The 113,115-nt window shown below is 43.1% G+C and carries 133 protein-coding genes, 1 other RNA gene and 1 riboswitch (2 of these 135 cut by a window edge); of the genes, 22 read left to right on the forward strand and 112 right to left on the reverse strand.

Annotation, left to right across the window (positions count from 1 at the left end):
* Positions 1–869 carry the 3' portion of an SDR family NAD(P)-dependent oxidoreductase gene (locus QF06_RS09045; protein ID WP_014477115.1) on the forward strand. 157 nt of this gene lie to the left of the window's left edge, so only the last 869 of its 1,026 coding nucleotides appear in the window; the start codon falls outside the window, past its left edge; its stop codon occupies positions 867–869.
* Positions 870–912: 43 nt separating this feature from the next.
* On the opposite strand, the gene msrB is transcribed toward QF06_RS09045, so the two are convergent.
* The gene (msrB, locus tag QF06_RS09050; RefSeq protein ID WP_021481498.1) at positions 913–1,347 is read right to left on the reverse strand and encodes a peptide-methionine (R)-S-oxide reductase MsrB; all 435 of its coding nucleotides are present in this window, start codon (positions 1,345–1,347) and stop codon (positions 913–915) included.
* Positions 1,348–1,881 (reverse strand): peptide-methionine (S)-S-oxide reductase MsrA, encoded by a 534-nt coding sequence (gene msrA / locus QF06_RS09055; RefSeq protein WP_041849940.1) that lies wholly within the window; start codon positions 1,879–1,881, stop codon positions 1,348–1,350. It abuts the gene before it with no gap.
* A 131-nt stretch (positions 1,882–2,012) separates the two neighbouring features.
* Between msrA and QF06_RS09060 the strand changes: the two genes are divergently transcribed.
* Positions 2,013–2,438: a MarR family transcriptional regulator gene (locus QF06_RS09060; RefSeq protein WP_004398634.1), complete on the forward strand. Its 426-nt coding sequence runs from the start codon at positions 2,013–2,015 to the stop codon at positions 2,436–2,438.
* Between the two features lie 49 nt (positions 2,439–2,487).
* On the opposite strand, the gene QF06_RS09065 is transcribed toward QF06_RS09060, so the two are convergent.
* The 7 genes from QF06_RS09065 to ilvA form a co-directional block, all read right to left on the reverse strand.
* On the reverse strand, positions 2,488–3,825 hold the full coding sequence (locus tag QF06_RS09065; protein WP_032726006.1) for an MATE family efflux transporter: 1,338 nt from the start codon (positions 3,823–3,825) through the stop codon (positions 2,488–2,490).
* 71 nt (positions 3,826–3,896) lie between these two features.
* Positions 3,897–4,091 (reverse strand): protein YpmT, encoded by a 195-nt coding sequence (gene ypmT / locus QF06_RS09070; protein WP_003230808.1) that lies wholly within the window; start codon positions 4,089–4,091, stop codon positions 3,897–3,899.
* 12 nt (positions 4,092–4,103) lie between these two features.
* Entirely contained in the window at positions 4,104–4,667 is a 564-nt protein-coding gene (locus QF06_RS09075; RefSeq protein WP_041849942.1) for a YpmS family protein, read from the reverse strand.
* 9 nt (positions 4,668–4,676) lie between these two features.
* Entirely contained in the window at positions 4,677–5,444 is a 768-nt protein-coding gene (locus QF06_RS09080; protein ID WP_003245956.1) for an SGNH/GDSL hydrolase family protein, read from the reverse strand.
* Positions 5,445–5,521: 77 nt separating this feature from the next.
* Positions 5,522–6,103 carry a cytochrome c oxidase assembly accessory protein ScuA gene (gene scuA / locus QF06_RS09085; protein ID WP_041849943.1) on the reverse strand — a complete coding sequence of 194 codons (582 nt, stop codon included), beginning with the start codon at positions 6,101–6,103 and terminating at the stop codon, positions 5,522–5,524.
* A gap of 147 nt (positions 6,104–6,250) precedes the next feature.
* A complete protein-coding gene (locus QF06_RS09090; RefSeq protein WP_014480066.1) occupies positions 6,251–6,502 on the reverse strand; it encodes a DUF2535 family protein in 252 nt (83 codons plus the stop codon).
* 85 nt (positions 6,503–6,587) lie between these two features.
* A complete protein-coding gene (gene ilvA / locus QF06_RS09095; RefSeq protein WP_003230803.1) occupies positions 6,588–7,856 on the reverse strand; it encodes a threonine ammonia-lyase IlvA in 1,269 nt (422 codons plus the stop codon).
* A 248-nt stretch (positions 7,857–8,104) separates the two neighbouring features.
* Here ilvA and QF06_RS09100 point away from each other — a divergent pair, with 248 nt between their 5' ends.
* Entirely contained in the window at positions 8,105–9,100 is a 996-nt protein-coding gene (locus tag QF06_RS09100) for a sigma 54-interacting transcriptional regulator (RefSeq protein ID WP_004399025.1), read from the forward strand.
* Between the two features lie 20 nt (positions 9,101–9,120).
* Positions 9,121–9,762 (forward strand): PAQR family membrane homeostasis protein TrhA, encoded by a 642-nt coding sequence (gene trhA / locus QF06_RS09105; protein ID WP_004398522.1) that lies wholly within the window; start codon positions 9,121–9,123, stop codon positions 9,760–9,762.
* A gap of 39 nt (positions 9,763–9,801) precedes the next feature.
* Here trhA and QF06_RS09110 read toward each other — a convergent pair whose 3' ends face one another.
* From QF06_RS09110 to QF06_RS09155, 10 genes are all read right to left on the reverse strand, one after another.
* On the reverse strand, positions 9,802–10,422 hold the full coding sequence (locus QF06_RS09110; protein ID WP_041849944.1) for a lysophospholipid acyltransferase family protein: 621 nt from the start codon (positions 10,420–10,422) through the stop codon (positions 9,802–9,804).
* Positions 10,423–10,929, reverse strand: a complete 507-nt coding sequence (gene dfrA / locus QF06_RS09115) for a dihydrofolate reductase DfrA (protein WP_015714128.1) — start codon at positions 10,927–10,929, stop codon at positions 10,423–10,425.
* Between the two features lie 142 nt (positions 10,930–11,071).
* Positions 11,072–11,605 carry a phosphatidylglycerophosphatase A family protein gene (locus QF06_RS09120; protein ID WP_041849945.1) on the reverse strand — a complete coding sequence of 178 codons (534 nt, stop codon included), beginning with the start codon at positions 11,603–11,605 and terminating at the stop codon, positions 11,072–11,074.
* Positions 11,606–11,622: 17 nt separating this feature from the next.
* Positions 11,623–12,234 (reverse strand): YpjP family protein, encoded by a 612-nt coding sequence (locus tag QF06_RS09125; RefSeq protein WP_009967559.1) that lies wholly within the window; start codon positions 12,232–12,234, stop codon positions 11,623–11,625.
* Positions 12,235–12,493: 259 nt separating this feature from the next.
* Positions 12,494–13,267, reverse strand: a complete 774-nt coding sequence (locus QF06_RS09130) for a class I SAM-dependent methyltransferase (RefSeq protein ID WP_041849946.1) — start codon at positions 13,265–13,267, stop codon at positions 12,494–12,496.
* 41 nt (positions 13,268–13,308) lie between these two features.
* Positions 13,309–13,743: a bacilliredoxin BrxA gene (brxA, locus tag QF06_RS09135; RefSeq protein WP_003230794.1), complete on the reverse strand. Its 435-nt coding sequence runs from the start codon at positions 13,741–13,743 to the stop codon at positions 13,309–13,311.
* Positions 13,744–13,849: 106 nt separating this feature from the next.
* Positions 13,850–15,526, reverse strand: coding sequence for a dihydroxy-acid dehydratase (ilvD, locus tag QF06_RS09140; RefSeq protein WP_009967560.1), 1,677 nt, complete (start codon positions 15,524–15,526; stop codon positions 13,850–13,852).
* A gap of 288 nt (positions 15,527–15,814) precedes the next feature.
* Entirely contained in the window at positions 15,815–16,948 is a 1,134-nt protein-coding gene (locus QF06_RS09145; protein ID WP_041849947.1) for a conserved virulence factor C family protein, read from the reverse strand.
* Positions 16,949–17,007: 59 nt separating this feature from the next.
* On the reverse strand, positions 17,008–17,625 hold the full coding sequence (gene hdhQ / locus QF06_RS09150; protein ID WP_041849948.1) for an Mn(2+)-dependent (deoxy)ribonucleoside pyrophosphohydrolase: 618 nt from the start codon (positions 17,623–17,625) through the stop codon (positions 17,008–17,010).
* Between the two features lie 21 nt (positions 17,626–17,646).
* Positions 17,647–18,123 carry a glutathione peroxidase gene (locus QF06_RS09155; protein WP_041849949.1) on the reverse strand — a complete coding sequence of 159 codons (477 nt, stop codon included), beginning with the start codon at positions 18,121–18,123 and terminating at the stop codon, positions 17,647–17,649.
* Positions 18,124–18,466: 343 nt separating this feature from the next.
* Here QF06_RS09155 and metA point away from each other — a divergent pair, with 343 nt between their 5' ends.
* The 4 genes from metA to cspD all read left to right on the forward strand — a co-directional run bounded on the left by metA (position 18,467) and on the right by cspD (position 21,194).
* Positions 18,467–19,372, forward strand: a complete 906-nt coding sequence (gene metA, locus QF06_RS09160) for a homoserine O-acetyltransferase MetA (protein WP_043940142.1) — start codon at positions 18,467–18,469, stop codon at positions 19,370–19,372.
* 230 nt (positions 19,373–19,602) lie between these two features.
* Positions 19,603–20,751, forward strand: coding sequence for a diglucosyl diacylglycerol synthase (locus QF06_RS09165; RefSeq protein WP_003246153.1), 1,149 nt, complete (start codon positions 19,603–19,605; stop codon positions 20,749–20,751).
* 80 nt (positions 20,752–20,831) lie between these two features.
* Positions 20,832–20,978: a hypothetical protein gene (locus QF06_RS21785; RefSeq protein WP_120028300.1), complete on the forward strand. Its 147-nt coding sequence runs from the start codon at positions 20,832–20,834 to the stop codon at positions 20,976–20,978.
* Between the two features lie 15 nt (positions 20,979–20,993).
* Positions 20,994–21,194 (forward strand): cold-shock protein CspD, encoded by a 201-nt coding sequence (cspD, locus tag QF06_RS09170; protein WP_003153604.1) that lies wholly within the window; start codon positions 20,994–20,996, stop codon positions 21,192–21,194.
* Positions 21,195–21,245: 51 nt separating this feature from the next.
* Here the strand turns inward: cspD and degR are convergent, their stop codons facing one another.
* Entirely contained in the window at positions 21,246–21,428 is a 183-nt protein-coding gene (degR, locus tag QF06_RS09175; RefSeq protein WP_003230774.1) for a transcriptional regulator DegR, read from the reverse strand.
* A 154-nt stretch (positions 21,429–21,582) separates the two neighbouring features.
* Here degR and QF06_RS09180 point away from each other — a divergent pair, with 154 nt between their 5' ends.
* Positions 21,583–21,852, forward strand: coding sequence for a DUF2564 family protein (locus QF06_RS09180; protein ID WP_004398863.1), 270 nt, complete (start codon positions 21,583–21,585; stop codon positions 21,850–21,852).
* A 27-nt stretch (positions 21,853–21,879) separates the two neighbouring features.
* On the opposite strand, the gene QF06_RS09185 is transcribed toward QF06_RS09180, so the two are convergent.
* Together QF06_RS09185 and QF06_RS09190 are read right to left on the reverse strand one after the other, a co-directional pair.
* Complete coding sequence (locus QF06_RS09185) at positions 21,880–22,062, reverse strand: zinc-finger domain-containing protein (protein ID WP_004399003.1); 183 nt, start codon at positions 22,060–22,062, stop codon at positions 21,880–21,882.
* Entirely contained in the window at positions 22,055–22,735 is a 681-nt protein-coding gene (locus QF06_RS09190) for a ribonuclease H family protein (protein ID WP_021481511.1), read from the reverse strand. The genes QF06_RS09185 and QF06_RS09190 overlap by 8 nt, the downstream gene beginning before the upstream one ends.
* An 82-nt stretch (positions 22,736–22,817) precedes the next feature.
* Between QF06_RS09190 and QF06_RS09195 the strand changes: the two genes are divergently transcribed.
* The 3 genes from QF06_RS09195 to sspL are packed head-to-tail and all read left to right on the forward strand — an operon-like array spanning position 22,818 to position 24,075.
* The gene (locus QF06_RS09195; protein ID WP_014477139.1) at positions 22,818–23,507 is read left to right on the forward strand and encodes a queuosine precursor transporter; all 690 of its coding nucleotides are present in this window, start codon (positions 22,818–22,820) and stop codon (positions 23,505–23,507) included.
* Complete coding sequence (locus tag QF06_RS09200; protein ID WP_015251853.1) at positions 23,507–23,905, forward strand: reverse transcriptase-like protein; 399 nt, start codon at positions 23,507–23,509, stop codon at positions 23,903–23,905. Before QF06_RS09195 ends, QF06_RS09200 begins: the two co-directional genes overlap by 1 nt.
* Before the next feature lie 41 nt (positions 23,906–23,946).
* On the forward strand, positions 23,947–24,075 hold the full coding sequence (sspL, locus tag QF06_RS09205; protein ID WP_003218255.1) for a small, acid-soluble spore protein L: 129 nt from the start codon (positions 23,947–23,949) through the stop codon (positions 24,073–24,075).
* Positions 24,076–24,082: 7 nt separating this feature from the next.
* Here the strand turns inward: sspL and exnP are convergent, their stop codons facing one another.
* From exnP to kdgR, 14 genes are all read right to left on the reverse strand, one after another.
* On the reverse strand, positions 24,083–24,973 hold the full coding sequence (exnP, locus tag QF06_RS09210) for a 5'-3' exonuclease ExnP (protein WP_003230763.1): 891 nt from the start codon (positions 24,971–24,973) through the stop codon (positions 24,083–24,085).
* A gap of 100 nt (positions 24,974–25,073) precedes the next feature.
* Positions 25,074–25,220, reverse strand: a complete 147-nt coding sequence (locus QF06_RS21170) for a hypothetical protein (RefSeq protein WP_003230761.1) — start codon at positions 25,218–25,220, stop codon at positions 25,074–25,076.
* Positions 25,221–25,294: 74 nt separating this feature from the next.
* Positions 25,295–25,552, reverse strand: a complete 258-nt coding sequence (locus QF06_RS09215) for a YpbS family protein (RefSeq protein ID WP_003230757.1) — start codon at positions 25,550–25,552, stop codon at positions 25,295–25,297.
* 64 nt (positions 25,553–25,616) lie between these two features.
* Positions 25,617–29,198, reverse strand: coding sequence for a dynamin GTPase (gene dynA, locus QF06_RS09220; RefSeq protein WP_041849950.1), 3,582 nt, complete (start codon positions 29,196–29,198; stop codon positions 25,617–25,619).
* Between the two features lie 175 nt (positions 29,199–29,373).
* Positions 29,374–29,463 (reverse strand): Fur-regulated basic protein FbpC, encoded by a 90-nt coding sequence (gene fbpC, locus QF06_RS21175; RefSeq protein ID WP_100069434.1) that lies wholly within the window; start codon positions 29,461–29,463, stop codon positions 29,374–29,376.
* Positions 29,464–29,533: 70 nt separating this feature from the next.
* The gene (bpsB, locus tag QF06_RS09225) at positions 29,534–30,040 is read right to left on the reverse strand and encodes an alkylpyrone methyltransferase (protein ID WP_004398552.1); all 507 of its coding nucleotides are present in this window, start codon (positions 30,038–30,040) and stop codon (positions 29,534–29,536) included.
* 3 nt (positions 30,041–30,043) lie between these two features.
* On the reverse strand, positions 30,044–31,141 hold the full coding sequence (gene bpsA, locus QF06_RS09230) for a type III polyketide synthase BpsA (protein WP_015714140.1): 1,098 nt from the start codon (positions 31,139–31,141) through the stop codon (positions 30,044–30,046).
* A gap of 72 nt (positions 31,142–31,213) precedes the next feature.
* Positions 31,214–32,530 carry a xanthine permease PbuX gene (gene pbuX / locus QF06_RS09235; RefSeq protein WP_041849951.1) on the reverse strand — a complete coding sequence of 439 codons (1,317 nt, stop codon included), beginning with the start codon at positions 32,528–32,530 and terminating at the stop codon, positions 31,214–31,216.
* Positions 32,527–33,111, reverse strand: coding sequence for a xanthine phosphoribosyltransferase (xpt, locus tag QF06_RS09240; RefSeq protein WP_041849952.1), 585 nt, complete (start codon positions 33,109–33,111; stop codon positions 32,527–32,529). Before xpt ends, pbuX begins: the two co-directional genes overlap by 4 nt.
* 90 nt (positions 33,112–33,201) lie before the next feature.
* Positions 33,202–33,301, reverse strand: a riboswitch (purine riboswitch).
* A 141-nt stretch (positions 33,302–33,442) separates the two neighbouring features.
* On the reverse strand, positions 33,443–34,948 hold the full coding sequence (gene ypwA, locus QF06_RS09245) for a carboxypeptidase (protein ID WP_041849953.1): 1,506 nt from the start codon (positions 34,946–34,948) through the stop codon (positions 33,443–33,445).
* Positions 34,949–35,060: 112 nt separating this feature from the next.
* Complete coding sequence (gene kdgT, locus QF06_RS09250) at positions 35,061–36,053, reverse strand: 2-keto-3-deoxygluconate transporter (protein WP_015714144.1); 993 nt, start codon at positions 36,051–36,053, stop codon at positions 35,061–35,063.
* Between the two features lie 44 nt (positions 36,054–36,097).
* The gene (eda, locus tag QF06_RS09255; protein WP_041849954.1) at positions 36,098–36,688 is read right to left on the reverse strand and encodes a bifunctional 4-hydroxy-2-oxoglutarate aldolase/2-dehydro-3-deoxy-phosphogluconate aldolase; all 591 of its coding nucleotides are present in this window, start codon (positions 36,686–36,688) and stop codon (positions 36,098–36,100) included.
* Between the two features lies 1 nt (position 36,689).
* Positions 36,690–37,664, reverse strand: a complete 975-nt coding sequence (kdgK, locus tag QF06_RS09260) for a 2-dehydro-3-deoxygluconokinase (protein WP_015251846.1) — start codon at positions 37,662–37,664, stop codon at positions 36,690–36,692.
* A 37-nt stretch (positions 37,665–37,701) separates the two neighbouring features.
* The gene (gene kdgR / locus QF06_RS09265; protein WP_015383935.1) at positions 37,702–38,721 is read right to left on the reverse strand and encodes a pectin utilization transcriptional regulator KdgR; all 1,020 of its coding nucleotides are present in this window, start codon (positions 38,719–38,721) and stop codon (positions 37,702–37,704) included.
* A 221-nt stretch (positions 38,722–38,942) separates the two neighbouring features.
* Between kdgR and kduI the strand changes: the two genes are divergently transcribed.
* A complete protein-coding gene (gene kduI / locus QF06_RS09270; RefSeq protein ID WP_015251844.1) occupies positions 38,943–39,770 on the forward strand; it encodes a 5-dehydro-4-deoxy-D-glucuronate isomerase in 828 nt (275 codons plus the stop codon).
* A 1-nt stretch (position 39,771) separates the two neighbouring features.
* Entirely contained in the window at positions 39,772–40,536 is a 765-nt protein-coding gene (kduD, locus tag QF06_RS09275) for a 2-dehydro-3-deoxy-D-gluconate 5-dehydrogenase KduD (protein WP_015251843.1), read from the forward strand.
* Positions 40,537–40,577: 41 nt separating this feature from the next.
* On the opposite strand, the gene QF06_RS09280 is transcribed toward kduD, so the two are convergent.
* Positions 40,578–42,503 (reverse strand): ATP-dependent DNA helicase, encoded by a 1,926-nt coding sequence (locus QF06_RS09280; RefSeq protein WP_041849955.1) that lies wholly within the window; start codon positions 42,501–42,503, stop codon positions 40,578–40,580.
* Positions 42,504–42,605: 102 nt separating this feature from the next.
* Positions 42,606–42,797, reverse strand: coding sequence for a hypothetical protein (locus tag QF06_RS09285; RefSeq protein ID WP_003246090.1), 192 nt, complete (start codon positions 42,795–42,797; stop codon positions 42,606–42,608).
* Positions 42,798–42,960: 163 nt separating this feature from the next.
* Between QF06_RS09285 and QF06_RS21180 the strand changes: the two genes are divergently transcribed.
* Positions 42,961–43,113, forward strand: coding sequence for a YpzG family protein (locus QF06_RS21180; RefSeq protein WP_010327933.1), 153 nt, complete (start codon positions 42,961–42,963; stop codon positions 43,111–43,113).
* 52 nt (positions 43,114–43,165) lie between these two features.
* Here the strand turns inward: QF06_RS21180 and QF06_RS09290 are convergent, their stop codons facing one another.
* The 9 genes from QF06_RS09290 to QF06_RS09315 all read right to left on the reverse strand — a co-directional run bounded on the left by QF06_RS09290 (position 43,166) and on the right by QF06_RS09315 (position 50,531).
* On the reverse strand, positions 43,166–44,323 hold the full coding sequence (locus QF06_RS09290) for a THUMP domain-containing class I SAM-dependent RNA methyltransferase (RefSeq protein ID WP_021481520.1): 1,158 nt from the start codon (positions 44,321–44,323) through the stop codon (positions 43,166–43,168).
* 100 nt (positions 44,324–44,423) lie between these two features.
* Positions 44,424–44,804, reverse strand: an RNA gene (gene rnpB / locus QF06_RS21185) — RNase P RNA component class B.
* Between the two features lie 65 nt (positions 44,805–44,869).
* Positions 44,870–45,166, reverse strand: coding sequence for a cell division regulator GpsB (gpsB, locus tag QF06_RS09295; RefSeq protein WP_003225629.1), 297 nt, complete (start codon positions 45,164–45,166; stop codon positions 44,870–44,872).
* 75 nt (positions 45,167–45,241) lie between these two features.
* The gene (locus tag QF06_RS09300) at positions 45,242–45,787 is read right to left on the reverse strand and encodes an SLOG family protein (protein WP_041850190.1); all 546 of its coding nucleotides are present in this window, start codon (positions 45,785–45,787) and stop codon (positions 45,242–45,244) included.
* Between the two features lie 88 nt (positions 45,788–45,875).
* Positions 45,876–46,103: a spore coat protein CotD gene (gene cotD, locus QF06_RS21190; protein ID WP_010886551.1), complete on the reverse strand. Its 228-nt coding sequence runs from the start codon at positions 46,101–46,103 to the stop codon at positions 45,876–45,878.
* A gap of 83 nt (positions 46,104–46,186) precedes the next feature.
* Complete coding sequence (locus QF06_RS21790) at positions 46,187–46,315, reverse strand: hypothetical protein (protein ID WP_003230707.1); 129 nt, start codon at positions 46,313–46,315, stop codon at positions 46,187–46,189.
* Between the two features lie 100 nt (positions 46,316–46,415).
* The gene (gene mrfB, locus QF06_RS09305; RefSeq protein ID WP_043940143.1) at positions 46,416–47,657 is read right to left on the reverse strand and encodes a metal-dependent exonucleaseMrfB; all 1,242 of its coding nucleotides are present in this window, start codon (positions 47,655–47,657) and stop codon (positions 46,416–46,418) included.
* 15 nt (positions 47,658–47,672) lie between these two features.
* Positions 47,673–49,922, reverse strand: a complete 2,250-nt coding sequence (gene mrfA / locus QF06_RS09310) for an ATP-dependent helicase MrfA (protein WP_041849957.1) — start codon at positions 49,920–49,922, stop codon at positions 47,673–47,675.
* 102 nt (positions 49,923–50,024) lie between these two features.
* On the reverse strand, positions 50,025–50,531 hold the full coding sequence (locus QF06_RS09315) for a PTS sugar transporter subunit IIA (protein ID WP_015483368.1): 507 nt from the start codon (positions 50,529–50,531) through the stop codon (positions 50,025–50,027).
* Positions 50,532–50,668: 137 nt separating this feature from the next.
* Here QF06_RS09315 and QF06_RS09320 point away from each other — a divergent pair, with 137 nt between their 5' ends.
* Positions 50,669–51,088 carry an Hsp20/alpha crystallin family protein gene (locus QF06_RS09320; protein ID WP_041849958.1) on the forward strand — a complete coding sequence of 140 codons (420 nt, stop codon included), beginning with the start codon at positions 50,669–50,671 and terminating at the stop codon, positions 51,086–51,088.
* Between the two features lie 20 nt (positions 51,089–51,108).
* Here QF06_RS09320 and QF06_RS09325 read toward each other — a convergent pair whose 3' ends face one another.
* Positions 51,109–51,486 carry a YppG family protein gene (locus QF06_RS09325; RefSeq protein WP_004398696.1) on the reverse strand — a complete coding sequence of 126 codons (378 nt, stop codon included), beginning with the start codon at positions 51,484–51,486 and terminating at the stop codon, positions 51,109–51,111.
* Positions 51,487–51,673: 187 nt separating this feature from the next.
* On the opposite strand from QF06_RS09325, the gene QF06_RS09330 reads away from it, so the two are divergent.
* The gene (locus tag QF06_RS09330; protein ID WP_003230690.1) at positions 51,674–51,862 is read left to right on the forward strand and encodes a YppF family protein; all 189 of its coding nucleotides are present in this window, start codon (positions 51,674–51,676) and stop codon (positions 51,860–51,862) included.
* 38 nt (positions 51,863–51,900) lie between these two features.
* Here the strand turns inward: QF06_RS09330 and QF06_RS09335 are convergent, their stop codons facing one another.
* The gene (locus QF06_RS09335; protein WP_021481525.1) at positions 51,901–52,272 is read right to left on the reverse strand and encodes a YppE family protein; all 372 of its coding nucleotides are present in this window, start codon (positions 52,270–52,272) and stop codon (positions 51,901–51,903) included.
* A 45-nt stretch (positions 52,273–52,317) separates the two neighbouring features.
* Positions 52,318–52,563 (reverse strand): DUF5446 family protein, encoded by a 246-nt coding sequence (locus tag QF06_RS09340; RefSeq protein WP_041849959.1) that lies wholly within the window; start codon positions 52,561–52,563, stop codon positions 52,318–52,320.
* 198 nt (positions 52,564–52,761) lie between these two features.
* Here QF06_RS09340 and sspM point away from each other — a divergent pair, with 198 nt between their 5' ends.
* Positions 52,762–52,866: an acid-soluble spore protein SspM gene (sspM, locus tag QF06_RS09345; protein ID WP_003225606.1), complete on the forward strand. Its 105-nt coding sequence runs from the start codon at positions 52,762–52,764 to the stop codon at positions 52,864–52,866.
* Between the two features lie 24 nt (positions 52,867–52,890).
* On the opposite strand, the gene QF06_RS09350 is transcribed toward sspM, so the two are convergent.
* Positions 52,891–53,853, reverse strand: a complete 963-nt coding sequence (locus QF06_RS09350; RefSeq protein ID WP_041849960.1) for a DUF2515 domain-containing protein — start codon at positions 53,851–53,853, stop codon at positions 52,891–52,893.
* A 40-nt stretch (positions 53,854–53,893) separates the two neighbouring features.
* Between QF06_RS09350 and recU the strand changes: the two genes are divergently transcribed.
* The gene (gene recU, locus QF06_RS09355; protein ID WP_004399067.1) at positions 53,894–54,514 is read left to right on the forward strand and encodes a Holliday junction resolvase RecU; all 621 of its coding nucleotides are present in this window, start codon (positions 53,894–53,896) and stop codon (positions 54,512–54,514) included.
* Between the two features lie 21 nt (positions 54,515–54,535).
* Complete coding sequence (locus tag QF06_RS09360) at positions 54,536–57,286, forward strand: PBP1A family penicillin-binding protein (RefSeq protein WP_041849961.1); 2,751 nt, start codon at positions 54,536–54,538, stop codon at positions 57,284–57,286.
* A gap of 74 nt (positions 57,287–57,360) precedes the next feature.
* Here the strand turns inward: QF06_RS09360 and QF06_RS09365 are convergent, their stop codons facing one another.
* The 18 genes from QF06_RS09365 to QF06_RS09445 all read right to left on the reverse strand — a co-directional run bounded on the left by QF06_RS09365 (position 57,361) and on the right by QF06_RS09445 (position 73,587).
* Positions 57,361–57,855: a YpoC family protein gene (locus tag QF06_RS09365; RefSeq protein ID WP_041849962.1), complete on the reverse strand. Its 495-nt coding sequence runs from the start codon at positions 57,853–57,855 to the stop codon at positions 57,361–57,363.
* Complete coding sequence (gene nth, locus QF06_RS09370; RefSeq protein ID WP_009967580.1) at positions 57,852–58,511, reverse strand: endonuclease III; 660 nt, start codon at positions 58,509–58,511, stop codon at positions 57,852–57,854. The genes QF06_RS09365 and nth overlap by 4 nt, the downstream gene beginning before the upstream one ends.
* Positions 58,512–58,529: 18 nt before the next feature.
* Positions 58,530–59,228, reverse strand: coding sequence for a DNA replication protein DnaD (dnaD, locus tag QF06_RS09375; RefSeq protein WP_004398499.1), 699 nt, complete (start codon positions 59,226–59,228; stop codon positions 58,530–58,532).
* 92 nt (positions 59,229–59,320) lie between these two features.
* Positions 59,321–60,613, reverse strand: coding sequence for an asparagine--tRNA ligase (asnS, locus tag QF06_RS09380; RefSeq protein WP_004398777.1), 1,293 nt, complete (start codon positions 60,611–60,613; stop codon positions 59,321–59,323).
* Between the two features lie 143 nt (positions 60,614–60,756).
* The gene (gene aspB / locus QF06_RS09385; protein ID WP_041849963.1) at positions 60,757–61,938 is read right to left on the reverse strand and encodes an aspartate transaminase AspB; all 1,182 of its coding nucleotides are present in this window, start codon (positions 61,936–61,938) and stop codon (positions 60,757–60,759) included.
* Between the two features lie 22 nt (positions 61,939–61,960).
* A complete protein-coding gene (gene tseB, locus QF06_RS09390) occupies positions 61,961–62,446 on the reverse strand; it encodes a cell wall elongation/penicillin-binding protein regulator TseB (protein ID WP_014477164.1) in 486 nt (161 codons plus the stop codon).
* Positions 62,447–62,454: 8 nt separating this feature from the next.
* On the reverse strand, positions 62,455–62,625 hold the full coding sequence (locus tag QF06_RS21195; protein WP_003225588.1) for a YpmA family protein: 171 nt from the start codon (positions 62,623–62,625) through the stop codon (positions 62,455–62,457).
* A gap of 142 nt (positions 62,626–62,767) precedes the next feature.
* Complete coding sequence (gene dinG / locus QF06_RS09395) at positions 62,768–65,563, reverse strand: ATP-dependent DNA helicase DinG (protein ID WP_014480106.1); 2,796 nt, start codon at positions 65,561–65,563, stop codon at positions 62,768–62,770.
* 125 nt (positions 65,564–65,688) lie between these two features.
* Positions 65,689–66,072, reverse strand: a complete 384-nt coding sequence (panD, locus tag QF06_RS09400; protein ID WP_003225586.1) for an aspartate 1-decarboxylase — start codon at positions 66,070–66,072, stop codon at positions 65,689–65,691.
* 1 nt (position 66,073) lies between these two features.
* Complete coding sequence (gene panC, locus QF06_RS09405) at positions 66,074–66,934, reverse strand: pantoate--beta-alanine ligase (RefSeq protein ID WP_024571841.1); 861 nt, start codon at positions 66,932–66,934, stop codon at positions 66,074–66,076.
* 1 nt (position 66,935) lies between these two features.
* Positions 66,936–67,769: a 3-methyl-2-oxobutanoate hydroxymethyltransferase gene (gene panB / locus QF06_RS09410; protein ID WP_003230652.1), complete on the reverse strand. Its 834-nt coding sequence runs from the start codon at positions 67,767–67,769 to the stop codon at positions 66,936–66,938.
* 245 nt (positions 67,770–68,014) lie between these two features.
* On the reverse strand, positions 68,015–68,992 hold the full coding sequence (locus tag QF06_RS09415) for a bifunctional biotin--[acetyl-CoA-carboxylase] synthetase/biotin operon repressor (RefSeq protein ID WP_003230650.1): 978 nt from the start codon (positions 68,990–68,992) through the stop codon (positions 68,015–68,017).
* A complete protein-coding gene (locus tag QF06_RS09420) occupies positions 68,977–70,170 on the reverse strand; it encodes a CCA tRNA nucleotidyltransferase (RefSeq protein WP_038828590.1) in 1,194 nt (397 codons plus the stop codon). The genes QF06_RS09415 and QF06_RS09420 overlap by 16 nt, the downstream gene beginning before the upstream one ends.
* Before the next feature lie 4 nt (positions 70,171–70,174).
* Positions 70,175–71,308: an N-acetyl-alpha-D-glucosaminyl L-malate synthase BshA gene (gene bshA / locus QF06_RS09425; RefSeq protein WP_041849964.1), complete on the reverse strand. Its 1,134-nt coding sequence runs from the start codon at positions 71,306–71,308 to the stop codon at positions 70,175–70,177.
* On the reverse strand, positions 71,305–72,015 hold the full coding sequence (bshB1, locus tag QF06_RS09430; protein WP_041849965.1) for a bacillithiol biosynthesis deacetylase BshB1: 711 nt from the start codon (positions 72,013–72,015) through the stop codon (positions 71,305–71,307). The genes bshA and bshB1 overlap by 4 nt, the downstream gene beginning before the upstream one ends.
* Positions 72,008–72,421: a methylglyoxal synthase gene (gene mgsA, locus QF06_RS09435; protein WP_041849966.1), complete on the reverse strand. Its 414-nt coding sequence runs from the start codon at positions 72,419–72,421 to the stop codon at positions 72,008–72,010. The genes bshB1 and mgsA overlap by 8 nt, the downstream gene beginning before the upstream one ends.
* A gap of 15 nt (positions 72,422–72,436) precedes the next feature.
* Positions 72,437–73,240 (reverse strand): 4-hydroxy-tetrahydrodipicolinate reductase, encoded by an 804-nt coding sequence (gene dapB, locus QF06_RS09440; protein ID WP_041849967.1) that lies wholly within the window; start codon positions 73,238–73,240, stop codon positions 72,437–72,439.
* 11 nt (positions 73,241–73,251) lie between these two features.
* Positions 73,252–73,587 carry a nucleotide pyrophosphohydrolase gene (locus tag QF06_RS09445; RefSeq protein WP_004398044.1) on the reverse strand — a complete coding sequence of 112 codons (336 nt, stop codon included), beginning with the start codon at positions 73,585–73,587 and terminating at the stop codon, positions 73,252–73,254.
* Between the two features lie 139 nt (positions 73,588–73,726).
* On the opposite strand from QF06_RS09445, the gene QF06_RS09450 reads away from it, so the two are divergent.
* On the forward strand, positions 73,727–74,599 hold the full coding sequence (locus QF06_RS09450) for a YitT family protein (protein ID WP_003230635.1): 873 nt from the start codon (positions 73,727–73,729) through the stop codon (positions 74,597–74,599).
* Between the two features lie 41 nt (positions 74,600–74,640).
* On the opposite strand, the gene ypjB is transcribed toward QF06_RS09450, so the two are convergent.
* The 36 genes from ypjB to QF06_RS09630 all read right to left on the reverse strand — a co-directional run bounded on the left by ypjB (position 74,641) and on the right by QF06_RS09630 (position 106,449).
* A complete protein-coding gene (ypjB, locus tag QF06_RS09455; RefSeq protein WP_003230633.1) occupies positions 74,641–75,435 on the reverse strand; it encodes a sporulation protein YpjB in 795 nt (264 codons plus the stop codon).
* A 68-nt stretch (positions 75,436–75,503) separates the two neighbouring features.
* Positions 75,504–76,097 (reverse strand): lipoprotein heptaprenylglyceryl N-acetyltransferase LhaT, encoded by a 594-nt coding sequence (locus QF06_RS09460; protein ID WP_021481535.1) that lies wholly within the window; start codon positions 76,095–76,097, stop codon positions 75,504–75,506.
* Positions 76,098–76,207: 110 nt separating this feature from the next.
* The gene (locus QF06_RS09465) at positions 76,208–76,975 is read right to left on the reverse strand and encodes a menaquinol-cytochrome c reductase cytochrome b/c subunit (RefSeq protein WP_003225562.1); all 768 of its coding nucleotides are present in this window, start codon (positions 76,973–76,975) and stop codon (positions 76,208–76,210) included.
* A gap of 34 nt (positions 76,976–77,009) precedes the next feature.
* Positions 77,010–77,684, reverse strand: a complete 675-nt coding sequence (qcrB, locus tag QF06_RS09470) for a menaquinol-cytochrome c reductase cytochrome b subunit (RefSeq protein ID WP_003225560.1) — start codon at positions 77,682–77,684, stop codon at positions 77,010–77,012.
* Between the two features lies 1 nt (position 77,685).
* Complete coding sequence (locus QF06_RS09475; protein WP_003230627.1) at positions 77,686–78,189, reverse strand: Rieske (2Fe-2S) protein; 504 nt, start codon at positions 78,187–78,189, stop codon at positions 77,686–77,688.
* A 142-nt stretch (positions 78,190–78,331) separates the two neighbouring features.
* Complete coding sequence (locus tag QF06_RS09480) at positions 78,332–78,778, reverse strand: YpiF family protein (RefSeq protein ID WP_014480115.1); 447 nt, start codon at positions 78,776–78,778, stop codon at positions 78,332–78,334.
* 54 nt (positions 78,779–78,832) lie between these two features.
* Positions 78,833–79,372, reverse strand: coding sequence for a ReoY family proteolytic degradation factor (locus tag QF06_RS09485; RefSeq protein WP_015251820.1), 540 nt, complete (start codon positions 79,370–79,372; stop codon positions 78,833–78,835).
* 71 nt (positions 79,373–79,443) lie between these two features.
* Positions 79,444–80,715, reverse strand: coding sequence for a tetratricopeptide repeat protein (locus tag QF06_RS09490; RefSeq protein ID WP_003230620.1), 1,272 nt, complete (start codon positions 80,713–80,715; stop codon positions 79,444–79,446).
* A gap of 335 nt (positions 80,716–81,050) precedes the next feature.
* A complete protein-coding gene (gene aroA, locus QF06_RS09495; protein WP_003246068.1) occupies positions 81,051–82,337 on the reverse strand; it encodes a 3-phosphoshikimate 1-carboxyvinyltransferase in 1,287 nt (428 codons plus the stop codon).
* Positions 82,338–82,347: 10 nt separating this feature from the next.
* Positions 82,348–83,463, reverse strand: a complete 1,116-nt coding sequence (locus tag QF06_RS09500) for a prephenate dehydrogenase (protein ID WP_003230615.1) — start codon at positions 83,461–83,463, stop codon at positions 82,348–82,350.
* Between the two features lie 48 nt (positions 83,464–83,511).
* Positions 83,512–84,594: a histidinol-phosphate transaminase gene (gene hisC, locus QF06_RS09505; RefSeq protein ID WP_043940144.1), complete on the reverse strand. Its 1,083-nt coding sequence runs from the start codon at positions 84,592–84,594 to the stop codon at positions 83,512–83,514.
* Between the two features lie 9 nt (positions 84,595–84,603).
* Complete coding sequence (gene trpA / locus QF06_RS09510) at positions 84,604–85,407, reverse strand: tryptophan synthase subunit alpha (protein WP_041849968.1); 804 nt, start codon at positions 85,405–85,407, stop codon at positions 84,604–84,606.
* On the reverse strand, positions 85,400–86,602 hold the full coding sequence (gene trpB / locus QF06_RS09515) for a tryptophan synthase subunit beta (protein ID WP_041849969.1): 1,203 nt from the start codon (positions 86,600–86,602) through the stop codon (positions 85,400–85,402). Before trpB ends, trpA begins: the two co-directional genes overlap by 8 nt.
* Positions 86,583–87,230, reverse strand: coding sequence for a phosphoribosylanthranilate isomerase (locus QF06_RS09520; protein ID WP_041849970.1), 648 nt, complete (start codon positions 87,228–87,230; stop codon positions 86,583–86,585). Before QF06_RS09520 ends, trpB begins: the two co-directional genes overlap by 20 nt.
* A gap of 4 nt (positions 87,231–87,234) precedes the next feature.
* On the reverse strand, positions 87,235–87,987 hold the full coding sequence (trpC, locus tag QF06_RS09525; protein WP_003230601.1) for an indole-3-glycerol phosphate synthase TrpC: 753 nt from the start codon (positions 87,985–87,987) through the stop codon (positions 87,235–87,237).
* Positions 87,980–88,996 carry an anthranilate phosphoribosyltransferase gene (gene trpD, locus QF06_RS09530; protein WP_021481542.1) on the reverse strand — a complete coding sequence of 339 codons (1,017 nt, stop codon included), beginning with the start codon at positions 88,994–88,996 and terminating at the stop codon, positions 87,980–87,982. The genes trpC and trpD overlap by 8 nt, the downstream gene beginning before the upstream one ends.
* Entirely contained in the window at positions 88,968–90,515 is a 1,548-nt protein-coding gene (trpE, locus tag QF06_RS09535; protein WP_041849971.1) for an anthranilate synthase component I, read from the reverse strand. The genes trpD and trpE overlap by 29 nt, the downstream gene beginning before the upstream one ends.
* A gap of 215 nt (positions 90,516–90,730) precedes the next feature.
* Positions 90,731–91,114, reverse strand: coding sequence for a chorismate mutase (gene aroH / locus QF06_RS09540; protein ID WP_004398675.1), 384 nt, complete (start codon positions 91,112–91,114; stop codon positions 90,731–90,733).
* Complete coding sequence (gene aroB / locus QF06_RS09545) at positions 91,111–92,199, reverse strand: 3-dehydroquinate synthase (RefSeq protein ID WP_014480126.1); 1,089 nt, start codon at positions 92,197–92,199, stop codon at positions 91,111–91,113. Before aroB ends, aroH begins: the two co-directional genes overlap by 4 nt.
* Positions 92,199–93,371, reverse strand: coding sequence for a chorismate synthase (gene aroC / locus QF06_RS09550; protein ID WP_004398727.1), 1,173 nt, complete (start codon positions 93,369–93,371; stop codon positions 92,199–92,201). The genes aroB and aroC overlap by 1 nt, the downstream gene beginning before the upstream one ends.
* 74 nt (positions 93,372–93,445) lie before the next feature.
* Positions 93,446–94,216, reverse strand: a complete 771-nt coding sequence (gene cheR, locus QF06_RS09555) for a protein-glutamate O-methyltransferase CheR (RefSeq protein ID WP_041849972.1) — start codon at positions 94,214–94,216, stop codon at positions 93,446–93,448.
* A 236-nt stretch (positions 94,217–94,452) separates the two neighbouring features.
* Positions 94,453–94,902 carry a nucleoside-diphosphate kinase gene (ndk, locus tag QF06_RS09560; RefSeq protein ID WP_010886554.1) on the reverse strand — a complete coding sequence of 150 codons (450 nt, stop codon included), beginning with the start codon at positions 94,900–94,902 and terminating at the stop codon, positions 94,453–94,455.
* A gap of 115 nt (positions 94,903–95,017) precedes the next feature.
* Entirely contained in the window at positions 95,018–95,980 is a 963-nt protein-coding gene (hepT, locus tag QF06_RS09565) for a heptaprenyl diphosphate synthase component II (RefSeq protein WP_003246013.1), read from the reverse strand.
* Between the two features lie 25 nt (positions 95,981–96,005).
* On the reverse strand, positions 96,006–96,707 hold the full coding sequence (menG, locus tag QF06_RS09570) for a demethylmenaquinone methyltransferase (RefSeq protein ID WP_003230580.1): 702 nt from the start codon (positions 96,705–96,707) through the stop codon (positions 96,006–96,008).
* A 6-nt stretch (positions 96,708–96,713) separates the two neighbouring features.
* Positions 96,714–97,469 carry a heptaprenyl diphosphate synthase component 1 gene (gene hepS / locus QF06_RS09575; RefSeq protein WP_014480130.1) on the reverse strand — a complete coding sequence of 252 codons (756 nt, stop codon included), beginning with the start codon at positions 97,467–97,469 and terminating at the stop codon, positions 96,714–96,716.
* 163 nt (positions 97,470–97,632) lie between these two features.
* The gene (gene mtrB, locus QF06_RS09580) at positions 97,633–97,860 is read right to left on the reverse strand and encodes a trp RNA-binding attenuation protein MtrB (protein ID WP_003230576.1); all 228 of its coding nucleotides are present in this window, start codon (positions 97,858–97,860) and stop codon (positions 97,633–97,635) included.
* A 21-nt stretch (positions 97,861–97,881) separates the two neighbouring features.
* Positions 97,882–98,454, reverse strand: coding sequence for a GTP cyclohydrolase I FolE (folE, locus tag QF06_RS09585; RefSeq protein WP_003225516.1), 573 nt, complete (start codon positions 98,452–98,454; stop codon positions 97,882–97,884).
* Positions 98,455–98,641: 187 nt separating this feature from the next.
* Complete coding sequence (gene hbs / locus QF06_RS09590; RefSeq protein WP_003153447.1) at positions 98,642–98,920, reverse strand: non-specific DNA-binding protein Hbs; 279 nt, start codon at positions 98,918–98,920, stop codon at positions 98,642–98,644.
* A gap of 373 nt (positions 98,921–99,293) precedes the next feature.
* Positions 99,294–100,772: a stage IV sporulation protein A gene (gene spoIVA, locus QF06_RS09595; protein WP_014480131.1), complete on the reverse strand. Its 1,479-nt coding sequence runs from the start codon at positions 100,770–100,772 to the stop codon at positions 99,294–99,296.
* 180 nt (positions 100,773–100,952) lie between these two features.
* The gene (locus QF06_RS09600; protein ID WP_041849973.1) at positions 100,953–101,687 is read right to left on the reverse strand and encodes a hypothetical protein; all 735 of its coding nucleotides are present in this window, start codon (positions 101,685–101,687) and stop codon (positions 100,953–100,955) included.
* A 21-nt stretch (positions 101,688–101,708) separates the two neighbouring features.
* On the reverse strand, positions 101,709–101,912 hold the full coding sequence (locus QF06_RS09605) for a DUF2768 domain-containing protein (RefSeq protein WP_004399143.1): 204 nt from the start codon (positions 101,910–101,912) through the stop codon (positions 101,709–101,711).
* A 337-nt stretch (positions 101,913–102,249) separates the two neighbouring features.
* The gene (locus QF06_RS09610) at positions 102,250–103,287 is read right to left on the reverse strand and encodes an NAD(P)H-dependent glycerol-3-phosphate dehydrogenase (protein WP_015251807.1); all 1,038 of its coding nucleotides are present in this window, start codon (positions 103,285–103,287) and stop codon (positions 102,250–102,252) included.
* A 17-nt stretch (positions 103,288–103,304) separates the two neighbouring features.
* Positions 103,305–104,615: a ribosome biogenesis GTPase Der gene (gene der, locus QF06_RS09615; protein WP_021481550.1), complete on the reverse strand. Its 1,311-nt coding sequence runs from the start codon at positions 104,613–104,615 to the stop codon at positions 103,305–103,307.
* 153 nt (positions 104,616–104,768) lie between these two features.
* Positions 104,769–104,963: a capping complex subunit for YIEGIA gene (locus tag QF06_RS09620; RefSeq protein WP_038828580.1), complete on the reverse strand. Its 195-nt coding sequence runs from the start codon at positions 104,961–104,963 to the stop codon at positions 104,769–104,771.
* Positions 104,960–105,853 carry a YIEGIA family protein gene (locus tag QF06_RS09625; RefSeq protein WP_003230562.1) on the reverse strand — a complete coding sequence of 298 codons (894 nt, stop codon included), beginning with the start codon at positions 105,851–105,853 and terminating at the stop codon, positions 104,960–104,962. The genes QF06_RS09620 and QF06_RS09625 overlap by 4 nt, the downstream gene beginning before the upstream one ends.
* Positions 105,850–106,449 (reverse strand): YphA family membrane protein, encoded by a 600-nt coding sequence (locus QF06_RS09630; RefSeq protein WP_003230560.1) that lies wholly within the window; start codon positions 106,447–106,449, stop codon positions 105,850–105,852. The genes QF06_RS09625 and QF06_RS09630 overlap by 4 nt, the downstream gene beginning before the upstream one ends.
* A gap of 77 nt (positions 106,450–106,526) precedes the next feature.
* Between QF06_RS09630 and QF06_RS21200 the strand changes: the two genes are divergently transcribed.
* Positions 106,527–106,658: a YpzI family protein gene (locus QF06_RS21200; protein ID WP_003225499.1), complete on the forward strand. Its 132-nt coding sequence runs from the start codon at positions 106,527–106,529 to the stop codon at positions 106,656–106,658.
* 42 nt (positions 106,659–106,700) lie between these two features.
* Here the strand turns inward: QF06_RS21200 and fni are convergent, their stop codons facing one another.
* The 7 genes from fni to sleB form a co-directional block, all read right to left on the reverse strand.
* A complete protein-coding gene (gene fni, locus QF06_RS09635) occupies positions 106,701–107,750 on the reverse strand; it encodes a type 2 isopentenyl-diphosphate Delta-isomerase (RefSeq protein WP_041850191.1) in 1,050 nt (349 codons plus the stop codon).
* A 12-nt stretch (positions 107,751–107,762) separates the two neighbouring features.
* Positions 107,763–108,911 (reverse strand): 30S ribosomal protein S1, encoded by a 1,149-nt coding sequence (gene rpsA / locus QF06_RS09640; protein WP_014477197.1) that lies wholly within the window; start codon positions 108,909–108,911, stop codon positions 107,763–107,765.
* 232 nt (positions 108,912–109,143) lie between these two features.
* Positions 109,144–109,818, reverse strand: a complete 675-nt coding sequence (cmk, locus tag QF06_RS09645; protein ID WP_041849974.1) for a (d)CMP kinase — start codon at positions 109,816–109,818, stop codon at positions 109,144–109,146.
* Between the two features lie 78 nt (positions 109,819–109,896).
* The gene (locus tag QF06_RS21205; RefSeq protein ID WP_021481556.1) at positions 109,897–110,073 is read right to left on the reverse strand and encodes a YpfB family protein; all 177 of its coding nucleotides are present in this window, start codon (positions 110,071–110,073) and stop codon (positions 109,897–109,899) included.
* A 44-nt stretch (positions 110,074–110,117) separates the two neighbouring features.
* Positions 110,118–110,771, reverse strand: coding sequence for a cyclic di-GMP receptor DgrA (gene dgrA, locus QF06_RS09650; RefSeq protein ID WP_041849975.1), 654 nt, complete (start codon positions 110,769–110,771; stop codon positions 110,118–110,120).
* 93 nt (positions 110,772–110,864) lie between these two features.
* Positions 110,865–112,217, reverse strand: coding sequence for a germination protein YpeB (gene ypeB, locus QF06_RS09655; RefSeq protein ID WP_029726759.1), 1,353 nt, complete (start codon positions 112,215–112,217; stop codon positions 110,865–110,867).
* 34 nt (positions 112,218–112,251) lie between these two features.
* Positions 112,252–113,115, reverse strand: partial view of a spore cortex-lytic enzyme gene (gene sleB, locus QF06_RS09660; protein WP_014480142.1) — the 3' portion only. It continues 54 nt past the right edge of the window; only the last 864 of its 918 coding nucleotides appear in the window; its start codon lies beyond the right edge, outside the window; the stop codon is at positions 112,252–112,254.

The raw sequence follows: 113,115 nt of genomic DNA on the forward strand, positions 1-113,115 counted from the left end.
AGTATGTCATGAGCCAAAAGTATGCGGAGGATAAGCGGCTATTATTTGTACTCGGAGATGTACGCGATCACAGAAGGGTGAATCAGGTGATGAAAGGCGTCGATATCGTCTTTCACGCGGCTGCGCTGAAACAGGTTCCGACATGTGAGGACCATCCATTTGAAGCGATCCAGACCAATCTCATCGGCGGACAAAATGTGGTGGAAGCTGCCCTTTCACACCGAGTGCAGCATGTCATTAATATCAGTACAGATAAAGCTGTATCTCCTGTGAACACAATGGGTGCCACCAAGCTGTTATCTGAAAAGCTGTTTCATCAAGCAAACCGCCACGTCCAAAACAAAGGAACCTTGTTTTGTTCGGTCCGCTTTGGAAATGTTCTCGGTTCCAGAGGTTCGGTCATCCCCATATTATTTGAACAGATGATGGAGGGTGAACCTCTGACCATCACAGACAAAAACATGACCAGATTTTTCATGTCAATAGACGATGCAGCTACATTGACATTACAATCGGCTGCTATTACAAAAGGCGGAGAAACCTTTATTTTCAAAATGGAATCACTGAAACTTGAAGAACTGATTCATGGGTTTGAAGAATATGCATCGCAGCACGGGCTCCCGCGGCCGGCTGCAGTAGAAGTGGGCAAGCGTCCAGGTGAAAAGCTTCACGAAGAATTAACATCTCCACATGAAATTGAATCACTGTATGAATGGGGCAACCTTTATGCAATCCTTCCAGAGCCGGAAAAACATCCTGACTTTCGCAAAGTCAATCTGCCTGGGTATCAATCAGATCAAGCCCCGCTCATTACGAAAGAAAGAATTGCTCAGATTATTGAAGAATTGCATCAAGAGAAAAAGGCATAAAAACAAGCCTGTCTATCCATTAGGCAGGCCTGTTTTTAACAGTTTATTTATTAAAGAGATGCAGATAGCTTTCGTATCCTTCTTCTTTCAGCTTATGCTTCGGAACAAACCGCAGCGCTGCTGAATTTATGCAGTAACGAAGTCCGTTTGGACCCGGTCCGTCATTAAATACATGGCCAAGATGAGAATCAGCAGTTCGGCTTCTTACTTCTGTGCGAATCATGCCGTGGCTCGTGTCCAGTTTTTCTTCCACTTCTTCTTCTTCAATCGGCTTTGTAAAGCTTGGCCAGCCGCAGTGGGAATCAAATTTATCTTTGGATGTAAACAATGGCTTGCCTGACACAATGTCTACATACAACCCTTCTTCCTTATGATCCCAATATTCATTTTGAAATGGCGGCTCCGTGCCGTTATTTTGCGTTACTTCATATTGCATGCGATTTAATGACTTCATTTTTTCTTCTTTATTGTACGCCATTTATTTAGCCCCCCAATGCTCGCTGATAAATCCCGCTCGTCCGGAACCTGTCCGGTAGCGCTGATAATGTGCTGGATTCTTTTTATAAAAATGCTGATGGTAGCCTTCCGCTTCATAGAAAGGTTCAGCTTTTAAAATGTCCGTTACAATCGGATCTTTAAAGATGCCGCTTTCAGCCAGACGTTGCTTGGAAGCTTCCGCAAGCACCTTTTGTTTATCATTATGATAAAAAATGGCTGCGCGATAGGAACTGCCGCGATCAGCAAACTGCCCCCCGGCATCTGTCGGATCGATTTGCTGCCAAAATAATTCAAGCAGTTTTTCATAAGGGAATACATCAGGATTAAACGTAATTTGAACGGCTTCACGATGTCCCGTCGTTTCACTGCACACCTCTTCATACGTAGGGTTTTCAGTATGGCCGCCTGTATACCCGGACACCACTTTTTCAATTCCCGGCTGTTCGTCAAAAGGTTTAACCATACACCAAAAACAGCCTCCTGCAAATGTGGCGATTTCTTTTTTTTCAGACATACTGGTGCCTCCTTTGTTAATACGTGGTATTATTATATTATAGCATGTAAAAATAGAATGAAAATGATTCTGCTTTTCAATAAAATCTATAGGTTTTAAGCAATATGCTTATGTAATGGAGGTTCACAAATTTGAAAGTAAGAACACAGATGATGTACGATATGGAAACTTTACTCCGTAAAGTCTTTAAACAAATACGCAATGAAATCAATGAAATTTTAGATAAAGAGCTGTCGCGGAATGAATTCACCATTCTTCGGATCCTCAGTGAACAAGGGCCTAAAAAAGTCACTGAATTTGCGCCTATTTTAGAAGTATCGGCAAGCCACATTACGGCTGTGACAGATGCGCTGGTAGAAAAGGAATGGATTACGAGAATCAGATCGAAGGAAGACAGACGCATCATCCGCATTCATATCACTGAAGCGGGCGAAAAAGTCCTTCAGCACTTTAACGAGAAAAAAACGGAATATTTCTTTAAACGCTTTGACTGCTACACTGATGCTGAACTTGCCACGTTAATCGAGCTCTTCAGCAAACTTGATAAAAAACGGTGAAAAAAAGCACATACCGATATATAGGTATGTGCTTTTCGCAGTGCTTCACTTATTTTTCAGTAAACAGCTTCATTGCTTTCCAGCGGCCATATCTATAATACAAAAATGCCGCGCAGCTGCTAAATAAAAAACTCATTCCGATTCCAAGCCCGATTCCTTTTTGTCCAAGCCAAGCTGAAAATAGAGCTGTGAAAGGATATCTCAACACCCAAAACGAGATCAAATTTAATACCAGAACCTGCAGCATCGCTCCCGCGGCCCTGACGATTCCGTTCAGCACAAAATTAATCCCAATAAAAGGGTAGAAAAACGCGATCCACTTCAAATATTGTTCACCAAATGCGACCGCATCGGGCTCACTGATAAATAACCTTATGAGATATTTACCAAATACCCAAATCATAACCGCAATCACCAGCATGCAGGAAATAACAGCTATCACACCTAGCCTTGCAATTGTTCCCACTCTTTTTTCGTTTCCGATTCCAATATTTTGCCCTGCCATACTATTGACGGCCGTACCGGCAGCCATTGCTGGAAGCGTGATGATACTATCAAGCCGCTGCACCGCGCCAAAGCCTGATACCACGTGATCCCCGTATGAGTTAACAACACTCATAATCGCCATCATACCGCCTGTAATCACCATCATCTGCAGACCTGCCGGAATCCCGAGTTTCAAAATCAGCGCGGACTCTTCCCACTTGGGCATTCTCGGAATTGAGAATGGCACAAGCTTGTGTTTGACCACATAAAACAACCCATACAAAAACGCAATGCCCTGTGACAAAATCGTTGAATAAGCCGCTCCCGCTATTCCCATGCGGAACACAGAAATAAAGAGCGGCGCAAGCACTGTATTCAGTACAACAGCAAACGCAATAAACCGGAGAGGTGTCTTGCTGTCGCCCAGCGCACGAAGCACAGTACTGATAAAGTTATAACCAAACAAAAATAAAATGCCGATAAATTGAATCTGTAAATACGTCTCAGCAAGCGGTATCATTGACTCCGGCGTTTTTAGAAGACGCAGCAAAAGCTCTGAGAGAAAAAAACCGGCCGCGCCGAATCCGATGCTTAGGCCTGTTAATAAAACAACAAAAGCGTTAATATACGACGCCATTCCTTTTACATCATCTTTTCCTTTTTGCTGAGATAAAATGGTTAACGTCGCATTGTTAAGGCCCAAAATAAAAGACAGCACGGTCAAAACAATCGTGCTTGATACCGCGGCTGCCCCAAGGGCCTTTGCCCCCAGTAAATTGCCGATCCACAAGCTGTCTATAAATTGAAAGGAAACCTGCAATGCGTTTCCGAGCATAATAGGCATTGAAAACAGTACAAGCTGTTTCAGCACGTTCCCCTGTGTAAAATCGTATGCTTTCATCTTTTCTCCTTGTGTTCTCAAATTTTCTTCGGACCGCACGAAAAAAGAGACGTTGTTTCATGTCTCTTTTTTCATGACTTATCGGTTTTTTTTCGGTCTCGCATACCGAATGTAAACACCATCACACTTAGGAACAAGGCACAATAGGAAACATTCAAATACATTTGATCCATGTCTTCAGCAGCCAGATGATGATAAGCAAGCCAGCCGAAGTACAGGGAAAATGTAAAGGATAATAAACTGAAATACTGGTAAATCCTTTTCATTTTCAGTCACCTCTATTGTTTAGGATGGTAATAGGAAAACTCAATTTCATCTTTTTCTAAATTTATCTTATCCGCTTTGACATACATTCCATTCGTTAAAGGCATTTCTGACAAACGCACTTCAATGCTTTTATCTCCGGGGTGAACATGGACAAATGACGGCAATTCATAAAAGCTGTCCATATAATTTAACACAAAGCTAATTGGTATACTCAATTTCCCTAACGAAAATTTCGTGACATTCAGCTCTACATCACCGTTTTTTTTCACAGTCGGCTCAAAAGCGATAAACGCATCAATAGACGTGGAAAATGCCTTGATTTTCCCTGCGACATGAACATCATCATCAATCTCTACTTTATAATCAAGCTTGTTTGATGCTTTGTCGTTTAAATATGAGTTAACAAACGCAGCTAATGATTCTTTTGTGCTTGTCACTTGAAATCCATACTCGCTCTCAGATGAATCCTTCACCTGAGCCTGTTCCCCCGGGAGCAAAACAAGTGCCACAAACCCGGCGGCGAGGATAAAATTGATTGCAAGCAATATAATAAACAGTCGCTTCCACTTATTCATGCTGTCACCCTACTCTTTCGGTAATCCTTCTTTTTTAATGGCTTGATAGACGCGCTTTGCGATAAGAGAATAACCCGTACCATTAGGATGAAAATCATCTTCCTCAGAAATTCGGCTGCTGTCACTTTTTTGATTGAACAAATCTTCGATATGAACGATTTTTGCATGTTTATCTTTTTTCAGCTCTTTTTCAGCAATATGGTTCCAATCCGTGACGACACCATTTATTTCATTTAGTTCTGATAATGTAAACGTAAACGGATTGTACATGCTGACATAAATCAGCTCAGCGTGATCATTCAGCTCGCGAATTTCAGAAATGATTTTTTCAAAGCGCTTTTCGTACGGTTTTTCCGCTTCCTGAAACGGTTCAACGGTTAATTGCAGAAAGTTTTGGCGAAGGATTTTCATCAAATCATTACCGCCAATTGTAAAAAAGACATAATCTGCGTCCTTTATGCCTTTTTGAACCTTTTTATCTTTTAGTTTTTCTAATAAATCATCCGAACGGTTCCCTTTTACGGCATAATTTTTCACGTCGACCGTTTTGACTTGTTTATCTGACCGGATAGAATCCGCCACCTTGCCGACATATCCCTTTCCGTCGGGATCTCCGACTCCTTCTGTCAGCGAATCTCCGACAGCCGCTATGACAATGTGTTCTTTTGTTTTCGTTTCATGGGCTTTTTGTTTTCCCTCAGATGATGTACGTATGCTCGTACACGCAGTAAGAAGCAAAATCAAACTGGCCATGATTGAAAAAATGCGCAGCTTCAATCTTGTTGCTCCTTCCCATTCTACTAGTGGAAAGTGTATCATGTTTTAGAAGATTTGCAAATGCCCAGTCTCCTAGCTTACTTGAGTGTACTGGCTGTCTTCACATCGGCGATAATATCATCGTACGGTGTATTTTCCACTCCGTTGTAATCTTTCAGCACCTTACCGTCCGGGCCTACCAAATAAAAAGAAGAATAATGAATGACTTGGTCCTCTCCCTCCGGTTTCTTCACAATCGCTTTAAAGCTCTTAAGTGCGAACTCCTCAATGTCACTCTGGCTGTATCCCGTGAGGAAATCCCAGTTATCAAAAGATAATGGATAGTTTGCGGCAAATTTCTTCAGCTGTTTCGGCTTATCGTTTTCTGGATCAACGCTAAAGGATACGATACGGACATCTATGTTCTCAGCCTTCAGTTTTTTTTGCAGCTCGGTCATATGAGCGGTCATCGGCGGACATACAGTTTCACAATTGGTAAAAATAAAATCCGCCAGCCATACTTCTCCTTTTAAACTCTCTAAAGAAACGTTCTTGCCGTCTTGGTTTTGAAATGTAAAAGGCTCCACCTCGTAATTGAGCGGATCTTTAATCTGCTGTCCTCCGCATGCACACAAAAACAGAAAAAACAGCCCAGCCGTTAACCCCTTGATAACCTTCATGACATCCATCCTTTCCAGCCAGCATAAAAACGCTTTCTAAAACCGTCCTTACTGTCCCATGTTTGTATTCGATACTGAGCAAAAAAAATCCTGCATGCCTCCCCATTAACGATTACAAAGGAGGGCATGCAGGTAAAAAACGGCATGTTACGCGTTGTGCTTTAACACCTCTTGATGAAATACAGCCTGATAATCTGCCCACTTCATCCGGCGCTTCATATAATGTCGGAAAGAATACACTTTTGCCCTGCTGTTTGATGAAAACACTTCTTTTAAGTAGAATTGCAAATGGTGATGTAACATAAAGAAATAGTGCTCATCTTCCTTTAATACAGGTATTTCTGTCACTTTCACCTGAATCCCGTCATCGCGTTTGAACTCTAGGCTTTTGAGTAACAAGCTATCAATCCTCTTTTTTGTTTTTCTTCTATTATATATGATGCCAGCCGGGCTGTCTGTCATTTTGCGCGGTTGTGTAAAAAAATTAGATTAGCAAATGGAACAAGTCCTCATCCTTGTTCACCTCTACATAATGAAACGGTTTTTTGTTCATCCGTTCAATCAGCGGCCCATAATCGGCTTTGTTCTGCAGCTCGATGCCGACAAGAGCAGGTCCATTGCTTTTATTATTTTTCTTCGTATATTCAAACCTTGTAATGTCATCATTCGGCCCGAGGACTTCGTCAAGAAATTCGCGGAGCGCCCCCGCTCTTTGCGGAAAATTGACGATAAAATAATGCTGAAGACCTTCAAAAATCAAGGAACGCTCCTTCATTTCCTGCATTCTTCCGATATCGTTATTGCCCCCGCTTACCACACACACCACGTTTTTCCCTTTAATTTGATCCTTGTACAAATCAAGCGCTGCGACAGAAAGAGCTCCAGCCGGTTCAGCAACAACCGCACATTCGTTATATAATTCAAGAATGGATGTACATACTTTTCCTTCAGGCACAAGGAGAATGTCATCAACGACAGTTTCCAGCGTCCGGAAGGTTTCCTCGCCAATTTTTTTAACAGCCGCACCATCTACAAACTTATCAATTTTATCAAGTGTGACGACATGCCCAGCTTTGTTTGATTCAAAGTAGGATGCCGCTCCCGCCGGCTCAACAGCAATTACCTTTGTATCAGGAGACACGTTTTTCAAATATGTACCTACCCCAGAGAGAAGGCCGCCGCCTCCGACACTTGCAAAAAGAAAATGCGGTTCTGTATCAATGTCGTTTAAAATCTCGACTGCGAGCGTTCCCTGTCCGGCCATCACATCCGGATCATCGAACGGATGGATAAACGTCCGAGATTCCGCCTCACAGCATTCAGCAGCGCTTTTATACGCGTCGTCAAACGTATCGCCTGTCAAAATAATATCGATAAATCCTTTTCCGAATAGTTCAACTTGAGATACTTTTTGTCTCGGTGTAGTAGACGGCATAAAAATTTTCCCGTGAATGCCAAGATGTTTACACGAAAATGCCACACCTTGAGCGTGGTTTCCGGCACTTGCACACACAACTCCGTTCTCTGTCTGCTCGCTGGAAAGCTGTTTCATTTTATGATAAGCCCCTCTGAGCTTAAAAGATCTGACAACTTGCAAGTCTTCGCGTTTTAAATAGATATTGCATTCATATCTCTCAGAAAGTCTGTCATTCCTCTGCAAAGGTGTGTGAATGACAACGTCCTTTACGTTTTGGTGAGCCTTCAAAATGTCTTTCACTTGGATGAGAGAGTTTTCTTTAAGCAACGGTTTCATGTACAGATTCCTTTCTTGTTTTAAATCCCTATTTAATATGCCATTATAACATGAATATTCAAAAAATAAGACAATTATTTTTATTTAATTATTAAAAAAATACAGACTATGTCCACCACATCTTGTGGTAACTTCTGTTCAACCATTATCCTGCAGAGTCAAGAAAAAAGATGATCGTAAAATAAAGGGTGTTTTCAACCAAAAGGCATGATATAATGAAACCAATTAGAACCAAAAGGAGCCAATTGATGAATAGTGCACCAAAACTCAATACATTTCAACATCTAATCGGAGAACATCAAACTTTCCTGGAAGCGAAGCGAATCGCCAAGCAGTTCTCGTTATCGGAGCTTCCTGTCTTAATAACAGGAAAAATCGGAACAGGCAAAAATCACTTCGCACATGCCATACACTTGGAATCTTCGAGAAGCAATGAACCGTTTATAAGCGTCAATTGCAGCACCCATTCGGAAGAAACCCTTATTCATGAGCTTTTTGGCCCTAACGGAAACACTGGTGTTTTTCAAAAAGCGGTACGAGGAACCCTTTTTCTTGATGATGTATGGCGCATGCCTGCTTCTGTACAAGCTCAGCTGTTAAAAGCGCTTGATTCAGACACGGAGAAACCGCGAATGATCTGTGCTTCTGCAGACCGATCCGTGGAACATACATTCAGGCAAGACTTATTCTACAGACTGAACATTTTAACGCTCACACTGCCCGAATTATCGGAACGAAAAAGCGATATTCCGCTTTTGACACAGCATTTTCTCTCAAATTCTGGTCAGCAATTGTTAATCGATCCCTCCGTTTTTCCCGTGCTTGAGAAGCATGCATTTGAAGGCAATGTCAGGGAATTAAAAAACGCTGCAGATTATATGGCGGCAGTATCAAGCGGGGGAACGATTCAGCCATATGACCTGCCGCCGTATATTAGAGGCACGATAGACGGAAAAACGTCGAAGAAAAAAGCGAAACTGCTGACTTTAATGGAAAAAGCTGAGTTTTTGTTTATTTTGGAAACAATAAAAGTATTGAACGAAAAAGGAGAACCTGCCAGCAGACGGATCATTTCTGAACACAGCAAAAATACCCAAACCTCGTTAACTCCTCAGCAGGTCAGAAGCCGTCTCGACTATTTGGAGAAAAAAGATTATGTCACCAAAAGCCGCGGACGCGCAGGCACAAAAATTACCTTTGAGGGCTTGAGCTTTATAGAGACGTTAAAAAATCAAATGATCTAGCGATCGAAAGGAGAATGTACTTGTTTACAATCAAAGAAGAGATCGCCAATGCGATTACACACGGCATCGGTGTCCTCTTATCCATCCCAGCATTAGTGTTTCTAATCATATTTGCGGCTAATTACGGGTCTGCATGGGACATTGTCAGCTTTACAATATTCGGTGTCTCTATGCTGCTGTTATATTTGAGCTCCACCCTGCTTCACAGCATCACACATAAAAAAACGAAGGACATTTTGGAGATTATTGATCATAGCGCAATTTACGTACTCATCGCCGGAACCTACACGCCTTTTTTGCTTGGGCCGCTGAAAGGCACACTCGGCTTTACCCTGTTGGTTATCGTATGGTCACTTGCCCTAGGCGGAATCGTTTTTAAAATTTTCTTTGTGAAACGGTTTATCCTATTGTCAACCTTCGTGTATTTAGTCATGGGGTGGCTGATGATTATTGCAGTTAAACCTTTATATGCTTCACTAAGCGGAGCGGGATTCAGCCTCCTTTTTCTCGGCGGCATTTTATACTCTGTCGGAACCATCTTTTACATTTGGAAAAAGATCCCCTTCCATCACGCCATTTGGCACAGCTTTGTATTGGGCGGGAGCGCTGCCATGTTTTTCTGCGTGCTCTTCTATTGTGTAAAGGTGCCGTTCCTTTCGTAACAGTAACAGAAAAGCGCAGTCTTCACGACTGCGCTTTTTTTATGCACGTAATTGTTTTTCATTGGCAGGTATATAAGCTTTTGAAAAGGACAATTCAATGTCTGCCGGTTTTAAGCGTTTAAAAAACGAGCCCTTTTGCATGTTATCTGTTCCTTTCGTTTCCACCATCACCAACGGAAGATGATAGCGGGCCGCAAGTTCTATAGGATCAATAGAACCATCTAGTGAAAGAATCAGGCTTTGTCCCTTTTCCAGCTGTTTTGTCACATCTTCATATACCTTTTCTGAATCACCGTCTGAAATCACATCCATCCGATCCAGCCATTGCCCGATAAAAGGCAAGCGGAACACTTTTGGGTTGGCGATAAAGCCAGCCGGTTCCTCAATATATCCAGCAATTAAGGCCAGTTCAGCCAAACGCAAACGGGGATGCACATACAAAATAGGACCTTGTGGTATTGGCTCTGGCTGATGGATTGTCACAACTGAACCGGAGATGCCGATACAGCCTTCCAAAAACGCCTTTGGCTGTTCGTACACAAGAGTCATCTGTTTTTTGTATGACAGACGGGGATCAAGCATTGCTTGATTAAATAATTGTTTCATATTTTTTAACAGCATATACACAATATAAACCACTAGAAGGCTGTAGCGAACCAATTAAAATCCTCCCGCTTTAGAAGAATTCTTTTTTTCATACATTAGAAATTCGTAATCATACGGGTTTTTTTCGTCTTTGATCCCCTGCTCAGAAGAAACCAGTTTCCAATTGGATTCATCAAATTCAGGGAAGTGACGGTCACCCTCAAACTCGTGATGAATTTTCGTCATATACAGTCTGTCCGCATAAGGGAAAAGGTCCGTATAGAGCTGAGCCCCTCCGATCACAAAGCATTCTTCAGGGCCTGAACAAATGTCCAGTACATCCTTTAATGAACCGACAACCGTGCATCCCGGAAATTCTGAAGCCGGCGCTGAGGTAACGACAATATTTTTCCGATTTGGAAGCGGACGTCCGATCGATTCAAATGTTTTTCGGCCCATAATGATTGAATGGCCCGATGTTACTTTCTTAAAGTATGCAAGATCATTGGGCAAATGCCACGGCAAATCATTGTCTTTGCCGATAAGCCTGTTGGCATCCATCGCAAAAATGAATGAAATCATACGCTTACCGCCCCTTTTTGCTCTAAAACATGTCTACATAAATCCTTAAACTGTTTCATTTTTTTCATCCTTTAAAAGTAGTCTTCTAGTAGTGTAACACAATAAAAAATCATTTCTGAACCCAGAAATGATTTTTTTATAGTCAGCTGACGACAGGCTTTTCATCCTGTTCTTTTTCTTCATCTTGCAGATCCTGATGCGTATGTGCAATTCTGCTCGCCGCTGCTGCAGCAAGAGCTGCCACAATATCATCCAAAAAGGTGTGAATACCGTCTGGACTTTCATCAAGTTCCTTAATAATTCCAATCTTCTCTTTATCCAAATAACCGAAATTGGTCAAACCGATCGACCCGTACACATTAACGATGGAAAGCGGGATAATTTCATCTATGCCGTAAAGCGGTTCATCCGTTTCAACAAGGTGCTGCAGCGGTTCGGGGAGAACCTTCTGTTCTGCAAGCTGATCGAGTGCAAGGCCTGTCAAAACAGCATGAATAATTTCACGTTTGTTCAGGACTTTTTCTACATTCTCCATGCAAACACTGAGCGGCAGATTTGGATTGTATTTTTCCTGAAGTTTTTGAACAATCCGTGCAATATCTTCTATCATAACGCCCCGTTTGTTCAGCATATCCTTTGTTATATCGACCATTTCATTCATTGTGTACTTTTTCATGTCTAATGGCATCTCCTTTAGGCACTCATCCAGTTGGGAGGCGTGTTGCGGTCCCAGTAAATACTCCCAAGCTCATGATGTGATTGAAACCCATCTTCTGCTGTATGATAATGAAAATTAAACCAGTAGCCGTCATGAGGCGGGTGGTCTCTTCGCACATGGAATCTGAGAAGATCTTCTCCAGTTGTCCGATTGTAAACGTTGAAAATTTTTTCCGTTTTGCCCGCTGAAGGCATGCTTGAGATCACAACATCTTGGTACGCCTCATCATCTTGCAATGTCGCTAAATAATCACTAATCACATTTTCGATTTTTGGCAGGATCTCTTTCCGATAGTCATCCTCAATGACAGGAGCGATTCTGCTGCCGAATTTTAAAAAGGACTGATCCTCAGCGCTGTCAAGGAGCTGTTCCTTGTACGATTGAAAAAGCAGTTCAGGATCTCGCCTGTCATCCGACTCATCATCGTACAGGTCATGCTCATCATAAAAAGCGGTGTAATCATTCTGCTCAAGACTGCTCGGCTGTCCGGAAGGCTTGTCCGCCATAAGGGCAGCCGGAGGAGATACGAGCCCGAACGTTACAATGGTAAATAAAACCACAAGGGTCTTTCTCATCCACAATTTCATGACTGCTTATTCCTCTCTATTTTATTGTCATGTTTCTCTTATTTTAGCACATCCAAAACATGCAAGTCATGTACTATATGAAACTGATATGCAAATTAGGAGATTCGTTGCTATGCACTTTGTGTAAAAACGCTTACAATATTCCATGAAAGGAGGCTTTCCGCATGATTGACGCTCTGTTTGCCACAGTTTCACTCTTAACATTGTTATACTTTGTCGTCATGGAGGTCACCGATTAACAGAAAGCCCGTGATATGAATCACGGGCTTGTTTGAATGACGCCATAATGGAACAGTGCTGTTTTTCTTTTCATGACGTTAAAACCAAACTGTTCAAATCGCGGGCTTTTCCAGTGGTCTTTTAGCACAACGCTTTTTCTGGCGACTCGTACCGCTTCATTGATACATCCTTCGTGCAAAACGGAATCTTCTGCCAAATCACGTAAAGGCGCGATGCCGTCAGAGGTTTCTACAGGTTCATGAAACATTGGATCGAAATAAACCACATCAACAGAGTTGTCAGGAAGCTGCTTGATGTGTTCAAAGCAATCACCATTCTTCACCTGGATTCTTCTCATCGCAGCTTGAAGCTCTTCTATACCCGTTTCCCATGAATGCAGTCCCGTCCTCACTAAAACAGACACAAGATGGTTTTTTTCAATCCCAACAACAGAACCCGTTTCGCCTACTGCCATACTTGCGATAATGGCATCTGACCCCAGCCCGAGTGTGCAATCTAAAAACGCATCCCCTTCAGATAAGCCGGCAGCCCGAAGCATAGGCTCTTTCTCCCCCTGCAAGAAGCGTTTGGCTCTGAACATCGCTGTATTCGGATGAAAAAAGAATTTGGCACCTTGTTTCGTATACAGCTCAAACCGCTCTTTGCCGACCACTAGCAAATCACGTTCAGCTGACTTCAACAGGTGTTCAACCGTTTGTTTATTCCGGCCGCAGTATGGCATATTTAGCTCTTTAGAAAGCTGCTTTGCAGTTTTTATGGTGTGTTCAGACGGTCTATAGCTTGTTGTTATCATCTTCTGTACTCCCAAAAAGAAAATGCCCGGAAAACGGGCATTTAGCAGTGCGCATCGAAGGCAGCAGTCAGATTTTTCATAATTTCTTCCATATCGTGTCCTTCAATTTCATGACGCGGAATAAAATGTACGACTTCTTTGCCTTTCAAAAGAGCCATTGATGGTGAAGAAGGCTCCTGGCCAGTAAAATACTCACGCATTTTCGCAGTAGCTTCTTTATCTTGGCCCGCAAATACAGTCACCGTATTGTCAGGTGTTTTGTCATTCTGGAGGACTGCCTGTGTAGCCGCAGGACGCGCAAGGCCTGCCGCGCAGCCGCATACAGAGTTAACGACTACAAGAGTTGTGCCCTCTGCCTTTTCCATAAAGTTTTCTACTTCTTCCGCTGTTGTTAACTCTTCAAAACCTGCTCCAGTCAGCTCGCGGCGCATCGGTACGACAAGCTGGCGCATGTATTCTTCATAAGCCATTGACATAAAAAAAGCCCCCTCTAGTATCCTTCATCTGAAGTAAAGGATACTATAGAGAGGGCCGGATTTCAAATGTTCACACCTTAAAATAAAAGAAAGTGTCCCCAGCTATCTAGATTTTCATAATACCGCCGGTGTTGGCACTTGTCACAAGTTTAGAATAACGTGCCAGGTAGCCGGTTTTCACTTTCGGTTCAAAACCTTTCCAGTTCGCTTTTCGTTTTTCCCACTCTTCTTCTGGCACTTGTACATCCAAGATACGTTTTTCAATATCAACGATAATATGGTCTCCGTTTTCAACAAAGGCAAGCGGCCCGCCCTCAGCTGCCTCAGGTGATACGTGGCCGATTGAGAGGCCACGGGAGGCTCCGGAAAAACGTCCGTCCGTAATCAATGCCACTTTTGGTCCGAGTCCCATTCCAACGATTTGGGATGTTGGCGCCAGCATTTCCGGCATGCCAGGTCCGCCTTTTGGCCCTTCGTATCTGATGATGACAACGTCGCCTTCTTTTACTTTTCGGTTGATAATGCCGTCAAGCGCCTCGTCCTGAGAATCGAATACGACAGCCGGCCCTTCGTGTCTTGTAATCCCATTCTGTACGCCGCCTGTTTTAATGATAGCGCCGTCCGGAGCTAGATTACCGAATAAAACAGCAAGGCCACCCTTTTCAGTGAATGGTTGATCCAGCGGATGAATGACGTCATAATCCTTTACTTCATGTCCGGCAATGGTTTCTCCAAGAGTTTTTCCTGTAACAGTCAGCGCATCTAAATGAAGCGCTCCTTCTTTCTTGGAAAGCTCATTCAGAGCCGCTGACACGCCGCCCGCTTCATGAAGATCTTCAATAAACACATCCGATGCAGGCGCCAGCTTGGCCAAGTGCGGCACGCGCTCAGCGACTTCGTTAATGCGTTCTAAAGAGTATTCAACGCCGGCTTCGTTTGCAAGGGCAAGCGTATGAAGAACGGTATTTGTAGAACCTCCGAGCGCCATATCGAGTGCAAACGCGTTATCAATCGCTTTTACTGTAACGATATCACGCGGTTTGATATCTTTGCGAATCGTTTCCATTAATTGCGCAGCCGATTTTCTCACAAACTCTTTGCGTTCCGGAGATGTCGCCAGAATGGTTCCATTACCCGGCAAGGCAAGACCAAGTGCTTCTGACAGACAGTTCATTGAGTTCGCCGTAAACATGCCTGAGCAAGACCCGCACGTTGGGCATCCGAACTGCTCTAGTTCTTGAAGCTCGTTTTCGTTGATTTTCCCTGCTTGGTAGGCGCCTACCCCTTCGAATACTGAGGAAAGAGAGATTTTTCGCCCGTCACTTGTTCTTCCTGCCGCCATCGGTCCGCCGCTGACAAAAATCGTCGGAATGTTGATGCGCATTGCCGCCATAAGCATTCCCGGTGTGATTTTGTCGCAGTTCGGAATACAGACCATTCCGTCAAACCAGTGTGCGGATACAACCGTTTCCACAGAGTCTGCGATAATTTCACGGCTTGGCAGCGAATATCTCATACCGATATGCCCCATTGCGATGCCATCATCTACCCCAATGGTATTAAATTCAAACGGAACGCCCCCTGCTTCTCTGATTGCTTCTTTTACGATTTTCCCAAACTCCTGCAAGTGAACATGACCGGGAACGATATCAATGTATGAATTACACACCGCAATAAACGGCTTGCCGAAATCCTCTTCTTTTACTCCTGCTGCACGAAGCAAACTGCGGTGCGGAGCTCTATCGATTCCTTGTGTGATCATATTACTGCGTAATTCTGCCATGGTGATCCTCCTAAATTCTTTCAATTGTTTGATTGGATTTTATTTTGACAATTTTCAGTTTATTTATGGGCTGTTTTTGCAAATAAGATAAATACAGGCCGCCCTCACCTTGTTTTGTTCTTTCGTGTTTTTATATTTATATAGCTTTCTTTCGATTTGAACCCTCCAACTATTAATATTGTTACTTACTATAAATAGTTTTCGGATATTTTTCAACAATATTCGAAATAATTTTTATAAAAAGTGAATTCACATAAAAAAGGTGCATGATCTGCACCTTTTTTATTTCTATTCGCCTTTTTTTCTGCTTTCCGTCATTTGTTTCCAAACAGAACCTTTTGCTTCTTCTCCATGCTCAATACGTTCAAGCGCCATTTTGACTTGAAGGCTGACCTCAAATTCGGGGTCATCTTCGGCAGCGCGCAAAGCTTCAATTGCACTTTCATCCCCGACTTCGTATAGGAACATGGCCGCACGCCAGCGAACAAGCTTGCTGGAGTCGCTTAACGACTTGATCATAGCAGGAATGGCTTGAGGATCGCCGATATCAGACAGGCAGTCTCCGGCCGTTCTTCTGACTGATACAGCTTTGTCCTCAAGTGCTTTATACAATAGAGGAAGAACATCAGGTGTTTCAATCATCCCTAAGTACACAACAGCCTGTCTTCTGATGGACACCTTTGGATCATCCAATGCCTTCTGTAAAACCGGGATATCCTCTTCTTTCGGATCCATCTGTTCCAAGTGTGCATAACGCTTTTTCCAGTCCTCATCATCCAGCATGTCAAGCGTTACTTTATACGCTTTGCGCTGTACAGTTTGTTTTGATTCGCCCTTTCCTTGAGCGGCTGCTTCAGTCAGTCGTTTCAGCCGTTCATCACTGTATGCCGCCTGAAGCTCTTCTGTCACGTCATGGCCGATTTCATCAAAGTCACCGAATCTGACACCTTGTTCTTTCCAAGCCCGCTCAAACACAACATTGGAAGCTTCAGATCTAAGTTTTAAGATCGCCTTCTGAAAGCGTTCAGGTAAGCCGAAGCGTTCTTCCCGCTCTCCATCGGTTAATTTAACTTGCATAGGAATGCCGCTGAACATCTGCACAAAAACTTTTACCTCTCCAAAAGATTCTTGATCAGAACGATTTTCTTCTCCGCTTTCAGCACTTTCCATCCCAAATGCAGTGCGGACTTGCGGTAATATGTCTTTCCAGTCGTATCTTGCATTCCGTTCAACAGCAAGAAAATCTGCGACGTGATATACCCCTTTAACTCCATCTATTTTAAGAATTTCCGCTATAACAGGCGGTGCGCCTTCTGCTTGCTCAGGTTTATAGTTATTGCTTTTGCCCGCCGGAAGCTCTTCCGTTAAGATGACTTTCATTGTATTCGGGCTTGGTGTAGGTTCAATTGATTTTATCTTCATGATCGTCCTCCTATAGCATATCTGTGACTTATTCTATCATAGTCGCTCCAAGCCTTCTATTACGACGTTTTGGCATCAATCCCGGGTATTTCTTTTTCTAATTGGCGGACAAACTGAAGCATAAAATTGTGTCTTTCTTCTGCCAGTTCCCGTGCAGTGTCTGTATTCATCATATCTTTCAGCCGCAGGAGCTTATGAAAAAAATGAGCGTAGGCGCTTTGCTCATCTCCATAAAGGCCATGCCCGTTTGCGCCCGCAAACATGAAAGCTCTCGCAATGCCGACAGCACCAATCGCATCAAGTCTGTCAGCATCCTGTACAGCTTTTCCTTCAATTGAGAGCGGCTCCTTCGCCAATTTCCCCCTGTCCCGAAAGGACATCCTTGTTATAATATGAATCACCCTGTCAGCATTCTCTTTTCCTACTCCGAAAAAAACGAGCTGATCATATACATCGCTCACAGAAAGCCTGACCGTGTCAGGCAGCTTCACATCAATTAAATCATGAACCAAAGCCGCCGTTTCAACAATGAACAAATCCGCTTTTTCCTTTTCTCCAATATACGCTGCAAGATCTGCTACTCTTGATACATGATGCCAGTCATGTCCAGAGCTTTCGTCAGTCAGGATAGATTGAACCCATGTCCTGATTTGCTCTGCCTGCTTCAATTCCTTCACAAAAACACCCTCTTTTTATTGCTATAATAGCTTCACGATATCGTTTTCCAGCTCTTTCGGATTTGTATTTGGTGAATAACGGCCAACGATTTCTCCATTTCTATCCACTATAAATTTCGTGAAATTCCACTTGATCGCCTTAGTTCCCAGCATCCCTTTCGCATGTTCTGTCAAATACACAAACAGCGGGTGGGCGTTTTTCCCGTTTACATCCACTTTTGAAAACATAGGAAATGTAACACCGTAATTTGTTTCACAAAATTCCTGTATGTCAGCCTCTTCACCAGGCTCTTGGTTCATGAATTGATTGCAGGGGAACCCTAAGATCTCCAGCCCCTCCTGCTGATATGTATCATATAATTCCTGCAGCTGCTTTAATTGAGGAGTAAAACCGCACTTACTTGCTGTATTCACGATCATCAGTACCTTTCCCGCGAAAGGCTGAAGTGTCATGTCTTTCCCTGTGATTGTACGTACCTTCATATGATAAATAGACATGTAAGTCCCTCCTATGTCCCTAGTGCTGATTATTTTACCTTTTTTAAATCGCAATTCAAAATGTAAACATCAATTAAGAACTCATAAGAAACCTAACGATATGAGCGTCCGTTCATTATCAATTCATATGGCTCATTTTTTATCTTAATCATTCTATAAAACATTACAATTCCCTCTGACATCTTTGAAAATCATTTTACTGTGAAACCAAAAGGCGTGTCAGTGCGTTTTATTTAAAGAGTTTTCTGTTGTTTCCCCCTCAACACGCATAGATAGATTGAAAATTGGCGTGAAAATTCCTATAATGAAGAAAATTAAACGGGGAAATAATGGAGGTGGCACGTTGCCTATTAATATACCAACACACCTGCCGGCAAAACAGGTGCTTGAAAGTGAACATATATTTGTAATGGATGAAAGCAGAGCATTTCATCAGGATATCCGGCCGCAAAAAATTATTATATTAAATTTGATGCCGAAAAAAATCCAAACAGAGACTCAGCTTCTCAGATTGCTTGGAAATTCGCCTTTACAGGTTCATTTCACATTTTTAATCCCAAGCACACACACGCCGAAAAATACTGCGAGAGAACACCTTGACGAATTTTACACGACTTTTTCCAATATCCGTCACAAGAGGTTTGACGGCATGATTATCACCGGTGCGCCGATCGAGCATTTGGCGTTTGAAGATGTTTCATATTGGGAAGAGCTCAAGGAAATCATGGAGTGGAGCAAAACAAATGTCACTTCAACCTTGCATATTTGCTGGGGTGCTCAAGCAGGTTTGTATTACCATTACGGTGTGGAAAAAATTCAAATGCCGAAAAAAATCTTCGGTGTGTTCGAACATACCGTTCTTTCAAAACACGAAAAATTGGTAAGAGGTTTTGACGAGCTATACTACGTGCCGCATTCCCGGCATACAGATATAAATATGGAACAGCTTCAAGCAGTGCCCGATTTAAACATTCTTACCGCATCAAAGGAAGCCGGGGTTTGCTTAATTGTGTCAAAAGACGAAAAACAAGTCTTTTTGACAGGGCACCCTGAATATGATACAAATACGCTTCTTCAAGAGTATGAAAGAGATTTGGAACGAAACCTTTCTACTGTCGAGGAGCCTAAACATTATTTTGCAAAAGGCAGCAACGAGCCAGTGAATCGCTGGAAAGCGCATGCCACATTATTGTTTATGAATTGGCTGAATTATTACGTTTACCAAGAAACTCCTTATGAATGGGACTAATTTTTCTTTTTTTAGTGATACGCTGAGCAAAAAATATGATAAAATACATCTGATTCAGTCTGCGTATAACAAAAATTTAAAATACTGGAATCCAAATCATTTAAAATTAGCTTAACTTTTTCACTGCATTAATAATTCGATTATGTATTTGTGTTATGTTTATGTATAGACAATAACTCCTTACGATGCATGAAGCTTGCTTGTTGTTGATTACATTGAGGTGAATTTACTTGAATACCAATAAAAGAGTATTAATTTTGACTGCAAATTACGGAAATGGACATGTGCAGGTAGCCAAAACACTTTATGAACAATGTGTACGGCTCGGCTTTCAGCATGTAACAGTTTCTAATTTGTACCAAGAGTCAAATCCGATTGTTTCAGAGGTAACTCAATACCTTTATTTAAAAAGCTTCTCAATCGGGAAACAGTTTTATCGTTTGTTTTATTACGGAGTTGACAAAATCTATAATAAACGTAAATTCAATATTTACTTTAAAATGGGTAATAAAAGATTGGGCGAACTTGTCGATGAACATCAGCCCGATATTATTATTAATACATTTCCGATGATCGTCGTGCCGGAATACAGACGCCGAACTGGAAGAGTCATTCCTACCTTCAACGTTATGACTGATTTTTGTCTTCATAAAATTTGGGTTCACGAAAACGTGGATAAATATTATGTGGCAACAGATTACGTGAAGGAAAAACTGCTGGAGATCGGCACTCATCCAAGCAATGTAAAAATCACAGGAATTCCAATCAGGCCGCAATTTGAAGAATCCATGCCGGTTGGCCCGATATATAAAAAGTACAATCTTTCACCAAACAAAAAAGTGCTTCTGATCATGGCAGGTGCTCACGGTGTATTAAAGAACGTAAAAGAGCTGTGCGAAAACCTTGTCAAGGATGACCAAGTGCAAGTGGTTGTCGTGTGCGGGAAAAATACGGCTTTAAAAGAATCTTTGAGTGCGCTTGAGGCGGAAAATGGTGACAAATTAAAAGTTCTGGGCTATGTGGAGCGCATTGATGAGCTATTTCGGATCACAGATTGCATGATTACCAAGCCCGGCGGCATTACTTTGACAGAAGCCACAGCCATTGGAGTGCCTGTCATTCTGTACAAACCCGTGCCTGGCCAGGAAAAAGAAAATGCAAACTTCTTTGAAGACCGCGGAGCTGCCATCGTTGTGAACCGTCATGAAGAGATTCTCGAATCAGTCACTTCCCTTCTTGCAGATGAAGATACCTTGCATCGCATGAAGAAAAACATTAAGGACCTTCATTTAGCAAACTCCTCTGAAGTGATTTTAGAGGATATCCTGAAGGAATCAGAAATGATGACTGCCAAACAAAAAGCCAAAGTGCTATCGTAATGGCGTACTTGAGAGCATACGAAAATCGTGTGCTCTTTTTATTTATATTCAGCCATCAATAAAAGCGGTTACATTTTTTTATGGAACTTGCCCTTCTTTTGAAAAATAAGCCGTTTCGCAACTTGACGGGTGCTCCCAGATGGTGTATAGTTGAACCATCATTTAACAATGAATCAAAGTTAAATGATGACAAAATTTTTTTTAGCACATGGGTGCTACAGTACTAGGAGGAATTAAGCAATATGCAAAACGGTAAAGTAAAATGGTTCAACAACGAAAAAGGATTCGGCTTCATTGAAGTTGAAGGCGGAGACGATGTATTTGTTCACTTCACAGCTATCGAAGGAGAAGGATACAAATCATTAGAAGAAGGACAAGAAGTTTCTTTTGAAATTGTCGAAGGTAATCGTGGACCTCAAGCTTCTAATGTTGTAAAACTCTAAACTCAATACATGATGATGAGATGACAAATAGAGGAGAGGCATTCGCCTCTCCTATTTGATTTTCATCTGGATTTCAATCGCCAAAATGTTTTGTTTGCACCTCTGTTCAATCTCTTCAACATACTTTTCCATTGACGGTTTTCCTTTTTTCGCAATATCCGCCAGTTCTTCTAAATCACTGTATATTTCTATAAATGTTTTGTGAAGGATCAACTTCAAGTCTTTATCATCCATAGCTGCGTTCCCCTTCTCTATCAAGATACCCAAATAGTAAAACAGTCCTATTTATTCTGGTTCAATAGTTATATCGGCTTATTTTTATTTTCTTTTCTATTTTGGTACATAAATTTCAAAAAAACTCTGCAAAATAATGGCGGAGGTGTTTTTGGTGACTTCAGAATTTCATAATGAGGATCAGACTGGCTTTACGGATAAGCGGCAGCTGGAACTAGCGGTGGAAACAGCGCAGAAAACAACAGGAGCTGCGACGAGAGGCCAAAGCAAAACATTAGTTGACTCTGCATACCAAGCCATTGAGGATGCTAGAGAACTGTCACAATCTGAAGAGCTGGCAGCTCTCGATGATCCTGAATTTGTAAAGCAGCAACAGCAACTGCTAGATGACAGCGAGCATCAGCTGGATGAATTCAAAGAATAAAAACCGCAGCTTCTGCGGTTTTTATTTTTAGTGATTGGTTAAGACATCTCCGTATTGTTTCAGCTTTTCACCAACCGTACATTTATTGATACAAAATGAATGCGCATAAGTTTTGCCAAATTCTTTGCGAAACTGCTTCTTAATAAAACAGTCCTTGCAATATTCATCGTGCAGTTCTGTCAGTTCTTTAAAGATCATTTTCTTATCCAATATCGTCATCTCCGTTACGGTCTAATTTCGTGTGGCTTTCTACGAATTGATGGGATAGAATTTTTTTAGCGAGGCCGTCAGCTTCCTGATTGTCTTTTCGTTGTATTGTTTCGTAGGTTGGAGTAAGCTTCAGCGATTCAAGGAGTGCTTCTATTTTGTCAAGCCATTCATTATGAGATGGATCATAACAAGGCCAGCTGCCGTCAAGCTGATTCAGCACAACAAGCGAGTCCCCTTTGATTGTAATTGAATTTCTGCTTGCCCCAAGCTCTCTTACTTCTCTTATTGCTTCATAAAGCGCTGCGTATTCAGCTTCATTATTGGTTTTCAGCCGGAAGCTTTTATTTTTTCTCAAGCGATGCCGGATTCCTCCCAATGAATAATAGATGACGATCCCGAGACCGGCCAGTTCGCTCTCCTTATCGAAACTGCCGTCAAAATAAACAGTAATGTCATCAGGCTCTTGAGCAAGCTCCTCTGTCAGCTTTTCCAATTCCTTCAGCGTCCAGCTGCCGCCTTTCTCGTCTTCGAACTCTAGCTCTTTCATGTATGGAAAACGACCAAGTTCTCTGGCGAGCATACGTGCCTGCTGTGCTGTCAGCCAGTCTTCGCTAAAAAATGAGACGGATCCCGTTCCTTTTGCTTCTATTTTCAAATGCGGTCTGAGCTTCATTACAATCACCTTACCATTCATTAGTTGCCGGGCTTATGCTATAATCAAACCAATCTTACCCCGGAAAGGAAGCTTTTTCATCTTGTTTAATAATTCGTTTTGGATCTTTTTTGCGATCATTCATTTTATCATTGTTCTTTTATTTTATAAAGGATTTGGCAAAATGGGACTGTTTGTTTGGATCGGTTTTGCGACAGTCTGCGCCAACCTCCAAGTCGTCAAAACAGTTGAACTGTTTGGCTTAACAGCGACACTCGGGAATGTGATGTATGGCACAATCTTTTTTGCGACAGATGTGCTGAATGAAAAATACGGACCAGCTGAAGCCAGAAAAGCGGTATGGCTCGGATTCTCAACGCTCCTGACGCTGACATTTGTCATGCAGGGTGTGCTGCTTTTCGAACCGGCTTCCAGCGACATATCACAAACAGCGCTGGAAACGATCTTCGGATTCCTTCCGCGAGTTGCGTTAGGAAGTCTGCTTGCCTTTATCTTCAGCCAAACGCTGGATGTTTATGTATATTCGGCAATTAGAAGGATATTTCCTTCTGATCGGCTTTTATGGCTCAGAAACGGCGGCAGTACAGCAGTCAGCCAGCTGTTTGATACATTCATATTCACTGCAGTCGCCTTTCTCGGCATTTATCCGGCAGGCGTGTGGCTTCATATTTTTATTTCTACATATTTGATTAAGTTTGCGGTATCTTTGATTTCATTGCCTTATGCTTATGCAGCCAAAAAAATGATACCTAAAGATGAAAGGAGTTCATAATGCCTACAGAAATATACGTAGACGGCGCAAGCGCCGGTAATCCCGGGCCTTCGGGTATCGGCATTTTTATCAAACATGAGGGAACAGCAGAATCCTTCTCTATTCCAATCGGAGTGCATACAAATCAGGAAGCGGAATTTCTTGCATTAATTGAAGGGATGAAGCTATGTGCAACGCGCGGGTATCAATCGGTTTCCTTTCGAACCGATTCAGATATTGTGGAACGCGCCACTGAGCTTGAAATGGTTAAAAATAAAACGTTTCAACCGTTCGTAGAAGAAATCATCCGATTAAAAGCGGCATTCCCTCTTTTTTTCATCAAATGGATACCGGGCAAGCAAAACCAAAAAGCCGATCTTCTGGCAAAAGAAGCGATTCGGCTGAATGAAAAGAATTAAATCTTGATGATTGGTTCATCCTAATGGCGAGGTGAACTAACATGAAAAAGAAAGATAAAGGCCGGCTGACCGGCGGTGTTACTCCGCAAGGCGACCTGGAAGGCAATACACATAATGACCCTAAAACAGAGCTTGAGGAGAGAGCAAAAAAAAGCAATACAAAACGCTAGAGAAGATCTAAACGATCTCTCTAGCGTTCAGCTTTTCAAGCATACGCTCAATTCCTTTGATTTGGTGGCGGCGAAGCATGTCAGCCGCCTGCTCCATTTGCAAAGTAAATAAAGCGTCTTTCAGTGTGCAGGCCAGCGGCACTGAGCAATGAATTTCCGCAAGCTTCCTCGACATCTCCAAATCGCTTAAACCTTGCTGAATTTTTCCCTGCTGTCCTTTTGGAAGAAGAGAAAGATTTTCCAATAAACGGTCAATCGTTTCGTATTCACGAATCAGTTTGTAGGCTGTTTTTTCTCCAATCCCTTTGACTCCGGGATAGTTATCACTGGAATCTCCCATAAGCGCTTTAATATCAATCAAAGCCTTCGGCATTACGCCTGTTTCTTCATAAAAAGTCTCTTTTGTATAGACTTTATAATTTCCGATTCCTTTTTGAAGCAAAGCAACGCTTACTTTATCCGTTAACAGCTGAAGTAAATCTCTGTCTCCTGTTACGACCGTAATGTCCGCTTCATTCGCAAATAAATCGGCAAGAGTACCGATACAGTCATCCGCTTCATAGCCGGCAAAGCCAATATTCATGATTCCAAGCTCTGCGGCTGCTTCCTTTGCCAAATCAAACTGCGGAATCAGCTCCACAGGCGGCGCGCTGCGGTTGGCCTTATAATCTTGGAACAAGTCATTTCGGTACGTTTTGCTCCCCATGTCCCAGCAGCAGACGACGTGTGTCGGCTGGAATGTTTCCACAGCCGTAATCAAATGCTTTAAAAAGCCGTTGACGCCGTTCGTCGGCACCCCGCTGTCATTTATCATAAAGTTGCGATGTACGGCCGTGGCAAAAAAAGCCCGGAATAAAAGAGCCATGCCGTCAACCAGCAATAGTTTATTATTATTCATCAAATAACTCCCTTTTCTTTCATTCCTTCTATTTTATCATAAAGCAGCCCAAAAATAAAAAACAGTATCTCTTTAATTAGAGATACTGTTTGGATATTTATCAATCGTTGTGTCTTTTGTTGCTGGCGATCAGTTTTTCAGCTTCGCGTCCTGCGTAAGAGTCAAAATGGGTTTGAAATCCGTTTTTCTTTTTGGCATTGTTATTCGCCTGTGCATTTCTGTTTCCGAGCTTTGTTCTGCCCAACATGAATCCCCCCTTACGTCGGATGCATATAGTATATGCTTCCGGCAGGAGGTTCACTCGCGACAGGATCATCCAGCTTACATGCGGCTTACGTATTCTCTGACCATTTCTTTTGATACAAGCCGTCTTGTCGGGACGATGCCTTTTTTAGCGAGCTGATTCATTTGCTCGGTAATTTCATTAATTGCATCTGTAGTATAAGGTTCATCGTTTCTGCATTTCGCAACAGCTTCTTCAATCGCCAATTCACGCATATTTTCAAGACGCATAAATGCTTTGATATGCTCGTGCTGTTTTGATGAATGTGCTGAAATTGCTTTATGTACCTCTGACATTAATCGTTCATCTCGCTTTTTTCTATTTAGTCTATCATGACTTGAAATACAAGCCAACTGAATTTTACATTTTTATTGTATTGTCTGAATTTTTCCAGGAGATGCACGCCTGGTACGCTATTTCAATCTCTTTCGCATGTTCCCCTTCCGCATATCCTCTTAAATATGTCTCTTTTTGATCCGTTATTTGCGCGATTGCTTTTTCGCCCATATCTTCCTGTAAGCGTCTGAGGTGAGCTGTGTAATGAGAAATCAGGCTTTCTTCTTCATTTTTTATCCATGCCTCTGTGATTTTCGTAAGTTTCATCCGTACAGCTTCGATAAAGGCCGATTTTCCTTTCTGCTCAAAAAACTGCTTCGGTGATTTGACCTCTTTTAGTTCCTGCTCGAAAGCACGTTCTTCTATTTCTGGTTCAACTTCCTTCAACTGTATGCCGTTTGAATGCTGATCACCCGCATAAACGGAAAAATAGCCGTCCTCATTTAATGTTTTTTGAAATTGATCCAGCCATTCTTCATTGATATGCCGTTCGATGAAACCGCTCATACGAACATCAAGCGTTTTGATTTCCTGAATATATTCAAATTGATATTCATGTAAGGCTGTTGTCATCGCCTTACTGACGTTCTTTTTCCAATCCCCGTTTTGCAGCCCGGGATGAAATGCCGATTTTAATAAATCATTTGCAAAATATGATAATCGCTGTGTAATGTGATATAGCTGCTCTCTTGTATCTTTTTTTACTTTTTCAATGATGGTTTCTGAGTTCCGCCGTTTCTCGATATCGGCCGCTGTCCGCTCAAATGACAGCATAAGGCGCTGTTTCTGCGCTTCCTTCTCTTCTCGGGACTGATGCTGGGATTGGTGAAGCTGAAAAACAGTTTCGCATAGTTTGTCTGCCTCCGAACTGAGCTGCGCTGCTGACGCTTTTTTTACATCCACTTCGATAAACCGGTCTAAGTGTTTTCTTACTTTCGAGAACTGATTATAAAATGACTCCGGTTTTCCCACCAGTTCCTCCTTACTTGATACGGTAAAGAGCTGCGGCTCATAAACCCCTTCTTTTACAAGCTCTGCGCTGACATAATCGGTCACTGTTTCGAGCTCTGTTTTATCTTTTGCAAGGTCTGCAGCATTAATAATAAAAAACATTTTATCCATGCTGAGCGATTCTTTCACAAGTCCAAGCTTTCGCAAAAATGAACGGTCTCCTTTTGAAAAAGAGTGCTGATAATAAGTCATATAAAAAAATGCATCAGCATCTTTGATATATTGGAATGCCAGTTCTGTATGCCGTTTATTCATGCTGCTCGCGCCGGGTGTATCAACGATCGTAATCCCTTTTTCAGTGAGCGGGCATGTATAGTAGACCGTTACCTCTTTCACAGCACAGGCCGTTGTTTCCTCTGCTACATACGGCTTTAATTCAGATAGCGGAATCGTTAATTTCTTCTGTTCCTGTATATACTGCTGATACTTCTCATATGCAAGCAGGAAATTGCTGATCAATTTCACGTGTTCTTCCTGCAGCCTGTTTTTTTTGACTGCCTTTTCCCACTTCTCTGTGAAGGAACGGCCTGCCGGTTCCTTTGGTATTCCGGTGAGCTGCAAAATTTCAGCCGTTATGTCATCCTCTGTCTTAAACACTACATCCGCTGTTTTGTTTAAGTTGCCATTGATTGGCATTGTGATCTTGTTAATTGTCGCTGTGGTTGGCGTTGGCGAGGATGGCAGCACTCTTTCGCCGACAAGCGCATTGGCAAATGATGACTTCCCCGAGCTGAAGCCTCCAAAAAGAGCGAGTGTAAATTTCCGTTCCTCAAGCCTTTTCACCCTTTCACGAAACGCTGAAGTTTGCTTTAACAACATGCTGCATTCGCCTAAAAGGTCAGACAAAGTGTAAAAGCGTTTGATTTGGTCTTGAAGCGGCATTTCTTGTTCCATTTTGATTTCTGATTTCGGCATCGGCTGCGCCGTCAGCTGGCTTCGGCCTTGTTTCTGCTCTGGAGCCGCCACTCTTGTTTTCTTCGATTTAAACCATTCTGTGTCTATATGCATTGGGCATGCGGACTCTTCTTCCCAAATGGCCCACAGGCGATCGGTTTTCTCTCGGGCATTATTCTCTAAACGCGCCTGTTCTTGAAGAAAGACAAGTTTTTCTGATTCTTGGACGAGCCGGTCGTTAATCGTTTGCACGTCTTTGGAAACACGCTCTTTCACCATAGCGGAGAGCACCTTTATGATGTCTGCGGCTTCTCTTTTCGCCTCTTTCCGGATGAGCTCTGCCAAATCTTTTGTATATTGCAATACATATTCAGAAGAAAAGGCTGCACCATGCTTGACCGCGCGTTCAATGATGCTTATATCAAGCGGTGTGCGATAGGCCTGAATCAGCTTTTCACTTTCAGCGGTATAGACATCAAATGCCTTGGCGAGTTTATGAAGCGTGTCTATCATATGCCAATCCGCTTCGGCCTCTGTTCGTTTAGCCACATCAGAGAAAAAAGCATTCCGCCTTTTATCTCTTTCCTTTACAGTTTTCGCTTTAGAAAAGAAAAAGCCGGTTTTAAAGGAAGGCTCTTGTGATTCTAAAAATGCAGCCGCCAATTCACGCATTTCAAAAGGCGTCAGGTTGGCGTTTTTTAAAATACGATTGATTTCTTCCTGCATCCTCTTCTCTGCCTCAGTCGTTTGTTTTTCGGCCTCATCCAATTGATCACGCAGCGATTGGACCAGTCCAGTTTGGATATTAAGCTGTTCAGCGAAACTCGGAGCGCCTGTTTCGTCTTTCTTCAGCATTTCCGTATGTTCCTTTAGCAGATTACGGACTTTTTGTTCGGTTAAAGCCTGCATATTGCTTTTTGATTGCTGTTCTATTCTTCTTAACTCTTCTCTCAAGGCCCCCATCTGATTGAACGGGTGGTCCGGTTCTGTTACTGACGTAAAATAGAGCGCTTCCTTTGAAATCCCTTCATTGCAAAGCATCTCCTCTACCTGCGCTTGATAGTCTCCAAATTTCGTCTCCGTCTCATCATGGCGGTCAATTTGATTGACGATAAAATACACATTCGGAATGCTTTCTTTTATTGATCTGAGAAACTTTACATTTTCCTCAGAGTGCACGTGATTATAGTGAACGACGTAAAACAGCGCATCCGCTTGGTGAAGAATAGAAGCAGCCGATAGAAAATGCGCATCATCTGTTGAATCTATCCCTGGAGTATCAATATACGCAACCCCGGAATCGATCTCAGTATATCTGTCAAAAATTTCGACGCTTTCAATCTGTTCCCCGTCTTTACAATATTGCTGCACCTTGTCTTTCTGGTAAGCCCCTTCCAGCTCAGCACACGCTCCGTCTGTTGTATGAAGCCGAACTCGCTTTTCCCCGTTTCTGATCACAACAAGGTTAGCGCTTGTCGGAATCGGGCTTGTCGGCAAAATATTCTCCATTAACAGGCAGTTCAGCAGTGACGATTTCCCCGCTGAATAATGCCCGGTAAACGCGATATAAACCTCTTCATCAGCCGCTTTTTTCATGACCGCAGCCAGTTTAGCAGCCCTTTGTTCATCTTGATTCTCAATAAATTGCTTATAAAGTTCCCCGGTTTTATGCAAAAGCTCTTTTCTGTTTTGATCTGTCATAAGTCTGAACCCCTTTGTGCCGTTTCAATTGTGAACCTTTTTCGAAAGATCTGAATTCATTCCCTTTTCATTTTACACAAGAATAAACCAAATTTCTTTAGGAGAATAGAAAAAAGCCGCCATTACGGCAGCTTCTATAAAAGAAAATCTGCAACTTTTACAAGTTCCAGATTCATCAAACAGATTTATTAGAGATTCCTTTTAATACAAAACCAATTAATACACTATATGTACAAACCGCTCCAAGCAAAAACAGCATTGTCATTTGCTTCACCATCCTGATTGAGAATCTTTTTCAAATCCATTTTAACATGGTTGAGAATGATTTTCAATCGCTATTTTACGCTGTATTCCTGTAATGCTTTGTCTTCTGCGCGAATTCTGACGCTTAACAACACGGCATTGAAAATGGAAAACAGACACATGGTGACGTATGCTTGATAAAGCAGCGGAATCAGCAAAATTTCGAGTATAACAACGGCATAGTTTGGATGTTTCATCCATTTATATGGACCTTTTTTTACAAGCTCTACACCTGGAACAACAAGGATTTTCGTATTCCAATATGCCCCTAAGGAACAAAGCGCCCAATACCGTACGATCTGTACGCTTAAAATAACTGCAGCGATACCGAGCCACCAGCTGGACGGCTGTTTATTCATCAGCAGCACCTCGGCAATTAAGGACAGGAAAAAAAGGATATGCATCGTAATGATATACGGATAGTGGCTCTCGCCAAATTCAATTGCTCCTTGCTTCTTTACCTTTTGTTCGTTTTGCCTGGCCACTGCCATTTCTGCTGCTCTTTGAACAATGAGAATGGCGATCAACAACCAAAACATGAGTCAGGCCCCCTTTTCCCAGCTGAATAACAGCAATTCTGATGAGAAACCCGGCCCTAATGCGCCAATCAGTCCTCGTTCAGCTTCCTTTTTATGTCCGTTCTGCAGATGGTCTTTGATCACATACAAGATTGTGGCTGAAGACATATTTCCGTGCTTTTGCAAAATGCTTTGCGCAGATGAAAGCTTTTCTGACGACAGCCCGAGACTTTTGATGTATGCATCGATCACTTTTTTTCCGCCTGGATGCGCCAAAAAAACACTGATATCATGGAATGACAGCTTATGTTTGTCCAAAAAAATCTGTACATTTGTTTTGAGCCATTTTTCCACCAAGGTCGGAATGTCTCGTGAGAAAATGACTTTGAATCCTTGATCGGTAAAGTCCCAGCCCATGACATCTTCTGATTGTTTCATCAAAACAGATTGGGCGTCCATTATCTTCGGCGCAAGCTTCAGCTTTGACATCCTGCGGTCCGCCTTCTCTCCGCATAATAAAGCTGCGGCAATGCCGTCACCAAAAAGCGAGGTGCCGATCAGATTGCTTTTCGTTTTATCTTCCGGCTGGAATGTCAGGCTGCACAGCTCTGCAGCAATGACAAGCACAAAAGCCTCAGGATACGCTTTGCAGTATTCGGCTGCACGCGCAAGTCCGCTGGCTCCTCCTGCACAGCCAAGCCCCCAAATCGGGATCCGCTTCGTATATGGAGAAAACGGAAGTTCATTCATAAGCCGCGCCTCGATACTCGGTGTGGAAAGACCTGTACTGGAGACGAAAAAAACAGCTTCCACTTTCTCATAAGGAATGGCTTCTTGAAAAAATTCCGGATGAGAGAGGCACTCACGAACAGCTGCTCTGCTGTGTTTAAGTGTTTCTTCTATGTATATTTGATTTTTTTCTTCAAAGCTGTGCCCCTCTTTATACCATTCAATCGGCTTAACAAACTGTCTCGAATGGATTTGCCCGTTTTTAAAGGAGGATAACAGCCGGTCAATATCCTTAAAAGAATGCTGAAACATATAGCGGGCGAACTCGGCCGCTTTCTCTTGGTTTACATTATACGCAGGAAGACTTGTTCCAATGGATAAAATAAACGCCATGCGATCACCTCTTTGCATACATTGTGCCGCAACAATCTTTTTTATATGCAAAAAAACTCCGCCGCGGCGGAGTTAGACTGCTGTTTTTTGTTCAGCGAGGTCAGCTTCTTGTTCTGTTTTTTTAGCTTTAGAAAAAACGTTATATACAATATTTAAGACGACTGCAGTAAAGCTGCCCGCCACAATGCCATTCGTTGTAAGCAGCGTTAAGGCACTCGGAAGCTGTTTGAAAATATCCGGCACAACGGTCACACCGAGCCCCAATCCCACTGAGCAAGCAACAATCAGCAGATTTTCCTGTTTCGCAAAATCAATGCGGCTGAGCATTTTAATTCCGTAAGCAATCACCATTCCAAACATCGCCACCATTGCACCGCCCAAAACAGCGGATGGAATAATGGTCGTGAAAGCAGCGATCTTTGGAAACAGCCCAAATGCCATTAGGATCACACCTGTGACCACAATGACGGCATTTTTTTTGATCCCTGTGAGCTGAACAAGCCCGACGTTTTGAGAGAATGCCGTGTAAGGAAAAGCGTTAAAAATACCTCCCAGAAGCACAGCCAGTCCTTCAGCTCGATAGCCTTTAGACAAATCTTTCTCTGTCAAATGGCGGTTTGTCAGGTCACCTAAAGCAAAGTAAACACCAGTTGACTCCACAAGGCTGACAATTGCAACGATGGACATCGTAATGATAGGCGCTGCATGAAAAGACGGCGCGCCGAAGTAAAATGGCTGAATCATTTGAACAACTGCCGCGTCCGAAACATTATCAAATTGAACTTTCCCCATAAAATAAGCGATGAAGGTGCCAATCATAATACCGATCAAAATCGAGACGGACTTGATAAAGCCTTTTGTAAAACGGTACAGAAGCACAATGATACTCAACACGGTAAAAGCAAGAACAAGGTTGGAGAGATCTCCGAAATCTGCACTTCCTTCTCCGCCGGCCATGTTATTCATGGCAACCGGCATCAGTGTAATACCGATAATCGTAACAACAGAGCCTGTCACGACCGGCGGAAAAAACGATACGAGCTTTCCAAAGAAAAATGAAATAAGAATGACAAGAATGCCTGAAGCGATAATGCTGCCGTAAACTGTTGAAACCCCATATTCAGATCCAATCGCAATCATTGGCGATACAGCTGTAAAGGTACATCCAAGCACTACCGGAAGCCCGATCCCAAAAAATCGGTTGCTCCACACTTGCAGAAGTGTAGCCACACCGCACATAAAAATATCAATTGATACTAAGTAAGTCAGCTGCTCGACGGTCAGTCCCATTGCTTTTCCGACAATCAGAGGAACGACAATGGCGCCGGCATACATGGCGAGAACATGCTGAATCCCTAAAGACAGCGTTTTGCCGAATCCATTTCTCATGAATGAACCTCCTGTACGAAGGACACTTTTCCTTCTTCTAAAGACTGAATTCTTGCCAAAGATTCCACTCGGTAGCCCAGTTTTACAAGTTCATCTCTTCCCGGCTGAAATGACTTTTCAATAACAATGCCGATTCCCGCAATAGAAGCTCCCGCTTGCTTCACAATCGACACAAGCCCGTGCGCTGCCTGTCCATTTGCCAAAAAATCATCGATAATCAGCACATGATCCTGTTCCGACAGGTGGGTCCCAGACACTGCGATTTGGCTTTCTGTTCGCTTCGTAAAGGAATAAACAGACGCTGTCAGCAAGTTGTCGGTGAGTGTTAACGATTTATGCTTTCTCGCGAAGACAACTGGCACACCCAGCTTCAAGCCCGTCATTACAGCGGGGGCGATACCTGATGATTCGATTGTCACAATTTTGGTAATACCGTCTTTTGCAAACCTGGACGCAAATTCGTCACCAACTCTCTGCATAAGCAGCGGATCAATTTGGTGATTCAAAAAAGAATCCACTTTCAATACCTGATCAGATAATACGACGCCTTCTTCCTCTATTTTCCGTTTCAGTGCTTCCATCCTGTCTTACCTCCGTTATGAGAATAAAAAAAGCATTGCCCGCTCAAATAAAGAGCAAGCAATGCTGATATCACAAAAAACCGTACACGTGCGGTTCCATTGCTCACCCATAGTCGGACATTTACGGTGCCCGGTAGAAACTTGCGTGCCATATCCACGCGATTATATGAGTGTTCCTATTATATTGTAATAAATTATATCAAGATTCTAATCTCTTGCATAGGCTGAAAATAAAAATTCCCGAACTTTATTTTTGTTTTTTTAGATATCATTCGTATTTCAAAGGAATTCGATATAAAAGAGCCTGACGACTGCGCCGCCAGGCTTTTGATTAAGACAGATAGAGATTTGAATATTTGTTTGATAAATAATCAATTAAATAGCGAACATTCAGCTCTTCTCCTGTTGCATCTTTAATAATGTCTAACGGCTTTTTCCGTTTTCCGTGAATGTGCACCTTTTCCGTCAGCCATTGCTTTATCGGATGGAACTCTCCTCTTTCCAAGAGAGCGTCAAATTCAGGGAGATCCTCAAGCATTTTTTGTTTCAGCTGAGCCGCATACATGTAGCCGAGCGCATAGGATGGGAAGTAGCCGAAATCACCACCTGCCCAATGGACGTCCTGTAAAATCCCCTCTGCGTCGGTCTGCGGTGTAATCCCTAAATAATCCTGGTATTTTTGATTCCAGAGCGACGGCAGATCTTCCACAGACACTTCATTGCTGAAAATCGCTTTTTCAATTTCATAACGGATGATGATATGAAGAGGATACGTTAATTCATCCGCTTCGACCCTGATAAATGAAGGTTTTGATTCATTGATTGCCCGGACAAAATCATCCAGGGAGATGTCCTTGAACTGTTCAGGTGATGCTTCTTGAATCTTCTGATAGTACGGTGTCCAAAAATGCTTGTTGCGGCCGATAAAATTCTCGTAAAATAATGATTGCGATTCATGAATTCCCATTGATGCGCCGTCTGACAAGTTCGTGCCACTGAGTGCTTCATCAATATTTTGCTCGTATATCGCGTGCCCGCACTCATGAATGGTGCCAAAGATCGCCGTCCGGAAATCTTTTTCATCATATCTCGTCGTGACCCGAACGTCTCCCCGGTTCAGCGTAGTTGCAAACGGATGAACGGTTTCATCAAGTCTTCCGCCATCAAAATCGTAGCCAAGCTCCTGTAAAAAATACAGACTGAGCTCTTTTTGCTTTTCTTTCGGGAACGCTTTTGTAATAAAGCTTGTATCTGGTTTATTTTCGGAAGCTGTCACCTGTTTAACAAGAGGGATAATCGCTTCCTTCAGCTCAGCAAACAGCTGATCAAGCACCTTTACCGTGACGCCGGGCTCAAACAAATCAAGCAATGCATCATAAGGATGCTCTTGATATCCCCAATACGTAATAAAACGTTTATTGAATTCAATCAGCTGTTCTAAATAAGGAGAAAACAAGCTGAAATCAGATTTTCCTTTCGCTTCCTCCCACGCTGTTTCTGCCTTTGAACACAGAATCACGTATTCTTTGTATTCAGCCTCAGGGATTTTCTTATTCTCTTCATACTCTTTTTTCGCCAGTTCCACTGCTTTTTTCGTATCTTCCGACAAGTCATCAAATCGTTCATACAGGACATCGATAAGCTCCTTCATTCGATCTGATGTTTGGATATTGAATATATCTGTTGAAAGCTGGCCGATACTTTCGGCACGATCCTCTGAGCCGTTTTTCGGCGCGCCTGTTCTGGAGTCCCAGTGCATTAACGCAACTGCTTCGCTGTAATGTGAGATTCTTTTTAAAAGATCAAAAAATTCTTTTTCATATGTATGTATCTCCATATCCATTCCCTCCCTATTCTAGCCGTTCCATTACAGGCTAATGCAAGGGGGTATGAAAGTCAAATTGTTTGTATAAAAGGCTGCCGGTATGTTTTTATGGCAGCCTTTTTATTCAGTTGATCGTCATTTGATTTTTTGGCGGAGGTGTTCTCCGCTTTTTCTGCTTGATTTTTTTATCTACCCACACTGTTGCCAGCGGGGTTAAGAGCGAGGTGACAATAACGCTTGTCGCGATAATTGCAGTTGCCGACTCAGCAACTGGCGCAAATGAGGCATTCGCTTCCGCTAATGCATATGGCACGGCTACAGCCGCCCCCGCCGTAGAAGAAGCGGCCACTCCCGCGACACCATCTCCCCGCGCAATAAAACGATCAAGCAAAAACAAAGAACTGCCCGATAAAATGACGACAGAAACTCCGATAAAAATGCCGAGCAGCCCTGATTGGATCAGCATTCCAAAATTCAAGGTATTGCCGAGCGAAAAGGCGAAAAATGGAATGATCGCCGGCACAACCTTGCTGAATAAGTCTCTGAGATCATGATCCAGATTTCCAAGTATACATCCAAGTAAAAACGGGATGACTGTCGCTGCCAGCGTTTCCCATGGGAATGCGGCAAGTCCCGTCACACCAAACGTCACCATGGTCATAAAAGGACCAGATTCTGTACTGATAAAGGCGAAAGCGCCCGCATCCTCTTTTCTTCCCATATGGTTCATGAGCGCTAAATACAGTCCGCCGTTCGTTTCATTCATTACCGCGACAATTGCTAAAACAGAAAGGCCTGCAAAAAAGCCGGATTGTATGCCTTCGTCAGGTATAAATTGCGCTGCGATCACGCCGAGCAGCGCCGCAAATCCGATCTTCCCCAATAATAACGTGATTCCTTTTCTTGCGATATAGCCTGAAGAACGAAAATCAATCGTTGCTCCTACGCAAAAGATAAAAACACCCAGTATCGGCAGCGTTCCGGTAATCAAAGCACCCGTAAACCCTCCAAAGAACTCCGCTGTTCCAGGCGCAAACGTGTTGAGCGCCGCTCCAAGAAATAGCGGAATAATCATCATTCCGCCAGGTACCCGTTCAATTGTCGCCTTGATTTTCATATTGTGGATTCTCCCATCCTCCGGTTATGAAAAAACAATTCCACTTACACTTGGAAAACAGCCTGCAAATCCTCTTTTGAACAGCTGCCCAGCTGGCTGCCGACTCCGACGGCGCCAGCTCCGGCTCTAAGCCAATCAGGCACTTCAGACGGATGTATCCCGCCTGTCGGAATAAAGGTCACCTGCGGGAAAGGACCCGCTAAATTTTTCATAAACGGAATGCCAAACACACCGCTTGGGAACAGCTTTAATGTCGTGAACCCGAATGTCAACGCTTCCATAATTTCGCTCGGAGTCAAGACGCCGGGGATATAATGTGTCTTTACAAAAGATAGATGTTCAGCAAGATCAGCTGAAAAACCCGGACTGACAATAAACTGCGCGCCAGCCTCAGCAGCTTCCCCAGCTTGCTGCGCGGTGATGATCGTGCCCGCGCCAATTAAAATATCTTCCCTATTACCGAAGGATTCGATAATATCTGATGCCTCGGGGGTCGTATACGTCACTTCAACTGCACGAATCCCTTTATCTAATAAACTCTCAATCTGCTGACAGGCCTCCTGCTTATCCTTTGAACGAATGACTGCAATCAGCTTTGCTTCTTTCAGACGGTTTTCAACGACTTTGGACTCCATATTAATAATCCCCTTTCTTTTGGTGAACCGTTCTTTGAGCAGATAAAAAAGAAGCTAATTTCTCCCTGGTCGGCAAACCGTCCATATCCCCCGGTGCCTGCACTTGCAAAGCGCCAATCGCATTTCCCCTTTGCACCGCATCCTTGTACGACAAACCGTCTAGGATACCGCTGATTACACCGACTGCAAATCCGTCTCCGGCGCCGACCGTATCAACCACCCGGTCGACCCGGCAGCCTTCTAGAAATCCTTCACTTGTCCCCGTTTTAAAGTAAGCGCCTTCTTTTCCAAGTTTAATAGCAACAAAGCTGGCACCTTTTTTCAAATAATAGTCGGCAATGCCTTCAGGTGTTTTTTCTCCGGTCAATAGCTCTCCCTCTGCGATACCCGGGAAAAACCAGTCTGCAAGCCCAGCCAGATCATTGATTGTGTGTACCATTGTTGCTTGATCAGGCCAAAGCGAAGGTCTTACATTAGGGTCGAATGAAATGGTCTTCCCTGCGTTTCTCATGTCGTTCATGACATGATACGTGAAGTCTTTCATCTCGGCTGATAAAGCAGGCGGAATGCCTGTCACATGCAAATGGCCTGCGCATTGAAAATAATCTCTTGGATATTCAGCTGAAGTTAATGTGCTTGCAGCTGAGTTTTTCCTATAGTAGGTAACTTGCGGGTCGCCTTCTTTCACTTTTGACTTCAGCAGCAGCCCGGTGGGATTTTCGTCCTGCGAGCGGATCACGCGGGACACATCCACTCCCTCTTTTTTAAGCTCTTGTAAAATAAACGTTCCGAGCTGATCATTGCCGACCTTGCTCATCCATCCCATTCGGAATCCGAGTCTGGCAAGGCCGCAGGCGACATTGCTTTCTGCTCCGGCAAGCCCTTTAGAAAAAGTGGATACTTCATGAAGGCCTCCATACTCATTTGCATAAAACATGGCCATTGATTCCCCGAATGTCACCGCATCAAGCTTCATCTCTTCCCAACCTCCTCTTAGTTGAGGGCACCTAGGATTAAAGTGACTTTCTCATAATGACTTTTGCCTCTAATTCAATGGTTTGAGGCGCTCCTTTGTCACCTTCAATCCTTTTTAATACACGTTCCATCGCCGTCCTGCCCATATCATGTGACGGCTGGGCGATCGTTGTAATACCTGGACCGATCAGTTTATACCATTCCGTATCATCGAATCCTGCAATCCCTATATCTTGAGGGATGCGCAGGCCAAGCTCTTCCATACAGCTGATGATTTTCAGCATAATCAAGCCATTCAAAGCCAGAATCGCTTTTTTTTGCTCCGGCATTTCCTTGTGAAAAGAACGAAGCGCCGCCTTAAGCTGCTCCTTGTCCTTTACGTCAATTTCATGCAATCTGACAAGCCCGTTCACATTTTGAACCGAAGCCATTTCCTGATACACAGCTGCTCTTTCTGCACGAGGGCTGATAGAGGAAATCGGTTCGGTAAACAGCGCGACATCAGTATACCCTTTGCTGTACACCTTCTGAAGAATCTCTTTTGTGATCCATCTGTTGTCAGTCGTTACGGTATCCAGTTTCAGATCCGGCAGTTTCCGGTCAATTAAGATTGTTGGAATTTGCTGTTCAGCAAAAGCGCGGAGTACATCCTTGTTTTCCCCTGTTGCGTTTAAAATCAAGCCCTCAACCGAATGGGCTTCTAGCTTTAAGAGCATTTCCCGCTCTTTTTCAGGACTGTTATCTGTGTTGCACACCATAATGCTGTATCCATATTGATCACAAACCTCTTCGACTCCCCTGAAAGCAGCGACTGAAAAAGGATTTGTAATGTCAGCCACAACAAATCCGATTAACTTGCTTTTTTTTATTTTCAAACCTTGTGCCATTTTACTCGGCCGATAATTCAATTCTGCGATTGCCTTTTTAATGTTTTTCACTTTTTCAGGAGAAATCGCGTCAATTTTTCCGTTAATATAGCGGGAAACTGTCGATTTCGAAACTCCTGCACATTCAGCTACATCTTTGATGGTTGTATGGCCTGTTGTTTTCTTTTTCATTCAAGTGCTCCTGTATCTCTTATATTTGAAACCGATTTCAAAACCGTTACAACAAAAGGATACCATAATTTTAGAATTTGGAAAGAGTTTTTTTAATAATGTGTCAATTCATTATTTTTCCGTTGACTCTTTTCACTATTTATCCTAAAATTTTCTTTGAAACCGTTACCAAAATATTTTCATTCAAGTGATGCTGAAATCCTAACCAAGGGGGAAATATAATGGAAAATCGTTATTCTGTACATCCTGAACAAGTAAAACGCTTTACAACAGAGGAGCTTCGCAGTCATTTCTTAATGGATCCTTTATTTACAGAAAACAAACTTACGATGTATTACTCACATGAAGACCGGGTTGTCATCGGCGGAGCGGCTCCAGGGCAAAGTGAACTGAAGCTTGATGCAGGTGATTTTCTAAAAACAGACTTCTTTTTGGAACGGCGTGAAATCGGGATTATTAATGTCGGCCAGCCTGGTGCCGTTAGAGTCGGCGATGATGAATATGTGCTTCAAACAAAGGATTTTCTCTATATCGGAATGGGTAATCAGGATGTATCATTTTCAAGCCTGAACGGTGAAAAAGCGAAGTTTTACTTCGTCTCCGCTTGCGCCCACAAAAGCTATCCGACACAAAAAGCCGCCCTAGCTGAACTGACACCGGACCGCCTTGGTGATGATGCAGCGTCTAATGTCAGAAGTCTGTACAAAGTCATTCATCAGGATGGCATTAAAAGCTGTCAGCTGATGATGGGAATAACGATGTTAGATCAAAACAACAACTGGAATACCATGCCAGCACACGTTCATGACCGTCGGATGGAGGCTTATCTTTATCTGGATCTTGAAAAGGACTCAAAGGTATTTCATTTCATGGGCCAGCCGGACGAAACACGCCATCTTGTTGTTGGAAATGAGCAGGCTGTCCTTTCTCCCGCCTGGTCTATTCATTCTGGCGCAGGAACATCAAACTATAGCTTTGTGTGGGCGATGGCTGGAGAAAATTACACATTTACGGACATGGATCTCGTTCCGATGGATGGGCTGAAATAAGATGGGTTATCTACATGACGCCTTTTCATTAGAAGGAAAAACAGCGCTGGTGACAGGCCCGGGAACAGGGATCGGTCAAGGTATTGCCAAAGCCCTAGCCGGGGCTGGCGCTGATATTATCGGTACATCACATACAAGCAGTCTGTCTGAAACACAGCAGCTTGTGGAACAGGAAGGCCGGATATTTACATCTTTTACATTGGACATGAGCAAGCCGGAAGCGATAAAGGATTCTGCAGCTGACCTGTTTGAAAACAGGCAGATCGACATCCTTGTCAATAATGCCGGCATTATTCATCGGGAAAAAGCGGAAGATTTTTCAGAAGAGAACTGGCAGCACGTACTGAATGTCAATCTAAACAGCCTGTTTATTCTGACACAGCTTGCTGGCAGGCACATGCTGAAAAGAGGTCATGGAAAGATTATTAATATTGCCTCTCTCCTGTCTTTTCAAGGCGGCATCCTTGTTCCGGCTTACACCGCGAGCAAACACGCTGTTGCCGGTTTGACAAAATCATTTGCAAATGAGTGGGCAGCGTCAGGTATTCAGGTCAACGCAATCGCCCCAGGCTATATTTCTACTGCGAATACAAAGCCTATTCGGGATGACGAAAAGCGAAATGAGGACATTTTAAAGAGAATTCCTGCCGGCCGCTGGGGCCAAGCGGATGATATCGGGGGGACTGCAGTCTTTTTGGCATCACGTGCTTCAGATTATGTAAATGGACATATTTTAGCAGTTGATGGCGGCTGGCTATCCCGCTGACAAATAAAAAAAGCTGACGAACGATCGTCAGCTTTTTTCCATTACATCATGTGCGGTTCAACAGGCAAGACCTTTTTGACCTCATCAATGATGCGTTCATTTTCTCCGCCAGCGTAAATGTGAATCGAGCCGCTGTCTTGATTCGAGCGAATCAGGCGCCCGATGCCCTGCCGTACACGTAACAACATATATGGCAGATCAACTTCTTCGAACGGATCTTTTTTCGCTCCGTTGCGCTTCGCTGTAAATACAGGATCGTGTGGCGGGAACGGCAATGACCAAATGGTAACATTCTTCAATGCGTCACCGGGAATGTCGAGTCCTTCCCATAAGTGAACTGAACAAAGTACTGTTTCTTCTTCCTCTTGGAATTTCTCTACTAAGCTGCTGATTTCCTCATCACCTTCGAAGAAAATTGGATACGGCAGCTCCCATGCCGCCGACAGCTCTTTAAACTCGTTTAATTCTTCAAAAGAAGGGAAAAGCACCAGCGTTCTTCCTTTGTATCGTTTGATTGTTTCAATCGTTTCAGCCGTTTTTTGTTCAGCGGCCATATCTGTTTTTGCGTATAAATTAATACTCATTTGCTCGTCATAATCATAAGGGGAATCAACAGTTAATGACAAATAATCATGAATCCCAAGACTGTCGGCAATATAATCAAACGAACCGCCTTCTGACAGCGTAGCAGAAGAGAAGATATAAGGAATTTTCTTAGAAAACACTTTTTCGCCAAGTACTTCTGCTACCGTTCTCGGCATCACGACAAAAGTTGATTCTGCTTCCTTTTTCTCCAGCCAGCTGATTGCATCCTTTTGATATAGAGATAATGAATACGCCATTTGTTCAACGTATTCTTCCACTACTGACAACTCGTATTGATCAATCGTATACATTTCTGACTCAAATACAAGTGCCTCACCGATTTTATCAAGTAAACGGCAAAGCTCGTCCGCCGCCTTTTTGACACGCTGGTCATTTTTTATTTCTAAACGGTGTGAACCGGCTACTTCCTTTGATTCTTCAGAAAGAACATAGAAAAATTCGTCGTTTGCAGCAAGCGCATCTTCAATCAATTCTGCAAACTCTTCTCTGATGTCATTTTGCAGCAATCGTTCTAAAAACAATTCAAGAGTAGACTGCTTCACTCTATAGGTTAGCGCTTTTTGCGCAGCAAACTCTAACAAATGCCCCTCATCAAATACAACTGCACTATGATCAGGCAAGAGCGGCAGCTGGCCCTCTCGTTTGCGTGATTCTTCCGTCCACACATGCTCCATATAAAAATCATGGGAACAAATGATTAAGTCCGTTGACTTGCGGTAGTAATCTCTGGAAAGTGTCAGACCGCATCTGTGTCTCATATCACAAGTCAGACAGTCCTGAAACGAGTCGTAGCTTACGTCAGACCACTCTTCATTCGATAGATTTGCGTACTGCTTACGGTCGCCATACGGATAAAAGCGCTGCATCGCCTGTGACTCGTGGACAAATGACGGTAACGACTCATAAAGATCCAGCCATTTATCATCATCAGAACGCTGCATTGTTTTTTCAAGCTTCTTCAAGCATAAATATTGCTCATGTGATTTTGACAGCCTTGTATCAATTTTCAGATCAAGATGCTCAGCCAGCTTAGAAATATCGCCCTCTTTTTTCACCAGCTGTTCAATTAATGTTTCATCTGCACAAGCGATGATGGCGGGTTTGCCGACATACCTTGCATAGCTGATTGCAAAAAGAAGATAAACCAGCGTTTTCCCCGTTCCCACTCCAGCTTCGGCGAACATGACTTTTTTCTCTTTAAACGCCCGCTCCAGCTGAAAAGCCATAAATACTTGCTCGTCCCGAAGATCAAACCCTTTTTCGGGAAGGATATCGTAAAACACGTCACCAATCCAATTGTTCAATTCTTCATAAAAATTCTTTGTTTTCGTTAAAGAAAAAGGCAAACGTGATGTTGTCACCTAGTTCCAACCCCCAACTATTCGACATTCAGACCACCAATAATATCATTTTCCGCTGATGAATACAATAAAAAAACTTGGCAATGCCAAGTTTTTTGCAGTTTACTTACGATTGATCACATGCGACGATAAAAAAGGATGGTCTGTTGAATAAATATGTTCTACCGCTTTTTCTAAATCAGTTTGCGCATGCGAAATCACAGACGGAGACGAATCAGTCCCGAGCTCCTTCAGCTCGTTTGCTGTTGCGTCAAGCGCCCTTTGAATAAGATTAAAATGTTCGCTGTTCAGCATGAGATCACCTCTGATGGAAATAATCATCATTGTATGCGAACTTTTCATTTTATATACATGCTTTACCGCATGTTATCACCGAAACATGCACAAACTACACTTGATATTCCGTCTCCGGATTATCCGTCTTATCAACAATATTCTATCAGGGAGTGATGTTGAGATGAGTTATAGAAACCGATTAGATCAGCATTCTGAACTGTTTCATCACAATTGGACGCGGCCTAAACGTTCTAAGTCTCAAGTAAACGGTCACACTGAAATGTCCCAAACCAACATTATATTGAGAAGCAACGCGAAAGCTCACCGTTGGTAACGATAGAATAGGGCTGAAAGATGAAAGAAGACGCATGCAGAGCGTCTTCTTTTTATGCGTTTTCTGTTTTCTTTCGCTGCGGCCTTACTTTTGACCAATATTGATAATAATCTGTTTTAATAAACCCGTTAAAGAGCTTTCGTTTCTTCGTTGCTTTTCTGCCATATGCTTCCTCAAAGTTTTCATTTGATGTCAGCATATACACAGACCAAGTATCAAGCGGCTCGAACGCCTTCCCCATTTCTTTGTACATCTGCTCAACGGCTTTTTTCTCGCCGAGACGCTCTCCATATGGCGGGTTGCCGACAATTACGCCAAACTCCAGATTTGTGGTAAAGTCTTTGACCTGCATCTGTTTGAACTGGATTAGATCTCCCAATCCTGCTTCCTCAGCATTTTCTTTTGCGATTTGAACCATGCGGTGGTCTATGTCGCTAGCGAAAATTGTAAGCGGCTGATCATAATTTGCCTTTTCTTCGACTTCAAGCCGCGCTTTGTTCCACAGATCTTTACCGATCCATTCCCAATCCTCTGAAACAAAATCGCGATTGAATCCCGGGGCGATGTTCTGGCCGATTAGCGCCGCTTCTATCGCGATTGTTCCGGAGCCACAGAAAGGATCAACAAATGGGCGGTCCGGCGTCCAATTGGTTAATTGCACCAAAGCGGCAGCAAGTGTTTCTTTAATCGGCGCACCGCCCTGATCGACACGGTATCCTCGTTTGTGAAGGCCTGTCCCTGATGAGTCCAGTGTAATCAAAGCCTGATCTTTCAATAAAGAAATTTCGACTTTATACTCGGCACCTGTTTCTTCAATCCAATCATTGGCTTTGCCGGACTGCAGCTTGAGCTTTTCGACAATTGCTTTTTTGACGATCCGCTGACAGTCGGGAACGCTTGCAAGTGTTGATTTTACCGATTTTCCGATGACAGGGAATTTCCCGTTTTCAGGTATAAATGAGCGCCAGTTAATCGCTTTCGTTTTTTCAAACAGTTCATCAAATGTTTTCGCTTTAAAAGAAGCAACCTGAACCTTTATGCGGTCGGCTGTTCTAAGCCAAAGGTTCGCACGGCAGATGGCAAGTGCATCACCTTCAAAAATAACTTTCCCGTTATCAACCTTGCATTCGTATCCTAAATCTCGTACTTCCTTTGCGACAACAGCTTCAATGCCCATCGGCGCCGTTGCAATTAGTGTATACTTCTTCATCGTATCACCCTGTCTTTTAAAACTTTTCTCTTTTCAAGATAAAAGCTCTCCTTATACGGGAGAGCTTGTTTTCATCATTTTAAATGTAAGTGGTCTAACGTTCTGTAAGCCATGTTTTGTTCCGTCGTACTGCAAACGGCTCATCACCTCGTACTCAGGCGGCAATCATCTATCTACAGAAAGCATTCTGTCCTTCTCTCCGTTGAATTCCGTTAAGAAGGTTCCCCTACCAAAATTTGGGTTTCTCGCTCGAGGGGTTTACCGCGTTCCACTCTCACCATTTCTAGTGAGACTTCGTCACTGTGGCACTTTCAAGGATACTTAGCCATATCCGAAGACGTAGGCTTTTTTCCTGCCGTCAGCCTCTAAAGACTGCCCTAGCTTATGACTTCGCTAGGCACGAACACTACGGGCATCTCAGCACCGTGCGAGCATGGACTTTCCTCTACAGATTCAAGATCTGCAGCGATTACCCGAACGTTAAGAACATGAATTATTATATAACAACTGATTACAATTTACAAGCGCCATTTTTTTCAAGCGTGATCAATCATAAAGCTTGCTGCCAAAAACGTGTTTTTCTAAGTTAGACAGCCGTTTTAAAATATCAAAGTTTGTTGTGTTAGATTGCACAGGCTGTTTTTTGCTTGCTTCTTCAAGCTGTTTTTTCAGCTGCAGATTTTCCTGCTGCAGTTCTTCAATTTCTTGATGGAAGGTTTCATAATCCTTAATAATCATATCTAAAAATTTGTCAACGTCTTCTTGCTTGTAGCCTCTAACGCCTGTTTTAAATTCTTTTTCCAAAATTTCTTTCGCAGAAAGCTTTACTTTATCAGCAAGCATCTTTTTCACCTCGTATCGTGAATCATCACATATATTTTTTCAGAAATCTGTACGGTTGTCAAATTTCTCTTATTGCTATGAGTAGCTGTCTTCCTCTACTGTCACTCTCAAGTCATCCATTGTAATAAAGTAGATGGGATAGCCATCCTTTTCGCGCCTTTTTTCCGCTGTCCCAAGCATATACTTAGGGGAGCCTTCCTTTTCCGGGTCATATAAAAGTAGAAGCCCGTCGGACTTATCAATGAAGAACTGATTTTTTTGTTTGAATTGAAGCGGGCTTTCATAAGGACGGTGAGTCAGGCTTGCTTCATAGTCTGCCTGAGCCAGAACTGCTTCATACTGTTCCTTATTCGGTTCTTTCCAGTTCTTTTCCTGCTCGTAAAATGGTGTGATGACAGCTACCTTTAAGTCAGGGTATTCCTCCTGCAAATCATATGCAGCTTCTGCCGTCCACAGCTCCGCTCCAAGCTGGCCCGAAATTAAAATCCATTCTAATCCTTCATCCAAAAAAGCAATCAGCCGGTTCTTAATGGCTTTTTTTATGTAATACAGCGCCTTGTCATCCTGCTTAAATATCCCGAGTTCAAACGGTTTATAGCCCGTAATTGCCAGTACTTTCATCATTTCACCTGCTTTAAAAAATGGGGCTCCCGTGGGCCCCATTTGTTGTGCTGCATTGTTTACACCATCAAGCTGCACGTTTTCCATACTAGTAGTCGCAGCAAGGTTTTCCTGCTTGAAAATGCTGATGCGTAGCCGGGTCAACATTTGAGAAAGTGTGTGGAAAGTAGTGAACGTGCTGAAAATGCTGGTGGTTTACGTTTGTTGTATGCTGTGGGTGAATGTGCGGCACGATAGTCTTCGAAAACGTATGATGTTCACAGCAATGAGTAGGATGGACAATTGGCGCCATCATATGCGGTCTGCAGTGATGCATGATAAAATCCCCTTTCCATAAACTTTATTACAATACTAAGCTATGAAAAATAAGGGGTACATGTTCTGATGCAAAGACCTATTTTAAAAGTGTGCAATTAAGCTGTCTTTAAAGTTTGAAAATACAAAAGCAATCAAAAATACCACAACAAAGAACAAGTAAAAAACACCCTTATACATACCAACTCTCCCTTTAAAAATAACTAAAGTCATTTTACAGGATTCGCCGCTATTCTACAACAAAATCAATGTGAATTCAGCAAAAAAAATTCATGGCGAAACAAGTCGTCTTTTGCGCTTTCCCGGGGAATATTTAAGAGGAATATTTCCTCTTCAGCCGGGCAATTCTCACATGCAGTTTTTCAGTTTCTTTCTCTGATAAGCATGCCGCCTCGCTAAGCAATTGCTCTGCTATTTGCAATGCTTTTCCGAATTCTTTTTTCTTATGCTCAAAATATTTCGCGAGCTCTATTACAGCAGCGTATCTGCACTTCTGGTTTTGCGAGCGGGACAGCTTTTCCCAAAGCGGCACTGCTTCTTCCAAGCGGTTTTGTTTTTTGTACAGGAGCGATAAATCCAGCCGTGCACTGTCCTTGTCCTCAAACGATTTTTCTATAAGCCTTTCCAACTGCTTGATCGCTTGGTCCGTTTCTTTATGAGCCATAAACCATTTCGCCATAGCATAGGCTTCACTGTGTTCTTTTGGCGCATGTGATTCTGAAAGGATTTTTTTAGACATATGGATGTACAATGAAATGAGTGATAACACATCCATTTCATTATGATGCAGGACACCTTTTAAAAGATCCGGCTCTTGCGCCTTGATAAAATGAAAGTAAAGCATTGGAGCCAAGTAGCCCGGTGTGTCTTCTAGTCTGCGGATGCCGAGCTCCTCTTTTTCAACCGTGCCAAGAGATACGCGGTCCATTTTGTGTTTCCACAGGCGTCTAGCTCCATGCAAAAGATCAAAGTGGCCAAACTCCGGAAGCTTCGGAAGTCTGTCACGGATCAAGGTGTGCCTTGTTTTCACCTGCGGCCAATCAAAGGCTTTGCCGTTGTAGGTCACAAGTGATGTAATGTCAACCTCGCTTAAAAAGCTTTGGTACAAGGCGACTTCGTTCCCCGGTTTGGGCAAAAGATGCTGTTTGACTGTCACTCGGTCTTCATATACTCTCGCATACCCAAGCAAAAAAATGGTATTCCCAGCTCCACCCCCAAGACCGGTTGTTTCTGTATCAAAGAAAAAGAGGTTGTTTTTGTTATACCCTTTTGCTGACAACGTATGCGACAGGCCGCTTTGATTCCACAGTGTGATCACTTCCTCAAGCTCAGAAAAGCTGTATAACCCATGGCGGTGAGAAAGCGGATATTCTACTTCTCTGATGAGGCAATATTCATCTTCGAAGATGAAAGGCTTCATGCCAAAAGCCTCCCACTCTTCTAAAAACGGGATGTCATCAAAGTGGTTTTCTTGTTTGCCTGCTTCTATTTTTTGTTCTCCTTCATTGAGCACCATGTGCTTTTTCATCCGCTGGAGTTTCCCTTTTAATGACATATCCGGCCCCCCTCCTTACGACATTTGATCCAACAGCTGCAAAATTCTTTCCTTTGCTTTTATCCCTTCTATTTCCGTACCTATACAAGACGGACAGCCGTCATGACAAGGACAATGTGTAATCAGTTGTTTCGCCGCTTCATTAATGTCTGAAAAACGTTTAAAGACTTCCTCCGCCAAACCGATACCGCCCGGATAATGATCATATAAAAATATGGTTGGCAATCCGGTATGGGCTGCTTTGATTTGAGAAACAACATGAACATCATTTCGATCACACATGATATACACAGGGACAATATGCTGCAGCACATTCGAGATGCCAAGAAGCAGCTGTTCCAGTGTCTTTTCCCCGATGTCCTCATCCGCTGTTTTGATTTCGAGCCAAGCTGCACTTGTATGCAGTTCTTCTTCCGGCAAATGAATAGGTCCAGACCCAATATTTTCAAAAGTGGTCATTTTTATTTTTTTAAAAATGGTCGGCAGGGCATTGACAGTGACGTCTCCGTAGTGCAATGACGTACGGCTTTTTTCTTTCGTTTTATCGATTTCTAATACCTTCAGCTGAACTGCCAGGTTTGCATCCGTATAATATTCGACATCGACTTTTCTGACATACGCCTTTTTATGGTCCCAATCGAGCTTCTCAACTTGATACTGAACGCCTTCATGCAAATAAATTGCTTCATCATGTAAAAGCGTCATCGCACTAAAACGGTCCATTTCACCGATAATCCTTACATTTGCAATATCCGACTGATCAACTATAACGACATTTTCCTGGGAGGCGGAACGCAAACTGATGTTTGAAGCAGGGAACGACTCACTTGCCCAATGGTACCGTTCGCCGTTGCGGTGAAGAACAGCCTCTTCCTGAAGATACTCAAGAATATCACTGACTTCCATGGCTCCAAATTCTTCATCAGCTCTAAAAGGAAGCTCATAAGCCGCACACTTTAAGTGGTCTATTAAAATAATCAAATTCTCCGGATTGATTCTTGCAGATTCCGGCGAACGATTAAAGAAATATTCAGGATGCCGCACAATATATTGGTCAATCGGTGTTGAATTGGCTACCATGATAATCAAAGATTCACCGTGTCTTCTGCCGGCTCGTCCCGCCTGCTGCCAAGCACTTGCAACACTTCCGGGATACCCCGTCATTACACACACTTGCAGCTGGCCGATATCAACACCAAGCTCTAATGCATTCGTACTGACCACTCCTAAAATGTCGCCTTCTCTCAGTCCTCTTTCGATTTCTCTTCGCTCTTTCGGCAGATAGCCTCCCCGATAGCCTCTGATTGATTTTGTTCCAATCTCTTTTTTCACAAGCTCCTGAATATGGCTTAAAATAATTTCCACCCGAACTCTGCTTCTGGCAAAAACAATGGTCTGCACTTTGTTTTTAAGGAACTCTTTCGCCAGTTCATTCACTTCTGCGGTTGCGCTCCTTCTAATATTCAGCGGTTTGTTCACAATTGGCGGATTGTAAAACACAAAATGCTTGCGTCCGCTCGGTGCGCCGTTGTCATCGACCAGCCGCATCGGTTTGCCTGTCAGCTGCTCTCCCAATTCCTTTGGGTTGGCAATCGTTGCGGAAGTACAAATAAAAACTGGATCACTTCCATAAAACCGACAGATCCGCTTTAGCCGCCGGATCACATTTGCTACATGGCTGCCGAACACACCTCGATACGTATGAAGCTCATCGATGACGATATACTTAAGGTTTTCAAACAAACTGACCCATTTCGTATGATGCGGTAGAATGGCAGAATGCAGCATATCGGGGTTTGTAATGACAATATGACCTGCTTTTCTCACCTTTTGTCTGATTGCCGGAGACGTATCCCCGTCATATGTAAAGCTTTTAATATCAATGCCCATTTCATCAATAATTTCATTTAACTCGCTCTTTTGGTCTTGTGCCAGCGCTTTAGTCGGAAATAAATATAACGCCCGGTTTGTTTCATATTGGGCGATGGACTGCAGGACTGGGAGGTTGTAGCATAACGTTTTTCCTGATGCTGTTGGCGTTACGGTAACGATGCTCTCTCCTTTTTGCACATATTGAAAAGCGGAATATTGGTGAGTATATAATTCATCAATGCCCCTTTTCGAAAGGGCCGCTTTGATTCTCTCGTCTATACTTTCGGGCATAGGCCTTGTTTTTGCTTCCCGAGGCTCAATTTCATGCCAATTCACAACGTTTTCATTTCCTTTTAAATCAGAAATGAGTTCAGTCAGTGATTTCTTTTTCATTCTTTACACCTCTTTGTCAAGTACAGTTTACCGAATATTTGTTTGCATGGCTAGGTGCAAATTTTATACAGTTGAATAAAAAAAGCAAGGCATACGCCCTGCTTATTTCGCTTTTATTGTAAGGAGCTTTGATTCGCCTTTACGAGCAGCCTTTTCGCCTGCCGGTACAATTGATCCTACAGCCTCACCATTCATTATAACGATTGGGATGACTGTGCTGCTCGCTTTTTCTTTTATTAATTCCAAATCACATGTAATCAGCGGGTCACCGACCTTCACTTTATCCCCTTCTTTAATGTGGGCAGTAAATCCTTCTCCGTTCATATTGACTGTCTCCAGCCCGACATGAATTAACAGCTCAATTCCCGAGCGAGTCCGAATGCCAACGGCGTGTTTAGTGTGGAAAATCTGAATGACTTCACCTTCAGCGGGAGATACGATTTCACCGCTAGAAGGTTCCACCGCTATTCCTTCTCCCATCATTTTCTGTGAAAAAACAGGGTCCGGCACATCTGACAGGTCCATTACTGTACCGTCTGCCGGAGAATAAATAACCTCTTCTGTCACCTTTTCCTGAGTTTTGCCCATTCCGAATAATTTTTTCAGCAATGTATTTTCTCCCTTCTCATTCACTTCAACCGTTATCCCTTCATTCACCACTATTTAACCACACTTTCAATTTTGCTTCAATTTATAACAACATCTGGCATAGACGCATAATCTGGTTAAAAAAGGCGGTGGCGAAATTGGAATTCTATGATGACAAAAAGAACGAACTGCAAAAGAAAGAAGAAATCATAACGGAGGCAATCGACACTCTTTTTCAATCCTCAGCGTTCGGCAACCTTATAAACGGATTTCAGAACCTGATCAACTCGAGTTTAAAGGATGTGCAGACGACCATACATGTCAGAGAAAGAGATAATGGGCTGTATATCGATATTACCATTCCGGCGACGTTTCGAGATGGCGAGATCGTCGTTGAAGTTAAATCGAGGTATCTCCATGTAACACTCCAAGAAAAACAGAAACACCAAAATGAGGCTACCTTTACAAGCATGACAAGAACGGTTCAGCTGCCTTATGAAGTTCGCCAAGAAGATATGGAAACGTCTTGGAACGAGCAGACAATGACACTTTTCTTTCCAAAAAATAAGCATGAATGAACGATTCATTCATGCTTCTATCATTTAAAAAAGCTGGTAAATCCCTTTATTAAAGATCCGACCTGATTCATTGCACTCATTACTTGACCTGTCGTATCCATCATTTTATTAAAATCAAATTGCCCATTGGCTTTTTTGAACTGCGACATAATGCTTTGAAATTGCGAAGGCTGCTGTTGATTAGGCCTTGGGATAGGATAAGGGTTAGAAAATACAGGCGGCTGCATAGGCATAGGCTGGATCGGAGCATAAGGCTGATAGTAATCCTGCTGTCCATAATGCTGCTGAGGCAGTTGTTGCTCTAAATAACCGGGTGCAGCCTGCTGATAATATCCTTGCATATGCTGAGGATAATAATAGCCCATTTGCCGAGGATAGCTTCGAGAGCTCCCGTTCATTGCGATTCCCCCCTAAACACAACATATTTCTCTTCTATATATGTATGAATGACTTCTATTGTTTGTGTCACAAGTGATGATTAGCATTTGTCAAATTGTGTCGAAAGTTTAAATTTTTTAAAAACAGAAAAAAGTCGAATCATTATGGTACCATATTTTCAATACAGATGAGAGGGGATGCACCATAATGAACGTATCATACTTAAGCAAACGTTTTGCAGAAATGAAGAAATATGAAACAGACTGTATGAATAAACTGATGGACTTTGCCAAGTTCCTCTATATTCAAGGACATCTCAGCATAACTGAGTTTCGTAACAGTATGAAGGTTCTCGAAGCAAATGGAGCAGAAAGCCCGGCATATGAGATGAATTAACGCCCGGCCCCCTATAAAAACGAAAAGAAGACAGCCTTTTACCGGCTGTCTTCTCTTGCAATTTCATCCTTTACTGCGTGCAATGTATAAAGGACTGACTCAGTGATGTCCTTGAACCGTTTTTTATGAATATGATGAACATATGATTGAAGGACCAATTCCAGGAAATTATCCTTTACGGTCTCAATTTGCTCTTTATGCACATATTTAGGCCGGCGGACTTTTATCAATTCAAGAGCACCCTCTGCCCAGCGAGCGGCCAGTTCATCATTCTCTTCAACTGCAGGCTTTATCGTCTCAAAAAAATCATAAGAATGATTACTGTTTTTCCCTTCCTGATACCGATCAGCGCCTTTTTCAGCAACTTCAATCATTTGCTCGGTCATTTCCAGCAAAGTTTGTGATAGCAATATCTTTCACCTCAATGCCTATCGTACCAAATTTCACTCGCAAATTCAGCCGATGCGGTATACCTTCTCAAACGCATACCTGTGTTCAGGCGATTGATACAGCTCATTTATACAAATATGAAGATCTATGATTTCTTCTTCCAGCACACTCAGGCGATCGTTTTCCGTTTCCCGCATCTCAGCCTCTAATGCATTTACAGAATGATTCAGGCTTTGCTCAGCTAGCGTTAATTCATCTTCTATATCAGAAAGCATACGGAGAATATCTGTCTTGCTAACATAACCGGACATTCGTGTACCTCCCTTTCCTCGACTCTCCCGGTTAAAATTCTTTGCTCTCAAGGCTCTTTCCTTCCTCATGACAAAACTAGAAGCAAATCGCCAAACAAACAGGTATTCCACGAAAAGCTGAAGTTTTCGACAAAAACACCCGCAAAAATTGTATGATCCTCCTCGTTAATGCAAACGATACTTGTGAGGAGGTGCCGTATGAAAACAAGACCGAAAAAAGCCGGCCAGCAAAAAAAGACTGAATCAAAGGCAATCGATTCTTTAGATAAAAAATTAGGCGGCCCGAACCGCCCTTCTACGTAAGAAGCAAGGAATTTCCTTGCTTCTTTATTTTTTCAGCCACTGCTCCACCGCAAAAAGCGCATGAAGCTGGCGCTTTTTATGTAAATACCAGTCTGTCAATTCAATCTGCTTCGGCAATTCCTCGCGCCTAAAGAACGTTTTCTTTATCTTTCCATGAAACCAATCTGTTTTCGTTCCGTCTAATGAGTGGATTAACTCAGGGTAGCATGTCCTTAGCATAGGAGATGTTCTTTTTGTAATCCCGATTATCTTTTCCATATCAAAACGGGAACCTGTGTGCGGCACTGTGTGCAAAAAGTGATAAAAAGAGGAGAACAATTCTGGCTTGAACAGCAATTGAGACAGCTGCTTTCCCAGCCTTATCCTTTCCTCCGCCTTTGAAAAGCGTTTCACTGAAATGCCGTAAAGAAACCCATTTGAGGAAGGAAAAATAACGGTGTTAAAATGCAACCAATCACTTAAATAAAAAGGAATCGTGTCAAAAACATTCTTTTTAAACGAAGGATTTTGTATAATAGGTGTTTGGATAGTGTTTTGTTCATTTATAATGAGGGCATACATTAGCCGCTCCGTATTTCGCTCATGCCAAAAACGGGTCCATTCTTCCGTCATAAATTGTGAGACGCCAAACACATGCAGCAGATGAAACAGCGGTTTCCCGACTCTTTTTGACCATTGGTATAATAGAAGCTGCGGATAGGCATCCGAAAATATAAGCCAGTTCGCTCTTTCATAGGCTAAAAAGAACCATTCTTGCTGTCTCTCACGGAGTCCAAGCTGAAACAGACTGCCTTTTAAGTCAGTCATTGACCAGCCGGCATTACGAGAAACGAAAGAAGCCAAAAGCGACCATTTGATTTCCGGATGACGGTCGTAAAATGCTTTATAAGCATTTGTTCTTGAAATGTTATCCGCGTTTTTTATTTTTGTCTGCCGCTCAATTCGGCTCAGAAGCTTTCTGATGGTCTGTTGTTCTTGCACGTTCATTCACTTCCGTCATGATTAGTTTAATAAGGAGGATGAGAAAGTGATTCGGTATCCTAACGGAAAAACATTTCAGCCGAAACATTCGGTTTCATCCCAAAACAGTCAGAAAAGGGCCCCGTCTTACAGTAATCGCGGAATGACCCTCGAAGATGACTTAAACGAAACGAATAAGTATTATCTGACAAACCAAATTGCCGTTATACACAAAAAGCCGACACCTGTTCAAATTGTAAATGTCCATTATCCAAAAAGAAGTGCCGCAGTGATTAAAGAAGCTTACTTTAAACAATCATCGACAACAGACTACAATGGGATTTACAAAGGGCGGTATATTGATTTTGAGGCGAAAGAAACGAAAAACAAGACCTCTTTCCCCCTGCAGAATTTTCATGACCATCAAATCGAGCATATGAAGCAGGTAAAGGCTCAAGACGGTATTTGTTTTGTTATTATATCCGCTTTCGACCAGGTTTATTTTTTGGAAGCCGATAAGCTGTTTTATTTCTGGGACAGAAAAGAAAAAAACGGCAGAAAATCAATTCGAAAAGATGAGTTGGAAGAAACAGCTTATCCGATTTCTCTTGGATACGCACCCAGAATTGATTATATTAGTATTATTGAACAGCTTTATTTTTCGCCATCATCTGGTGCGAAAGGTTGATTAACGAAAGGTTGAGATGTTATGTCAGATCAATTTAACAGCCGTGAAGCTCGGCGAAAAGCGAACAGCAAGTCGAGTCCTTCACCGAAAAAAGGCAAGAAACGAAAAAAGGGCGGATTGTTTAAAAAGACCCTTTTCACTTTACTCATTCTGTTTGTTTTAGGCGTAGTCGGCGGTGCTGTTACATTTGCCGTCATGGTTTCTGATGCGCCGTCCCTTGATGAAAGCAAATTGAAGACGCCTTATTCATCAACGATTTATGATAAAAATGGAAAAGAGATCGCCGAAGTCGGCGCCGAAAAACGGACCTACGTCTCGATAGATGAAATTCCCGATGTTGTAAAAGAAGCCTTTATCGCGACAGAAGACGCTCGTTTTTATGAGCACCACGGGATTGACCCTGTCCGTATCGGCGGTGCTTTAGTTGCCAACTTTAAAGACGGCTTCGGGGCTGAAGGCGGAAGTACGATCACCCAGCAGGTCGTCAAAAACTCCCTTCTTTCACATCAGAAGACGCTGAAACGGAAGGTGCAGGAAGTATGGCTTTCGATTCAGCTGGAGCGCAATTACTCTAAAGATGAAATTTTAGAAATGTATTTAAACCGGATTTATTTTTCTCCTAGAGCATACGGAATCGGAAAAGCGGCGGAAGAATTTTTCGGCGTTACAGATTTAAGCAAATTGACTGTCGAACAGGCTGCGACGCTTGCAGGAATGCCGCAAAGCCCGACAGCGTACAATCCCGTTAAAAACCCGGATAAAGCGGAAAAACGACGGAACATCGTACTCAGTCTGATGAAAAAACAAGGATTTATTTCTGATTCTCAATATAACAAAGCGAAAAAAGTGGCAGTGAAAGATGAAGGCGTCGTGTCACAGAAGGAATATGAAAAAGCAAGTACAAATAAATACAGCGCATTTGTTGAAGAGGTTATGAAGGAAATTGATGAAAAATCTGATGTCGATCCATCTGCTGACGGATTAAAGATCTATACGACATTAGATACAAAAGCACAAGATAAACTAGATGAATTAATGGACGGAGACACCGTCGGATTTACTGAAGGCATGCAGGGCGGCGTTACCCTTCTCGATACGAAAACCGGAGAAGTGCGGGCGATTGGTGCGGGACGCAATCAGCCTGTCGGAGGCTTTAACTATGCTACTCAAACTAAGGCACAGCCTGGTTCAACCATAAAACCGATTTTGGACTACGGACCAGTTATTGAAAATAAGAAATGGTCCACATACGAACAAATTGATGACTCAGCTTATACGTATTCTAACGGAAAACCGATTCGTGATTGGGACCGCAAATATCTAGGGCCTATCTCAATGCGTTACGCTCTGGCCCAATCAAGAAATATACCTGCTTTAAAAGCATTCCAGGCAGTCGGTAAAGATACTGCTGTAGACTTTGCAAATGGACTTGGCCTTGGTTTAACAAAAGATAATGTAACAGAGGCCTATTCTATTGGCGGTTTCGGTGGGAACGATGGTGTTTCTCCTCTGACAATGGCAGGTGCATACAGCGCGTTTGGAAATAACGGAACGTATAATGAACCGCATTTTGTAAAATCTATCGAATTTAACGATGGCACGAAGCTTGACTTAACACCAAAATCAAAATCAGCCATGAGTGATTATACTGCGTTTATGATTACAGATATGCTGAAAACAGCTGTGAAGACAGGTACTGGACAGCTTGCACAAGTACCTGGTGTAGAAGTTGCAGGAAAAACAGGAACGACTAACTTTGATGATAATGAAGTCAAAAGGTACAATATCGCTAGCGGTGGCGCCCGAGATTCTTGGTTCGTTGGCTACACACCGCAATATACAGCTGCCGTCTGGACGGGTATGGGAGAAAACGAAGCTGGAAAGAAATCACTTTCAGCTGAAGAGCAAAAAGTTGCAAAGCGCATCTTCGCCCAACTCATCGCCGATGTCGATGACGGAAGCGGATCATTTGAGAAACCTGACAGCGTAGTGGAAGCCTCTGTAGAAAAAGGCTCAAACCCTGCAAAACTGGCAGGGCCAAATACGCCAAGCGATAAGAAGCTCACAGAGTACTTTGTTAAAGGCACAGCTCCTTCTACTGTTTCTAAAACATATGAGAAAGAAGAAAAAGAGGAAACAGCTAAACTGTCTGGTTTAAACGTGAAATACGATAAAGACAATCAATCTTTAACGTTAAGCTGGAATTACGACGGTGATGCGACCTTTGCTGTTAAGCAATCTGTTGACGGCGGCAGCTACTCGGAAATTCAAAACAGCTCTGCAAAAGAGGCAGTCATTTCGGGTGTGCAGCCAGGATCTGTGTACAAATTCGAAGTAACAGCCGTCAGTGATGATGGCAAAAGTACAGCTTCCACATCTTATGAGGTGCCAAAAGCTGAAGACGATGAAGATAAAAAAGACCAGCAACAAACGGATGATGAAAAACAAGATGAGAAGACTCAGGATGATACACAAACTGATGATTCTCAAAAAGATGACGGTCAGACGGATCAAGATCAGACAGATGATTCAACAAATGATCAAGACAAAAAACAAGACAACACGAACACCAATCCGTCTGACAATAGTAACCAAGACCAATCTAACAATAGTAATAACAATAACAGTAATAACAGCAACAACCAGGATACGTCGGATGGTGATTCGAACTCAGATACGAATGACTCAACAGGTACTGACACGAATAAAAATAAAACAGACACATCTAATAAAACACAAACAAACTCATCATCAATTGAAAAAACAAATTAACCAAAAAAGCCGTCACCTTTGGGGTGATGGCTTTTTTGGTACAAATAAAAAACCTCCCGTTTTAACAGGAGGTTTTATCGATTCATCGCATGATATTTATAAAAATGCTTTTTCATTTCGGTAATCAGCTCGTCAAGCTGAATAAAGCAATGGTATTGGGTCGGCTTAAGAAGAATAAATTCCACTCGTTCAGCCCAATTAATCGGCTTTGCGGGATACGATTTCTCCCGCAGTTCTTGCCAATTGAGCGATTTCACCGGCTCACCTGCTGTCCAATGTAACGAAGCCAGCAAACACACAATGCCCTTTAACATTTCGTTTTGGTCACATCTCGATTTTCGTGTTTGAAAGACTGGGAGAAGTGATGCTTTGATGTCATCCCACACTTCAAATAAAAGCGGAACGTATTTCCCGCTGTCCTCCCATGGCAAATCGCCTTGTAATTCCGTGCAGAAATCAAAATACACGGGATTGGTCTGCAAGGTTTTCTTCATATCCGAGGAACTCTTCTGGCCAAGACTGCGCAAGTATTGCTCATAGGAAGCCAACACTTCTTTTGCTTGCGTCATCGTTTCACCAGTCCTTTTTTATCCCTCTTCTGCCCTTCTCTGCACAAAGAAAGCAGCGGACACTCCGCACAGCGCGGAGATTGGGCTTTACAGTGATATCTGCCGAAGAAAATAAGCCGGTGATGCGTAACGGACCAGTCTTCTTTGGGAACCTTGCGCATCAGCGTCTTTTCAACTTCCAGAACCGAGTCCTTCCACCTGCAAATGCCCAATCGTTTGCTGACTCTCTCCACATGGGTATCTACGGCTATGGCCGGCACGCCAAACGCAACGGATACCACTACGTTTGCGGTCTTTCTCCCGACCCCTGGCAGTTTGACAAGCTCATCGCGGTCTCTCGGCACTTCTCCGCCATAATCTTCAATAATCATTTTACTCAGCTTTTGAATATTTTTCGCTTTATTACGATATAAACCGATTGATTTAATATCTTGCTGAAGCTCTTCCAGCGGAACAGCCAAATAGTCTTCCGGCCGTTTGTATTTTTGGAATAATGTTTTGGTCACTCTGTTTACAAGTGCATCTGTACATTGCGCAGATAAAGCAACAGCCACCACTAATTCAAAAGGATTGGAATGAACCAGTTCACACTCCGCATGAGGAAACATGTCACCTATCTTGTCTAAACAGAATTCAATTTGTTTTAGATTTAACACGATTGTCACCTTTTCACTTTATTGTTCAAGCCAATTGTAAAAAGGAACCTGCCTTTTATACTCTTTTTGCGGTTCATTCTGCTTTGCTTGTACACGCCGGAATTTTTGGCTGTGTATTTTTGCCTGCTCCACAGTTTTAAGCCCGTTTTTCTTCCATTCAAACAAAATCCGGTCAATGTAGCGGAAACTGAGTTTTCCTGATAGTACAGCCTCTTTTAACGCGTGTTTGATCAGTTGTGCGTCATGCTGATCCTGGTCCTGCCAGATCGCCAGCGTTTCACACTCCAAAGGCGATAACGGCCTTGCGAACTCTTCCTCAAAAATGGTATAAAGGCTTTTTTGTTCCCCTTCTGCTTTTCTTTCCTGTGTTTGATTCTGTGCAAGCTGAATATACTCGTACAGTTTCCCCCATAAAGGCTGAAGAGAATATTTCTCAAATTTGATGCCGTTTTGATCCTCGCATTCTTCAATAAACAGAAAGCCTTTTTGAATAAACATCCGCAATCTGTTTGTGCATTCTTCAACAGAAATTGACATACCTTCCTGCAGCTGATTCGGTGTAGGAAAATATGATCCTTTTTCTAAATGCATTTTAATTTTTAACAGCAGAATAAGTTCTGTTTCATTAAGCCCAAGCTGTTTATAATGCGTGAGCAGAAGATTGGGGATGGTTGATGTTCCCTGCTCCTGCATATCAATAAATTGCTGTTTTTTCATCGTCACACCTCTTACTGTAAAGGATTGTGATTGCCCCTTTACTGTAAAAAGTCTCCCTTGCAGGAGACTCTTTTTTGTTTCATTTGAATGTATTACGGATACAGACGGTTTAACAGTCTTGGGAACGGAATCGTTTCACGAACGTGAGGCGCTCCGCTGATCCAAGCTACTGTCCGCTCTAATCCAAGGCCGAAGCCGGAATGAGGAACTGATCCATATTTTCTAAGTTCAGCATACCATTTATATGCGTCAGAATCCAGTCCATGTTCTTTAAGACGCGATTCCAAAAGTTCCATATCGTGAATCCGTTCAGACCCGCCGATGATTTCTCCATAGCCTTCCGGCGCAATCAAGTCAGCGCAAAGCACAACGTCCTCACGGTCAGAAGCCGGCTGCATATAGAACGGTTTTAAGGACGTCGGATAGCGAGTGATGAATACCGGTTTGTCATAATGTTCAGCAATCGCTGTTTCATGAGGCGCTCCGAAATCATCTCCCCACTCGATATCGTCAAAGCCTTTTTCTTTCAGAAATTCAATCGCTTCATCATACGTGATTCTTGGGAACGGGGCTTTGATTTGCTCAAGTTTTGACGTGTCTCTTCCCAATGTGTTTAATTCAATTTTACAATTCTTAAGAACTGATTGTACGATGAAAGAAACGTAATTTTCCTGTACTTGAAGGTTTTCTTCAAATTCTACAAACGCCATTTCCGGTTCGATCATCCAGAATTCGATTAAGTGACGCTTTGTTTTAGACTTTTCCGCTCTGAATGTCGGTCCGAAAGAGAATACTTTTCCTAAAGCCATTGCCGCAGCTTCCATGTAGAGCTGGCCGCTTTGAGACAGATACGCATCTTCATCAAAGTACTTTGTCGCAAAGAGTTCTGTTGTACCTTCAGGTGCGCTTCCAGTCAAAATCGGCGGATCCACTTTTACGAAGCCTTCGTTATTAAAGAATTCGTAAGTCGCGCGAATGATTTCATTACGGATTTTCATGATCGCATGCTGGCGCTTTGAACGCAGCCATAAATGTCTGTGATCCATCAAAAATTCCGTTCCGTGTTCTTTTGGTGTAATTGGATAATCGGTCGCTTCGTGAATGACTTCAATATCTGTCACAGCAAGTTCATATCCAAGCGGAGAACGCTCGTCCTCTTTGACAATCCCTTTTATATAGAGCGACGTTTCCTGCGTCACTGATTTAGCTGTTTGGAAAATGCTTTCTTCCACTTCCGCTTTTACTACGACACCCTGAATAAAACCGGTACCGTCCCGAAGCTGTAAAAACGCAATTTTCCCGCTTGAACGCTTATTAGCGACCCAAGCTCCGATCGTTACTTCCTCACCTACGTGCTTGTACACTTGGTTGATTGTTGTTTTCAACATATTTCCCTCCAAAACAAGAAAGACATTCGGAAGCTCATTGCCCCGCGAACTCTTTTATCATCACTTTATTATACCCGCTCTTAACTAACCGGGTCAATGCAGATAAAAAGCGGCTTTTCTGTCAGCCGCTTTTTGATCTGTTAGCTATGTTTTTCTACAAAACGCTTGATTCTTTCAATGGCTTTTTCAAGAAGATCTAACGATGTTGCATAAGAAAGACGGACATTCTCAGGAGAGCCAAATCCGGATCCTGGAACAATCGCAACTTTTTCCTCCTCGAGAAGCGCTTTAACAAATTCATCTACATCTTTGAAACCGCAAGAGTGAGCTGCCTCTTTTGCATTTGGGAACAAGTAAAAAGCACCTTCCGGCTTCACACAGCTGAACCCTGGGATTTCTATGAGCTTTGCATAGATCGTATTTAATCTATGTTCAAATGCTTCTCTCATTTCTTCCAATGGCTCAGAAGGCCCGTTATAAGCAGCAATCGCTCCGTATTGTGCGATTGATGTCGGGTTTGACGTGCTGTGGCTTGCAAGGTTCGTCATCGCTTTAATAATGTCTTCAGAGCCTGCCGCATAACCGATTCTCCAGCCTGTCATGCTGTGGGACTTCGATACGCCGTTTATAATGACCGTTTGCTCTTTCAGTCTGTCTGACAGCTGTGCAATGGAAACATGTTTCTTTCCGCCGTATGTAAGTTTTTCATAAATTTCATCTGACACAATCAAGATATCATGTTCAAGGCACACTTCACCGAGCGCAGATAGTTCTTCTTCCGTATACATGACACCAGTCGGGTTGCTTGGAGAGTTAATAACGATTGCTTTTGTTTTTTCCGTAATTGCATTTTTCAGCTGCTCAGGCGAAATTTTGAAGTGATTTTCCTCAAGCCCTTCTACATAAACAGGCTTTCCGCCAGCGAGTTTCACCTGCTCCGGGTAGCTTACCCAGTAAGGCGTTGGAATAATAACTTCATCTTCTTCATCCAAAATCACTTGGAAAAGGGTATACAGAGCATGTTTGGCACCAGTGCAGACAATAATTTGAGACGGTTTGTATTCAATATTCTGGTCGCGTTTAAATTTCTCTGCAATGCTGTTTTTCAGTTCAGCCAAACCACCGGAAGGCGTGTATTTCGTATGGCCCTCGTTCATCGAACGCACAGCGGCATCAATAATATGCTGCGGTGTATTGAAGTCAGGTTCGCCTGCTCCTAAGCCGATGACATCATGGCCTGCGGCTTTCAGTTCTTTCGCTTTCGCTGTGATTGCCAGTGTGGTTGATGGTGTTAATGCGGATACTCTTTTTGCCAGTTTCAACTTGAACTCCCCCTAATTCGTCTTAAGGCGTGATATTTTTGAGAATCTTTCCAGTTGTAAAGTCCACATAACTTAAACTGTATTGCCCTTCTTTGTCTAAGTACGTCACTTCCCAAAGCAGGACGTTTCCTTCTCTTGCCAGATGAACCTCTTTTTGCTTTGAAACCAGCCCTTCATCCTTTATGATTTTCGCCGCTTTGTCTTCAGAGATTCCCTCTTTCGCTTCTTTTGAGAGAATTTTTGCTTTTTTATCGGCAGGAACCCAGACATATAATGCAGTGCCTTTTTTATCCGTTCCCTTTACAACATAATATTTTTCTTTTCCGACAAATGTTTCGACTTGATCAACATTGGCGAGATCGGTTTCTTTTTTAGCTTCAGCAGCTGCTGCTTCGTGCCCCTCTTCCTTTTGTGCCATGGCTGATTTATAAATGCTTGCCGAGACAAGAAGTACTGCTAAAAAAATAATACCAAAAATGACGGTAAATATTAATGCTTTTTTTCTCATCTTCTCACCTACGTACGATAAATGGTAAAAACGGCTTGGTTTTTGTTTTCTTCATCCAGCGCAAGGCCGAACATCAGATTGTCTCTTTTCAATGTACGATTCAATGTGTCCACAATTTTATACAGATCATCAGAATGCTCTACATTAATTGTTGAAAGAATTTCGATTTTACTTTCCATTTTTTCATCCTCCAGTTTGAACAAATATTGTTAGTCATACTCCATTTCAGGACACGCCATACTAGTATCACAGAGCGGGAAATCCGCTTTTAAATAAAACACCATCCTACTCCCACACCGCAAAAGCCGCTTTATGCGGCTTTTATTCTTTTTCCCCTGCAACATAAGCTTCAAGCTCGCTGTCAGTCATTTCGGATACTGAGGTTGTCGGCAAGGCATCAAGAAACAGCCGGCCGTAACCAGCGGTTTTAATCCGTCTGTCCAATATCATAATCGTTCCCTTGTCTCCCGCAGAACGCAGCAAGCGTCCGATTCCTTGCCTGAAGGTCAGCACAGCTTCCGGTAATGACACTGTTTGAAACGGATTCTTTCCTTTTTTGCGGGCTAGCTCACATTTTGCAGCATGAAGCGGGTGATCAGGGGACCGGAATGGGAGCCTCACGATCATTACTGTTGTCAGTTCATCACCAGGGAAATCAACGCCTTCCCAAAAATGATTTGTTCCGAGCAGGATCGCCTGATTGGATGTTTTAAAAGTCTTCATCAGTTTGCCGGGACTTCCGCCTGTAATCCCTTGTGCCAAGAGCTGAATGCCGGAAGCACTCATGTTATGCTTGAGCTCCTGGTGAACCTTTTTCAACATATCATGGGATGTAAACAGCACAAGAATTTTAGGCTGTTTTTCCTTTGCCATCAGTTCGATATAACGGGCTGTATCCTGTATAAATTCAGGTTGTCCTGTATCCTGAATTGATTTCATTTCCTTTGGAATCATCACCTGCATACGCTCATCGTAAGAAAAAGGTGACTCAATTCTCATTGTCCGCGGGAAAAAGTCACTCAGTCCCAGTCGTTCAATCATAAATTGAAAAGAACCTTCGACTGTAAGGGTTGCAGATGTCAGCACCACACTATTTTTGCGCGCGAAAAACTGATCAGCCAGAAGTTCACCAGGTTCAAGAGGCTGTGCGTAAATGGCCACTGCATTTTTCGCACCCTTTGCATCTATTTCAATCCAAACCGCTTCATCGTCATCAGACCCAAAGAAGAGCTTCTGCAACGTCTGACAGTAATGCTGCAAGCCTTTCATGCTTCTTTGGTATTCATCGGCTAAAAAGACGGTTTTGCTCTTCATACCCTTCAAATGTTTTTCCATCAGGGATGACTGCGCCTCAAAAAGCTGCTGCAAATGTGTCAGCATGGAACAAAGCCTCTCCGCACCATCTGTTAAGATCGACCAGCTTTTATCCTGGCTTTCTTTGTTCACCTTAAACACTAGACGGTTTAAGTCTTCTTTAGGTTTTCTTCGTTTGACAAAAGAATGTACAGAGCTGAAGAAAGCATCACTTTCTGCTTGAACATGCTGAAGCCACTCTTCCAATTCGAAAAATGAATCAACCGGCAGGCTGTTTCGCTGGAATAGCTGTCTCATCTTTTTTAGAAGTCCCTGCTCCTTCAGAGTGCCGATTCTGCTCAATTTCGTATGCAATTCTATGTACGTAGCTCTTTTCCCTAAATGTTCGCTTGCCGCACGTTCAAAATGGTGTGCTTCATCAATAATAAATGTGCCGCTTTCGGGAAGCCTTTTTTTCTGGCTGCCTTCATCGGTCAGCAAAAGAGAATGATTGGTGATCACCAAATCGGAACGCAAAGCAATCTGTTTGGCCCGCTCGTAAAAACCGATCACATGCTCACTGCGACTTCTTTTATAGGAGTCATCGTCATAAGCCAATCTGTCCCACAGCAATTTTCCGCCTGAAGGCAAATTCAGTTCCGCTACATCTCCTGTATTTGTCTCTGTCAGCCAAACGAGAAGCTGTGCCTTTGTCAGTACGGCATCATAATTATCATCTTCTTCATGAAGCACCTGCTCAAATTTATACAGGCATAAATAATGCGATTGCCCTTTTAAAATCGCCGCTGTTACCGGAAATGGAAACAGATCTTGGACAATCGGCAAATCCTTTGTGAGAATCTGCTGCTGTAAAAGCGTCGAATACGTGCTGATTATGACCGGCTTTTTTGATTTCTTGGCAAAAAGCGCAGCCGGAATAAGATAGCCAATCGTTTTTCCGATGCCTGGAGGAGCTTCAATCAGCGCATGCTCACGATTGGCAAACGCATCAGCCACCTCTCTCATCATCATCATTTGGCCGTCTCTTTTTTCATACCCAGGCATTAACTCTGACAGCGCTTTTTCATTTCCCGCTTCCCAGCTTTCGATCTCAAATGAGAAGTTCTCGTCCTCATTTATACGAACATCGATAGCTTCAGGTTCTCTGACAGAAAACGAAGAAAAGCGCGTATAGCCCGGTATCTCGGTATGTCTGTTTTCATTAATGAACATATCCAACAAATGCGTCAGATCACTGATGAAATGCTGCGAAAGCCTTCTTAACTGCTTTAATGTCGGATAAGGAAGCTGCCGCAGCTTTTCAAGGATTTCCAAAAAAATAAGCCCTGTCACTTCAGCATCGCTGTCAGCCCGGTGCGGCTGATCATGCCGCAGCTGAAGCTCCTCGCTTAATTCCGTCAGCTTATACCCTTCAAATCCCGGAAAAACAATACGTGAGAGCTCGACAGTATCAAGCACTTCACAATCTGGGAGCTGAAAGCCCGCCTTATGTAGCTCATACTTGACAAATCCAAGGTCAAAATGGATATTGTGTGCGACAAAATAAGCGCCGTCAAGCAATTGGAATACTTCTTCAGCAACTGCTTCAAATGGCTGTTCATTCTCGACCATTTGATTAGAGATTCCAGTAAGCTGCTCAATAAAAGCAGGGATTGATTTATTTGGATTAATGTATTTTGAAAACCGCTCAGTAATTTGTCCATTTTCGATTACAACCGCTGCGATTTGTATGATTTTATCGCCTTTCTTCGGCGAATTCCCTGTTGTCTCTACATCTATAACAACGAACCGTTGCTTATTCATTAAAATGGACACCTCAATTCTTGCATACGACAAAAGTGTAACACGTTTTGTACGGAAATGGAGCGGCAAAACCGTTTTACTCTCAAAATCTTAAAAGAAAACCCCCGATAAAGGGGGCTTTTCTTCTACAAAATTGTACGGGCTGGTTCGTTCCCCAGCATTTGTTCAATTTTGTTTTGATCATTCAGAACAGCCACTTTCGGCTCGTGGCTTGCCGCTTCTTGATCAGACATCATTTTGTAGGAAATAATAATGACCTTATCTCCTTCCTGCACAAGGCGTGCGGCTGCACCGTTTAAGCATATGACGCCGCTTCCCCGTTTACCAGGAATAATATACGTTTCAAGACGTGCTCCATTATTATTATTCACAATTTGTACTTTTTCATTAGGAAGCATTCCCACAGCATCAATGAGATCTTCATCAATTGTAATGCTTCCCACATAGTTCAGGTTTGCTTCCGTAACAGTTGCCCTGTGAAGCTTGCCGCTCATCATTGTTCGATACATATTATATTCTCTCCATTTCTCGAATATCAATAATGATATTATCTATTAAACGCGCTTTTGAAAAAGCAACTGCAACAGCGAGAATCATCTTTCCAGCAATTTCATTCACAGGCTCGAGTTCCGGATAGGAATAAAGCTCTACATAGTCTATGGTTCCGCTAGTCGTTTCAATGATTTCTTTTGCAGCTTTTATCACCGCTTCAGGATCTCTTTCACCGGCTTGGATCAGCTCCGCACTTGTTTGAAGGGCCCGATACAGCTTAGGCGCTTCTTTTCTTTCCTCAGCTGTTAAGTATACATTGCGAGAGCTTTTAGCTAAGCCGTCTTCCTCTCTGACCGTATCGACAGGAACCAATTCAATATCCATGAAGAAGTCACTGATTAACCCATCAACAACAGCTACCTGCTGCGCATCCTTTAAACCGAAATAGGCACGAGTCGGCTTGACTAGGTTGAAAAGCTTCGTCAGTACGATCGCGACCCCGTCAAAATGTCCTTCTCTTGAGCGCCCGCATAACACGTCTGTGCGTCTTTCTACATGAATCGTGACATTCTTTTCACCGGGATACATATCATGAGCATCTGGCGTAAATAAAATATCGACTCCGGCGTTTTCTGCAAGAGCTGCATCCCGCTCAATATCGCGCGGATATGCTTCAAAATCTTCATTAGGGCCGAATTGTGCAGGATTCACAAAAATACTCATAATAACGGCGTCGTTTTCTTGTCTTGCTTTGTCTGCTAAGGTTAGATGGCCCTCATGCAGAAACCCCATCGTCGGGACAAATCCGATTGACTTGCCCTCTGAATGATATTGTTTTATGGCTTCTTTCAACTGTGAAATATCAGTAATCTGTCTCATCTTATTTTCCCCCGTACAAGCCGTCCAGCACTGTCTGGTTCATTTGAAAGGAATGCTTTTGTTCAGGGAAAGCACGATGTCTTACATCCTGAACATATCCGCTGATTGCTGTTTCGATGGTTTCATCAATGCGCGTATATTGCTTTACAAATTTAGGTGTTCTCTCAACACCGTGGCCAATAATATCATGATAAACGAGAACTTGTCCGTCCGCTTTCACACCAGCACCGATTCCAATGACCGGTATGCTTAGCGTCTCGGCAATTTTGGCTGTGAGTTCTGCCGGCACACATTCCAGCACAAGCATCATAGCTCCTGCTTCTTCGCATTTTATACTGTCTTCTATTAATTTTTTGGCGCTTTGTTCGTCTTTGCCCTGTACTTTATAGCCGCCCAGTACGCCGACTGACTGCGGTGTCAAACCTAAGTGACTGACTACTGGAATGCCTCCAAGCGTCAATGCGCGAATGGATTCAAACACGCCTTCTCCGCCCTCAAGCTTCAGTGCGTCAGCTCCGCTTTCCTGAACGATAGCCGCTGCATTTTTCAGCGTATCTTCCTTAGATAGGTGATAAGACATAAACGGCATATCTGTCACAATAAAGGTATTCGGCGCACCCCTTTTAACGGCTTTTGTATGATGAATCATGTCCGCAACTGTCACACCGACAGTTGAATCAAGGCCGAGGACGACCATTCCAAGTGAATCACCGACTAAAATCATGTCAACTCCCGCTTGTTCAGCAAGTTTAGCTGCCGGATAATCATAAGCGGTCAGCATGACAATCGGTTCTTCAGACTCCTTCATTTTTAGAAAATCCAGTTTTGTTTTCATGTTTTCTCCTCCTCATGTTTAGAGGAGATGATCTGCCGTTTTCTTCTGCAAGCCAAAAAACCTTCCGTTACAACGAGAAGGATTCTTCACTTTCTAAAGTTCGGCGAGTTTCATCCCTCTGTCCCAGTCCTTTTTTGGATCAAGGCAGACTGCTGCAATGTCTATCTATTTTAATAATAGGTGCAGTTCGCAGGCGATACTGCCCAATGGAAGTATACCAAAATCAACGGGCTTGTACCAACACATTAGCCCAATTCGATATCGGCAGAATAGATTTTTTTAATGCCTTCGTTCGTTTCTAAAAGCAGAACGCCTTCATCATCTATACCTAACGCCTTCCCGTAAAAGGTTCCGTTTAACGTTCTGGCTCTCATATTAGTGCCAATACCGAGCGCATAGCTTTCCCATAAAAGCTTAATCGGCGTAAATCCGTGCGTCATATAATCCCGGTACCGTTTCTCAAAGCATAGTAAAATATGCTGGATGACGCCGGCCCGATCAATTTTTTCCCCAGCAGCTTGGCTGAGGCTTGTCGCGATGTCCTTCAATTCATCTGGAAAATCATTAGGCTGCTGGTTAACGTTAATGCCGATCCCAATGATCACTGAACGTACGCGGTCTTCTTCAGCCTGCATTTCCGTTAGAATACCGACTGTTTTTTTTCCGTTAATCAAAATATCATTTGGCCATTTAATATCCGTTTGGATGCCTGCTGCCTCTTCTATTCCCTGCACAACAGCTACTGCAGCAAGAAGAGTCAGCTGCGGTGTTTTTTGGAGCGGAATGTCAGGCCGCAAAATCAGGCTCATCCAAACACCGTTTCCTTCTTGAGAATGCCATACCCTAGACATTCGGCCCCTTCCGGCTGTTTGTTTGTCAGCCACCACGAGGGTGCCTTCCGGTGCGTTATTATTCGCGAGCTCATGAGCCGTTTTTTGCGTGCTTGAAAGAACGTCATGGTAAATAAGATGCTGGCCCATCACTTCCGTTTTTAATCCAAAACGAATTTCGCTTTCACTGAGTTTTCCGGGCTTTTTGATGAGCCGATATCCCTTTCTTCTAACGGCTTCTACTTCATAACCCTCTTTCCGAAGCTCTTCAATATGCTTCCACACAGCAGTTCTTGAACAGCCGAGAGCATCACTGATTTTTTGGCCGGAAATAAATTCATTGCCGGCCTGAGAAAATAATTCAATAAGGTCTTTTCTTAATGTTGACCGCATGTCTTCAGCCACTCCTCTATGTGTTTCTTTTGATTGGAGAGCTTCCCTGTCACAACAGCCTGCTCGATCCGCTGTAATTCTTCCGAAACCCATTTTCCGGCCGGCTGGTTTCGAAGCGCAAGCAAGTCCTTACCCGTGATATCAAGATCCTTAAGGCTTTTGATCGGCAGGTTTTGATAAGTGTACTGAATGTCCTTCAGTTTCTTTTCATCCAGTTTTTCGTTTTGACGAAGCTGCGATATTTTGGCCGCTGAGAGCAGTGCTTTTTCCCCAGCTCTGTACATTGTCATTGCGTCAAGGCTCTGGCCAAACGTATCGACAATGTGAATGGCTTCCTTGATCACTTTTCCCGGGAGCTTCCAGGCTTTCAGGAAAAGGGGCGCGTCTTTTAAAACTATGCCAAGGTTAATTAAAAGAGCAGCCCAAAGCTCCTCACGGGATGTTAAAGAGAAGAATGGAAACTCACTCGTTGAAATCAGGTTTTCTCGTTTATGATAAAAACCAGGAAGCTCTTCATACAATCTCGTTTGAATGAGCGTTTGAAGCGCCTGGCGAGAAGCTCTTCCCTTCAGCAATTTCTCGAACTCTATAGTTTTTCGTTCGACTGAAACATGGGAGAGGAGTGATTTTTCTTTCGCAATGGCTTCTTCTGTTTCCGGTGAAAGCGTAAAGCCAAGCTGACTCATAAAGCGTACGGCTCTCAGCATACGAAGCGCATCCTCTTGAAATCTATCCTCAGGCTTTCCAACGGTTCGAATCACTTTCTGATCAATATCTTTCTTGCCGCCAAAATAATCAAGCACCTTCCCGTCCGCTGTCATGGCCATCGCATTGATCGTTAAATCTCTTCGTTTTAGATCCTCTTCTAATGATGAGATAAATTGCACTTCTGACGGTCTTCTGAAATCAACATAATCAGATTCAGTCCGGAATGTCGTGACTTCATAGGTTTCATCCTCCCAGAGCACAATAATGGTCCCGTGCTCTTTGCCTACATCAACAGTTCGTTGAAACAGCCGTTCTACTTGATCAGGTGCCGCATCTGTCGCGATATCGACATCTCCGATCGTTCGTTTCATATAGCTGTCACGAACTGCGCCCCCGACAAAATAAGCCTGATGGCCCGCTTCGATTAAGATGCGGAGCACGGGAAGTGCTTTGATAAAAACTTTTTCCATGTGATCACTCCGGTTCTGCTAAATCGGCATAAATCTGTTCATACTGGCTGACAATTTTTTTGGAAGAAAATTCATTTTCAAGCATCTCTATTGCCGCCTTTGTAAAACGATTGCTTAGCTGTTCATCTTCTAAAATGCTCATCGCGCGGGCTGTTGCTGCCGCAACATCACCGACATCCACCAAAAATCCGCTCACATTGTTTTTAATAACCTCAGGGATACCGCCAATGTTTGTTCCGATACAAGGTACTCCGCAAGCCATCGCTTCAAGCAGGACAAGACCGAAGCTTTCTTTTTCAGATAGCAGCAGCTTCAAATCGCTAATAGAATAAAGCTCTTCAACACGGTCTTGATTTCCAAGCATTAAGACTTGGTCTTCCAAGCCATATTTTCTGATAAGCTCGCAGGCTGTCGATTTCTCCGGACCGTCTCCGACTAAAAGCAGCTTCGCTTTCGTTTTGCCAGCGATATTGCGGAACACACGGATGACATCCTGCACGCGTTTAACTTTTCTGAAGTTGGACACATGGATGACGACTTTTTCATCTGGTAAAATTCCATGTTTCTCTTTAATTGCCGCTGTGTTTTTCTTTAGATACACACGCTCGTCTATAAAGTTATAAATCGTTTCAATTTTTTTCTCCGGTTTAATTAAATCGTATGTTTCAGCCGCAAGCGCTGAGGAGACGGCAGTCACCCTGTCTGATGACTCAATAGCAAAACGGATCAGATCTTTTAGAGACGGATCATAACCTAACACCGTGATATCCGTGCCATGCAAAGTGGTAACAATGCCGATATTGCGTTTCAGCATTTGTTTTGCAAGATAGGCGCAAACGGCATGCGGGAGAGCATAGTGAGCATGGATAATGTCTAAATTCTCCCGTTCCGCCACCTCAGCGATTTTGCTTGCCAATGTCAAATCATAAGGAGGATACTTAAAAACAGCATATTGATTAACCTCAACTTCATGAAAATGAATATTGGGATGATATGTATTCAGTCTAAACGGAATGCTTGATGTGATGAAATGGATTTCATGTCCCTTTTCAGCAAGCTGCTTCCCCAGTTCTGTCGCAATGATACCTGAGCCTCCAACGCTCGGATAGCATGTGATTCCTATTTTTAGTTTTCTCATTGTTCGCCCCCAAGCACATCATGATCAAGCATCAGCATCCGTTTTGAAAAGAAACCTTCGGCATACTCCACGCCCGCTTCTTTACCGTAAAGCTTTTCTCTCGCTTCAACGATTTCAATATACCCATTCGTCAGAGGAGTAGAAACGGAATCCTTTGACGGGATAAACTGGCTTTTGTAGGCGTTGAGGCTTTGTTTCTTTGCCTCTATTGTATCCGAGATATCAATAACAAAATCCGGCTGATGAAAACCATTTATCATATAATAGTAAACCTTGCTGACTTTATGCGCCGGAAGGCTTTTTTCGTCTTTATATTTATGGATTCCGGCGGAAAAGATCGCTTCTTCCACCAGTGCAGCCGCATTGCCGTGATCCGGATGGCGATCCTTTTTATACGGCATAAAAACCGCTTTTGGGCGGCAGGTTCTGATGATAGTGACAATCGACCGAATTGCCTGATCACTCATTATTAGGCCGCGGTCTGGAAGCGTTAGCTGAATTCTTTTATCTGCGCCTAATATGCGGGCTGCTTCAGCTGCTTCTTCTTTACGCAAACTGACCGTACCGTTAGAAGAGAGTTCCGCTTCTGTCAAATCGCATATCATTACTTTTTTTTCCTGTTTGACAAACTTCGCTATTGTGCCGCCCATTCCGATCTCGACATCATCACTGTGGGCGCCAAAAGCAAGAACGTCAGCATTATACATTCGGCTCTTCTCCCCGAAGAAGGTCATGGAATTCGAAAACACCTTCATCAAGTGTGCGGACGAGAATTTCCGCAGTACCCATATTTGTGGCGAGCGGAATGGAATACACATCACATAACCGGATTAATGCCGAGACATCCGGTTCATGCGGCTGCGCGGTCAACGGGTCGCGCAAAAAAATGACAAGATCGAGTGCATTGGCAGCGATCAGTGCACCGATTTGCTGGTCTCCCCCTAAAGGGCCGGATTGAAAACGTTCAATTTGAAGACCTGTCGCCTCTTGAATTTTCAACCCTGTGGTTCCGGTTGCGTATAGATCATGATTCTTTAAAATATCCTGATAGGCAGTCGTAAATTGAACCATATCCTGTTTTTTCTTGTCATGCGCGATCAAAGCAATTTTCATTGTTTATCCCCCCGTCTAATCAATGATATTTTCTAAGCCGTACACAAGCTGATCAATCTTCATGACTTGTTCGACTGACAGTTTAACGCCTGACATGAAAGAAGCACGGTTATAAGAATCATGGCGTATCTGAAGCGTTTGGCCATCCATGCCGAACATGACCTCCTGATGCGCGATCAGTCCCGGAAGACGGACGCTGTGCAAGCGAATGCCGTTTTGCTCCGCTCCTCTTGCTCCTGGGAGAATTTCTTTTTCATCCGGATGTCCTTGCTGCTTTTCTTTACGGACTTCTGAAATCATTTCCGCTGTTTTAAGCGCAGTTCCGCTTGGTGCGTCAAGCTTCTGGTCATGATGAAGCTCAATAATCTCAACATCCTCAAAATAGTTGGCAGCCATTTTTGAAAATTTCATCATCAGTATCGCACCGAGCGCAAAATTTGGCGCAATGATGGCTCCGATCCCTTTTTCTTCTGTTAAATACGTGAGCTCTTTTAAATCAGCTTCTGAGAAACCGGTTGTTCCGACAACTGGACGGACTCCGTGCTCTAATGCAATTTTTGTATGTACTTTTCCGATTTCGGGCGTTGTTAAATCAATCAAGACATCCGGTTGTGTTTCTGTAAAACAGGCATTGATATCTGTATAAATGAAAGCATCTGACTCAACAGGCATCACATCAGATAATTTTTGCTGATCGTATGTATGGTCTATGGCCCCGACAAGGTCAAAATGAGGTGTTCGTTCTGCCAATTTAACAGCTTCCTGCCCCATTCTTCCACGCGGTCCCGCAATGACTACTTTAATTGTTTCGTTTGACATCTCGATCTCCTCTACTTTCCTTCTTCTTTTCTGGTCCAGCGATCTTTATCTCTTGTATTAAATTTATGCATGACTCGGTCGTGGGCTTCCTCTAAAGAGATATCAAGGGAGTTGGCTAAACAAACCAATACAAATAGCACATCGCCCATTTCCTCTTCCATGCTTTTATCATCTTCAGTCGCTTTTTTTGGTTTTTCTCCATAACGGTGATTCACTTCTCTGGCAAGCTCGCCCAGTTCTTCAGTCAGCCTCGCCATCATGGCCAGCGGGCTGAAATATCCTTCTTTAAATTGGCCGATGTAACGGTCTACTTCAGCCTGTATGTCTTTCATTGTTTTATCACTCACTGAACGAAACCTCCTATCATCCTCTTACATGTTAGCTAATTCAGATACGTTTGACAAATGTTTAAGCACGTTTGCTGTTTTCTTTTTCATCCACTATAATATAAACGCTATCTAATGGAAGGAAAAGGGGTTTTGTGTGATGCTTGGAGAAATTAGATTAAAAAACATATTTTTTATTTTAATCGGAGCGGCAATTTTTTCATTTGGCTTGGTTCATTTCAATATGCAGAACAATCTGGCTGAGGGCGGTTTTACAGGTATTACACTTTTGCTTTATGCCCTTTTCCACATCAGCCCCTCTATCTCGAACCTGGTGTTGAACATTCCGATTTTTTTTATTGGCTGGCGTTTGCTCGGCAGGACAATGTTTGTTTATACCCTTGTCGGCACTGTAGCCTTGTCTTTGTTCCTCAGCATCTTTCAGCGATATGAAATACATATGCCCCTTCAGCACGACTTAGCGCTCGCCGCTTTATTTGCCGGCGTATTCATCGGAGCCGGACTGGGAATTATTTTCAAGTTCGGCGGAACGACAGGCGGTGTTGATATCATCGCACGTTTAGTGAATAAGTATTTTGGGATCCCGATGGGCAGAACGATGTTTGCTTTCGATGCCTGCGTCATCATTTTGTCTTTGCTTACTTATCTCTCCTATAAAGAAGCGATGTATACGCTGGTAGCTGTATTTGTAGCGGCAAGATTAATCGATTTTATTCAGGAAGGCGGATACGCTGCTAAAGGCGCTACGATCATCTCTTCGAAAAACGACCTGATTCAGAAAAAGATTCTTGAAGAAATGGAACGAGGCGTCACCATTTTGAAAGGACAAGGTTCCTACACAAAAGAGGATATAGATGTACTTTATTGTGTGGTGCCGAAAAACGAATTGGTGATGCTGAAAAGCGTGATTAACTCCATTGATCCCCATGCCTTTGTAGCGGTAAGCGATGTTCACGATGTGCTCGGAGAAGGATTTACGCTTGATGAAAATAAAAATCCGCTTCCGCGCTGACATGTAATAGAAAAAAGGCGGCTGACTGCCGCCCCTCATCCTTATTTAGGGTAGTCCCTTTTTTTCAGCTTGTTTTTTTCCGCCTTGTACTTTCTGTAACCGACATAGGTAAGAGCAGTAATGATGATACTGCCGGTTGTAATGATCACCCAGAGTAAAGACGGATCGGCATCATCCTCCTCCACCCTGTCAAACACATTTTTCAGGTCATGCTGAAGAAGGGAAAGCCGTTCAAGCTTCGTGCTCTCTGTCATTTGCTGAAATTCCTCTTGCTCAATGACGTCTATATGTTTTCCGACTGTTTCAAGCTGATCCTCTGATACATCGATTGTAAGACTGGGGTAAATCAAGTCATATAAACTGATAAATTCATTCCATTTTTCATGAAAGCTTGTGCTTCCATTCTTTTGGACATCTCGCTTCAGCTCAGTAAAAGCTTCCATAATCGGTTTTTCCAGTGAGCCCCAAAGCGGGTCAGACCGATTGTCAACCGCATCCATCAGCATCCTGAACTGCGCGGCTGCTCTGAGTTTTTGTGTGTCTGATGTATCAGCTTGCTTTAAACTCCGAACCATATCATTATAGCCCAATGTGATTTGACGAATTTGGGCTCCCGTTAGCATGGGGTCTTGCTGTTTTTTCTCAGCGGATTTTAATGTTTTTTCAAAATACTCCAAGACTTGAAGCGCCTCTTCATATTTCGCCTGTCGGGTCATTTGAAAGACTGTATCGGATAAATCATTCAATTCCTCGAGGCTTCCCCGCTCTGCAGCCTTGGCATTTCCATTATAAAAAATAAGTGCAATCAACAAACAGATCGTCAGCTTTCGTTTCATGCAGGTCCCTCCCACTCTCTCTCCTTACAGAATATGAAGAAAGGGACAAGGATAGACCAACATTGTCTTTACATCAGCTCAAGCTTCGTTTGCTTTTTTGAGACCACAAGAAAGTAAGCAAGCGCGATTGAGAAGATGCTTAGCCAAAATGTTCCGTATCCTATTTCAGTCATATAATCAGAAAGCATTGAATACCGCGGCATCATATCAAACAAGTAGTCAATGACATCGTTATGCAGTGTCCAGACTGCAGCAATTGCAAGATGCCAAAATGAAAAACGAAAATACGGACTGTATAATACGCCTTGAACAGCCATTGCAAAATGCGAAGCAATTAGCATGTAGCCCTCCCACGGCAAGTCACCAGTTACTGCAAGCACAAGAAAATTCATAGCCACCGCCCATAGGCCATACTTTACGAGGGTAACTAGGGCAAGCGCCTCAAAGAACGGAGCATTCCGTTTCATGAGAAAGGCAAGCAGCACAAACAGAAAGAAAAACGTTGCTGTCGGACTGTCCGGAACAAAAATCAGGAAACGGGCCGGTGTCTCCAAAAGCTGCGGCAAGTACCAATAGTAGCCGTAAACCGTTCCCAGAAAATTAATGGCTAAGACAAGAATAAGCATCGGCCGCTGCCCTAATACATATTGAAACCATTTCACATCGAATCAACTCTCAGTCTGTAAAAATAATATGTCCAAATAAAAAAGCTGACGCCGGGTCAGCTTTTGATAATAAAAGTATATCCTTCCATTTGACAATTCACAATACGTTATTTTGCGGTTGTTTCAGAAATAAATTTTGCAAGTTCTTCGAGTTGCTTATCATTTCCTTTGAACACACCCGCCGGCATTTTGCCTTTCCCTTCTACAGCGATTTTTTTGATTTCATCCGGTTTCAGCCCGCTGTCAACCAATGAAGGCCCGGCCGCTCCTCCCTGAAGGTTATCCCCATGGCAAGAAATACAGCCCTGTTCCTTAAAGACCTTATATCCTTCTGCATTGGTGTCAATGTCGGCTTCTTTTGTGATTTTCCCCTGTTCTTCTGCCTTGGCCCAGTCATGAGTAGCAACTGACTGCCACGTCAAAAATACAGCAGCGGAAATGGCCAGAAGCATCATACCGACAGCGACCGGACGCTTCCACGGCCTTCTTTCTGTCCCTCTGTCTAGGAATGGAGCCAAAAGCAGGGCCCCAAAAGCGAGACCTGGCATAATCATGGCGCCGACCACTGTAAAGCTTCCGGCGGCGTATTCATACTTCAACAGCTGGTATAAGAAAAGAAAATACCAATCCGGCAGCGGAATATAACCAGTATCAGTCGGGTCCGCCATCCGCTCCAAAGGCGGCTGATGCACAATCGTCAAAACGAGAAAACCGATGAGAAAGACAGCTCCAACCATCCATTCCTTTAACAAGAAATTTGGCCAGAAAGCCTCTGTTTTACCGGGATACTCCGAATAATCCTTCGGTATATTCGGCTTTTTTTCAGCCGGTATCCTTGAGTCGCCTACAAATTTCATCCCTTTGCCCCGGTGCATGTCATCCCCTCCCTTTTATTCGCAGATCAAGAGTTTAAAGCGGTCCTGAAATCCCCTGCTTCCGGATCATAATAAAATGTGCAGCCATCAGCCCGAACAATGCGGCAGGAAGAAAAAATACATGGATCGCAAAAAACCTAGTCAGCGTTTGGGCGCCTACAATATCCGGATGCCCTGCAAGGAGCGTTTTAACTTGCGTTCCGATCAAAGGCGTGGCTTCGGCGATCTGCAGCCCGACTTTTGTTGCAAACAGAGCCTTCATATCCCAAGGAAGCAAGTAGCCTGTAAAGCCAAGACCGAGCATAACAAAAAAGATCAGCACACCGACAATCCAGTTCAGCTCGCGCGGTTTTTTATACGCGCCTTGGAAAAAGACCCTCAGCGTATGTAAAAACATCATCACAATGACCAGGCTCGCACCCCAGTGGTGCATCCCCCTGACAATCTGGCCGAATGCCACTTCATTTTGCAAATAATATACCGATTCCCAGGCATTTTTGATATCAGGCACATAATACATCGTTAAAAACATTCCAGATAATACTTGGATAACGGTTACAAAAAACGTCAGTCCCCCAAAGCAATACACAAACGCAGAGAAATGATGGGCGGGATTCACATGTTCCGGTACTTCGTGATCGGCAATATCCCTCCACATCGGTGTAATATCAAGCCGCTCGTCTACCCAGTCATAAATTTTGTTCAGCATGTCACCCTTCCCCCTTAGGCTTTGCTTTTCCAAGATACAGGAAGCCGTCTTTTACTTCTTGCTCATAATGATCAAGAGGCGCAAGCGGCGGCGTGCCAGGGACATTGGTGCCGTCCTTTTCATAGAGTCCGTAATGGCATGGACAAAAGAATTTATTCGGGTTTTTAGGATCACTATTCCAGTTCACCGTACACCCTAAATGTTTACAAATTGGCGAAAGTGCTACAATTTCATCCCCGTTTTTGAAGACCCAGGCTGATCTTGACTCTTCTGACTCATACCAGGCATCGACTTGATTAATTTTAAAATCAAAGCGCTGCGGCTCTTTTGTCAACTCATCAACGCTGACAACCTGAACCATATCCTGCTTCCCTGTCGATTTTAATACCGGGTCGAGTGCGAAGCGAACCATAGGCATGAGCATACTAGCCGCCATAAAACCTCCTACGCCTGTGAGCGTGTAATTCAAAAATTGACGTCTGGATATATCATGTTTTCCGCCCATCTCTTCTCCCCCCTCTAGGTCACCCCTGCAAACTGACTAAAATAGAAAATATTGCAATAACTCTAGACACCCTCATAATATATGAATCTCTCAGCAAGGTCAATATAGCCAAAATATTGTTTATAAGGAAATGTAAGTGTTTTTATGAAGTGCTCCATAACTGTAACAAAACGTTCAAAATTTCAGCAGTGCGTTCATCCAATATTTTTCTTTTTAAAGAGTCATTTAAATGCTCTAATGGAACAGACGGTGTAACAATCATTTTGCCTAACGCATCCTCAGCTCTCCAACTTTCGTCAGATGTGAGCAGGACAACATGCGGAAATTCCGTTATCAGCTCTTCCCGCAAATCCTTAAGCCCTTGAACGGTTATTTCATTTCTATCAACATATGTATAAGGAGGAAGTAAATATACCCGTCCCTTTAACTGCCTTTCAAGTTCTTCTGAGAGAAGCTGCGTAAACTCGCCTTTCTCCGCCGCCATTTTAAAATGGTTATTAACTCTTATGTTAATTAATGGTATGACAGCGGTATCAATGTAATCCTTAGCTTGTAAATAGTCCTTGGCATCAGTGATTCTCCACCTCATCGTTCTCCCCCTTTACGGCAACAAGCCTTGCAATTCACTGCAAGGCTGGTCATATTATGTGAGCTGATTTAATTGGCGCGATAATTGTTCAAATGCCTCTTTATCATGACGATCTAACGCCTCGTCAATGTCTTTTAATAATTTTTCTCTTTGGAATGTGGAAATAGCGTGCTCTAAAATCTGTTCCGCCAATCCCTGATCTTTTTTATTCTCAAAAAGGTTTTTCGGAATATGCGGGTTGGACTCCAGCACCGCCGCATATTCAGGTGAGCTGTAAGCCGAACGGAAATTAAGCTGGATAAACAAATCTTGCTGTTTATTTAATCTAATATCATGAAAAGATTTTTCCGCGTCGGTAGTCATGACATTCTCTTTATAGAACCGGAACGGAACTTCTTCAACACAATGTGTTGACATTATAATGCCTCTCGGGCAAAATTCAGCCTGCTCCACAAAATGAACCTTCTCCATGAGAGAATCATGGCTCATTAAGTAGTTCAAGATCCAAACGCACTCTCGGCGCTTTAACTGATAATGGTTTAAAAACCAACGGATAAAATCTTTTTTCTCATTGACAGAAACAGGGGTCTGCATGTAATTCCCTCCTCTATCGTTCGTATAATCTATATACTTATATGTTCCACATGAATGGTTAATATTCCTGCTTATCTAGAAAATTCATCCTCGATTCGCAAAATCGTTTCTTCCAGTTCTTCATTGGCTCCGTCCATTTCAAGAACCTTTTTCAAAAGCGGCAGCGCTTCTTTTTGAAGACCTTCTTCTAATAGGAAGCTTGCGTATTCATATAAGAAATCTCTATCCTCCCGGTAATGAAGATAGGCAGCCTCAAAGGATTGTTTTGCTTCCTCGTATTGCTCTAATTCAGTATATGCGCTTGCAAGATACCAATTGTATTTCGGATCTTCTTCACCGTAGCTTCGAACCTCTTGAATAAGATCAATGATCTGATCATAATCCTCTTCTTTGTGATACACGGCAAGAAGTGTATGAAGCGCCTCAACAAAGCCCGGATCAAGCGCAAGCGCCTCCTGAAGCAGCTTTTTCCCCTCTTCTGACTTCCCGATTTTTAAGGCCATTTTGGCGGCATAAAGGAAAAGTTCTTTGTTATATTCATCATATCTGATCCCCTCTTTTGCCGTTTTTAATGCCTCTTCATACATTCCTTCAGCTTCATAGCTTTTCGAGAGCGGCATATAAAGTGAAGTATAAGATGGATCAAGCTCCTTTAAATCAGACAGCTGCTTAATAGCTGTTTTCACAAGCCCCGCCTGTAAGGCTGTAAAACCATAGCCGAAAATCGTATTAGGATCAGGATTCTCATCGACAGCTTTCTCATACCATGGAATGGCATCCTCAAATTCACCTGAGGCACTTAACGATTCTGCCAGTCTTTGATGGACATTAACGCCCCCGATCTCACTCTGCTCCTCAGCCGTTGTTTTAAAATATTGAACCGCTTTTGCATAGGCTCCCTGAGCAAAGTAAAGTTCTCCCAGTGCAAAATCAATAACAGGTTCATTGTCCAGAATGGACTTTGCCTGGAAAAGCTTTTGTTCACTGACTTCGAATAACCCCTGCATCTGATAAAGATCCGCCATAAGCAGCAAACTTTCCGGATATGATGGATCTGTTTCCGGAATAGTCTCCAGCACAGCGAGGGCTTTTTCTTCTTCGTCAATATCTATTAAAAGTTCAGCGTAGAAATTCGTCAGTTCTGTTTCATTTGGATATAAATCATGTAGATCACTAATCAGTGAAATGGCTTTTTCTACATCGCCCCACTCGTAATAAAGCTGGGCTGCAATGGCTTTATCTTCATCATGCAGCTGTTTTTCAGCCTTCGAGAGCGTGTTGAGGCCTTTTTCTGTTTCACCTGCTTCAACTAATTTTATGGCTTCTTGAATCAATGTATTCAAATCGGACCGGTCCTTTCTTTTCCTATACAACATCAACCATACAAAAAAAGCTTTATTTGTTCGGGTTAATCTTATCATAATTCAGACGAATGCCCCCGGCAAATAAGATGCTTCTGTACGGAAGGGAATTATTGAGTCTTATTAGTTTACCAAAAGATCTTGAGATAGAAAATGAAAAAAGGAAGATCGCCCTCTGTACAGTAAAGCAGCTCTTTGACCTGCCGGCTTGTAAGTAAAGCACATCCCCCCTTTTCGTTTTTCTATCCGTTCTATAAGACAAGCTATGTTTTTTCGCCTCGAATTATGATCTGCATAAAAAATCCTGAAGTAAAACTTCAGGATTTTTTCGAAAGCTTATTTAAATGCTCGAAGAAGGTTGGATAAGAAACGTGAATGGCATCCGTGTGCTCGATTTCAATCGGCTCCTCCGTTATACAGGAAGCAATACCAAGCATCATTCCGATTCGATGATCTCCGTGGCTGGACACTGCAGCGCCGCCTTTCAACGTTTGTTTGCCATAAACCTTCATTCCATCTGCTGTCGGTTCAATTTCAGCACCCAGCTTGCGAAGCTCAGAAACAACAGTATCAATACGGTTTGTTTCTTTCACTTTTAGCTCTGCCGCGTCCTTAATAACGGTGGTTCCTTCCGCCTGAGTCGCAAGAAGCGCGATGATAGGGATCTCATCAATTAAACGCGGAATGATATCTCCTCCGATTTCAACTGCCTTTAGAGATGACGTTTCTATAATCAAATCTCCATAAGGCTCTGCACCGCTATCAGCAGATGGTTTGATTTCAAGTTTTGCCCCCATGTTTTGAAGGACATCAATAATACCTGTCCGAGTCGGATTTAAACCTACGTTTTTCAATACAATTCTGCTGTTTGGAACCATCGCGCCAGCAGCAAGGAAAAACGCGGCTGAAGAAATGTCTCCAGGAACAAAAATATCAGCAGCTGTCAGTTTCTGGCCACCAGCAATGGAAACACTCGTTTGATCTTCAGAAAGCTTAACGCCAAAAGCAGAAAGCATCCGCTCAGTGTGGTCCCGAGATTTATGGGGCTCTGTTACAGTTGTTGTGCCCTCAGCCTGTAATCCGGCCAGCAAAACAGCAGATTTAATTTGCGCGCTTGCAACAGGTGATACATAATCAATTCCTTTTAATGAAGCGCCGCTCACTGACAGCGGTGTAAACTCTCCGCCGGCTCTGCCGTCGATTTTAGCCCCCATTTTTTTCAAAGGCTCAGTCACACGCTTCATTGGGCGCTTCGCAATGCTCTCATCTCCGGCTACCGCGCTGTAAAAAGGACGGCCCGCCAATATTCCGAGCATCAGGCGAATCGTTGTACCTGAATTTCCGACATCTAAAAGGCTTTCTGGCTCTTTCAGGGCATCGATTCCTTTTCCGTGAATCACGACATCGCTGCTGCTTTGCTCAATGTGAACACCCATTTTTCTAAAGCAATCGATCGTGCTCAGACAATCTGCTCCCGGCAGAAAGTTTTTAACTGTTGTTGTGCCTGCCGCTAGCGCGCCAAACATAACAGAGCGGTGAGAAATGGATTTATCACCGGGAATATGTATTTCTCCATGTAAGGTCTGCACCTTATCTCGTTTCATTTTTTCCACCTCAATCAGCATAAAAAGTTTCATATTCCGCCCGGGCTTCAATGCATTGTTCTGCCCTTTTGCGGTCGTCATCAGACTGAAAACTGATCCTTAAAATCCCGTTAATATCCTCTCGTGTTTCGATAATGCGGATATTCGTGATACTGATGCGCTCCGCAGCTAAGATCGCTGTTATCTCGGATATTACACCCGGATGATCGGGTACATCCACATATAAATCATAAAATGCAGGTATCGCTCCCTTCTGCCGAAGCGGCAGCCCGTCGCGATAATCCTTGGCTGTTTTAAAATAACGAAATAGATTTTCCGCATCTTCTTGTTCTACATATGTACGGATCTTGTCAATTTCACGAATCCACTCATCAAAACGGTCTAAGATTTTATCTTTATTATGTAATAAAATATCCCGCCACATTGCCGGGCTGCTTGATGCAATCCTTGTAATATCTCTGAACCCGCCGGCAGCAAAACGCTTAACAAGCGGATACAGGTTTTCCGAATGATGGGTTTGGTGAACAAGGCTAGCTGCTACAATATGCGGAAAATGACTGATTACGCTTGTAACGCCATCATGCTCCTCTGGCGACATTTCCACAAAATGGGCATTCGTCCCCTTCAGCAGGTTTTTTAACTGTTCCACAGCTTGTTTGTCCGTTTTCTGGCCTGGCGTTAAAATATAAAATGCATTTTCAAACAGGAACTCCTTCGCAGCGGCCACTCCTGATTTATGTGAACCCGCCATCGGATGCCCTCCGACAAATTGATAGCGGCTAGGCAGCACTTGATCAGCGTAATCAACCACTTTTTGCTTTGTGCTTCCTACATCCGTAATCAAAAGCTCATGTTCAATTCCTGAATGAGCCAGCTCTTCAAGCATAACCAGTGTTTGTTCAACAGGTGTCGCAATGATTACTGTAGCTGCCTCTTTCACACCGCTAATAAACGAATCAGCACGATCGTCTATCACGCCTAATTTTAATGCCGCTACCGCCTGTTCATCAGAGATGTCGATTCCGATAATCCGTTTGCCGGGATGATTTTTTTTGATGGCTAGGGCAATCGAACCGCCTATCAATCCGAGACCGGCGAGCAATATTGTATCTTTCATTTGATTCATACGTCATCACCTGGTTTATAGACTAAAGAGGTGATATTTGATCACCTCTTATAAAATTTCAGCTAAAATGGCAAGTATTTCTTCATTTTGCTCTTTTGTTCCGATCGTAATCCGGAGTGATGTCGGGAAACCTAATGCGTTTCCTGACCGGACGATATAGCCTTTTTCCAGCAGAGCCTGAAACAGTTCATCAGCAGGACGTTTAAAGTCAATTAACACAAAATTTGTCTGTGAAGGGTAGCACTTTAAACCATGAGTTTTCGCAAAATCATAATACTGCTGAAGGCCTGCATTATTTTGCTCGACACAGGAAGCAATAAACGCTTGATCATCAAGTGCTGCAATCGCCGCAGCCTGGCCCAGACGGCTCGTATTAAACGGCTCTCTCGCCGGCTCAATCTGGCGAATCAGGCTCTCGTCAGCAATTCCGTATCCGACTCTGAGCGCTGCCAGACCGTATGCCTTTGAAAATGTGCGCAAAATCATCAAATTGGAATACTTGCTTAAGAGCGGCACGGTTTCCGGGTAATCCTCTGCTGTGACATATTCATAATATGCTTCGTCAAGAACAACAAGGACACGTGAAGGAACGCGCTCCAGAAATGCGAGTAATTCTCCTTCAGATGTATAAGTGCCAGTCGGATTATTCGGGCTGCATATCCAAACGACTTGTGTCTGTTCGTCGATGGCTTCTAACATGGCGTCTAAATCATGTGAGCCGTCGGGACGAAGTGCAATTTCACGTACTTCAGCACCTTCAATGACCGCATTATGTTTATATTGCGGAAAAGTGGGGGCAGCAGTAACCGTGTTTGTTTTATCGTTTAAAAATGCCCGGCAGATGATCTGTATGATTTCATCAGAACCGTTGCCGAAAATAAGTGATGTTTCGCTGACATTGAGGTGCTTACTGAGCCTTGTCCGCAAAGCGGCGCTATACCCGTCCGGGTAAAGGGCAAGCTGTTGAATCTCATGATGAAGCGCCTCTTTTGCAGCCTCTGAACAGCCGTAAGGATTCTCGTTTGAAGCAAGCTTCACCACTTTATCCAAGCCATATTCTGATTTCACTGCTTCAATCGGCTTTCCAGGCTGATAAGGCTTCAGCTTTTTTAAATTTTTTTTGATACGCAAACAGTCACCTCATTTTAAACTGTACAAGCCGCTAAACGCCATTGCATAATCCTCAAACTCCTGCAGCGCCTGATTTCTCGTTTCAGCGCTGATGAGCCGGTCCTTTAATTCTTCTATTTTTCTGACGAGCGCACTTCCCACTACGACACCGTCACTAATTTCATTCATCTTTATGACCTGTTCACGGTTTGATATACCGAACCCTACAGCAACCGGAACAGCGCTGAGATTCTTCACAGTACGAATGAACGGGTACACGGATGAATTGAACTCATTGCGGACACCGGTCACACCCAGAGAAGATACACAGTAGACGAAGCCCTCGGCTTGTTCAATAATGGTTTTCAAACGGCTTTCGCTTGTCGGCGCAACCAAAGAAATATACGTCACCTCATGGCTTTTACATTCCTCTTGAAGGCTGTTGCTTTCTTCTAGTGGCAGATCCGGAACAAGCAGACCGTCAATATGATTTTCCTGCAGTAAAGCGAAAAAGTATTCTTTGTTCAATTGTAACACAGGATTATAATACGTAAAGAGGATAATCGGAATATTCACTCCGTTTTTTTTCATTTCTCCGCCTAATTCGATTGCCTTTACGATATTCATTCCTTGATCAAGTGCCCGCTTTGAAGCCCGCTGGATCACCGGACCGTCTGCAAGCGGGTCAGAGTATGCAACACCAAGCTCCAATGCAGTGGCGCCTGCTTTTTGGAGTGACTTCGCCAGTTCAATCGAAACCTCAGGAACTGGATCGCCCGCCGTAATAAACGGGATAAACAATTTTTCTGATGGTTGAAGATCCAATTTAAACATGGGCTTTCACCTCTTCTTCCAATACCTTCATTAATGTGTTGACATCCTTGTCTCCCCGTCCTGATAAACAGACGAGAATGAGTTGACCGCGATCCATTCCTTTGGCGAGTTTGAATGCTTTCGCTAACGCATGGGCAGATTCGATTGCCGGCAAAATCCCCTCTTTTTCTGACAAAAGCTTTAATGCATCCACCGCTTCTTCATCAGTGATACTGTCATAAGTGACACGGCCGCTCTTATGCAAGTATGCGTGCTCCGGACCGATTCCAGGATAGTCGAGACCGGCTGAAATAGAGTAGGGCTCAATAATTTGCCCGAATTCATCCTGAATGAGATAAGTCAATGAACCGTGAATAACCCCTACGGTTCCTTTCGAAATAGTGGCGGCATGAAGAGGCGTATCAATTCCTTTTCCTGCTGCTTCAGCGCCGATCAGTTCAACATCTTCATTTAAAAATGCCTGAAACATACCTATCGCATTGCTTCCTCCGCCTACACATGCCACTACTTTATCAGGCAGAGTGCCTTCAATACGTTTCAACTGGTCCTTCGCTTCCTCTCCGATCATTTTTTGAAATTCACGGACCACTTGCGGATAAGGATGCGGGCCGACAACTGATCCAATCATATAAAAGTGATCCTCACAATGCTGAACCCAGTACCGGATCGCCTCATTTGTGGCATCCTTCAATGTTCCGTTTCCGCTTGTTACAGGCACTACCTCCGCTCCAAGAAGCTTCATGCGGAAAACGTTCAGAGACTGGCGGGCAACATCCTCTTCACCCATAAACACAGTACAGGAAAAGCCGAATTTGGCTGCAACTGTTGCAGCGGCAACGCCATGCTGGCCGGCACCAGTTTCAGCAATGATTTTCGTTTTGCCCATTTTTTTAGCAAGCAGCGCTTGACCTAGCGCATTATTGATTTTATGAGAACCTGTATGGTTTAAATCTTCTCGTTTCAAATAGATTTTCGCGCCGCCTAAGTATTCAGTGACTCGATCAGCGTATGTTAATGCAGTCGGCCGTCCGGAATAGTCCTTTAACAGCTTATAATATTCTTCACGAAAAACAGGATCATCCTTGATTTGCTTAAATGCTGTTTCTATTTCATCTAACGGCTGCATGAGTGTTTCCGGAACAAACTTTCCGCCAAAATCACCGTATCTGCCTATTTCATTCGGATATGGATACATATCGGTTCATCCTTTCTTCTAAAAGCCTCATCAGATTCTGATCTTTTTGTCCGTTTTTTTCAATTCCGCTGGCAAGGTCAATTCCTTCTGGCTGCCATTTCAATAGGCCTGTGATGCTATCCGGATTCACGCCGCCAGCGATAAAGCAGCGTTTACCAATAGCCGCATGCTGATATTCCGGCACACATTCCCAAGAAAATGCAACACCAGTTCCGCCTCTAGACCCTTTTACAGATGAATCAATCACAAAGCCGTCAACATTATCTTTAAAGCGGGCTATTTCTTGAGTTGTGTTATCTTGATGGTGAAGCGCCTTCCATATTTCACAGCCTGTCAGCTTGTGAAGAGCATCAGCATCCGCCGGTTTTTCATCACCGTGAAGCTGAATGACGTCGAGCTTCAAGCTCTTGGCAATACGTGACATCGTCTCTATTGATTCATTAACAAAAACACCTGCAACCTGTTTTTTGACACGAACTTGGTTCAGCCATTTTTTCACATCTTGCGGAGATACTTTTCGTTTGCTTTCAGCAAAAATAAATCCTAGGTAATCAGCCTGTGATTCCGCCGCAAGCTGCAAATCCTTTAGTGACCGAATACCGCAATATTTTAATGCCGGTTTCTTCAAAACCTCACTCCCTAAACAAAGCATGGATTGCTTTACGCTGAGAAGTTTGTCTCATCAATGATTCACCGATAAGTACAGCTCGCGCCCCATGTTCATTGACAAAGGTTAAATGTTCTAAAGAACCGATTCCGCTTTCGCTGACAAGCAAGGATTCTTTCGGAACGAGAGATGCGATTTGTTCTGTCTGCTTTACGGATGTTTCAAACGTTTTTAGGTTTCGATTATTTACGCCGAGAATGTCGGGTGTGAACACTTTCAATATTTGTTCTAGCGTTGATGCATCATGAACCTCCACTAACACGTCCATCCCCTTTTCACCTGCTTCAAGATATAATTCATGAAGGTGTAAGGGATCAAGCACCTCGCCGATTAACAATATGGCATCCGCTCCGATTCTTCTTGATTCCTCTACTTGAAGAGAATCAATAATAAAATCTTTTCTAAGTACAGGAATCGAAACAGCACGCTTTACGTCTGATAAATAGCTGTTTTCCCCTTGAAAAAACGGGGTGTCTGTTAAAACGGAAATCGCATCTGCCTTCGCAGCCTCATAGTCTTTTGCAATCTGCACAGGCACAAAATCCTCTTTAATAAGCCCTTTTGACGGCGATGCTTTCTTCACTTCGGCAATCAACCCGATAAACCGATTCGGGCTTGCCAGCGCCTCCTTAAATGAACGTTTCTCGAAAGGCTGCTCTACCGGCAGAACCAGTGTTTTCACTTCTTCTTTCTTTTGTTTGATGATTTTTTCAAGCATAGATCTCTTCCTCTTTCTGCTTTAGTCGTTCAAGCTGCGCGGCAGCGCCTCCGCTTGTAATCGTCTCTAACGCCAGCTCCGTTCCTTCCTTCAGTGAGGCGGTAATTCCCGCCGTGTAAATCGCAGCACCCGCATTAAAAGCCGTAATAGATAAAGCGGAACTGCTGCTTTTATTTTCAAAAATATTCTGAATGAGATAAGCGCTCTCTTTCGGAGACTGCACCTGTAAATCTTCAAGTCTGCCATTTGTGAAACCGAAATCTTCGGGTGAAACGGTATACTCCCTGCGCTCTCCGTCCTTTAATTCAATCACGTCGGTCGGTGCTGTAATTGAAAGCTCATCTAAACCGTCACGGCTTGATACAAACATAACGTGCTTCGGCTGAAACGTCTCCAGTGCGCTTGCCATCAGTCCAGCTTTTTCAACAGAATAGACCCCAATCACCTGACGCTTCGCCTGTAAAGGATTGCTGAGCGGCCCAAGCAGATTAAATACCGTTCTGAAACCTAGCTCTTTTCTAGTACCTGCTACATGTTTCATAGACGAATAGTAAAGCGGCGCAAAAAGAAATCCCATGTTGTTTGTTTCAATGCTGCTTTTGACCTTTTCGGGAGTGGTTTGAATAGAAACCTCTAGCTCCTCTAAAACATCAGCGCTTCCGCTTTTAGAAGAGACAGAGCGATTGCCATGCTTAGCGATTTTCGCGCCAGCTGCCGAGGCAACAATTGCCGAGGCCGTTGAGATATTAAAAGTGGAAATACCGTCTCCCCCTGTTCCGCATGTATCAACAATATCAGGAAGTCCATCGACTGTAAGAGCGTGTGCCCGCATTGCCTTCACAAAACCCGCAAGCTCTTCTGGCGTCTCCCCCCGATGAGCAAGAATAGACAATATACCACCCATTTCAGAAGGAGTCATTTCCCCTGCCATCATCATATTCATCAGCGTTTCAGCCTCACCGGCAGTAAGGGTTTTTCCGTCAACGCACAATTGTAGAAATCTGTTCATCAGCTTTATCCTCCTTGCTATGAAACATGTCTTCTGCAATATGAATCGTTTTCAGCAGCGCACCGGCTTTATTACAGCTTTCTTCGTATTCGGCTTCCGGAACAGAATCAGCAACAATGCCAGCACCTGCCTGTATCGATGCAACGCCGTTCTTTACACTCATCGTGCGAATCGTAATACAAGAGTCGATATTCCCGTCAAACCCAATGTAGGCAATACATCCTCCGTATGTCTCTCTCGGTGTTGGCTCGAGCTCTTGCAAAAGCTGCATGGCACGGATTTTGGGTGCGCCTGTTAAAGTCCCCGCCGGGAAAGCAGACATCAGTGCATCGACAGGATGAACCCCTTTTTTCAATCGGCCTGTAACCACCGAGATAATGTGCATGACATGTGAAAAGGAAACAATTTTTGTGAACTCCGGCACAGAAACAGAACCATACTCTGCTACTCTGCCGATATCGTTTCGGGCAAGATCAACGAGCATGTAATGCTCCGCTTTTTCTTTTTCATCCTTCATGAGCTCAACCTTCAGTCTCTCATCTTCAGCTTTGTCTGCACCGCGTTTTCTCGTACCGGCAATCGGATGGATTTCTAAGTGCCCGTCTTGAACGTGTATTAACCGTTCCGGAGAGCTGCCGACTATTTCTCTGTCTAGCAGTTTCATATAATACATATACGGCGAAGGATTGACGATCCTAAGCACTCGGTATAACTCAAAAGCATCTGCTTTTATCGGCACCTCAAATTTTTGTGATAAAACACCCTGGAAGATATCGCCTGCTTTTATATAGCTTTTGATTTTTTCTACATCAGCCATAAAAGCCGATTTTTCATAATTAGAAGATACCGTCTCAAAGCTGGGTGTCTTGTATGAATCAGCAGAGAGAAACAGCTCTTTTATGTTTTTTTGGCCCATCATTTTTTCAATGAGATTTTGAAGCTCCAGATGATTTTGATGGAATACATCCATTTTTTCGTTTTCTGTTTCCTCTCCATTAAGCCTTGCATATTGGATAAAGTGGACGTTTTTGGTTTCATGATCATACGCAATTAATGTCCGGCAAACAAACAGCATACACTTTTCCATGTCTGTTTCTTTTGTATGCGAAGGAACAGAAGGCTCAATCAGCGGGATCATATCATAGCTTAAGTACCCGACAGCTCCGCCGACAAAAGGAATGCCAAGCTGAGGTGTTTTGATTTTGTATGTGGTATTCATCCAGTTCAGCACTTCTTTTAGTTCTTTTCCTGTGTAAAGAGATTTGCTGTCCTGATCAGCGGCCGAAAAACGGCCCTGCTCTTCTTTAATTGTGAGAAATGGATTCAGGCCGATAAACGAATATCTGGACCAAGTGGATGTATCGTCATTGCTTTCAAGAAGATACGTAATCCCCCTGTCAAGCTTCTCTATCATTTGAATGGGTGTCAGTGTATCGACTGTGAAGGTCTCCACAATCGGTATCGTGTGGTGGGACAAGCTGTCCTCTAAAAATGCGGAAATGTTTGATTGGAAATTCATTGCTCTCACTCCTTATGGCAAGGAGAATGAGAAGATGGCATGAGAGGATAAAATACTATATAACAAATAAACCCAAAAGAAAGACTTCTTTTGGGTAGAATAAACATAATGTCTCAGCTCAACTAAACTCATTCTCTGCTACCCTATTCTCTAACTCAACTCATTCTAATTGCTTTATACACACTCTTGTGTATTTCTAAGCTGTTCTTATCGTATTACAATTCAGTATTTTTTGTCAATGATAAATCGGGCCTCAATACGACAGCTTTTTCTAAATATACATGTCTGATCTGATCCTGAGGGACATCTGTCTGGACCGTCATCATGACTCTTATGCACTTTTTCAGACCGCCTGTTACGTCCATTTCCTGCATACATGTTACCGGTACATACTGCCATCCTGAAAGCTCGCGAACAGCTTTTGCCGGGAAAACAGCGTGCAAATCAGGTGTAGCCGACAGAAGCATTTGAACAACATCTTCCGGTTTTGTATGATTTTCTTCTATGATTTTCTCTAACAGCTGTTTAGTTTTTTGTAAAATTTCTTCTTCAGTATCCCGTTCAACTGTAGTTGCTCCGCGAATTCCGCGAATCATCATGATGTCTCCTCCAATCGCCATTTGTTCAGCCAGCTCTCAAGTTCATTTCTGGAAAATGTATGATCAGCAACTTTCCCTAATTCGTTGAGCACAATAAACTGAATCTTCCCGCCACGGGTTTTCTTATCATTCATCATACGGTCCAAGAGAACCGAAGTTTCCGTCTCTTTTCTGATTTGACTTGGATAACCCAGGCTTTTTAGCCAGCTGACCAAACGTTTTCTGTCCATTTCACAGCCTACAGTCTTTTCGCTTATATATAAAGCAAACTGCATTCCGAGGGCTACGGCATCACCGTGAGTGATCTGCCCGTATCCATATTCCGCCTCAACGGCATGACCGAGCGTATGCCCGAAGTTTAAGTAAGCTCTTATCCCCTCTTCTTTTTCATCCTGCTGAACGACAGACGCTTTAATTGAAATGCCTTTAAAAATCATGTCATTCAGCTGATCATTAGTGATATCACGCAGTGAGTGGATATTCAGCAGCTCCTCCAGAAACGCTCTGTCATAGATAAAAGCGTGTTTAATCACTTCTGCCATTCCGGACCTAAGCTCTTTTTCAGGCAGAGAACGCAGGAAATCTGTATCATAGAGCACGGCTTTCGGCTGATAAAACGCACCGATTAGATTTTTTCCAAGCGGATGGTTCACGGCTACTTTTCCTCCGACTGCGCTGTCATGCGCCAAGAGCGTCGTAGGCATTTGGATGAAATCAATGCCGCGCATAAAAGTGGCAGCCACAAAACCGGCAAGATCCCCTACAACACCGCCACCGAATGCGATGATGCATGAGGAGCGATCCAAATGAAAACGAATCGCTTCACTCTGCAATTTTGTGTACATGTCCATGGATTTTGCCTGCTCTCCACTCGGTACCGTCACTTTTTTCACAGGCCATTTATCTTGCAGCAAATGGAGCATTTCATCACCATACAGGCGGTCCACCTCTTCATCCGTGACAAGCATAATCCTTGTTAAAGGCCTGTTTAAAGAGGTTAATAGTTCGCAAGCCTTTTTTCTGATACCTTGTCCGATAAAAACAGGATATGACGAGGAAGCAGTTTGAACATGCAGTGTCTTCATTAAAATTCCCTCGACAGTTTTCTCATATTCTCCACATTTTCTCTAATGCGGTCAATTTGATCTAATCCGAATTGTTCAACGACTGCGTTCGCAATTTCCCAAGCGACAGCCGCTTCAGCGACTACACTTGCTGCAGGAACAGCACAGCTGTCTGAACGTTCAATGCTGGCGGAAAACGGTTCTTTCGTTTCAATATCGACACTTTTCAGCGGTTTATACAAAGTCGGAATCGGCTTCATGACTCCGCGGACAACGATTGGCATCCCTGTCGTCATGCCGCCTTCCAGTCCGCCAAGTCTGTTAGTAGCACGGGTGTATCCTTTTTCCTCGTCCCAAATGATCTCGTCATGGACTTCGCTTCCATTTCGGCCTGCCGCCTCAAATCCGATCCCGAATTCCACACCTTTAAATGCATTAATTGACAGTACAGCGGCAGCAAGCTTGCTATCCAGTTTGCGGTCATAATGGACATAGCTGCCCACGCCTACCGGCATTCCCTCGACAATGACTTCTACTATTCCGCCGATGGAATCTCCGTTTGCCTTTGCTTCATCAATGGCAGCCATCATTTTTTTGCCTGCCTCTTCATCGTAGCATCTGACAGGAGACTCTTCCGTTACGCGCTGCAGGTCTTCAATTGACGTATATTCTGTTTTTTCAGCTTTAACAGCGCCAATTTGCAACACGTGGCCCGCCACCTTAATGCCAAGCTCAGAAAGAATCTTTTTAGCTACAGCCCCTGCCGCCACTCTGACAGTTGTTTCCCTTGCTGAAGAACGCTCAAGCACATTTCTCATATCACGATGATTATATTTAATTGCACCGTTTAAGTCAGCGTGCCCAGGTCTAGGTCTGGAAATCTGGCGCTTCATTTCCTTTTCTTCATCTTCTGTAATTGGAGCGGCGCCCATGATTTTTGTCCAATGCTTCCAATCGTTATTTTCAACTACGAGAGCAATTGGTGAACCGAGTGTACGTGCATGGCGCACCCCGCTCATAATTTTGGCCTGGTCTTTTTCGATCTGCATGCGGCGGCCGCGGCCGTGTCCTTTTTGGCGTCTGGCAAGCTCAAAATTGATATCTTCCTCCGTTATGTAAAGCCCGGCAGGTACACCCTCAATAATGGTTGTCAGTTGGGGGCCGTGTGATTCTCCGGCTGTTAAATATCTCATGACTTCTTCTCCCTTCATCGCATTAACGCTTTTAAGTAAGACTACTATAACATATTTTTCAGCAAAAAGTCAGTCTATCTTTTTTGATAAAAGAATGTATCGGCTGGGACTAGGCCAAATTTCTCGGGATTGAAGATTTGCTCGGTGCTGCCGACAAAAAGAACTCCATTCTTCTTCAAGCTATGTGCCATTTTTAAATACAGCTCTTCCTTCGCGCTTTCTGTAAAATAAATAAATACATTGCGGCACACGATTAAGTCAAAGCCTTGTTCATAACGATCCGCCAGCAAATTGTGCTTTTTGAATGTAATATTCTTTTTGATTTCCGTTTTCACTTCATAACTTCTATTTGCGTTTTGCGTAAAATAACGATCTTTCACAGATAGCGGCACTTCCTGTAAAGACCGCTCCTGATAAACGCCTTTTTTCGCTTTTTCCAATGCTTTTTCATCAATATCCGTCGCTAAAATCTGATAGCCCGGAAGACCTTTTTGCTGGTCCAAAAGCATGGCAAGCGTGTATGGCTCCTCCCCCGTTGAGCAGGCGGCACTCCAAATTTTTAAAGGCCTAGAGGTCTTGATTAACGGCAGAATTGCAGTCTCAAGAACTTCCCATCTTTTATAATTACGATAAAATTCTGAAACATTGATCGTCATTCTGTCCAATGTTTCATTTAAGAGAGCTTGATCCTTTTCCAATGCCGCAGCAAAGTCCTTAAAGCTTTGGAACCCCTTTTTCTCATAAAGTGACGTTAGCCTTCTCTTCATTTGTGCTTCTTTATATAGTGTTAAATCGACTCCGGTTAATTGTTTCCATTTCGTTGTAAATACGCTGTATGTATCCATCTCTACTCTCCCAGTCTCGCTGTCTTTTTGTCCTAGTATAGCTTGTTTTATCAGGAAATTGTATTGTTTCAATAAAAAAATCAGCTTTTCAGCTGATTTTAGATCGTTGGGAAAGGCAGAGGTCTGATGCACACTGCCATTCAACCCTTTATTCACTTTAATGTAAACCTTTACAAAACAGAACAAAAACCGGCGGCGTTATATGTTGCCGGCTCTGTTGCTTATTTTCACAATGATTAATAGATCCAGCCTGCCATAAGCTGCTGATATGATACTAATTCTTCATTCTTAAAGAAAATGTTAATCTCGCGTTCTGCACTTTCGAGAGAATCAGAGCCGTGGATGATGTTTTTTCCGACAAACATGCCATAATCCCCACGAATCGTACCAGGTAAAGCTTCTTTAGGGTTTGTTTTCCCGATCAGCTGTCTCGTCACTTCAATGACATTTTCGCCTTCCCACACCATTGCGAATACAGGTCCTGAAGTAATAAACTCAACGAGCTCTCCGAAGAAAGGCTTACCTTGATGTTCGGCGTAGTGTTTCTCAGCCATTTGTTCAGTCACTCTCATTAACTTGGCGCCAGCTAATTGTAAGCCCTTACGTTCGAATCTAGATAAAATGTCCCCAATGAGCTGACGTTGGACACCGTCTGGTTTCACCATGATAAAAGTCTTTTCCATCATATTCTCCACCCCATCATTATGTATGTATAGGCTTTCACACTGCACACCGAAATCGTAACATCTTTCTGATAATTAATCAATCCGGGGCGGAGAAATTTCTTAATATCTACAAAAATTAAAATTTTCTTTTACCGATATATTTTGCGATGGCTGCAAGAGACGAGCGTGCGCGCCCTCGAGGAAGCGTGTTTAATTTCTGAAAAGCTTTCTGCAGATACATTTCGCTTACTGCCATAGATGCTTCAATTGCATCTGTTTTTTTGATTTCTTCAATGATTGGTTCAAGTTGTTCCTGCGTTGTCTCACTGTTAATCAATTTAAGCTGGTTTTTTAATGCAGGATTTTTCAGGGCATACAGCACTGGCAATGTGACGTTTCCTTGAAGCAAATCTCCTCCAACGGGTTTACCCAGTTCTTCTTCAGTTGAAGTAAAATCAAGAATATCATCAATAATCTGATAAGACATGCCGACGTAATACCCAAACCAGTACAATGCCTTATGAATCTTCTCATCAGCTCCAGACGCAATGGCACCAAGCTGGCAGCTGACCGCGATCAAGAGAGCCGTTTTTCTTTTGATACGGCGGAGATACGTTCTGAGATTTTGTTCCATGTTGTATTTGTCTTTGATCTGCTCAATTTCCCCTAGACAAACTTCAACGATCGTCTGTGACAAAATCCTATGGGCTTTCGGTTCGTTAATTCTCGTCATCATTTCAAGAGATCCCGCAAGCATATAATCGCCTGTGTACATCGCAATACGATTGTCCCACTTTGCTTTGATTGTCGGTTTTCCTCGGCGAAGCTCCGCATCATCAATGACATCATCATGGACCAAAGATGCCATGTGAATCATTTCCAGAGTGACGGCGACATATTTAATCTTATTAATATCGTAATCGCCAAACATGCCGGAAAGCAGCACGAAAACAGGCCGAATACGTTTCCCTCCGGCCTGCAGCAGGTGAAGACCTGCCTCGCTTAAAAGCGGGTAATCGGAACGTACGGTTTGTTCAAGTTCTCTTTCGATTACATCAATATCGTCATTTAAAAAAGAGTAGGCCATTTTAAATTTCATATCATTCACCCAAACATCTGTGTTTTCATTTCCATCCGATATGCGTGGCAGCGACTCCGCCAGTAAACGAATGATATTTAACATTTTTCAGGCCCGCCTCTTCAAACAGGCCTGCCAGTTCCTTCATTCCAGGGAAATCTCTGGCTGATTCTTGAAGCCAAGAATATTCTTTATAGCTCTTCGCAAACAGTTTCCCGAAAAACGGCATAATATACTTAAAGTACATAAAGTAAGCCTGTCTGAATCCGAACATTTCCGGCTGGGACGTTTCCAGACATACCACCTGCCCACCCGGCTTCACTACACGTCTCATCTCTTTCAGTACAGTCAAGTAATCAGGGACATTGCGGAGTCCGAAGCCAATGGTGACATAATCAAATGTATCATCATCAAAAGGAAGCTCCATCGCATTTCCGTGCAGCAGTTCAATTTGGCTGAATCCGCCGTCTTTTACTTTCTGCTCGCCGACACTCAGCATATTTTCACTGAAATCCAAGCCCTTGATCTCGCCGCTTTTGCCGGCCGCTTTTGCAAGAGCGATCGTCCAGTCAGCCGTTCCGCAGCAGACATCAAGTGCTTTTGCGCCTTCTTTTACATTCATGATGCGCATCGTTTTATCGCGCCATTTTTTATGCTGCTGAAAACTGATGACAGAGTTCATTTGGTCATAGTTTTTATATATTTTTTCAAATACTCCGTGTACGCGCTGTTCTTTTGAGTCCTGCATAATGGTTTACCCTTCTTCCACTTTCTGATGATAGGTTTGATCTTGGCTGATTGTCTTCAGACGGTTTATTAAAATGTTCTGAATAGGTGAATTTAGAGGCAGAAGTGACTCAATGCTGTTTTTCGCTTTTTTAAAACAATCTTCTAATATCTCTTCTTTTGTTTTTCCCAGCTGTATAAAACTGCCGATCACATCCAGAAATGCATCATTTCCGTTCATAAGCCGCTTAAATACAAAAAAATCACTCGACAGCTTTTTCCAGCGCGGGAGGCTGAAGTGTTCCGCCACACGATGGAATAAAGCTGATTCAACGATGCCGACACTTTCGAAAAAATCGTTTTCGTCCTTGAAAGAACGGTCATACAGACGAATTTTATGTTCGTTGATTTCTTTAATGGCTGTAGCAAGCGTCCGAATCATGTAGATATCCTTCATTTCAGATAGTAAAGAGTAGTACAGCCCGCTGAAATAATCGCCCGCGAGAACAGTCAATTGGCGGTTTTTGTTTTCGTCTCGTTTTATGACTCTAGCTGTCGTCACTTCATCATGGGTATCAAGGGCGCTTTGTACAAGCATCGCTGTTACAATATAATTTTCTCTGTCGTTGTTTTTTATGTCAGCTTCTTCAAATAAAGCATGAAAAAGAAGAAGCTTATCCTCATCAATTTTCGGCGCAGAAATATGCTTCGCTAAATAAGGATGAGACAGCTTTTGTTTTAATTTCGTGTTCAGATTGGCTAAAGTTCCGTAGATGTCTTGCAAAAATATCACCCTTGTCCCCAAATTCACATTTATTTCTTAATCTATGTATGAGTTTTATCTTTTCATTCGCTTACGCAGGTATCATTATAGCATAAAAAAAAGAAATTGGCTGTATCCTCCCGCTGTTTGCGAGCATTTGCTTTTAACAGCGGGGACAGCCAGCTTATTTTTTTTCGCTTTTCATTTCTCCGTACGCGGTTTGAATCAGTGCCTCTCCTCTGACTTTAATGGCAGAAGTATGCTCTGTAAACTGAGCGATGATCACTTCTCCCTTGTCGAGTTTTTCGGAATGGTGAAACTTTGTGTCTGTTCCCCTTGTCAGGCCGATCACATTCACTCCGTCCTCAACGGCTTTAATGACGACAAAATCACTTGAATGCTTTTGGTTCATTTATAGCACCTTCTATCTTTATTAGTCCTGGCGTTTAATATGTTCCAATACTTCTGCACGGGCAGCGGCATCATCTTTAAAAACGCCTCTGACTGCTGAAGTCACAGTTTTCGCACCCGGTTTTCTTACACCGCGCATCGTCATGCACATGTGTTCCGCTTCAACCACTACCATTACGCCATGCGGATCAAGCGTTTCTACGATGCTTTCTGCAATTGTAGAAGTGATGCGTTCCTGAAGCTGCGGGCGCTTTGCAACGGCTTCAACGGCACGTGCCAGTTTGCTGAGTCCTGTGACCTTTCCGCCTCGCGGGATATATGCAACATGTGCTTTTCCATAAAAGGGAACAAGGTGATGCTCACACATAGAATGAAACGCGATATCTTTTACAAGAACAAGCTCCTCATGGTTTTCACCGAAGATAGTCTGGAAATGTTCTTTTGGATCTTCATTCAAGCCGGAGAATACTTCGGCATACATCTTTGCGACTCTTTTCGGAGTATCAAGAAGCCCTTCTCTATTCGGGTCTTCTCCGATCGCTTCTAAAATTTGACGAACAGCTTGTTCGATTTGCTCTTTATTAACTTCTTTCATGTTCTATGTCCTCCACCAATGAATACATTTAATTTCGATTCTAGCACATATGCCCCGCTAAAAGCAAAGTGAATGCCCTGTCAGGAAGCCCATGCTCTTGAAATATGAAAAGCCCCTTAGAAAGGGGCTTTTCTGTGAAGAAATAAAGTGTATGTAAGCTAGATGCATACACGATCTATATTCACAATTATTTTCCGGCAACTGCGTCTTTAAGCGCTTTACCTGGTTTGAAAGCAGGTACTTTGCTTGCTGGAATTTCGATTTCTTCACCTGTTTGAGGGTTGCGTCCTTTACGTGCAGAACGTTCACGCACCTCGAAGTTACCAAAACCGATCAGTTGGATTTTATCACCGTTTTTAAGTGCATCTAAGATCGTATCAAAAACAGAGTCAACTGCTTTTGTAGCGTCTTTTTTAGACAATTCGCTTGCTTCAGCAACCGCATTGATAAGTTCTGTTTTGTTCATGCCTTTCACCTCCTCCCAAAAGGATACATTCAGTTCGTTTATTATCATTTCTTCACAGTTCAGTCTGATTCTAAACCTGTCTCACAAAAAAATGAGAGCAGGCAAGAGAAAGACAATTAAACGGCTTTTTAAGAAAAACTGCACTCTGAGGAATGTTTGTCCAACAAAGTGAAGAATTTCTGTATGTAGAGTAACACATATAAAAAGCCATATCAAGCATTTTAAAGCGTCAATCCCTTGCTCGTCAAGGATTTAAGGTGATTTACCGAACAAATATTCCTTTTTTTCCTTTTTTCATCCTATTCCTTGATCCTTTTCCATTATTAAGAGCAAAGAAAAAAGACCTCCCATTCTATAAAGAGGTCTACCGGTATTACAGTATGATGGCGATTAAGCCGCCAGAGCCTTCGTTTATGATTCTTTCTAATGTTTCTTTTAATTTATACCGTGCGTTTTCAGGCATTAATGACAGCTTTGCCTGAATCCCTTCTCTCACAATTGAGCTCAGCGACCTTCCGAAGATATCGGAATTCCAGATGGAGAGCGGATCATCCTCAAAGTCCTGCATTAAATAGCGTACAAGCTCTTCACTTTGTTTTTCCGTTCCGATAATCGGGGCGAATTCGCTTTCGACATCGACTTTGATCATATGGATCGACGGAGCGACAGCTTTCAGCCTCACACCGAATCGCGAGCCCTGCCTTATAATTTCCGGCTCATCGAGACTCATATCAGCTAAAGCAGGCGCTGCAATACCGTATCCCGTCTGTTTGACCATTTTTAAGGCATCAGACACTTGATCATATTCTGTTTTCGCATGGGCGAAGTCTTGCATGAGCTCAAGCAGATGGTCTCTTCCTCTGATTTCGACGCCCACAACTTCTTTTAAGATTTGATCATATAGATGATCCGGCGCGTACAAATCAATTTCTGCCACTCCTTGGCCCAGCTCAATTCCGGCTAATCCGGCACTTTCAATGAATTCAAACTCGCTGAATTGGCCGACAACCCTGTCTACGTCCCGGAGCCGTTTAATATCCTTAACCGTTTCCTTTACGGACTCCTGATAGCTTTCACGCAGCCAATGGTTTTCTTTCAGCACCATTACCCAGCTTGGGAGATTGACATTCACTTCTAGCACCGGAAACTCGTAGAGGGCCTCTCTGAGCACATTCAGCACATCTGATTCCCGCATGCTCTCTACACTCATTGCCAATACCGGGATATCATATTTTTCGCTTAAATCCTGGCGCATGGCTTCCGTTTCCGGGTGATACGGCCTGACTGAGTTGATGACCATAATAAAAGGTTTGCCAACCTCTTTCAGCTCTTCAATGACTCTTTCTTCAGCCTCTATATAGTCACTTCTGGCGATATCTCCAATGGTGCCGTCTGTCGTAATGACAACTCCGATGGTCGAGTGTTCTTGAATGACTTTTCGAGTGCCGATTTCAGCAGCCTCATGAAATGGGATCGGTTCTTCGTACCAAGGCGTATTGATCATCCGCGGCCCGTTTTCATCTTCATATCCTTTAGCCCCGGGGACTGTGTAACCTACACAATCTACTAATCTTATATTCACATCGAGTCCGTCTGACACATGAACAGACATCGCCTGATTCGGAACAAATTTAGGCTCTGTAGTCATAATGGTTTTGCCGGCTGCGCTCTGCGGCAGTTCATCCTGCGCTCGGGCCCGGTCTGCTTCGTTACTGATATTCGGGAGCACCACAAGCTCCATAAATTTTTTAATGAACGTGGATTTTCCTGTACGGACAGCACCTACGACTCCTAAGTATATATCGCCTCCTGTTCGTTCAGCGATATCCTTGAAAATATCGACCTTTTCCAAGTGATCCCCTCCCGGACTTCCTATCCTTTTCAATTTTATTAAGCTCTTTCAATCAAACACAGGACACTATATGTGTATGACGTTGTCCTATTTGAATATGACATCTTTAGAAAATTTCTCATCCTCAATCTATTAATATAAAAAAACCTTTCTCCCTATTTGTATGCAAGGGAGAAAGGTTCATTCCTTTTTCAAATCATTTTCTAAAAAAACAGGTTCCTGTTTGTCATTTACCGTATATTTTACAGAAAACGCGGGGACAAAGGGGGTTTCCTGCCAAATCATATCCTGAATTTCAGTCCCGGGTTTAAACGTTTTCTTGCTTTTTTTGAGGCAAGAAGCCAGCTCAGTCCGGTAATCAGCATATATTTCTCCGTCTCCGTCAATCATAAGCGGCAAGGAATTCCCTGAGATTGGGCTTGTCACTGTAAGAGAGCTTCCATCCCCAAGCTTCTTCTCATCGAGTGTAAATAAATCGCGAGATAGCACATCCTTGTAAGGCGGATATTGATGCTCCTGACGATACATTTGGATGCGCAATTTCACATCGCGAATTTTTTCTGCCATCTTTAGATCAATTAATTTAACAGTCGGATCGTTCTCTACGTCAACAAGCACGTATTGATAGTCTCCCCCGCTTTCAAATGCCGTACTTGGAGGTTCAGCTATGTATCTTGGCGCTAACCGGTTAAAGTCTATCGGATATTTTTGATATAGCGGTGTCGACATATCTTTTGTTTGAATGGGAAGCAGCCCTCCATTTGCCTTTTGAAATTCATCAACAGCAGATTGAACCTGCTTTAGCTGGTCTTGATAAGGAATGGCTTGCACACTGCTTTTCCGTTCATTTGGATATAAACATCCGGATAAAAACACGACTGCCGCAAAAATGATTGCGCACTTCAGTTTACCCATACAGCACTTCCTTTTACAGCTTTATTCATTGACAGGGCCGCTAAAAACCACGACAAACACAATAATTCCAGATATGAGCATACACATGTATGCGAATGATGAAATCGCAATCTTCAAAAAACGGTTTTGGCACTTAAAGCGGCTTAAATAGATGGAAGCTACAGCCAGAAACATCAGACCCATGGACCCTAGAGCAAACCACATTTTCATCAATGCCAGATTCAATGACGTGCGCCTCCCCGATATGTATGATGTAAGCGTTATATTATATTTTAATATACAGCGCCGGAAAAGATCAACCAGATTTTCCATCCTTTGATAGAACAAAAAAACTGAAGCAAAGAGGGGGACCTTCGCTTCAGTCAACTTGACTATATTCACCTGCACGTTTAAGAAACACTCTCTTGGACTTCGATGCTATAGTATGCGACATGGCATACAGATGCATCCTCTATTGCCTAAATCGGCAAAATGTTTCAGGAGATCCCAAGACTTGGGTGTTCTTCTGTTTTTCGGGCTTTCGTTCAATTAAGATATGCGATCCATCATTTGATTGACACTTTTACTTCACTTGATTTTCAAACGTATTTACCAAATCCTCCATCTCGTGGGTTTTCCCTCTCGCCATTAAAGATTCAACAGCGGTTTCCACTTTTTGTCCGTTGAATAGGACCTGATGGAGAGCTTCTGTAATCGGCATTTTAACATCATATTTCTTCGAAAGCTGATAAGCCGCTTTCGTCGTGCGAACGCCTTCGACTACCATTCCCATCTCTTCAAGAACATCTTCAAGCTTGTACCCTTTTCCGAGCAAATTGCCCGCACGCCAGTTTCTGGAATGAACACTTGTGCACGTCACAATCAGATCGCCTACTCCTGTCAATCCAGAGAACGTCAAGGGATTTCCGCCCATTTTCGTTCCGAGTCTCGCGATTTCGGCAAGTCCGCGTGTAATCAAAGCAGCTTTGGCATTGTCGCCGTACCCTAAACCATCTGTAATTCCTGCAGCAAGGGCAATAATATTTTTTAAAGCCCCTCCGATTTCAACTCCGATAATGTCAGGATTTGTGTATACCCGAAAATTGTGATTAATAAATAGATCCTGCACCTCTTCTGCTGCCCTCATGCTCTTTGAAGATGCAGTAACAGTTGTGGGGTGCCGCAGCCCTACTTCTTCCGCATGACTCGGGCCGGAAAGGACAACAATATCTTTTCTGACATCACTCGGGAGCTCAATTTCCATAATTTCAGAAATGCGCAGAAGTGAATCCGGCTCAATACCTTTGCTGACATGAACAAAGACCGCCTTTTTCGTTATAAAAGGGACAGCCTGTCTCAGCACTTCCCGAATTGCTTTTGTTGGAACAGCAACGATAATGAAATCCGCGTCTGAAACAGCTGTCTTCATATCCGTTGTTGCCTCTATTGATTCTGGAAGCTTGACGTTCGGCAAATAATCTTTATTTTCATGCTGATCATTGATTTGATGGATCAGATCTGCACGGTGCCCCCACATGGTTACATCATGATGATTATCAGCTAACACTAAAGCCAGTGCTGTTCCCCAGCTCCCCGCTCCGAGCATTGTGACTTTTTTCATATTTGCTTCACACCTTTTTATTTTCTAGCTCTTGCAAATATTTTGATTGGTGTCCCCTCAAAACCGAACGCGTCTCTGATTCGGTTTTCTAAAAACCGTTCGTATGAAAAATGCATCAATTCCGGATCGTTTACAAACACAACGAAGCTTGGCGGCTTTACCGACACTTGAGTCGCATAGTAAATCTTCAAACGAGAACCGTTATGAGTCGGTGTCGGATTCATTGCCACAGCGTCCATGATGACATCATTTAAGACGTTTGTTTGAACTCGAAGTGAATGATTTTCACTTGCTTTAATAATCGCAGGCATCAGCGTATGGATCCGTTTTTTCGTTAAGGCAGACATAAATAGGATTGGCGCATAATCCAGAAATTGAAAATGATCGCGAATATTTTCTTCAAATTCTTTCATTGTGCTCTCATCTTTGTCAACAGCATCCCATTTGTTTACGACGATTACGACGGCCTTGCCCGCTTCGTGTGCATAACCGGCGATACGCTTGTCCTGTTCAATAATGCCTTCTTCGCCATCCAGCACAACTGCCACGACTTCTGAGCGGTCAATCGCTTTCAGCGCCCGCAGTACACTATACTTCTCAGTCGTTTCATAGACTTTCCCTTTTTTTCGCATACCGGCAGTATCGACAATGACAAACTCCTGCTGGTTGTAAGTAAATGACGTATCAACAGCATCTCTTGTCGTTCCAGCCACGTTGCTGACAATAACGCGTTCTTCGCCGAGCATTGCGTTCACAAGTGAAGACTTTCCGACATTCGGACGTCCGATCAGACAGAATTGAACAACTTCCTCATTGTATTTCGTTTCTGGAATGTTTTTAAAATGCTCTGCAACGGCATCCAGTAAATCACCCAGTCCGAGTCCGTGTGTTCCCGAAATTGGATACGGCTCACCAAAGCCTAGCGAATAAAAATCATACATATTCGCTCTCATTTCTGTGTTATCCAGTTTATTAACCGCTAAAACAACAGGCTTTTTTGTGCGGTACAAAATTTTCGCCACTTCTTCATCAGCAGCTGTCACGCCTTCACGGCCGTTCACCATAAAAATAATCACGTCCGCTTCATCCATGGCGATTTCAGCCTGCTGGCGAATCTGCGCTAAGAACGGCTCATCACCGATATCTATACCGCCCGTATCAATCAAATTAAAATCATAATTCAGCCATTCAGCCGAGCTGTATATCCGATCCCTTGTCACGCCAGGGGTATCTTCTACTATTGAAATTCTTTCTCCCGCAATCCGGTTAAAGATTGTGGATTTTCCTACATTTGGTCTCCCGACAATGGCTACGACAGGTTTACCCATAGTACCCTTCCTTTCAATCCAGCCGCTTTCATTTTTACATAAATTTTCAACCGGTTATTAAAATCATTTCATTCACTTTTATGAAAAGAAACCCTTCAGAGGAAGGGCTTAACTCATTTATTATATCAGTTTTTACTGGGATCACAACTATTCTTAAAAATGTTTCACGATCAAATACACGTCATCTCCGATTCTGTGTGCTATTCCATCAAGGATCGCCTCAAGATTTTTAGCGAAAAGCTCCATCTCCTTTTGGTCATTGCAAAAAAAGACAGGTGCTCCCCCTGCAGCCCGGTTTGGATTTGTCGTGATTACAGACAAAATCACTTTCGTAAGAGATTCACTCATCCTATCACCTTATCCTGATTCTTGATAAATTCAGTCGGCATTCTAATCGCATTTTCCAGGGTTGGAACATTGCTAATAATTTGAACAGCCGTTTCGGGATGGTGAATTTGCGGGAGAACAAATACCGCCACTCTCCCATCATTTAAATCCCGTTTTGCAATTGGTGTCAAAGATGGCTCTCCTGAATCCCGATAAACCCCAAGCACATTGGAAACATCAAATAAAATGGCCTGACGCTGCCCTAAATTTGCTATCGTCGCTGCTGAATTAAAGTTTTTTGGCGTTAAAATAAAGCCCATGCCATGCTTTAAAATCAGTTCCTGTTTCTCTGGAAGCCCGATATTCATCATATAAATATTATCAACAAACAGTCCCGGACCGTCAAAGCGCGGCTTTATGTACTCGATGTCTACAATATCCTTCAACACACTGCCCGACATAAATTTCATGGCCAGTAAAAAACAAACGACAGCCGCTATGACAGCAGCCCAGATGGATAAAAACACATACGCAGAGGTTGTCAAAAGCGCTGTAAAGATCACAATATAATTTCTGCTTTCAAACGCAATGGCAATCCCCTCAATATATGTGCTTCCCCTTGAGACAAGTTCATACGAATCCATTTGCGTCAATGTGTTCCGCTCCATGTTTCGGACATCTCTAAATTGCGTCGCTGCCAATGTTAAAAATGTGATGGCCGTAAATTCCTCCTGCAAAAGCGCCGGCATAATAATTGCACCTAAACCAGCCGCTATCAACCCCAGCGCGATGTGAATCACTTTCCCATGAACATAGGTCGGATACTGGCGGTAATCCGTTTTCAGCATATAAAGCCTTGTCGCAATTCCGGCAATGACCCCAGCAATAATCGGATAGATGTAATCACTCATGACATTTTGGTAGCTCCTTTGTTTGATCTTTTGCTTTTCTGACCAATCTGGCTTGCGAGGTGTTCGTATTTAGATATGCCAAACAGCAATATCATCCCCGCAGAACACGCATTCAGCCATTGAAAGCCGCCGACAGCCATAGCCCCGGCCAACTTCTGGATCACAAATGAATACACCAGTTCGCCTTGGCACATCCCTAGGACAAATAAGACAAGCTGCTTCTCAAAATTCCTTTCAACAGAAGCTGTTAAAAGCACTATTAATATAACAGCAGCCCACTCAGGTTTTATGATGAACCAAACCGGGTCATATAATGCAAAAAGATAAACAAACGCATACGCGGCAACAAGCGTCAGATAGACCATGATATAACGAAAACGATACATTCCCAAATACCCGGCATAGACACATCCGCAAACGAAAAACATCAAATATGCAGCATTCAGGGAAAAATATAAAGCGATGTCATGTATGCTTAGAATAATATTAGTTAAAATAAAGACAGAGACGGCAATTCGTCTTTTCGTCTTTTCAAAAATAAATGTTGTCAGAACCCACAGAAACCACATTGACCAATAGTAATAAAATTGTTCCATTTTACTTCCTCCATATTCCCAGTATGGAGTTCAAGCACATTTTTTAAACAATCGATCTCACATTAAGGAGTATGATCATGGGAAAAGACAGACAAGAGAAAAAACTCAAAGCTTCAGGCAGAGTCGAATCAGACCGCGACCAGTCCATTCACTATGACGGAGCGACAAGCCTTGAACAAAACGGAAGATTCAAAAAGCGAAAATCATAACACAAAAAGCCCAAACCACATATGGTTTTGGGCTTTTATCATTTATCGCACACTATAGCTTGATGTATTGACCCCTCTCTCTGTGAGCCAATGATGGGTTTCACCTTTGATCACAAGGGGCGCCTTTTGTAAATCGTCAATCGTTCTGGCGCCCAGCACGGTCATAATCATCTTTAATTCCTCAAGGATCAGCTGAATCTCCTCAAGCAGTCCTTCCTCACCGCTGTCAGTCAGCGTTTTTAAAAAATGCCCTGCCATTCCGGTGCAAGAGGCCCCAAGCGCAATGGCCTTTGCCACGTCAAGTGCATCTTGCAGACCGCCAGAGGCGATCATGGTGCTTGCAGGAAACTCGGAGCGGATTTCCGCCAAACTTGCAGCTGTCGAAATGCCCCACGAGTTAAAAAAGGAGATTTGCCGCTGTCTTCGGAGATTTTCGATTTTCGAGAAATTTGTTCCCCCGTAACCGCCAATGTCAACAGCTGCAGCACCAGCTTCATACAGCTTTCCTGCTGATTCTTTGCTCATACCGAATCCGACTTCTTTCACAATGACTGGTACACTGACATGACTGCAAATTTGTTCAATACGTTCCAGTGCGCCGCCAAAGCTTCTGTCTCCTTCAGGCATCACAATTTCCTGAATCACATTGAGGTGGATCTGCAGCGCATTTGCTCCAATCATCTCAACGGCTTCCTTTGCCTGAGCAGCCGTTGCCTCGCTTCCCAGGTTGGCAAAAATCAGCCCGTTTGGGTTTTCCTTCCGAACGATTTCATAGGAAAGACGCTCTGATGGATCTTTTAATGCTGACATTTGCGATCCCACAGCAAGGGGAATTCCAGCCTGAGAAGCCGCTCGCGCAAGCGATTTATTAATCTCATATGTAAGTTTTCCGCCGCCGCCAGTCATTGCATTGATAAAAATCGGCGAACTGCTTGAAAGTTCGCCGATTTTTGTGGAAATATCTACTTGTTCTAATGCAAGATCGGGCAGACTGACGTGAACAAACGTAATATCATCAAGACCTGTTTCCCGCTTTTGGCCGGTGGACAGGGCATGATTGATGTGTTGTCTTTTCCGTTCTGCTCGAGTCACGTTTATCACCAATTATTTTAGTTTATTCAGCTTATCTCCGATCAAATCTCCAAGCTGGAAGCCAGTGCTTGTTTCTTCCTTCGCTTGATATTGACGGTAATCTTCCTGATCAGCTTTAGGCGTTTCTTCAAGTTCACGCATGCTTAATGAAATGCGCTCCTCATTTTCATTCACATCAAGAACCTTCACTTTTACAGTCTGTCCTTCTTCAAGAACTTCATGCGGCGTGCCGATGTGTTTATTGGAAATTTGAGAAATATGAACGAGACCTTCAACACCTGGAAGGATTTCAACAAAGGCACCGAAGCTTACAAGACGCTGTACGGTTCCTTCAAGCACATCGCCAGGCTTCACTTTTTCGCCGATTTGGCTCCAAGGTCCAGGCAGTGTATCTTTGATTGATAAAGAAATACGTTCATTATCACGGTCAACCGATAGCACTTTCACTTTTACTTCTTGTCCCTCTTCAACAACGTCAGACGGCTTCTCTACATGAGAGTGGGAAAGCTGTGAAATGTGTACAAGTCCATCGATGCCGCCGATATCAACAAACGCGCCAAAATCAGTCAGGCGCTGTACTTTGCCATCAAGTACACTTCCAACTTCAAGAGACTGAAGAAGTTCTTGTTTTTTATTCGCTTGTTCACTTTCAACAACAGCACGGTGTGAAAGGATCACGCGGTTTTTATCACGGTCAAGCTCTACAACGAGCAGTGACAGTGTTTTTCCTTTATAGTCAGTGAAGTCTTCAACGAAATGTGCTTCAACAAGTGATGCCGGAATAAAACCGCGAACGCCGATATCAACGACAAGGCCGCCTTTCACGACATCTTTCACTTCAGCTTCAAACACTTCTTTTGTTTCAAATTTTTTCTCAAGGTCTTCCCAAGCGCGGTCTGCATCAACAGCACGTTTAGATAAAATCAAAGCATCGTCTTCCACTTTTGTTACTTTCAGGTCAAGCTCGTCGTCTACTTTAACAACATCCGATGCTTTCTCTACATGAAGACTTGATAATTCACTGATTGGAATAATACCGGATTGTTTGACATTGATAATTTCTACATCTACATGTTTGTCTTCTACCTTTGTCACAATCCCTTTAACTACATCTCCAACCTCTGGCACTTGAACATCAATTTGATTCATTTCCTCTGTCATTTGAATAACCTCCTTGGTCCAAACCTACACAGCTTAATTAAAACGGTTTGAAAGCTGAACATATAACATGCCCGCTTTTAGCCGAATATGTATTAAAGAATCATCCAAAAAAGTTTTTTGAATGATCAATAAAAAGTTTTATTAGTATTAACTTCTAATAAAAGGACAGGTTTGTCAAGCAATAACATTCTATCTTCGTTGAAAAATTCAAAAAAAGTGGCATTTGCCATCCTCAGCGGGACTTTTGCTCCACAGCCTCGAGGATTTTATCAGCTACCTCTTGAATGGAAAGCGATGTCGTGTCGATTTCAATAGCGTCTTCTGCTTTACGCAGCGGAGATACTTCGCGCTCTGAATCAAGCTTGTCTCTTCTTGCAATTTCCTCAATTAATGTTTCGTAGTTGACATCAAAGCCTTTTTTCACATTTTCTTCATAACGGCGTTTCGCTCTCTCTTCAACAGATGCCAAAAGAAAGATTTTTACTTCTGCATTTGGCAGCACATGCGTCCCGATGTCACGACCATCCATGACGACGCCGCCTTTTTCCCCAAGCTGCTGCTGGCGTTTCACCATTTCTTCTCTGACACTTCTGTGCTTGGCCGCAATTGAAACTTGGTTGCTGACTTCATCTGTTCTGATCGCATCAGTTACATCGGTGCCGTTTACAAGCACTTTTTGTCCATCTTTTGTTGTAATCAGCTCAATGTCTGTCCGCTTTAGCAGCTCAGCCAGTTTTTCTTCATTTGTCAGCTCAACGTTTTCTTGTAAAGCCGCGTACGTAATCGCTCGATACATTGCTCCTGTATCAATATATATGTACGATTTTTTCTCAGCCACAATTTTGGCAACGGTGCTTTTCCCTGCAGCTGCCGGGCCGTCAATTGCAATCGATAATTTCTTTTCCATAATTCCTCTCCTTGCTCTTTTCTCCTCTATGGATTGTATCACGAACTTTATGAAAAAGGGTGAAAAATTGATGAATAATTAATGTTTGAAGGTTTCAATCTTATTGTCCCCCTCCATGTTATCCACCCCTTCATATTGAATCACTTTTGATACGTATGGTTCAATATGCTGATAGTGAAAAAGAAATTGGACACCAAATAAAATGATGGCCTGAATGAACAATAATTTGATCAGCAGCCGTTCAAATGTTTTCATTGGAGCACCTCCATTACAAATAGTATGGAAGTGTTTGCCGATGTTTATTCCATTCGGGCCTTTCTTCTCTTATTTAACTGGCGCCTGATGCAGTATTGAAGCAAAGCCTGCTGGTCACCTGCTGCAATTTCTGAATACTCTAAAGTCATTTTGCGTTTTCCTGACTTGGGGTCATTAAAGATTCGTTTGACAACTGCTTCTGTTTCTATTTGACGTGTGTGCTCCTCTTCAGGAAGACGGATGATCAGGCGCAATGATTCCCCCGATTGAAAAGAAAGGCCATCATTTAAAACCACGGCGATGCCGCCTGCACTGATGTTATAGGATAGTGTGCGGAACTCTTCTTCATTTCCCGGCTGAATTTGCACATCTAATACCGCATCAGTTCTTACATATTGGCGGCGCTGGATTCTTTTCATTTTTTCACGGGGAGGCATTTCAAGACAGATCATTTGAAGTTTGTCCTTCACTTTACCTTTTATACGGCTTATAAAGCGATAAGGAACTTCGTCTTTTCCCACAAACTCTACCGTTACTTCCATATCGTTATGTAAAATCACAGTTCGCCCTGTAACTACATCAACAGGATACGCGATCAAAAGTTCATTGTTTTCAATGCTGACCGCCTTGCTTTTTGCCTTTTTCAATTCATTTTCTTCTATATATTCTAAAAGTACATTTTCTCCAATCTCTATCATTGACTTCACTCTTTCGCATTCAATATACTCACGTTTTTATTAAAGCACGTAATGAAAAAAAGGAAAAGACATTTAGTCCTTTCCTCCTGTTTTTTATAGGTCTTTATATATAGGTTCTGCATTTTTTAGTTTTTCAACCTTTTCTTCCGATCCGTCTTTGGCATTGATATACATTCTGAATGTGTCATTTTCAATTGTCCCAAGCATTTCGTAGCATAACACTTCTTGACCTAGTTCATTTGTAATCAAAGCGAGCCTTGTTTCTCTCACTTGTACATTTTTATTTAATTTAGACTTTGCCTCTGCTTCAGTAATTGCAGGCTTAGGTATGGTTCTTTTTCTGTGAGATGTGAGGAAGTCTCTTGCTGAAAAGCCGACAACTTCACCGTCATCCAAGGCCACTTTCATACGAATTGCCTCTGGGTACATCCGGACTTTATTTTCAACAGGAACATATGAAAATACACCGATTTTATCATATTGGGCACTTTCATCAATTTCCAAATCATCTGTTTCAAATCCGTTTTTCTTTAAAAATGCAAGCGCTCGGTTCGATCCGTCATTCAAACTGATTTTCTGATCTTTCACTTCTCTGTTTTGGATCAAATATACCGGATGCCCGCCCTTCTTCGTAATATCCATATAAATCACTGCTTTATGGTCTGGGTCTTTCATGCTGATGCTATATACATCGCGATTTGTTTTTTTTCCGCTCTTTACCACTTTAATTGAATAATTGTCATCTGGGGCAAAGCGCTCAGCAATTTGTTTTGCTTCCTGTTCGGAAATTTGTTTTCCCTTCAGATGGCTGAAGCCTTTCTCTTCTTTTTTCGTGCTGGTGAAACTCGGGCCAAGATCAGTGCCAGTGGAGAATGCACCAACATTTTTTTCGACTGTTTTAAAGCTGTTGATAATCGTATTATCACTTTGTTTTTCGTCAGAAGCCAGGGCCATTTCTACGTCCATCCAGCGAAGGTTTTTGCTCATGACAAGGTGCTGAACATGACGCAATTCGTTTTGTATATCTTCGGACTGCTGATATAGCTTATTTAGTGATGTATACTCGTTTTTATCAAGCGGCTTTTGGTCCAAATCTCTGACTGACGTTTTATAGCTGAAATCGCCGATCTTTGATAATAGCTCTTCAGTTTTATTAAACGGCATTAATGTAAGCGGCAGCTGACTGACACTGTTATGAGCTTCTGATGTAATCCTCCACACATCGATCAATGCAGGCGACAGTGATTTTTGGCTGTTCATGGCAAGTGTTGTTCCGATTTTATCATGAAGCTGATCCATCTGATAGGTAAGCTCATGAAACGCCCGCTGATAGTTATTTTCAGCATGAAGAAGAACTGCGTCTTTTTCCTGGTGTTCTTTGTATCCCCAGTAGCCTGTACCGACTATTGCAATACCAAGCACGGCGATTAAAATTCCTCTGATCATTTATCACACCTCTTTTTATGCTTTCTCATATCTGCTACTCACAGAAAATGTGTTTACCGATTCTTTTAATCTGTGGACGCCCCCAAATCCACGGACTTGTAGCCGTATCCGGATTAAAGTAGTAAAGTGCTTCCTCTGATGGGTCCCAGCCATTGATGGCATCCAGCACTGCTTCTCGGGCCGTTTCATTCGGCTGCATGTAAATTTGTCCGTCGGCTACTGCTGTGAAGGCAAGCGGCTCAAAAATAACCCCCGCTACTGAATTTGGAAATAACGGGCTGTTCAAACGGTTTAAAATGACTGCTGCAATAGCAACCTGCCCCTCGTACGGCTCGCCCCGGGCTTCGCCATAAACCGCTTGAGCAAGCAGCCTGATATCGTTGTTGGAAAATCCACCAGGCATGTTCGCTGCTACCGCATCCTGTTTTCTTGCTTTTGCTGGTGTATTGTTTTGCTGTTTATTCGCATTCGCTTTAGGCTGCTGCGTTGTTTTTTCCGCAGGCTGTTTCTGCCGTGCTTCTGCTTGCTGTCTTGCCTTTTGTGTTGCTGCTTTTGATGGTTTCGTCTGATATTTTAGCGGAATTTTTCCGTAATGCGTGAATGTATTCCCTTTATTGAGCTGTTCCATGACATATTCACGATAGTATTTTGATTTACATATTAAGGTTTGCTTTGTTTTAGCTCCTACAAGGCCGTCAACCTCTTTTAACCCGAATTGATCCTGAAAATTCCGAACTGCCCAGTACGTCCCCCATCCATAAACCCCATCAATTTTTCCGTTATAATATCCGTTGTATTGAAGACGCGCCTGAAGTTCGACCACATCGTCCCCGGTTGCCCCTCTTTGAATGACCTGATTCGAAAAGGCAGAGATGGTTTCAGTATTGAAAAACGTCGT

Origin of the sequence: Bacillus sp. YP1, from assembly GCF_000877815.1 — a bacterium.
GTDB lineage: Bacteria > Bacillota > Bacilli > Bacillales > Bacillaceae > Bacillus > Bacillus subtilis.

Coding starts and splice junctions, on each gene's coding strand:
- msrB (WP_021481498.1), bottom strand. CDS start 1,347: ATGGCGTACAATAAAGAAGAAAAAATGAAGTCATTAAATCGCATGCAA.
- msrA (WP_041849940.1), bottom strand. CDS start 1,881: ATGTCTGAAAAAAAAGAAATCGCCACATTTGCAGGAGGCTGTTTTTGG.
- QF06_RS09065 (WP_032726006.1), bottom strand. CDS start 3,825: ATGAAAGCATACGATTTTACACAGGGGAACGTGCTGAAACAGCTTGTA.
- ypmT (WP_003230808.1), bottom strand. CDS start 4,091: ATGAAAAGGATTTACCAGTATTTCAGTTTATTATCCTTTACATTTTCC.
- QF06_RS09075 (WP_041849942.1), bottom strand. CDS start 4,667: ATGAATAAGTGGAAGCGACTGTTTATTATATTGCTTGCAATCAATTTT.
- scuA (WP_041849943.1), bottom strand. CDS start 6,103: ATGAAGGTTATCAAGGGGTTAACGGCTGGGCTGTTTTTTCTGTTTTTG.
- ilvA (WP_003230803.1), bottom strand. CDS start 7,856: ATGAAACCGTTGCTTAAAGAAAACTCTCTCATCCAAGTGAAAGACATT.
- QF06_RS09100 (WP_004399025.1), top strand. CDS start 8,105: ATGAATAGTGCACCAAAACTCAATACATTTCAACATCTAATCGGAGAA.
- dfrA (WP_015714128.1), bottom strand. CDS start 10,929: ATGATTTCATTCATTTTTGCGATGGATGCCAACAGGCTTATCGGCAAA.
- QF06_RS09120 (WP_041849945.1), bottom strand. CDS start 11,605: ATGAAAAAGTACACAATGAATGAAATGGTCGATATAACAAAGGATATG.
- QF06_RS09125 (WP_009967559.1), bottom strand. CDS start 12,234: ATGAAATTGTGGATGAGAAAGACCCTTGTGGTTTTATTTACCATTGTA.
- QF06_RS09130 (WP_041849946.1), bottom strand. CDS start 13,267: ATGATAACAACAAGCTATAGACCGTCTGAACACACCATAAAAACTGCA.
- brxA (WP_003230794.1), bottom strand. CDS start 13,743: ATGTCAATGGCTTATGAAGAATACATGCGCCAGCTTGTCGTACCGATG.
- ilvD (WP_009967560.1), bottom strand. CDS start 15,526: ATGGCAGAATTACGCAGTAATATGATCACACAAGGAATCGATAGAGCT.
- QF06_RS09145 (WP_041849947.1), bottom strand. CDS start 16,948: ATGAAGATAAAATCAATTGAACCTACACCAAGCCCGAATACAATGAAA.
- QF06_RS09155 (WP_041849949.1), bottom strand. CDS start 18,123: ATGTCTATTTATCATATGAAGGTACGTACAATCACAGGGAAAGACATG.
- QF06_RS21785 (WP_120028300.1), top strand. CDS start 20,832: ATGGAACTTGCCCTTCTTTTGAAAAATAAGCCGTTTCGCAACTTGACG.
- cspD (WP_003153604.1), top strand. CDS start 20,994: ATGCAAAACGGTAAAGTAAAATGGTTCAACAACGAAAAAGGATTCGGC.
- degR (WP_003230774.1), bottom strand. CDS start 21,428: ATGGATGATAAAGACTTGAAGTTGATCCTTCACAAAACATTTATAGAA.
- QF06_RS09190 (WP_021481511.1), bottom strand. CDS start 22,735: ATGAAGCTCAGACCGCATTTGAAAATAGAAGCAAAAGGAACGGGATCC.
- QF06_RS09200 (WP_015251853.1), top strand. CDS start 23,507: ATGCCTACAGAAATATACGTAGACGGCGCAAGCGCCGGTAATCCCGGG.
- sspL (WP_003218255.1), top strand. CDS start 23,947: ATGAAAAAGAAAGATAAAGGCCGGCTGACCGGCGGTGTTACTCCGCAA.
- exnP (WP_003230763.1), bottom strand. CDS start 24,973: ATGAATAATAATAAACTATTGCTGGTTGACGGCATGGCTCTTTTATTC.
- QF06_RS21170 (WP_003230761.1), bottom strand. CDS start 25,220: ATGTTGGGCAGAACAAAGCTCGGAAACAGAAATGCACAGGCGAATAAC.
- QF06_RS09215 (WP_003230757.1), bottom strand. CDS start 25,552: ATGTCAGAGGTACATAAAGCAATTTCAGCACATTCATCAAAACAGCAC.
- dynA (WP_041849950.1), bottom strand. CDS start 29,198: ATGACAGATCAAAACAGAAAAGAGCTTTTGCATAAAACCGGGGAACTT.
- fbpC (WP_100069434.1), bottom strand. CDS start 29,463: ATGACAATGCTGTTTTTGCTTGGAGCGGTTTGTACATATAGTGTATTA.
- bpsB (WP_004398552.1), bottom strand. CDS start 30,040: ATGTTTTGGTTGTTGATCGCCATTCTCATTGTTCAAAGAGCAGCAGAA.
- bpsA (WP_015714140.1), bottom strand. CDS start 31,141: ATGGCGTTTATTTTATCCATTGGAACAAGTCTTCCTGCGTATAATGTA.
- pbuX (WP_041849951.1), bottom strand. CDS start 32,530: ATGAGAAATGGATTCGGCAAAACGCTGTCTTTAGGGATTCAGCATGTT.
- xpt (WP_041849952.1), bottom strand. CDS start 33,111: ATGGAAGCACTGAAACGGAAAATAGAGGAAGAAGGCGTCGTATTATCT.
- ypwA (WP_041849953.1), bottom strand. CDS start 34,948: ATGGAGATACATACATATGAAAAAGAATTTTTTGATCTTTTAAAAAGA.
- kdgT (WP_015714144.1), bottom strand. CDS start 36,053: ATGAAAATCAAGGCGACAATTGAACGGGTACCTGGCGGAATGATGATT.
- eda (WP_041849954.1), bottom strand. CDS start 36,688: ATGGAGTCCAAAGTCGTTGAAAACCGTCTGAAAGAAGCAAAGCTGATT.
- kdgK (WP_015251846.1), bottom strand. CDS start 37,664: ATGAAGCTTGATGCGGTGACATTCGGGGAATCAATGGCCATGTTTTAT.
- kdgR (WP_015383935.1), bottom strand. CDS start 38,721: ATGAAAAAGAAAACAACAGGCCATACAACCATCAAAGATGTAGCTGAA.
- kduI (WP_015251844.1), top strand. CDS start 38,943: ATGGAAAATCGTTATTCTGTACATCCTGAACAAGTAAAACGCTTTACA.
- kduD (WP_015251843.1), top strand. CDS start 39,772: ATGGGTTATCTACATGACGCCTTTTCATTAGAAGGAAAAACAGCGCTG.
- QF06_RS09285 (WP_003246090.1), bottom strand. CDS start 42,797: ATGCTGAACAGCGAACATTTTAATCTTATTCAAAGGGCGCTTGACGCA.
- QF06_RS21180 (WP_010327933.1), top strand. CDS start 42,961: ATGAGTTATAGAAACCGATTAGATCAGCATTCTGAACTGTTTCATCAC.
- QF06_RS09290 (WP_021481520.1), bottom strand. CDS start 44,323: ATGAAGAAGTATACACTAATTGCAACGGCGCCGATGGGCATTGAAGCT.
- gpsB (WP_003225629.1), bottom strand. CDS start 45,166: ATGCTTGCTGATAAAGTAAAGCTTTCTGCGAAAGAAATTTTGGAAAAA.
- QF06_RS09300 (WP_041850190.1), bottom strand. CDS start 45,787: ATGAAAGTACTGGCAATTACGGGCTATAAACCGTTTGAACTCGGGATA.
- cotD (WP_010886551.1), bottom strand. CDS start 46,103: ATGCATCACTGCAGACCGCATATGATGGCGCCAATTGTCCATCCTACT.
- QF06_RS21790 (WP_003230707.1), bottom strand. CDS start 46,315: ATGACTTTAGTTATTTTTAAAGGGAGAGTTGGTATGTATAAGGGTGTT.
- mrfB (WP_043940143.1), bottom strand. CDS start 47,657: ATGTCATTAAAAGGGAAACTCCAGCGGATGAAAAAGCACATGGTGCTC.
- mrfA (WP_041849957.1), bottom strand. CDS start 49,922: ATGAAAAAGAAATCACTGACTGAACTCATTTCTGATTTAAAAGGAAAT.
- QF06_RS09325 (WP_004398696.1), bottom strand. CDS start 51,486: ATGAACGGGAGCTCTCGAAGCTATCCTCGGCAAATGGGCTATTATTAT.
- QF06_RS09330 (WP_003230690.1), top strand. CDS start 51,674: ATGAACGTATCATACTTAAGCAAACGTTTTGCAGAAATGAAGAAATAT.
- QF06_RS09340 (WP_041849959.1), bottom strand. CDS start 52,563: ATGTCCGGTTATGTTAGCAAGACAGATATTCTCCGTATGCTTTCTGAT.
- sspM (WP_003225606.1), top strand. CDS start 52,762: ATGAAAACAAGACCGAAAAAAGCCGGCCAGCAAAAAAAGACTGAATCA.
- QF06_RS09350 (WP_041849960.1), bottom strand. CDS start 53,853: ATGAACGTGCAAGAACAACAGACCATCAGAAAGCTTCTGAGCCGAATT.
- QF06_RS09360 (WP_041849961.1), top strand. CDS start 54,536: ATGTCAGATCAATTTAACAGCCGTGAAGCTCGGCGAAAAGCGAACAGC.
- QF06_RS09365 (WP_041849962.1), bottom strand. CDS start 57,855: ATGACGCAAGCAAAAGAAGTGTTGGCTTCCTATGAGCAATACTTGCGC.
- dnaD (WP_004398499.1), bottom strand. CDS start 59,228: ATGAAAAAACAGCAATTTATTGATATGCAGGAGCAGGGAACATCAACC.
- tseB (WP_014477164.1), bottom strand. CDS start 62,446: ATGAGAAAAAAAGCATTAATATTTACCGTCATTTTTGGTATTATTTTT.
- QF06_RS21195 (WP_003225588.1), bottom strand. CDS start 62,625: ATGGAAAGTAAAATCGAAATTCTTTCAACAATTAATGTAGAGCATTCT.
- dinG (WP_014480106.1), bottom strand. CDS start 65,563: ATGAATAAGCAACGGTTCGTTGTTATAGATGTAGAGACAACAGGGAAT.
- panD (WP_003225586.1), bottom strand. CDS start 66,072: ATGTATCGAACAATGATGAGCGGCAAGCTTCACAGGGCAACTGTTACG.
- panC (WP_024571841.1), bottom strand. CDS start 66,934: ATGAGACAGATTACTGATATTTCACAGTTGAAAGAAGCCATAAAACAA.
- panB (WP_003230652.1), bottom strand. CDS start 67,769: ATGAAAACAAAACTGGATTTTCTAAAAATGAAGGAGTCTGAAGAACCG.
- QF06_RS09415 (WP_003230650.1), bottom strand. CDS start 68,992: ATGCGGTCAACATTAAGAAAAGACCTTATTGAATTATTTTCTCAGGCC.
- QF06_RS09420 (WP_038828590.1), bottom strand. CDS start 70,170: ATGGAAAAAGTTTTTATCAAAGCACTTCCCGTGCTCCGCATCTTAATC.
- bshA (WP_041849964.1), bottom strand. CDS start 71,308: ATGAGAAAACTAAAAATAGGAATCACATGCTATCCGAGCGTTGGAGGC.
- bshB1 (WP_041849965.1), bottom strand. CDS start 72,015: ATGTATAATGCTGACGTTCTTGCTTTTGGCGCCCACAGTGATGATGTC.
- mgsA (WP_041849966.1), bottom strand. CDS start 72,421: ATGAAAATTGCTTTGATCGCGCATGACAAGAAAAAACAGGATATGGTT.
- dapB (WP_041849967.1), bottom strand. CDS start 73,240: ATGTCAAACGAAACAATTAAAGTAGTCATTGCGGGACCGCGTGGAAGA.
- QF06_RS09450 (WP_003230635.1), top strand. CDS start 73,727: ATGCTTGGAGAAATTAGATTAAAAAACATATTTTTTATTTTAATCGGA.
- ypjB (WP_003230633.1), bottom strand. CDS start 75,435: ATGAAACGAAAGCTGACGATCTGTTTGTTGATTGCACTTATTTTTTAT.
- QF06_RS09465 (WP_003225562.1), bottom strand. CDS start 76,975: ATGCACCGGGGCAAAGGGATGAAATTTGTAGGCGACTCAAGGATACCG.
- qcrB (WP_003225560.1), bottom strand. CDS start 77,684: ATGCTGAACAAAATTTATGACTGGGTAGACGAGCGGCTTGATATTACA.
- QF06_RS09475 (WP_003230627.1), bottom strand. CDS start 78,189: ATGGGCGGAAAACATGATATATCCAGACGTCAATTTTTGAATTACACG.
- QF06_RS09480 (WP_014480115.1), bottom strand. CDS start 78,778: ATGAGGTGGAGAATCACTGATGCCAAGGACTATTTACAAGCTAAGGAT.
- QF06_RS09485 (WP_015251820.1), bottom strand. CDS start 79,372: ATGCAGACCCCTGTTTCTGTCAATGAGAAAAAAGATTTTATCCGTTGG.
- aroA (WP_003246068.1), bottom strand. CDS start 82,337: ATGAAACGAGATAAGGTGCAGACCTTACATGGAGAAATACATATTCCC.
- QF06_RS09500 (WP_003230615.1), bottom strand. CDS start 83,463: ATGAATCAAATGAAAGATACAATATTGCTCGCCGGTCTCGGATTGATA.
- trpA (WP_041849968.1), bottom strand. CDS start 85,407: ATGTTTAAATTGGATCTTCAACCATCAGAAAAATTGTTTATCCCGTTT.
- trpB (WP_041849969.1), bottom strand. CDS start 86,602: ATGTATCCATATCCGAATGAAATAGGCAGATACGGTGATTTTGGCGGA.
- trpC (WP_003230601.1), bottom strand. CDS start 87,987: ATGCTTGAAAAAATCATCAAACAAAAGAAAGAAGAAGTGAAAACACTG.
- trpD (WP_021481542.1), bottom strand. CDS start 88,996: ATGAACAGATTTCTACAATTGTGCGTTGACGGAAAAACCCTTACTGCC.
- trpE (WP_041849971.1), bottom strand. CDS start 90,515: ATGAATTTCCAATCAAACATTTCCGCATTTTTAGAGGACAGCTTGTCC.
- aroH (WP_004398675.1), bottom strand. CDS start 91,114: ATGATGATTCGCGGAATTCGCGGAGCAACTACAGTTGAACGGGATACT.
- aroB (WP_014480126.1), bottom strand. CDS start 92,199: ATGAAGACACTGCATGTTCAAACTGCTTCCTCGTCATATCCTGTTTTT.
- aroC (WP_004398727.1), bottom strand. CDS start 93,371: ATGAGATATTTAACAGCCGGAGAATCACACGGCCCCCAACTGACAACC.
- cheR (WP_041849972.1), bottom strand. CDS start 94,216: ATGGATACATACAGCGTATTTACAACGAAATGGAAACAATTAACCGGA.
- ndk (WP_010886554.1), bottom strand. CDS start 94,902: ATGATGGAAAAGACTTTTATCATGGTGAAACCAGACGGTGTCCAACGT.
- hepT (WP_003246013.1), bottom strand. CDS start 95,980: ATGAAATTTAAAATGGCCTACTCTTTTTTAAATGACGATATTGATGTA.
- menG (WP_003230580.1), bottom strand. CDS start 96,707: ATGCAGGACTCAAAAGAACAGCGCGTACACGGAGTATTTGAAAAAATA.
- mtrB (WP_003230576.1), bottom strand. CDS start 97,860: ATGAACCAAAAGCATTCAAGTGATTTTGTCGTCATTAAAGCCGTTGAG.
- folE (WP_003225516.1), bottom strand. CDS start 98,454: ATGAAAGAAGTTAATAAAGAGCAAATCGAACAAGCTGTTCGTCAAATT.
- hbs (WP_003153447.1), bottom strand. CDS start 98,920: ATGAACAAAACAGAACTTATCAATGCGGTTGCTGAAGCAAGCGAATTG.
- QF06_RS09600 (WP_041849973.1), bottom strand. CDS start 101,687: ATGGGTAAACTGAAGTGCGCAATCATTTTTGCGGCAGTCGTGTTTTTA.
- QF06_RS09610 (WP_015251807.1), bottom strand. CDS start 103,287: ATGAAAAAAGTCACAATGCTCGGAGCGGGGAGCTGGGGAACAGCACTG.
- der (WP_021481550.1), bottom strand. CDS start 104,615: ATGGGTAAACCTGTCGTAGCCATTGTCGGGAGACCAAATGTAGGAAAA.
- QF06_RS09620 (WP_038828580.1), bottom strand. CDS start 104,963: ATGAGTGAATCTCTTACGAAAGTGATTTTGTCTGTAATCACGACAAAT.
- QF06_RS09625 (WP_003230562.1), bottom strand. CDS start 105,853: ATGAGTGATTACATCTATCCGATTATTGCTGGGGTCATTGCCGGAATT.
- QF06_RS09630 (WP_003230560.1), bottom strand. CDS start 106,449: ATGGAACAATTTTATTACTATTGGTCAATGTGGTTTCTGTGGGTTCTG.
- QF06_RS21200 (WP_003225499.1), top strand. CDS start 106,527: ATGGGAAAAGACAGACAAGAGAAAAAACTCAAAGCTTCAGGCAGAGTC.
- rpsA (WP_014477197.1), bottom strand. CDS start 108,911: ATGACAGAGGAAATGAATCAAATTGATGTTCAAGTGCCAGAGGTTGGA.
- cmk (WP_041849974.1), bottom strand. CDS start 109,818: ATGGAAAAGAAATTATCGATTGCAATTGACGGCCCGGCAGCTGCAGGG.
- QF06_RS21205 (WP_021481556.1), bottom strand. CDS start 110,073: ATGAAAACATTTGAACGGCTGCTGATCAAATTATTGTTCATTCAGGCC.
- dgrA (WP_041849975.1), bottom strand. CDS start 110,771: ATGATAGAGATTGGAGAAAATGTACTTTTAGAATATATAGAAGAAAAT.
- ypeB (WP_029726759.1), bottom strand. CDS start 112,217: ATGATCAGAGGAATTTTAATCGCCGTGCTTGGTATTGCAATAGTCGGT.